General features: G+C 64.7%; 88 protein-coding genes and 2 riboswitches (1 of these 90 running past the window's edge). Of the genes, 72 read left to right on the top strand and 16 right to left on the bottom strand.

Translation table 11 applies throughout. The features are described from left to right. The 32 genes from M2427_RS29435 to M2427_RS29280 form a co-directional block, all read left to right on the top strand. Positions 1 to 972, top strand: the 3' portion of a protein-coding gene (locus M2427_RS29435) for a putative sulfate exporter family transporter (RefSeq protein WP_280710380.1). 87 nt of this gene lie to the left of the window's left edge; the window shows 972 of its 1,059 coding nt (coding positions 88-1,059); its start codon lies off the left edge, out of view; it ends in the stop codon at positions 970 to 972. A 107-nt stretch (positions 973 to 1,079) separates the two neighbouring features. Then, a complete protein-coding gene (locus tag M2427_RS29430; RefSeq protein WP_280710379.1) occupies positions 1,080 to 2,252 on the top strand; it encodes a fumarylacetoacetate hydrolase family protein in 1,173 nt (390 codons plus the stop codon). A gap of 290 nt (positions 2,253 to 2,542) precedes the next feature. Continuing rightward, positions 2,543 to 3,508: a galactofuranose ABC transporter, galactofuranose-binding protein YtfQ gene (ytfQ, locus tag M2427_RS29425; RefSeq protein ID WP_280710378.1), complete on the top strand. Its 966-nt coding sequence runs from the start codon at positions 2,543 to 2,545 to the stop codon at positions 3,506 to 3,508. A gap of 116 nt (positions 3,509 to 3,624) precedes the next feature. After that, positions 3,625 to 5,166, top strand: a complete 1,542-nt coding sequence (locus M2427_RS29420) for a sugar ABC transporter ATP-binding protein (protein ID WP_280710377.1) — start codon at positions 3,625 to 3,627, stop codon at positions 5,164 to 5,166. Continuing rightward, positions 5,163 to 6,155, top strand: coding sequence for an ABC transporter permease (locus tag M2427_RS29415; protein ID WP_280710376.1), 993 nt, complete (start codon positions 5,163 to 5,165; stop codon positions 6,153 to 6,155). The genes M2427_RS29420 and M2427_RS29415 overlap by 4 nt, the downstream gene beginning before the upstream one ends. After that, positions 6,152 to 7,132: a galactofuranose ABC transporter, permease protein YjfF gene (gene yjfF, locus M2427_RS29410; RefSeq protein ID WP_280710375.1), complete on the top strand. Its 981-nt coding sequence runs from the start codon at positions 6,152 to 6,154 to the stop codon at positions 7,130 to 7,132. The genes M2427_RS29415 and yjfF overlap by 4 nt, the downstream gene beginning before the upstream one ends. After that, a complete protein-coding gene (locus M2427_RS29405) occupies positions 7,129 to 7,896 on the top strand; it encodes a FadR/GntR family transcriptional regulator (RefSeq protein WP_280710374.1) in 768 nt (255 codons plus the stop codon). Before yjfF ends, M2427_RS29405 begins: the two co-directional genes overlap by 4 nt. Then, positions 7,893 to 8,819 carry a Gfo/Idh/MocA family oxidoreductase gene (locus M2427_RS29400; RefSeq protein WP_280710373.1) on the top strand — a complete coding sequence of 309 codons (927 nt, stop codon included), beginning with the start codon at positions 7,893 to 7,895 and terminating at the stop codon, positions 8,817 to 8,819. Before M2427_RS29405 ends, M2427_RS29400 begins: the two co-directional genes overlap by 4 nt. Positions 8,820 to 8,821: 2 nt before the next feature. After that, complete coding sequence (locus tag M2427_RS29395) at positions 8,822 to 9,898, top strand: aldose epimerase family protein (protein ID WP_280710372.1); 1,077 nt, start codon at positions 8,822 to 8,824, stop codon at positions 9,896 to 9,898. Next, entirely contained in the window at positions 9,898 to 10,776 is an 879-nt protein-coding gene (locus tag M2427_RS29390) for an SMP-30/gluconolactonase/LRE family protein (RefSeq protein WP_280710406.1), read from the top strand. Before M2427_RS29395 ends, M2427_RS29390 begins: the two co-directional genes overlap by 1 nt. Before the next feature lie 73 nt (positions 10,777 to 10,849). Beyond that, on the top strand, positions 10,850 to 11,923 hold the full coding sequence (gene chvE, locus M2427_RS29385) for a multiple monosaccharide ABC transporter substrate-binding protein (RefSeq protein ID WP_280710371.1): 1,074 nt from the start codon (positions 10,850 to 10,852) through the stop codon (positions 11,921 to 11,923). Positions 11,924 to 11,986: 63 nt separating this feature from the next. Then, positions 11,987 to 13,564 (top strand): multiple monosaccharide ABC transporter ATP-binding protein, encoded by a 1,578-nt coding sequence (gene mmsA / locus M2427_RS29380; protein ID WP_280710370.1) that lies wholly within the window; start codon positions 11,987 to 11,989, stop codon positions 13,562 to 13,564. After that, positions 13,561 to 14,796, top strand: coding sequence for a multiple monosaccharide ABC transporter permease (mmsB, locus tag M2427_RS29375; protein WP_280710369.1), 1,236 nt, complete (start codon positions 13,561 to 13,563; stop codon positions 14,794 to 14,796). The genes mmsA and mmsB overlap by 4 nt, the downstream gene beginning before the upstream one ends. 394 nt (positions 14,797 to 15,190) lie before the next feature. Then, a complete protein-coding gene (locus M2427_RS29370; protein ID WP_280710368.1) occupies positions 15,191 to 15,853 on the top strand; it encodes an HAD family hydrolase in 663 nt (220 codons plus the stop codon). Positions 15,854 to 15,859: 6 nt separating this feature from the next. After that, complete coding sequence (locus tag M2427_RS29365) at positions 15,860 to 16,810, top strand: sugar-binding domain-containing protein (RefSeq protein WP_280710367.1); 951 nt, start codon at positions 15,860 to 15,862, stop codon at positions 16,808 to 16,810. 297 nt (positions 16,811 to 17,107) lie between these two features. Further along, positions 17,108 to 18,361 carry a sugar ABC transporter substrate-binding protein gene (locus tag M2427_RS29360; protein ID WP_280710405.1) on the top strand — a complete coding sequence of 418 codons (1,254 nt, stop codon included), beginning with the start codon at positions 17,108 to 17,110 and terminating at the stop codon, positions 18,359 to 18,361. A gap of 89 nt (positions 18,362 to 18,450) precedes the next feature. Then, on the top strand, positions 18,451 to 19,323 hold the full coding sequence (locus M2427_RS29355) for a sugar ABC transporter permease (protein ID WP_280710366.1): 873 nt from the start codon (positions 18,451 to 18,453) through the stop codon (positions 19,321 to 19,323). A 4-nt stretch (positions 19,324 to 19,327) separates the two neighbouring features. Then, positions 19,328 to 20,158, top strand: coding sequence for a carbohydrate ABC transporter permease (locus tag M2427_RS29350; protein ID WP_280710365.1), 831 nt, complete (start codon positions 19,328 to 19,330; stop codon positions 20,156 to 20,158). 15 nt (positions 20,159 to 20,173) lie between these two features. After that, complete coding sequence (locus M2427_RS29345) at positions 20,174 to 21,181, top strand: ABC transporter ATP-binding protein (protein ID WP_280710364.1); 1,008 nt, start codon at positions 20,174 to 20,176, stop codon at positions 21,179 to 21,181. A 20-nt stretch (positions 21,182 to 21,201) separates the two neighbouring features. Beyond that, entirely contained in the window at positions 21,202 to 21,975 is a 774-nt protein-coding gene (locus M2427_RS29340; protein ID WP_280710363.1) for an SDR family oxidoreductase, read from the top strand. A gap of 38 nt (positions 21,976 to 22,013) precedes the next feature. Then, positions 22,014 to 23,660 carry an FGGY-family carbohydrate kinase gene (locus M2427_RS29335; protein WP_280710362.1) on the top strand — a complete coding sequence of 549 codons (1,647 nt, stop codon included), beginning with the start codon at positions 22,014 to 22,016 and terminating at the stop codon, positions 23,658 to 23,660. A gap of 5 nt (positions 23,661 to 23,665) precedes the next feature. Beyond that, complete coding sequence (locus M2427_RS29330) at positions 23,666 to 24,601, top strand: carbohydrate kinase (protein ID WP_280710361.1); 936 nt, start codon at positions 23,666 to 23,668, stop codon at positions 24,599 to 24,601. Positions 24,602 to 24,712: 111 nt separating this feature from the next. Further along, a complete protein-coding gene (locus M2427_RS29325; protein ID WP_280710360.1) occupies positions 24,713 to 26,134 on the top strand; it encodes an amidase in 1,422 nt (473 codons plus the stop codon). Positions 26,135 to 26,218: 84 nt separating this feature from the next. Further along, positions 26,219 to 27,169 carry an ABC transporter permease gene (locus tag M2427_RS29320; RefSeq protein ID WP_280710359.1) on the top strand — a complete coding sequence of 317 codons (951 nt, stop codon included), beginning with the start codon at positions 26,219 to 26,221 and terminating at the stop codon, positions 27,167 to 27,169. Continuing rightward, the gene (locus M2427_RS29315) at positions 27,166 to 28,059 is read left to right on the top strand and encodes an ABC transporter permease (RefSeq protein WP_280710358.1); all 894 of its coding nucleotides are present in this window, start codon (positions 27,166 to 27,168) and stop codon (positions 28,057 to 28,059) included. Before M2427_RS29320 ends, M2427_RS29315 begins: the two co-directional genes overlap by 4 nt. 2 nt (positions 28,060 to 28,061) lie before the next feature. Further along, on the top strand, positions 28,062 to 29,069 hold the full coding sequence (locus tag M2427_RS29310) for an ABC transporter ATP-binding protein (RefSeq protein WP_280710357.1): 1,008 nt from the start codon (positions 28,062 to 28,064) through the stop codon (positions 29,067 to 29,069). Then, positions 29,066 to 30,070 (top strand): oligopeptide/dipeptide ABC transporter ATP-binding protein, encoded by a 1,005-nt coding sequence (locus tag M2427_RS29305; protein WP_280710356.1) that lies wholly within the window; start codon positions 29,066 to 29,068, stop codon positions 30,068 to 30,070. The genes M2427_RS29310 and M2427_RS29305 overlap by 4 nt, the downstream gene beginning before the upstream one ends. 55 nt (positions 30,071 to 30,125) lie before the next feature. After that, positions 30,126 to 31,619, top strand: a complete 1,494-nt coding sequence (locus tag M2427_RS29300; protein WP_280710355.1) for an ABC transporter substrate-binding protein — start codon at positions 30,126 to 30,128, stop codon at positions 31,617 to 31,619. 522 nt (positions 31,620 to 32,141) lie between these two features. Continuing rightward, positions 32,142 to 32,852, top strand: a complete 711-nt coding sequence (locus tag M2427_RS29295) for a hypothetical protein (RefSeq protein ID WP_280710354.1) — start codon at positions 32,142 to 32,144, stop codon at positions 32,850 to 32,852. Between the two features lie 970 nt (positions 32,853 to 33,822). After that, positions 33,823 to 34,389, top strand: coding sequence for a hypothetical protein (locus M2427_RS29290; RefSeq protein ID WP_280710353.1), 567 nt, complete (start codon positions 33,823 to 33,825; stop codon positions 34,387 to 34,389). A 38-nt stretch (positions 34,390 to 34,427) separates the two neighbouring features. Then, positions 34,428 to 34,808, top strand: a complete 381-nt coding sequence (locus M2427_RS29285) for a hypothetical protein (protein WP_280710352.1) — start codon at positions 34,428 to 34,430, stop codon at positions 34,806 to 34,808. A gap of 1,256 nt (positions 34,809 to 36,064) precedes the next feature. Next, on the top strand, positions 36,065 to 36,367 hold the full coding sequence (locus M2427_RS29280; protein ID WP_280710404.1) for a chorismate mutase: 303 nt from the start codon (positions 36,065 to 36,067) through the stop codon (positions 36,365 to 36,367). Positions 36,368 to 36,798: 431 nt separating this feature from the next. Here the strand turns inward: M2427_RS29280 and M2427_RS29275 are convergent, their stop codons facing one another. Next, a complete protein-coding gene (locus M2427_RS29275) occupies positions 36,799 to 37,080 on the bottom strand; it encodes a hypothetical protein (RefSeq protein WP_280710351.1) in 282 nt (93 codons plus the stop codon). A 60-nt stretch (positions 37,081 to 37,140) separates the two neighbouring features. Further along, positions 37,141 to 37,512 (bottom strand): hypothetical protein, encoded by a 372-nt coding sequence (locus M2427_RS29270; protein WP_280710350.1) that lies wholly within the window; start codon positions 37,510 to 37,512, stop codon positions 37,141 to 37,143. Between the two features lie 502 nt (positions 37,513 to 38,014). On the opposite strand from M2427_RS29270, the gene M2427_RS29265 reads away from it, so the two are divergent. Together M2427_RS29265 and M2427_RS29260 are read left to right on the top strand one after the other, a co-directional pair. After that, on the top strand, positions 38,015 to 38,764 hold the full coding sequence (locus M2427_RS29265; RefSeq protein ID WP_280710349.1) for a phytanoyl-CoA dioxygenase family protein: 750 nt from the start codon (positions 38,015 to 38,017) through the stop codon (positions 38,762 to 38,764). Positions 38,765 to 38,986: 222 nt separating this feature from the next. Next, positions 38,987 to 40,669, top strand: a complete 1,683-nt coding sequence (locus M2427_RS29260) for a tannase/feruloyl esterase family alpha/beta hydrolase (RefSeq protein ID WP_280710348.1) — start codon at positions 38,987 to 38,989, stop codon at positions 40,667 to 40,669. Positions 40,670 to 40,772: 103 nt separating this feature from the next. Here the strand turns inward: M2427_RS29260 and M2427_RS29255 are convergent, their stop codons facing one another. Both M2427_RS29255 and M2427_RS29250 read right to left on the bottom strand, forming a co-directional pair. Beyond that, complete coding sequence (locus M2427_RS29255) at positions 40,773 to 41,390, bottom strand: alpha/beta hydrolase (RefSeq protein ID WP_280710347.1); 618 nt, start codon at positions 41,388 to 41,390, stop codon at positions 40,773 to 40,775. Beyond that, entirely contained in the window at positions 41,387 to 42,325 is a 939-nt protein-coding gene (locus M2427_RS29250) for a ring-cleaving dioxygenase (protein WP_280710346.1), read from the bottom strand. Before M2427_RS29250 ends, M2427_RS29255 begins: the two co-directional genes overlap by 4 nt. Before the next feature lie 132 nt (positions 42,326 to 42,457). On the opposite strand from M2427_RS29250, the gene M2427_RS29245 reads away from it, so the two are divergent. Then, complete coding sequence (locus M2427_RS29245; RefSeq protein WP_280710345.1) at positions 42,458 to 43,366, top strand: LysR family transcriptional regulator; 909 nt, start codon at positions 42,458 to 42,460, stop codon at positions 43,364 to 43,366. A 52-nt stretch (positions 43,367 to 43,418) separates the two neighbouring features. Here the strand turns inward: M2427_RS29245 and dapD are convergent, their stop codons facing one another. The 3 genes from dapD to M2427_RS29230 form a co-directional block, all read right to left on the bottom strand. Continuing rightward, a complete protein-coding gene (gene dapD, locus M2427_RS29240) occupies positions 43,419 to 44,390 on the bottom strand; it encodes a 2,3,4,5-tetrahydropyridine-2,6-dicarboxylate N-succinyltransferase (protein WP_280710344.1) in 972 nt (323 codons plus the stop codon). 102 nt (positions 44,391 to 44,492) lie between these two features. Continuing rightward, positions 44,493 to 47,198, bottom strand: coding sequence for a hybrid sensor histidine kinase/response regulator (locus M2427_RS29235; RefSeq protein WP_280710343.1), 2,706 nt, complete (start codon positions 47,196 to 47,198; stop codon positions 44,493 to 44,495). Further along, complete coding sequence (locus tag M2427_RS29230; RefSeq protein WP_280710342.1) at positions 47,195 to 48,238, bottom strand: ABC transporter substrate-binding protein; 1,044 nt, start codon at positions 48,236 to 48,238, stop codon at positions 47,195 to 47,197. The genes M2427_RS29235 and M2427_RS29230 overlap by 4 nt, the downstream gene beginning before the upstream one ends. A gap of 286 nt (positions 48,239 to 48,524) precedes the next feature. On the opposite strand from M2427_RS29230, the gene M2427_RS29225 reads away from it, so the two are divergent. The 3 genes from M2427_RS29225 to M2427_RS29215 all read left to right on the top strand — a co-directional run bounded on the left by M2427_RS29225 (position 48,525) and on the right by M2427_RS29215 (position 67,993). Next, positions 48,525 to 49,301 carry a hypothetical protein gene (locus tag M2427_RS29225; RefSeq protein WP_280710341.1) on the top strand — a complete coding sequence of 259 codons (777 nt, stop codon included), beginning with the start codon at positions 48,525 to 48,527 and terminating at the stop codon, positions 49,299 to 49,301. Positions 49,302 to 49,372: 71 nt separating this feature from the next. Then, entirely contained in the window at positions 49,373 to 66,292 is a 16,920-nt protein-coding gene (locus tag M2427_RS29220) for a leukotoxin LktA family filamentous adhesin (RefSeq protein WP_280710340.1), read from the top strand. Between the two features lie 6 nt (positions 66,293 to 66,298). After that, the gene (locus M2427_RS29215; RefSeq protein ID WP_280710339.1) at positions 66,299 to 67,993 is read left to right on the top strand and encodes a ShlB/FhaC/HecB family hemolysin secretion/activation protein; all 1,695 of its coding nucleotides are present in this window, start codon (positions 66,299 to 66,301) and stop codon (positions 67,991 to 67,993) included. Positions 67,994 to 68,067: 74 nt separating this feature from the next. Here the strand turns inward: M2427_RS29215 and bluB are convergent, their stop codons facing one another. The 3 genes from bluB to cobU are packed head-to-tail and all read right to left on the bottom strand — an operon-like array spanning position 68,068 to position 69,989. Then, the gene (gene bluB / locus M2427_RS29210) at positions 68,068 to 68,700 is read right to left on the bottom strand and encodes a 5,6-dimethylbenzimidazole synthase (protein WP_280710338.1); all 633 of its coding nucleotides are present in this window, start codon (positions 68,698 to 68,700) and stop codon (positions 68,068 to 68,070) included. 3 nt (positions 68,701 to 68,703) lie between these two features. Then, positions 68,704 to 69,489, bottom strand: coding sequence for an adenosylcobinamide-GDP ribazoletransferase (cobS, locus tag M2427_RS29205; protein WP_280710337.1), 786 nt, complete (start codon positions 69,487 to 69,489; stop codon positions 68,704 to 68,706). Beyond that, complete coding sequence (cobU, locus tag M2427_RS29200; protein ID WP_280710336.1) at positions 69,486 to 69,989, bottom strand: bifunctional adenosylcobinamide kinase/adenosylcobinamide-phosphate guanylyltransferase; 504 nt, start codon at positions 69,987 to 69,989, stop codon at positions 69,486 to 69,488. Before cobU ends, cobS begins: the two co-directional genes overlap by 4 nt. 121 nt (positions 69,990 to 70,110) lie before the next feature. Between cobU and cbiB the strand changes: the two genes are divergently transcribed. After that, the gene (gene cbiB, locus M2427_RS29195) at positions 70,111 to 71,052 is read left to right on the top strand and encodes an adenosylcobinamide-phosphate synthase CbiB (protein WP_280710335.1); all 942 of its coding nucleotides are present in this window, start codon (positions 70,111 to 70,113) and stop codon (positions 71,050 to 71,052) included. Positions 71,053 to 71,063: 11 nt separating this feature from the next. Beyond that, on the top strand, positions 71,064 to 72,029 hold the full coding sequence (cobD, locus tag M2427_RS29190) for a threonine-phosphate decarboxylase CobD (protein WP_280710334.1): 966 nt from the start codon (positions 71,064 to 71,066) through the stop codon (positions 72,027 to 72,029). Here cobD and M2427_RS29185 read toward each other — a convergent pair. Both M2427_RS29185 and cobO read right to left on the bottom strand, forming a co-directional pair. Further along, on the bottom strand, positions 72,018 to 73,466 hold the full coding sequence (locus M2427_RS29185) for a cobyric acid synthase (RefSeq protein ID WP_280710333.1): 1,449 nt from the start codon (positions 73,464 to 73,466) through the stop codon (positions 72,018 to 72,020). The genes cobD and M2427_RS29185 overlap by 12 nt on opposite strands. Positions 73,467 to 73,471: 5 nt before the next feature. Continuing rightward, positions 73,472 to 74,107 carry a cob(I)yrinic acid a,c-diamide adenosyltransferase gene (gene cobO / locus M2427_RS29180; protein ID WP_280710332.1) on the bottom strand — a complete coding sequence of 212 codons (636 nt, stop codon included), beginning with the start codon at positions 74,105 to 74,107 and terminating at the stop codon, positions 73,472 to 73,474. Between the two features lie 40 nt (positions 74,108 to 74,147). Next, a riboswitch (cobalamin riboswitch) is annotated at positions 74,148 to 74,368 on the top strand. 95 nt (positions 74,369 to 74,463) lie between these two features. Between cobO and M2427_RS29175 the strand changes: the two genes are divergently transcribed. The 7 genes from M2427_RS29175 to cobJ are packed head-to-tail and all read left to right on the top strand — an operon-like array spanning position 74,464 to position 82,359. Next, complete coding sequence (locus M2427_RS29175; protein WP_280710331.1) at positions 74,464 to 74,838, top strand: DUF1636 domain-containing protein; 375 nt, start codon at positions 74,464 to 74,466, stop codon at positions 74,836 to 74,838. After that, positions 74,835 to 75,869, top strand: a complete 1,035-nt coding sequence (cobW, locus tag M2427_RS29170) for a cobalamin biosynthesis protein CobW (RefSeq protein WP_280710330.1) — start codon at positions 74,835 to 74,837, stop codon at positions 75,867 to 75,869. Before M2427_RS29175 ends, cobW begins: the two co-directional genes overlap by 4 nt. Further along, positions 75,869 to 79,117 carry a cobaltochelatase subunit CobN gene (cobN, locus tag M2427_RS29165; protein ID WP_280710329.1) on the top strand — a complete coding sequence of 1,083 codons (3,249 nt, stop codon included), beginning with the start codon at positions 75,869 to 75,871 and terminating at the stop codon, positions 79,115 to 79,117. The genes cobW and cobN overlap by 1 nt, the downstream gene beginning before the upstream one ends. Then, entirely contained in the window at positions 79,114 to 80,265 is a 1,152-nt protein-coding gene (gene cobG / locus M2427_RS29160) for a precorrin-3B synthase (protein WP_280710328.1), read from the top strand. Before cobN ends, cobG begins: the two co-directional genes overlap by 4 nt. Beyond that, complete coding sequence (locus M2427_RS29155) at positions 80,265 to 80,894, top strand: precorrin-8X methylmutase (protein WP_280710327.1); 630 nt, start codon at positions 80,265 to 80,267, stop codon at positions 80,892 to 80,894. Before cobG ends, M2427_RS29155 begins: the two co-directional genes overlap by 1 nt. Positions 80,895 to 80,896: 2 nt before the next feature. Then, positions 80,897 to 81,628 (top strand): precorrin-2 C(20)-methyltransferase, encoded by a 732-nt coding sequence (locus M2427_RS29150; protein WP_280710326.1) that lies wholly within the window; start codon positions 80,897 to 80,899, stop codon positions 81,626 to 81,628. Beyond that, positions 81,625 to 82,359, top strand: a complete 735-nt coding sequence (gene cobJ, locus M2427_RS29145) for a precorrin-3B C(17)-methyltransferase (RefSeq protein ID WP_280710325.1) — start codon at positions 81,625 to 81,627, stop codon at positions 82,357 to 82,359. The genes M2427_RS29150 and cobJ overlap by 4 nt, the downstream gene beginning before the upstream one ends. On the opposite strand, the gene M2427_RS29140 is transcribed toward cobJ, so the two are convergent. After that, positions 82,335 to 83,081 (bottom strand): cobalt-precorrin-6A reductase, encoded by a 747-nt coding sequence (locus M2427_RS29140; protein WP_280710324.1) that lies wholly within the window; start codon positions 83,079 to 83,081, stop codon positions 82,335 to 82,337. The genes cobJ and M2427_RS29140 overlap by 25 nt on opposite strands. A gap of 10 nt (positions 83,082 to 83,091) precedes the next feature. Here M2427_RS29140 and cbiT point away from each other — a divergent pair, with 10 nt between their 5' ends. From cbiT to cobT, 7 genes are read left to right on the top strand one after another with little or no spacing between them, the layout of a single operon-like run. Continuing rightward, entirely contained in the window at positions 83,092 to 84,273 is a 1,182-nt protein-coding gene (cbiT, locus tag M2427_RS29135; RefSeq protein WP_280710403.1) for a precorrin-6Y C5,15-methyltransferase (decarboxylating) subunit CbiT, read from the top strand. Further along, a complete protein-coding gene (locus M2427_RS29130) occupies positions 84,270 to 84,638 on the top strand; it encodes a cobalamin biosynthesis protein (protein ID WP_280710323.1) in 369 nt (122 codons plus the stop codon). Before cbiT ends, M2427_RS29130 begins: the two co-directional genes overlap by 4 nt. Beyond that, positions 84,635 to 85,417, top strand: coding sequence for a precorrin-4 C(11)-methyltransferase (gene cobM / locus M2427_RS29125; protein ID WP_280710322.1), 783 nt, complete (start codon positions 84,635 to 84,637; stop codon positions 85,415 to 85,417). The genes M2427_RS29130 and cobM overlap by 4 nt, the downstream gene beginning before the upstream one ends. Continuing rightward, a complete protein-coding gene (locus M2427_RS29120) occupies positions 85,417 to 86,727 on the top strand; it encodes a cobyrinate a,c-diamide synthase (protein ID WP_280710321.1) in 1,311 nt (436 codons plus the stop codon). The genes cobM and M2427_RS29120 overlap by 1 nt, the downstream gene beginning before the upstream one ends. After that, on the top strand, positions 86,724 to 87,452 hold the full coding sequence (gene cobA, locus M2427_RS29115) for a uroporphyrinogen-III C-methyltransferase (RefSeq protein WP_280710320.1): 729 nt from the start codon (positions 86,724 to 86,726) through the stop codon (positions 87,450 to 87,452). The genes M2427_RS29120 and cobA overlap by 4 nt, the downstream gene beginning before the upstream one ends. Further along, positions 87,452 to 88,201, top strand: coding sequence for a precorrin-6A synthase (deacetylating) (gene cobF, locus M2427_RS29110; protein ID WP_280710319.1), 750 nt, complete (start codon positions 87,452 to 87,454; stop codon positions 88,199 to 88,201). The genes cobA and cobF overlap by 1 nt, the downstream gene beginning before the upstream one ends. A gap of 10 nt (positions 88,202 to 88,211) precedes the next feature. After that, a complete protein-coding gene (cobT, locus tag M2427_RS29105; protein WP_280710318.1) occupies positions 88,212 to 89,264 on the top strand; it encodes a nicotinate-nucleotide--dimethylbenzimidazole phosphoribosyltransferase in 1,053 nt (350 codons plus the stop codon). Here the strand turns inward: cobT and M2427_RS29100 are convergent. After that, the gene (locus tag M2427_RS29100) at positions 89,257 to 89,829 is read right to left on the bottom strand and encodes a histidine phosphatase family protein (protein WP_280710317.1); all 573 of its coding nucleotides are present in this window, start codon (positions 89,827 to 89,829) and stop codon (positions 89,257 to 89,259) included. The genes cobT and M2427_RS29100 overlap by 8 nt on opposite strands. Positions 89,830 to 89,901: 72 nt before the next feature. Next, positions 89,902 to 90,105, top strand: a riboswitch (cobalamin riboswitch). 117 nt (positions 90,106 to 90,222) lie between these two features. Here M2427_RS29100 and M2427_RS29095 point away from each other — a divergent pair. The 3 genes from M2427_RS29095 to hydA (M2427_RS29085) all read left to right on the top strand — a co-directional run bounded on the left by M2427_RS29095 (position 90,223) and on the right by hydA (M2427_RS29085) (position 95,515). After that, positions 90,223 to 92,574: a TonB-dependent receptor gene (locus tag M2427_RS29095; protein ID WP_280710316.1), complete on the top strand. Its 2,352-nt coding sequence runs from the start codon at positions 90,223 to 90,225 to the stop codon at positions 92,572 to 92,574. Positions 92,575 to 92,586: 12 nt separating this feature from the next. Then, on the top strand, positions 92,587 to 93,996 hold the full coding sequence (locus tag M2427_RS29090; protein WP_280710315.1) for a PepSY domain-containing protein: 1,410 nt from the start codon (positions 92,587 to 92,589) through the stop codon (positions 93,994 to 93,996). Between the two features lie 109 nt (positions 93,997 to 94,105). Further along, positions 94,106 to 95,515, top strand: coding sequence for a dihydropyrimidinase (hydA, locus tag M2427_RS29085; RefSeq protein ID WP_280710314.1), 1,410 nt, complete (start codon positions 94,106 to 94,108; stop codon positions 95,513 to 95,515). A gap of 41 nt (positions 95,516 to 95,556) precedes the next feature. Here the strand turns inward: hydA (M2427_RS29085) and M2427_RS29080 are convergent, their stop codons facing one another. Continuing rightward, positions 95,557 to 96,687, bottom strand: coding sequence for an MFS transporter (locus M2427_RS29080; protein ID WP_280710313.1), 1,131 nt, complete (start codon positions 96,685 to 96,687; stop codon positions 95,557 to 95,559). Between the two features lie 591 nt (positions 96,688 to 97,278). On the opposite strand from M2427_RS29080, the gene M2427_RS29075 reads away from it, so the two are divergent. Together M2427_RS29075 and M2427_RS29070 are read left to right on the top strand one after the other, a co-directional pair. Further along, complete coding sequence (locus M2427_RS29075; protein ID WP_280710312.1) at positions 97,279 to 98,211, top strand: N-carbamoyl-D-amino-acid hydrolase; 933 nt, start codon at positions 97,279 to 97,281, stop codon at positions 98,209 to 98,211. A gap of 5 nt (positions 98,212 to 98,216) precedes the next feature. After that, positions 98,217 to 98,870, top strand: coding sequence for a flavin reductase family protein (locus tag M2427_RS29070; RefSeq protein WP_280710311.1), 654 nt, complete (start codon positions 98,217 to 98,219; stop codon positions 98,868 to 98,870). Here the strand turns inward: M2427_RS29070 and M2427_RS29065 are convergent. Beyond that, on the bottom strand, positions 98,867 to 99,529 hold the full coding sequence (locus tag M2427_RS29065) for an aspartate/glutamate racemase family protein (RefSeq protein ID WP_280710310.1): 663 nt from the start codon (positions 99,527 to 99,529) through the stop codon (positions 98,867 to 98,869). The genes M2427_RS29070 and M2427_RS29065 overlap by 4 nt on opposite strands. A 53-nt stretch (positions 99,530 to 99,582) precedes the next feature. On the opposite strand from M2427_RS29065, the gene hydA (M2427_RS29060) reads away from it, so the two are divergent. From hydA (M2427_RS29060) to M2427_RS29000, 13 genes are all read left to right on the top strand, one after another. After that, entirely contained in the window at positions 99,583 to 101,052 is a 1,470-nt protein-coding gene (gene hydA, locus M2427_RS29060; RefSeq protein WP_280710309.1) for a dihydropyrimidinase, read from the top strand. 16 nt (positions 101,053 to 101,068) lie between these two features. Beyond that, entirely contained in the window at positions 101,069 to 102,043 is a 975-nt protein-coding gene (locus tag M2427_RS29055) for an NAD(P)-dependent oxidoreductase (RefSeq protein ID WP_280710308.1), read from the top strand. 1 nt (position 102,044) lies between these two features. Beyond that, entirely contained in the window at positions 102,045 to 102,794 is a 750-nt protein-coding gene (locus M2427_RS29050) for an SDR family oxidoreductase (RefSeq protein ID WP_280710307.1), read from the top strand. After that, positions 102,791 to 104,227, top strand: a complete 1,437-nt coding sequence (locus M2427_RS29045) for an NAD(P)/FAD-dependent oxidoreductase (protein ID WP_280710306.1) — start codon at positions 102,791 to 102,793, stop codon at positions 104,225 to 104,227. Before M2427_RS29050 ends, M2427_RS29045 begins: the two co-directional genes overlap by 4 nt. A 108-nt stretch (positions 104,228 to 104,335) precedes the next feature. Continuing rightward, positions 104,336 to 105,955, top strand: coding sequence for an ABC transporter substrate-binding protein (locus M2427_RS29040; RefSeq protein ID WP_280710305.1), 1,620 nt, complete (start codon positions 104,336 to 104,338; stop codon positions 105,953 to 105,955). Between the two features lie 43 nt (positions 105,956 to 105,998). Continuing rightward, positions 105,999 to 107,033 carry an ABC transporter permease gene (locus M2427_RS29035; RefSeq protein ID WP_280710304.1) on the top strand — a complete coding sequence of 345 codons (1,035 nt, stop codon included), beginning with the start codon at positions 105,999 to 106,001 and terminating at the stop codon, positions 107,031 to 107,033. Beyond that, positions 107,030 to 107,878, top strand: coding sequence for an ABC transporter permease (locus tag M2427_RS29030; protein ID WP_280710303.1), 849 nt, complete (start codon positions 107,030 to 107,032; stop codon positions 107,876 to 107,878). The genes M2427_RS29035 and M2427_RS29030 overlap by 4 nt, the downstream gene beginning before the upstream one ends. Continuing rightward, positions 107,875 to 109,545 (top strand): ABC transporter ATP-binding protein, encoded by a 1,671-nt coding sequence (locus M2427_RS29025; RefSeq protein WP_280710302.1) that lies wholly within the window; start codon positions 107,875 to 107,877, stop codon positions 109,543 to 109,545. Before M2427_RS29030 ends, M2427_RS29025 begins: the two co-directional genes overlap by 4 nt. A gap of 141 nt (positions 109,546 to 109,686) precedes the next feature. Then, the gene (locus M2427_RS29020; RefSeq protein ID WP_280710301.1) at positions 109,687 to 111,291 is read left to right on the top strand and encodes an ABC transporter substrate-binding protein; all 1,605 of its coding nucleotides are present in this window, start codon (positions 109,687 to 109,689) and stop codon (positions 111,289 to 111,291) included. Positions 111,292 to 111,308: 17 nt separating this feature from the next. Beyond that, on the top strand, positions 111,309 to 112,250 hold the full coding sequence (locus tag M2427_RS29015; protein WP_280710300.1) for an ABC transporter permease: 942 nt from the start codon (positions 111,309 to 111,311) through the stop codon (positions 112,248 to 112,250). After that, a complete protein-coding gene (locus M2427_RS29010; RefSeq protein WP_280710299.1) occupies positions 112,247 to 113,170 on the top strand; it encodes an ABC transporter permease in 924 nt (307 codons plus the stop codon). The genes M2427_RS29015 and M2427_RS29010 overlap by 4 nt, the downstream gene beginning before the upstream one ends. 15 nt (positions 113,171 to 113,185) lie before the next feature. Continuing rightward, the gene (locus M2427_RS29005) at positions 113,186 to 114,175 is read left to right on the top strand and encodes an ABC transporter ATP-binding protein (protein WP_280710298.1); all 990 of its coding nucleotides are present in this window, start codon (positions 113,186 to 113,188) and stop codon (positions 114,173 to 114,175) included. Further along, positions 114,172 to 115,155 carry an oligopeptide/dipeptide ABC transporter ATP-binding protein gene (locus M2427_RS29000; RefSeq protein WP_280710297.1) on the top strand — a complete coding sequence of 328 codons (984 nt, stop codon included), beginning with the start codon at positions 114,172 to 114,174 and terminating at the stop codon, positions 115,153 to 115,155. The genes M2427_RS29005 and M2427_RS29000 overlap by 4 nt, the downstream gene beginning before the upstream one ends. Positions 115,156 to 115,343: the final 188 nt, after the last annotated feature.

The following is a 115,343-nucleotide window of genomic DNA, read 5'->3' as shown; positions in this document are numbered from 1 at the left end:
ATGTGTATCGCCGTCGCCGGCGTCTCGGCCCTGCTGGAGCGGGCCGAGCTTGGCGTGTTCGAGCACCCCTATGTTGAAGCGCTGGTGATGGCGATCCTCCTGGGGATGGCGTTGCGCAGCTTCTGGAAGCCTGCGGCACGCTGGCAGGCCGGCATCGCCTTCAGCGCCAAGCAGCTGCTCGAAGTGGCGGTGATGCTGCTCGGCGCCTCCATCAGCTTTGCAGCTATCGCCGCCTCGGGCATCGCGCTGCTGGCCGCGATCGCGGCGGTCGTCGTGATCGCGCTTTCCGTCTCCTTCGGTCTCAGCCGCATGCTCGGCCTGTCGACGCGGCTGTCGATCCTGATTGCTTGCGGCAATTCCATCTGCGGCAACTCCGCGATCGCGGCGGTTGCGCCGATCATTGGCGCGAACAGCGACGAGATCGCGTCTTCGATTTCCTTCACCGCGATCCTCGGCGTGATGATGGTGCTCGGCCTACCGCTGCTGATCCCGCTGTTGCAGCTCACCGCCACGCAATACGGCATCCTCGCAGGTTTGACCGTCTACGCCGTGCCGCAGGTGCTCGCGGCAACGGTGCCCGCGGGCCTGATCTCCACGCAGATCGGCACGCTGGTCAAGCTGATGCGCGTCTTGATGCTCGGCCCCGTGGTCGTCGGCCTTTCGCTGATTGCCTCGCGCTGGCAGACCGGCGCGAAGAAGACCAATGTCGGCTTCTTCCGCCTGGTGCCATGGTTCATCCTGGGCTTCCTCGCGCTGGCGACCTTGCGTTCGCTGGAGATCGTGCCGGGCACGGTGGTGGGGCCGGTGACGAAGATCACAAGCTTCCTCACGGTGGTGTCGATGGCTGCGCTCGGTCTCGGCGTCGACGTGCGCGTGCTGGCGAACGTCGGAGGAAGGGTGACCGCGGCGGTGACGCTGTCGTTGATGCTGTTGCTCGGCATCAGCATCGCGCTGGTGCACTGGTTCAAGTGAGATCGCCTTGCTCTCTGGACTTCCCCCGCCAGGCGTTTATTGGTTTCGCAACGTGATCGGCCGCCGTTCGAACGCGGCCGGTTCGGAAAACAGCGAGGACGCCCGCCATGACGAGTTTGACGGTTAAAGACCTTCTCCCCGAAGATGGAACGAAGGGATCGCTGGTCGGTCGTGTCTGGCTGCCTCAGGCGAGCGGCCCGGCTGTTGTCGCCGTGCGCGCTGACGGCGTCTTCGATGTCACTGCAAAGTTCCCGACCGTCAGCGCCCTCTGCGAGGAGGACAATCCGGCCAAGGCGCTGGCAGCGGTCAAGGGCGAGCGCATTGGCGATCTCGAGGCCATCGTCGCCAACACGGCGCCGGATCGGCGCGATCCGAACAAGCCCTGGCTCCTCGCACCGGTCGATCTCCAGACCTTGAAGGCCGCCGGCGTCACCTTCGCGATCTCGATGCTGGAACGCGTCATCGAGGAGCGGGCCAAGGGCAATCCGGCCTCGGCCGAAGCGATCCGTAAGGAAGTGACGCGGCTGATCGGCGACGATCTGTCAAAACTCAAGCCGGGCTCGGACCAGGCGATGCATCTGAAGCAGGTGCTGATCGACCAGAACGCCTGGAGCCAGTATCTCGAGGTCGGCATCGGTCCCGATGCTGAGGTCTTCACCAAGGCGCCTACGTTGTCCTCGGTCGGCACCGGCATGGATGCCGGGCTGCATCCGAAGTCGACCTGGAACAACCCCGAGCCCGAGCTCGTGCTGTTCGTCTCCAGCCGCGGCAAGATCGTCGGCGGCGCGCTCGGCAACGACGTGAACCTGCGCGACTTCGAGGGCCGCTCGGCGCTGCTGTTGTCGAAGGCCAAGGACAATAATGCGTCGTGTTCGATCGGACCGCTGCTGCGTTTGTTCGACGACACCTTCACGCTCGACGATGCCCGCAAGCTCGATATCAGCCTGAACGTGAAGGGCACCGATGGCTTCGTGCTCGACGGCCATTCCTCGATCAGCATGATCAGCCGCGACCCGACCGACCTCGTCGGTCAGACCATCGGCAAGGTGCATCAGTATCCCGACGGCTTCGTGCTGTTTCTCGGCACGATGTTCGCGCCGGTCAAGGATCGCGATGCGCCGGGGCAGGGTTTTACGCACAAGCGTGACGACATCGTCACGATCGCCGCGCCGCAGCTCGGCAAGCTCGTCAACCGCATGCGGACCAGCGACGAGTGCGAGCCCTGGACGTTCGGCATCGGTGCGCTGATGAAGAACCTCGCGCAGCGGAAGCTGATTTAGCGCAGCTCCGTTTTCGGTTCGCTTACGCGCGTCGGCATGACGGATGGGTGCCGATCCATCCCCGCATATTCTTGTTCATCCCCTCATTGTATTTGTCAGAGAGTTCTCCCTTTGCGTGTCGCGCGCGTTCGTCTCCCGCGTTCCCACGTCATTCGTCTCAATAGTCAAATAATATGACTATACGGGCGTGAACTTCCGTGAAATAGTCCCTCTCGCCGCCTCAGAGGCCGGCCTGAGGGTTCCATGATACCAATCGGTGCCCCGGATAACATTTTTGGGAGACCCGCCTGATGATCCTCAAAGCCCTCTTTGCGGCCAGCGCCACGGCCGCGTTGTTGCTCGCGGTGCCGGCGAATGCCGCTGAGCTCACCGTCGGCTTCTCGCAGATCGGATCGGAATCCGGCTGGCGCGCGGCCGAGACGTCGGTCTCCAAGCAGGAGGCCGCCAAGCGCAAGGTCAATCTCAAGATTGCCGACGCGCAGCAGAAGCAGGAAAACCAGATCAAGGCGATCCGCTCCTTCATTGCGCAGAATGTCGACGCGATCTTCCTCGCGCCCGTCGTCGCGACCGGCTGGGATGCGGTGCTGAAGGAAGCCAAGGAAGCCAAGATCCCGGTGGTGCTGCTCGACCGCGACATCGACCCGTCGGGCAAGGACCTCTATCTCACCGCCGTCACCTCGGACAGCGTCCACGAAGGCGAGGTCGCCGGCGACTGGCTGGCCAAGACCGTCGGCGACAAGGCGTGCAACATCGTCGAATTGCAGGGCACGGTCGGCGCCAGCGTCGCCGCCAACCGCAAGAAGGGCTTTGACACGGCGGTCGCCAAGCACGCCAACCTGAAAATTGTGCGCAGCCAGACCGGTGACTTCACCCGCGCCAAGGGCAAGGAAGTCATGGAAAGCTTCATCAAGGCCGAAGGCGGCGGCAAGAACATCTGCGCGGTCTACGCCCACAACGACGACATGATGGTCGGGGCGATCCAGGCGATGAAGGAAGCCGGCCTCAAGCCAGGCAAGGACATCCTCACCGTGTCGATCGACGCAGTTCCTGACATCTTCAAGGCGATGGTTGCCGGTGAAGCCAATGCAACGGTCGAGCTGACGCCGAACATGGCGGGCCCGGCCTTCGACGCCGTCGCGGCCTTCAAGGAAAAGGGCACCGTTCCGCCGAAGTGGATTCAGACCGAATCCAGGCTGCTCACCGCCACCGACAATCCGCAGAAGGAATACGACAGCAAGAAGGGCCTCGGTTACTGAGGCGGGCGTCTCGCCGGATCACGCCTCGTGGTCCGGCACCCCCTTCGCAATCGCTGCGCGAACGAATAGGCTGGGCGTCCGCAGCATAAGCGGGCGCCGCCGGGAGTGACGTCGTTATGGAGAACAGCCTTGATCCTGCTCCGTCCCTCCTGGAGGTGCGCGGGATCAGCAAGAGCTTTGGTGCGGTGCGCGCGCTGCAGGAAGTGGATTTTACGCTTCGCGCGGGCGAGATCCATGCGCTGCTCGGCGAGAATGGCGCCGGCAAATCCACGCTGATCAAGGTCGTCACCGGCGTGTTCCCGCGCGATGCCGGTGTCGTCAGGCTGGGCGGCGAAGAGGTTGCACCGCGTTCGGCCAAGGCGGCGCTTCAGGCCGGCATTGCTACCGTTTACCAGGAAGTCAATCTGCTGCCGAACCTGTCGGTGGCGCAGAATCTGTTTCTCGATCGCCAGCCGATGCGCTTCGGTATCGTGCGCGACGGCGAGATGCGCCGCCGCGCAAGGGCGCTGCTTGCGGATTTCGGTCTCGACATCGATGTGGCCGCACCGCTCGGCAATTATTCGGTGGCGATCCAGCATGTCACCGCGATCGCACGCGCGGTCGATCTCTCCGCCCGCGTGCTGATCCTGGACGAGCCAACCGCGAGCCTCGATCGCCACGAGGTCGAGATCCTCTTTGGCATCATGCGCCAGCTGGCCAAACGCGGCATCGGCATCGTCTTCGTCAGCCATTTCCTCGATCAGGTCTACGAGATTTCCGATCGCATCACGGTGTTGCGCAACGGCCGCCTGGTCGGCGAGCGTGAGACAGCCTCGTTGCCGCGGCTGGAGTTGATCCGGATGATGCTGGGCCGCGAGCTGGCCGAGACCACCGGCGCACGCACGGCCACGAGCGACGGTCTGCCGCGCGAGGTCTGCGCGAGCTTCGAGAATTACGGCAAGGCCGGCTACGTCGCCCCCTTCAATCTCGAGCTGCGGCATGGTGAGGTTGTCGGCCTCGCCGGGCTGCTCGGCTCGGGCCGGACCGAGACGGCGCGGCTGGTGTTCGGCGCCGAGCGCGCCGATGGCGGGCAGGCGAGGGTGGAGGGCGCTACCATACGGCTGCAGTCGCCGCGCGACGGCGTGCGCCACGGCTTTGGCTATTGCCCGGAGGAACGCAAGACCGACGGCATCGTCGCCGAGCTCACCGTGCGCGAGAACATCGTGCTCGCGCTCCAAGCCAAGCGCGGCCTGCATCGGCCGCTGTCGCGCCGCGAGCAGGACGAGATCGCCAAACGTTACGTCAAGATGCTCGATATCCGTCCGCCTGATCCAGAGCGGCCCGTCGGCCTGCTCTCCGGCGGCAATCAGCAAAAAGCCCTGCTGGCGCGCTGGCTCGCGACGTCACCGCGGCTCCTCGTGCTGGATGAACCGACGCGCGGCATCGACGTCGGTGCGCATGCCGAGATCATCCGCCTGATCCGCGAGCTCTGTGACGACGGGCTGGCGCTGCTCGTGATCTCCTCCGAGCTCGACGAGATCGTGACCTATTCCGATCGCGTGATCGTGCTGCGCGATCGCGCCCATGTCGAGGAGCTCGCGGGCGAGGCGATCGACGTCACCAATATTCTCGCGGCCATCGCCGCCGATGGCGCGGCGGTGCAAGAGGCCCGGGCATGACAGCGTTGTTGCCGCGCCGCGGCCTTGCCCAGATCCTGGCGCTGATCGTGATCCTCGCGGTCGACCGCGTGGTGTCGCCGCAGTTCTTCGACCTGCGCCTTCAGGACGGCCGTCTGTTCGGTAGCATGATCGACGTGCTTAATCGCGGCACGCCGGTGGCGCTGCTCTCGCTCGGAATGGTGTTGGTGATCGCGACACGCGGCATCGATCTCTCGGTCGGCGCGGTGATGGCCATCTGCGGCGCGATTGCCGCAAGTCTCGCCGATAGTCATGGTCTGCCGGTGGTGCTGGGGGCTGCGCTCGGCGCTGGACTCGTCTGCGGATTGTGGAACGGCTTTCTTGTAGCCGTTCTCGGCATGCAGCCGATCGTGGCGACGCTGATCCTGATGGTGGCAGGGCGCGGCATCGCTCAGCTTATCACCGAGGGGCGCATCGTGACCTTTACCTCGCCGGATCTGGTCTGGCTCGGCAACGGCGCCATTCTTGGCGTCCCGGTCCCGGTCGTGATCGCGCTTGGCATGCTGATCTTGACTTGTGCTGTGGTCCGCGGCTCGGCGCTCGGCCTCCTGATCGAGGCGACCGGCGGCAATGCACGGGCGAGCGAGCTTGCTGGCGTCGGTACCCGGGCGATGATCCTGGCGGTCTATGTCTGGTGCGGTGTCTGCGCAGCGCTTGCCGGCGTGATCGCAGCAGCCGACATCATGGGGGCGGATGCCAACAATGCCGGCCTGTGGCTCGAGCTCGACGCCATCCTTGCGGTCGTGATCGGCGGAACCTCGCTGTTCGGTGGGCGCTTCAGCCTGGTTCTGGCTGTGTTGGGTGCGCTGATCATCCAGACCATGAACACGGGTATCTTGCTGTCGGGCTATCCGCCGGAGTTCAACCTGCTGGTCAAGGCGGTGGTGGTGCTCGCAGTGCTGCTGCTACAATCGCCAAAATTGTCCGGCTTTGCCGGCATCATGGCGCGGCTGCGGAGGGCAAACCCATGAAAGGGCTCCCGCCAGTCCTGATCACGGCCGTCGTTCTGGTAGCGGGCTTCGCAGCTTGCGCAGTGCAGTTTCCCAACATCGCCTCCACCCGCGTGGTCGGCAATCTCCTCACCGACAACGCCTTCCTTGGCATCGTCGCGACCGGCATGACCTTCGTGATTATCTCCGGCGGCATCGATCTCTCGGTCGGCTCCGTCATCGGCTTCACCACTGTGTTCGTCGCGCTTGCGATCGAGCGCTGGGGCGTGCCGCCGCTGATCGCTTTCGTCGCCATCCTCGTGCTCTCGGCGGCCTTTGGCGCGGCGATGGGCGCGATCATCCACGTCTTCGACCTGCCGCCCTTCATCGTGACGCTGGCTGGCATGTTCCTGGCGCGTGGCGCAAGCTTCCTGCTGTCGACGGAATCGGTGCCGATTACCGCGCCGGTTTATTCAACCGTATCCGATTTTGCGTTGCGGATGCCCGGGGGCGGACGGCTGAGCGCGGTTGCGATCATCATGCTGGCCATCGCGATCGGCGGCGCACTTCTGCTGCATCTCACCCGGTTCGGTGCCAATGTCTATGCACTCGGCGGTAACAGGGCGACCGCCAGCCTGATGGGCGTCGCGGTCGGCAGGATGACGGTGAAGATCTACATGCTGTCGAGCCTGCTCGCAGGGATCGCCGGCATCGTGTTCTCCTTCTATACAAGCGCCGGCTATTCGCTCTCCGCCGTCGGCGTCGAGCTCGACAGCATCGCGGCCGTGGTCATCGGCGGCACGCTACTCACGGGCGGGCAGGGTTCGGTGATCGGCACCTTCCTCGGCGTGCTGATCCAGGGCATGATCCAGACCTACATCAATTTCGACGGCACGCTGTCGAGCTGGTGGACCAAGATCGCGACCGGCATCTTGCTGTTTGCCTTCATTGCCCTTCAGCAAGGATTGGTTGCGCTGGCGCGCCGACCAGTGGCAAAGCGCGTGGGAGCAGCCCCATGACCTCGCGCATCGTCGTTATCCCGACACGACGGGCCCATTCGAACCACGCGGAGGTGTCCCGCTCGATCGGTGTCGACATCATCGCGGGCCGGTATGCGGAAGGCGTGCGGCTTCCGGGCGATGCCGAGCTGACGGCGATGTTTGGCGTGTCGCGGCCGGTGCTCCGCGAGAGCGTGAAGACGCTGGTCGCCAAGGGACTGCTCACCACCAAGGCCCGGGTTGGCACTGTCGTACGCGGGCGCGCCGCCTGGAACATGTTCGACGCCGATGTGCTCGCCTGGCATCTCGACGCCGGCATCGACAGGCGCTTTCTCAACGATCTCGCCGAGATACGTCTTGCGGTCGAACCGCGCGCGGCAGCGCTCGCGGCCAAGCGCCGTTCGGAGGAAGACGTCGCCGAGCTTCAACGCAGCATGGACCGCATGCGGCAGGAAACGTCCGAGTCCGTTGGCTTTGCCGAAGCCGATCTCGCTTTGCACCTTGCGGTGGCGCGAGCGTCCGGCAATCCGTTCATGCGCTCCATCGGGCATGTGATCGAAGCCGCCTTGCGCACGGCGTTCATGCTCAGTGCACCTGCCGGGTCGGAGGACCGCGAGATCGCGTTGGTCTGGCACCAGAAGATCGCCGACTCGATTGCAGCCGGTGACGCTGAGGCAGCGGCCGAAGCCATGGCCTTCGTCATTCACAACGGCATGCGCCGGCATAAGGGAATGGCGGCCGAGACAGCGCCGGCCGCACCTGTAGAATCTGGAGAAAGTTCGTGACAGATCTTCGTATCGCCATCGTCGGATTCGGCAAGATCGCGCGCGACCAGCATGTCGGTGCGATCGCCGCGACGTCAGGCGCCATGCTTGCCGCCGTTGCCAGTCGTAACGCGTCGCTGCCGGGCCTGCCGCATTTTGCGACCATCGAGGAGCTGCTGGAGAAGGGCCCGGAGATCGATGCGGTATCGCTCTGCACCCCGCCGCAGGTGCGACGCGCCCAGGCCGCCGCGGCACTCGCCGCCGGCAAGCATGTCATGCTGGAGAAGCCACCCGGCATCGGCGTTGCCGAGCTCGATCCGCTGGTGGCGATGGCAGCAGATGCAAAGCGCACCTTGTTTGCGACCTGGCATTCGCGCCACGCGCCGGCCGTCGAACCGGCCCGTGAATGGCTGGCGACGCGCCAGATCAAGTCGGTGCACATCATCTGGAAGGAAGACGTCCGCGTCTGGCATCCGGGCCAGGCCTGGATCTGGGAGCCCGGCGGGCTCGGCGTGTTCGATCCCGGCATCAATGCGCTCTCGATCCTGACCCGCATCCTGCCAAGGCCGGTGTTCGTCACCGCGGCCAAACTTGCCTTTCCGGCCAATTGCCAGTCGCCGATTGCCGCCAACCTGACGCTGACCGACATCAGCGGTCTGCCTGTCACAGCCGAGTTCGACTTTCGTCAGACCGGGCCGCAGAGCTGGGATATCGTCGCGGAAACCGATCAGGGCCGGATGACGTTGTCCCGCGGCGGCAGGATCATGGCGGTCGACGGCAAGGTTGTTGCCGAGGCGCCTGATGAGGAATATCGAGAACTCTACCGTCACTTCGTCAAGCTCGCGGCGTCAGGCGCGAGCGATGTCGACCTGGCACCGCTTCGTCTCGTCGCCGACGCTTTCCTGCTCGGCAAGCGTGATATCGTCGAACCGTTTGTGGACTAGACATGGTTGGTGCGAAAGTAACCAAAGACGTTTTCGGAACGCTGCCGGATGGACGCAGTGTCGAGCGTATCGTGCTGCGCGGGGAGGGCGGGTTTGAGGCTCGCATCATCACCCATGGCGCGGTGATCCAGGCGCTGATCGCGCCGGACGCCAAGGGCCGTTACGACGACGTCGTGCTGGGCCATGACGCCTTCGCCGGCTATCTCGCCGAACGCAAGTTTTTCGGCGCGACAGTGGGCCGCTACGCCAACCGTATCGCTAACGGACAGTTCGCGCTCGACGGCGAGACTTTCCGGCTTCCAATCAACAACGGCCCCAACGCGCTGCATGGCGGTCTCGATGGTTTCGATCGCAAGCTCTGGGACATTGCCGGGATCGACGACGGCGCGAGCCCTGCGGTTACGCTGACCTACACGAGCCCGCACGGCGAGGAGAATTATCCCGGCAAGCTCGATGTGATCCTGACCTATCGCGTCACCGGCCCGACCGAGCTGTCGCTGACGATGGAGGCGCGGACCGATCGCCCGACCATCGTGAACCTCACCAACCACAGCTTTTTCAATTTGGAAGGTGCCATGTCAGGCACGTCCATCCTCGATCACAAACTGACGGTCGCGGCAGAGCATTTCCTGGCCATTGATCCCATCGCCATCCCGCTGCCGGAATCGCCGCGCGCGGTGGCCGGCACAGCATTCGACTTCCGCGAGGCCCACGCTGTCGGCGCACGTATCCGCGAGAACGATCAGCAATTGCGGAATGGCAAGGGCTACGACCACACCTATTGCCTCGCGCGCGACGGCAAGCTCGCGCTCGCGGCCCGGCTGGAGGCACCGCTTTCAGGGCGGATCATGGAGCTGTTCACCGACCAGCCTGGCTTGCAAGTCTATTCCGGCAACTATCTCGACGGCTCGATCTCGGGCAAGGGCGGCAAGCTGATCCGTCAATCGGACGCGTTGTGCCTCGAGCCGCATATCTGGCCGAATGCGCCGAACCGGCCGGACTTTCCGAGCCCGCGCCTCGATCCCGGCGGCGTCTATCGCCATCACACCGTCTATCGCTTTGCGGTGAGGTCGCCATGATGGAAGAGGTGCCAACCTCCGTTCTCTCGGATCATCCCTGCCACCTCGGCGAGGGGCCGACCTATGACGTGGCCACCGACACCGCCTGGTGGTTCGACATTCGCGAAGGGAAGCTATTCGAGGCGCATCTCGGTGGCGGTACGATCCGCGTCCACGCGCTCGGCCGGATGGCGAGCGCGCTTGGGCGGATCGATGCCGAGCGGCAGCTCATCGTTGCGGAGGATGGTCTCTACATCCGAACAGTCGCCGATGGCGTGATGACGCTGTTCTGTCCGCTTGAAGCGGATAATCCTGCGACGCGTTCCAATGATTGCCGTGTGCATCGATCCGGCACGTTCTGGATCGGCACCATGGGGCGCAAGGCCGAGCGGGGGGCGGGAGCAATCTACGCGCTCCACCGTGGCAAGATCTCGACGCTGTTTCCGGGCATCAGCATTCCCAACTCGATCTGCTTTTCGCCGGATGGTGCCACCGGCTACTTCACCGATACGGTGCGCGCCGTGCTTTACGCTGTGCCGCTCAATCCCGACACGGGCCTGCCGCGCGGGGAGCCGGACGTGTTGCTCCGCCACACCGGCGTCGGCGGGCTCGATGGCTCCGTGTGCGATGCCGACGGGCAGATATGGAACGCCTGCTGGGGCGCCGGCAGGGTCGATGTCTATTCTCCCCAAGGCGAGCGCCTGCGCTCGCTGCATGTGCCCGCCAGACAGGCGAGTTGCCCTGCTTTCGTCGGCCCCGATTTGTCGCGCCTGCTTGTCACGTCCGCCTGGCAGGATATGGATGCGGAGGCGCGCGCCGCCGACCCACTGGCCGGCCGCACGTTTCTGCTACAAGCCTCCGCGCGCGGTCGCGCGGAGCCTGATGTCAAGCTCGCATAGGAGATCCGAAACCGACCTCTACCGACGTACTGAACGACCTAAGAAACAGTCTGACACCCAACGGGAGTGAAGCATGTTGAAATTGAAGACGACATTTCTCGCGATGGCGCTGGCCGGCGCTGCAACAATGGCCACGGGCCTGACGGCCTCCGCGCAGGACAAGGCAACAGTCGGCATCGCCATGCCGACCAAGTCCTCGGCGCGCTGGATCGACGACGGCAACAACATGGTGAAGGTGCTGAAGGAGCGCGGCTACAACACCGACCTGCAATATGCCGAAGACGACATCCCGAACCAGCTCTCGCAGGTCGAGAACATGGTGACCAAGGGCGCCAAGGCACTCGTGATCGCCGCGATCGACGGCACCACGCTGTCGGACGTGCTCAAGCAGGCCAAGGCCAAGGGCATCACCGTGATCGCCTATGACCGCCTGATCCGCGGTACGCCGAATGTCGACTATTACGCGACCTTCGACAACTTCCAGGTCGGCGTGCTGCAGGCGGAATCGATCGTGCAGGGACTCGGCCTCAAGGACGGCAAGGGGCCTTTCAACATCGAGCTGTTCGGCGGCTCACCCGACGACAACAACGCCTACTTCTTCTACAACGGCGCGATGAGCGTGCTTCAGCCCTACATCGACAGCAAGAAGCTCGTCGTCGTGTCCGGGCAGACGGGCATGGACAAGGTCGCAACGCTGCGCTGGGACGGTGCCACCGCCCAGGCCCGCATGGACAACCTGCTCAGTGCCTACTACGGCAACAAGAAGGTGAACGCTGTGCTGTCGCCCTATGACGGCCTCTCGATCGGTATCATCTCCTCGCTGAAGGGCGTGGGCTACGGCACGGCGGATCAGCCCATGCCGATCATCAGCGGCCAGGACGCCGAGGTTCCGTCGATCAAGGCGATGCTGCGCGGCGACCAGTATTCGACCATTTTCAAGGACACCCGCGATCTCGCCAAGGTCACCGCCGATATGGTCGATGCCGCGCTCGCCGGCAAGCAGGTCACGGTGAACGACACCAAGACCTATGAGAACGGTGCCAAGACCGTGCCGTCCTATCTGCTGAAGCCGGTCGTGGTGTATAAGGACAATTGGGAGAAGACCCTGATTGACAGCGGCTACTACAAGAAGTCGCAGTTCCAGTAAGACTGTCGAGTTTCCCTCTCCCCGTACGCGGGGAGAGGGACGTAACGGATGGGACGTAATGCGATGACCGCCATGCTGGAGATGCGCAACGTCAGCAAGAGCTTTGCCGGTGTGCAGGCGTTGCGTGACGTCAATTTCTCGGTCGAGGCCGGGCAGATCCACGCCCTCGTCGGCGAGAATGGCGCCGGCAAATCAACCTTGATGAAGGTGCTGAGCGGAGTGTACCCGGCGGGCAGCTACGAGGGCACCATCGTCTTCGAGGGCGAGGAACGCCGCTTCCGCGACATCAACGATTCCGAGGCGCTCGGTATCATCATCATCCATCAGGAGCTGGCGCTGATCCCGCTGATGTCGATCGCGGAGAATATTTTTCTCTCGCACCCGCCGTCAAAATTCGGCGTGATCGATCGCGACGAGGTGTACCGGCGCACGCGCGAGCTGCTCGCGCAAGTTGGCCTGAAGGAATCGCCCGATACCCTGATCACCGATCTCGGCGTCGGCAAGCAGCAGTTGGTCGAGATTGCCAAGGCGCTGTCCAAGCGTGTTCGGATGCTGATCCTGGACGAGCCGACCGCCAGCCTGAACGAGGCCGATAGCGCCGCACTGCTCGAACGCCTGATGAAGTTCCGCGAGCGGGGCATCGGCTCGATCCTGATCTCGCACAAGCTCAACGAGGTCGCCCGCGTCGCCGACCATATCACCGTGCTGCGCGACGGACGCACCGTCGACAGCATCGACTGCCGCGCCGAGCCGATCCAGGAAGACCGCATCATCCGCAGCATGGTCAATCGCGATCTGGCCCATCGCTTCCCGGAGCGCAGCGCGAAGATCGGCGAGCCGGTGCTCGAGGTGGCGAACTGGTCGGTCTATCACCCCATTCATCCCGACCGGCAGGTGATCAAGAACGTCAATTTCGGCGTCAAACGCGGTGAGGTCGTCGGCATCGCCGGACTGATGGGCGCGGGTCGTACCGAGTTCGCCATGAGCCTGTTCGGCCGCGCCTGGGGCACCAATATCACCGGCCGCATCGCCCTCGAGGGCCATGAGATCGTGCTGCCAAACGTCGCGGCCGCCATCGACGCGGGCCTTGCCTATGTGACCGAGGACCGTAAGCAGCTTGGGCTGATCCTGGCCGACGACGTCCGCAAGAACATTACGCTGGCAAGCCTCGACCAGGTCGCGCCGGGGAGGGTCATCGACGACATCGCCGAGCTGAAGGTCGCCAGCGACTACCGCAACCGCATGCGGATTCGCTGTTCCGACGTCTACCAGGAGACCGGTCAGCTCTCCGGCGGGAACCAGCAGAAGGTCGTGCTGTCGAAATGGCTGATGACCGACCCCAAGGTCTTGATCCTGGACGAGCCGACAAGGGGCATCGACGTCGGTGCCAAATATGAGATTTACTGTATCATCAACGAGCTGGCAGAAGCCGGCCGTGGCGTCGTGGTGATCTCCTCGGAGATGCCCGAGCTGCTCGGCATCTGCGACCGCATCTGCGTCATGAACGACGGCGCCTTTGTCGGCGAGTTCCCGGGCGCCGAGGCGACACAGGAAAACATCATGCGCGCCATCATGCGCAATGAACGAAGCAACGGAAACGGCGCGGCCAGGGTCGCGGAGATGGGAGGATTGCGGCCATGACCGACAAGACGGTTTCGCTGCCCGAGGAGCGCCGGCACGGCAGCTTCATCAAGAACAATCTGCGCAACTACGGCATGTTGATGTCGCTGATTGCGATCATGCTGTTCTTCCAGGTCATGACCAGCGGCACGCTGCTGCAGCCGCTCAACCTGACCAACCTTGTGCTCCAGAACAGCTACATCGTCATCATGGCGCTGGGCATGCTGCTGGTGATCGTCACCGGTCACATCGACTTGTCGGTCGGATCGGTCGCGGGGTTCGTCGGCGCGGTCGCTGCTCTTCTGATGGTGACATACAAGGTCGACTACACGCTCGCCTTCATCATCTGCCTCGCCGTCGGCGCGGCCATCGGCGCCGCGCAGGGCTATTGGGTGGCCTATTTCAAGATCCCGTCCTTCATCGTCACCCTCGCCGGCATGCTGGTGTTCAAAGGCCTCGCGCTCGCGGTATTGCAGGGCCAGTCGCTCGGGCCGTTCCCGTCGACCTTCCAGAAGCTGTCGTCAGGCTTCATTCCGGAGCTCGCCTGTTCCCAGCCTGAGCCAGCTAGTTTCTTCGGGTGTAACTTTGTTTCAGAAGCCGGCACGCTGCATCCGATCTCGATGCTGATCGGAGTCGCTCTGGCGCTAGGGCTGGTCTACGCCAGTGCCAAGAGCCGTGCACGTGAGGTGTCGCACGGCATCGAGGTTGAGCCTTACGCGTTCTTCCTGGGCAAGAGCATCGTGCTTGCCTGCGCCGTGCTCTATTTCACCTATCTGATCGCGACCTATCGCGGCCTGCCCAACGTGCTCGTGATCATGAGCGTCCTGATCGCGCTCTATGGTTTCGTCACCCGCCGCACCGTGATCGGTCGGCAGATCTATGCCGTCGGCGGCAACGCCAAGGCGGCAGGCCTGTCGGGCATCAAGACCGAGCGACTGACCTTCTTCACCTTCGTCAACATGGGCGTGCTGGCCGCGCTTGCCGGTCTCGTCTTCGCCGCGCGTCTCAACACCGCAACGCCCAAGGCGGGTCTGGGCTTCGAGCTCGACGTCATCGCCGCCTGCTTCATCGGCGGCGCCTCGGCCTATGGCGGCGTCGGCCGCGTCGGCGGCGCCGTGGTCGGCGCCATGATCATGGGCGTGATGAACAACGGCATGTCCATCCTCGGCATCGGCATCGACTACCAGCAGGTCATCAAGGGCCTGGTGCTGCTGGGAGCCGTGTGCATCGACGTGTATAACCAGCGGCGGTAGGGAATCACCCGCGGGTGGGGCTGCGGCGCCACCCCATACGGTACAATTTTCCCAAATTCCGATCACGGCAAATACCTCCGTGCCAATGCCTCGCCTTGACCATGATTTGGGCTATAAATCCAGAAGTGCCGAATAGCACACGGGCAGGGCAGCACCAGTGGCGGCTCAAATCCACGAGATGACAGACGATGAGTATGAGGTGCGACTTCGCATCCTCGTGCGCATCGTTTCCGTCTGCACCTTAGGGCTCATTTCCTTCGCTGCGGGTTTGCTGATCGGTGCCTTTGTGCTGTTTTGACAAGGGTAGCCACGCCGCCAGATGGCCTCAACCGCCACCGGCGCGCCAAGCTCCTGAGCTATTGCTCATCATCTGGGTATATGATCGAATGACCGGATGGACCAGGACAGGCCAAAACCCGATCTGATCGTCTTCGATTGCGACGGCGTGCTCGTCGACAGCGAGCTCCTGAGCTGTCGTTGCCTGTCGGAAGTGCTGGCGGAGTTCGGCCTTCAGCTCACGGTGGAACGGGCGCTCGAACTCTTCCTTGGACGCAGCACGAAGGCGGTCGAGGAGCACTATCGCGATCTCGGACAGGTCCTTCCTCGCGATTTTCTGCCGCGCCTGAAGGCGCGCGTGCTCGAGACGTTTACCGGGGCACTCCAGCCGATTCCTGGCGTCGGCTCCGTGCTGTCCGAATTGAAAACGCCGTGCTGCGTCGCATCGTCGAGCGACCTCGACCGCGTTTCGCTGTCGCTTGATGTGGCCGGCCTCGCGCCGCATTTCGGTGACCGGCTCTACACTGCGCAGATGGTCAGGCACGGAAAGCCGGCGCCGGATCTCTTTCTGCACGCAGCCGCGAAGATGCTGGCTGATCCCGCGCGTACGCTTGTGATCGAAGACAGCGTCAGCGGCGTGCAGGCCGCCAAGGCGGCCGGGATGATGGTCTGGGGATTTGTCGGCGGTAGCCATTATCGCGACCGCGATGGCCGCGCTATATTGTCGGCCGCCGGAGCCGATCGGGTCTTCGCGCGGATGAGCGATTTCTGGGAGGCGTGAGGCCGCATGGCCGCCGAGAACGAAAAGTCGAGGCTCGACGACGCCGCGCGCGCCGGCTGGCTCTATTTCATTGCCGGTCACACCCAGGACGAGATCGCTAAGATGCTCCAGGTGTCGCGCGCCTCGGCGCAGCGGCTGGTCTCGCTGTGTCTCGCCGAGCGGCTGATCACGTTCCGGCTCGAACATCCCATTGCCGAATGCATGGAGCTCGCGGCACGCCTGAAGGAGCGGTTCCAGCTCAGCCATTGCGAAGTTGTCCCGGCCGATCTTGCTGCACCGCAGTCCACTGCTGGTATTGCTGAGCGCTGCGCCAATCTGCTGGATGCGACGCTCCGCTCGGAGACGCCTGTGATCGTCGCCCTCGGCACGGGGCGGGCGGTACGCGCCGCGGTCGAGCGCGTCACGCCGATCGACCGGCCCAACCATCAGATCGTCTCGCTGGTCGGCAACATCTCCGCCGACGGCTCGGCGAGCTTCTACGACACCGTCGGCCGGCTGGCCGACCGCACCGGCGCGCGGCATTATCCGATGCCGCTGCCGTTTCTGATGTCCTCGGAGGACGAGCGCAACAAGATGGTGCGGATCGAGCCGATCGCGAAAGTGAAGGCAGTCGCGGCCAAAGCGGATCTGCGCCTCGTCGGCATCGGCCAGATGGACCAGAAGGCGCAGGTCCATGTCGACGGCTTCGTCACCCGCGACGAATTATTCGAGATGATGCGGCAGGGCGCGATCGGCGAGATCACCGGCTGGGCCTATGATTCCAAGGGCCGCCTGCTCAAGGCCGGCACCAACAAGCGCCTCACCAGCATTCCACCGGAGGTCCCGGCGAGGACCACGACCATCGGCGCCGCGGTTGGCGCGGCCAAGGTGTCGGCGATTGCGGCGGCGCTGAATGGGCGCCTGATCAATGGCCTGATCACCGATGAGGCCACGGCAAGGGCAATCCTGGAGCGCTGAGCTAGCGCGGCCACGGGACTCGGTTCCTTCTCCCGCAAGCGGAGGCGGTGGAAAAGTCGCGAGCGCTCCAGCGCGAACAAACTGCCATCCCTTCCGTCCCGCACGGCAGTTACCTCCCGCAGCGCAGCACTCATAAGTTGCGGAAACAGCCGCGCGCCTGCTTGACATCTGCGACACCTCATCCGAACATACGCTCAACGCGTGGGCATATGCTCAAAACGCGAATTGAGGGAGGACACCGTGAAACACGTTCTGGGCGCCGTCTGCGGCGCGTCTGTACTGCTTGCCGTCCCCGCGATGGCCGAAACGACCCTGACGATCGCCACCGTCAACAACGGCGACATGATCCGCATGCAGGGGCTGACCAGTGAATTCACCAAGGCGAATCCCGACATTTCAGTGAAATGGGTGACGCTCGAGGAAAACGTGCTGCGCCAGCGCGTCACCACCGACATCGCCACCAAGGGCGGCCAGTTCGACGTGCTGACGATCGGCACCTACGAGGTGCCGATCTGGGCCAAGAAGGGCTGGCTGGTGCCGCTCGCCAATCTCGGCGCCGATTACGACGTCGCCGACCTCCTGCCGAAGATCAAGGATGCGGTCTCCGTCGACGGCAAGCTCTATGCGGCGCCGTTCTACGGCGAGAGCTCGATGATCATGTATCGCACCGATCTGTTCGAGAAGGCCGGCCTGAAGATGCCGGAGAAGCCGACCTGGGAGTTTGTCATCGACGCCGCCAAGAAGATCACCGACAAGAGCGCTGGTACTTATGGCATCTGCCTGCGCGGCAAGGCCGGGTGGGGCGAGAACATGGCGTTCCTCTCGGCGATGGCCAACTCCTACGGCGCACGCTGGTTCGACGAGAAGTGGGAACCGCAATTCAACACGCCGGAATGGAAGACGACGCTCACGACCTACGTCAACCTGATGAAGGACGCCGGCCCTCCCGGTGCGAGCTCGAATGGCTTTAACGAGAATCTAGCGCTGTTCAACGCAGGCAAGTGCGGCATGTGGATCGATGCGACGGTCGCGGCGTCCTTCGTCACCAACCCGAAGGACTCCAAGGTCGCCGACAAGGTCAGCTTTGCTCTCGCGCCCAATACCGGACTCGGCAAGAACGCCAACTGGCTGTGGGCCTGGAACCTCGCGATTCCTGCCGGCTCCAAGAAGTCAGAAGCCGCCGAAAAGTTCATCGCCTGGGCAACCAGCAAGGACTACACCAAGCTCGTGGCCTCGAAGGAAGGCTGGTCCAACGTGCCTCCGGGCACGCGCACCTCGCTCTACACGAATCCTGAGTACCTGAAGGCCGCGCCCTTCGCCAAGATGACGCTGGCCTCGATCGACGCGGCTGATCCGAACAAGCCGACCGTGAAGCCGGTGCCCTACGTCGGCGTGCAATATGCCGCGATCCCTGAATTTCAGGGCATCGGCACGCAGGTTGGGCAGCAATTCTCCGCTGCGCTTGCGGGATCGATGACGGTCGACGCGGCACTCTCGGCTGCGCAATCGGCGACCGAGCGCGAGATGAAGCGCGCCGGCTACATCAAGTGAACCCGAGCTCTCCTTGAGCTCAAACTTGCGGCCATCCACTCCTTGCGCGATGGATGGCCGCTTTCTTCCCCCAAGCGGAGAGCCCACGGATGGCAACCCGGCAGACGCAATTCCTTGCGCGGTCGCTCCTGAGCCCGGCCGTCGGACTGCTCTTCATCTGGATGATCGTTCCGCTTGCGCTGACGCTCTATTTTTCAACGTTGCATTACAGCCTGCTTGATCCCGGTTCGGAATCGTTCGTCGGGCTTGAAAACTTCCACTACTTCCTCACCGATCCCGCCTTCCTCGCCTCGCTTCAGAACACTCTGGTGCTGGTCGGCTCGGTGCTGGCGCTGACGATCCTGCTCGGCATTCCCCTGGCGCTGTTGATGGACCAGCCCGTGATCGGTCGCAACTTCGTGCGGCTGATGGTGATCGCGCCGTTCTTCGTGATGCCCACGGTGAGCGCGCTGGTCTGGAAGAACCTCCTGATGCACCCGGTGTCCGGCCTGTTCGCCTGGCTCGCCAAGCTGGTCGGGCTGACTCCGGTCGACTGGTTCAACGACGTGCCGCTGTTCTCGGTGATCCTGATCGTGGCCTGGCAATGGCTGCCGTTCGCAACGCTGATCCTGCTCACGGCCTTGCAATCGCTCGACGAAGAGCAGAAGGAGGCGGCAGAGATGGACGGCGCCAGCGCGATCTCGACCTTCATCTACATTACGCTGCCGCATCTGGCGCGCCCGATCACGGTGGTGATCCTGATCGAGACCATCTTCCTGCTGACGGTGTTCGCCGAGATCTTCGTCACAACTGGTGGCGGGCCAGGCTTGCAGACCACCAACATCGCCTTCCTGATCTATTCGCAAGCGTTGATCCAATTCGACGTCGGGAGTGCCTCGGCGGGCGGTCTTGTCGCCGTGGTCATCGCCAACGTCGTCGCCTTCTTCCTTGTCCGCATCGTCGGCCGCAACCTGGAAGCCTGAAATCATGGCGCGCAAGTCAACGACGCAGCGGGTGGTTGTTTCGACGATCGGGGCATGGTTCTTCGGATTCCTGATCTTCTTCCCGATCCTTTGGATGGTGCTGGCGAGCTTCAAGACCGAGCTCGAAGCCTTCGCCATTCCGCCGTCTTTCCTGTTCTTCCACTGGACGACGGAGAACTACGCGACAGTTCAGGAGCGCAGCGACTATCTGCTCCACGCAATGAACTCGATCATCATCGCCGGTGGCTCGACCCTGATTGCGCTCGTGATTGCAGTCCCCGCAGCCTGGTCGATGGCGTTCTCGCCGACCAAGCGCACCAAGGACATCCTGCTCTGGATGCTCTCGACCAAGATGATGCCGCCGGTCGGCGTGCTCGTTCCAATCTACCTGATCTACAAGACCTTTGGCTTGCTCGATTCCCGCATCGGTCTCATCTTCATCCTCTGTCTCGGCAATCTGCCGATCGTGATCTGGATGCTCTTCACTTATTTCAAGGAGATCCCGCGCGACATCCTGGAGGCCGCGCGCATGGACGGCGCCACGATAGGCCGCGAGCTGATCTATGTGCTGACGCCGATGGCGATCCCTGGACTCGCATCGACGCTGCTGCTCAATCTGATCCTGGCCTGGAACGAGGCATTCTGGACGCTCAATCTGTCGACCTCGAACGCTGCGCCACTCACCACGTTCATCGCGTCCTATTCCAGTCCGGAAGGACTGTTCTGGGCAAAATTGTCGGCTGCCTCGACGTTGGCGATTGCGCCCATTCTTGTGCTCGGTTGGTTCAGCCAGAAGCAGCTCGTGCGCGGGCTCACCTTCGGCGCGGTGAAGTAAAGGGGCTGCCGGATCATGGGTCAGATCACACTTCAGGGCGTGCAGAAATCCTTCGGCCCGGTGCATATCATCAAGGGCGCCGATCTCGACATCGCCGACGGCTCATTCGTCGTGTTCGTCGGTCCGTCAGGCTGCGGCAAGACCACGCTGCTGCGGCTGATCGCGGGACTTGAGGACGTCACCGGCGGCGCTATCCTGATCGACGGCAAGAACGTCGTCGACACGCCACCCGCCAAGCGCGGATTGTCGATGGTGTTTCAGTCCTATGCGCTCTATCCGCATATGAGCGTACGCGGCAATATCGGCTTCGGCCTGAAGATGGCGGGATTGCCCAAGGAGGAAATCAACCGCAAGGTCGAGGCGGCCGCCGCGACGTTGAACCTCTCACCCTATCTCGACCGCAAGCCGCGCGAGCTCTCCGGCGGCCAGCGCCAGCGCGTCGCAATCGGCCGCGCCATCGTCCGCGAGCCCAAGGGGTTCCTGTTCGACGAGCCGCTGTCCAATCTCGACGCCGCGTTGCGCGTGCAGATGCGCATCGAGGTGACGCGGCTTCAGAAGCAGCTCGGCACCACCGCGATCTACGTCACCCACGACCAGGTCGAGGCCATGACCATGGCCGACAAGATCGTCGTGCTCAACGCCGGCAAGATCGAGCAATACGGCTCGCCGCTGGAGCTGTACGAGCGGCCCGCGAATCTGTTCGTCGCCGGCTTCATCGGCTCACCCAAGATGAATTTCGTCACAGGCGAGAGCGCCGCGCAGAAGGGCGCCGCCACGATCGGCGTACGGCCGGAGCATCTCAAGATCGAGCGTGACGGCGGCGGCGGCTGGCAGGGAACGATTGCGGTCGCCGAGCATCTCGGTAGCGACACCTTTCTCTATGTCGATGCCGGGCCGCTCGGGATGTTGACCGCGCGCTACATCGGCGAACTCAGCCTGCACGCCGGCGACCGCGTGTCGCTGGTGCCGGACCCCGCGCGCATTCATCGCTTCGATGCAAGCGGCAATGCGATCAGGAACTGACAAGAAACGGGAAGACGACCATGTACCTGGAAAAATTCAAGCTGAGCGGTAAGACCGCATTCATCACCGGCGGCGGGCAGGGCATTGGCCTCGCCTGCGCGGAGGCGCTGGCCGAAGCCGGCGCCAAGGTGATCATCGGCGATCGCGACAGCAAGGTTGCCGGCGACGCCAAGACGACCCTGAAAGCAAAGGGCTTTGACATTGAGACCGCGATCATGGACGTCACCGACACCAAGCGCGTGGCGGAGGTCGCCAACGACCTCGTCGCCCGCCACGGCAAGGTCGACATCCTCGTCAACAATGCCGGCATTGCCCGCAGCGAAACGCCGGCCGAGACCGTCACCGACGAGCACTGGCTGAATGTCATCGACGTCAATCTCAACGGCACCTTCTGGTGCTGCCGCGAATTCGGCAAGCACATGCTCAACGCCAGGAGCGGTGCCATCGTCAATGTCGGATCGATGTCCGGATTCATCGTCAACAAGCCGCAGGAGCAGTGCTTCTACAACGCTTCCAAGGCCGGCGTGCACCATCTGACCAAGTCGCTGGCCGCCGAATGGGGCGCGCGCGGCATCCGCGTCAACGCGGTGGCCCCGACCTATATCGACACGCCACTCAATGCCTTCGTGAAAAGCACCCCGAAAATGTACGACGCCTGGATCGGTGGAACTCCGATGGGGCGGATGGGACAGGTCGAGGAGATCGCCTCGGTCGTCCTGTTCCTCGCATCCGAGGCCGCAAGCCTGATGACAGGAAGCATCGTGCTGGTGGATGGCGGCTACACTTGCTGGTAGGCTTGCGTCAAACTTGACGAGAGCTTCCGGGAGCGACAATGCCGCGAGCGTATATCGGCGTCGATGTAGGGACCACGAGCACGCGGGCAGGGGTGTTTGACGAGGCGGGCACGCTACTTGCGACCGCCAAACATCCGATCCGGATCTGGCACGAGGCCGGCGACATCGTCGAGCAGTCGTCGGAGGATATCTGGCAGGCCTGCGTCAAATCGGTCCGGGCGGCGATGGCGGAGGCGGCGATCGCGCCCGACAGCGTCGGCGGCATCGGGTTTGATGCGACCTGTTCCCTGGTGGTGCTCGACGTCAAGGGCGAGCCAGTCACGGTCAGCGCCTCCGGCGACAAGCAGCGCAACGTCATAGTCTGGATGGATCACCGCGCCATTGCCGAAGCGCGACTGATCAACGAGACCGCGGACGATGTGCTGCGCTATGTCGGTGGCTCCATCTCGCCCGAGATGGAGATGCCGAAACTCCTTTGGCTGAAACGGCATCTGCGCGCGAGCTTCGATGCCGCCGGGCATTTTTTCGATCTGGCAGACTATCTCACCTGGCGCGCGACAGGATCGCTGCAACGTTCGACCTGCACCGTCACCTGCAAGTGGAACTACCTCGCACATGACAGCGGCGGCTGGAGTGCGCCATTCTTCAAGCGTATCGGCCTGTCGGATTTCGTCAGCGAGAACTACGCTCGTATCGGCACCGAGATCGTCGCGCCCGGCACGCGCCTCGGCGCCGGCCTGATCGGCGCCGCTGCGGCCGACCTCGGTCTGTCGCCTGGCACGCCGGTCGGGGCCTCCCTGATCGATGCGCATGCTGGGGGCATCGGCGCGATCGGCGGGCGCGACGGAGCCGGCGGAACAACGGACGTCACCGATCGTCTCGCCTACATCATGGGAACGTCGGCCTGCATCATGGCGACGACGAAGGAGCCGTGCTTCGTGCCTGGCGTCTGGGGTCCTTATTACTCCGGCATGGTGCCCGACTTCTGGCTCAACGAGGGCGGCCAGTCGGCCGCCGGCGCGGCGATCGACCACCTTCTCAAATCGCATCCCGGCCACGCGGAAGCGCACGCGGCGGCGCGCAGTGAGGGCGTCGACCTCATTGAATTTCTCGAGCGCCGCATTATCGCGCGCGCGGGCGATGCCAGTCGCGCCGCGCTGGTCGCCCGCGACGTTCACGTGCTCCCTGAGTTTATCGGCAACCGCTCGCCTTACGCCGACCCCGACACCCGCGCGGTAATCGCGGGCCTCGATCTCGACACCGATGTCAGGTCGATGGAACGGCTGTTCCTCGCCGGCCTGTGCGGGCTCGCCTATGGGCTCGCCGAGGTGATCGAGGCTTTTGCGGCACACGGCGTCCATGCCGGCATCATGATCATGGGGGGCGGCGCGAGCCGTAGTCCGCTGGTACGGCAGATCATGGCTGATACCACGGGCCTTACCGTCGCGCTGCCGCAAACCAGGGAGCCGGTGCTGCTAGGGGCTGCGATGCTGGGGGCGGTCGCCGGCGGCGCCTATGCCTCGATCGGCGAAACCATGGCCAAAATGTCGGCGCTCGGACGCAAGAGCGAGCCGACCGCGCCTGACATGGCCGCGTTTCACACCAGGAAGCGCGGGGTGTACAAGCTGCTGCGCGAGATCGATCGTGGCAGCCGTGCGGCGATGCGCGACATCGTCAAGGGTTAAGAGTCATGCTGATTTCCTGCGGCGACGCGCTGATCGATTTCGTCCCAACGCAAAATGCTGTGGGCCGCGAGGCGGTGATGCCGGCGGTCGGCGGCTCCTGCCTAAACGTCGCGATCGGCATCGCGCGGCTCGGCGCACCCACGAGTTTTGTCGGCGGCATCTCGACTGATCTGTTCGGGCGCATGATCGCGGATCACGCGGCGGCGTCGAACGTTGAGCTCAGCCTCGCCACGCGTAGCGATCATCAAACGACGCTCGCCTTTGTCCGCATTGTCGCCGGCGAGTCGCACTACGCCTTCTATGACGCCGAGACCGCGACGCGGAACTGGATGTTTCGGCGAGGAAGCATTCCTTTCGATACGGTCGAGGCCGTTCATGTCGGCTCCACCACGCTGGTCAACGACCAGGGCGCAGCCGAGACCAAGGCGCTGATCGCCGATGCGAAGGCGTCGTCGACGATCTCGTTCGATCCGAACTGCCGCCCCAATCTGGTCAAGGACAAGCGAGCTTATCTTGCGCGCATGGCCGAATTCGCCGCCAGCGCCGATCTCATCAAGATGTCGGATATCGACTTCGCCTATCTGTTCGGGGAGGAGCCGTATCAGCAGCGCGCGAGTGCGCTGCTGGCGCAGGGCGCGAGCCTTGTCGTTATTACCCGCGGCAACAACGGTGCCGTCGCCTGGCATGCAAGCGCCGGTGAGATCGAGGTTGAGGCACCGAATATCGAGGTCGCCGATACGATCGGCGCCGGCGACAGCTTTCAGGCCGCCATGCTGTTCGCCCTGCACAAGCAAGGCCGTCTCGCCCGATCGCAACTGAAGGACATCAGCACTGACGAGCTCCGCCGTGCGCTGTCCTTTGCCGCCAATTGCGCCGGCCTGACCTGCACCCGCCCCGGCGCCGATCCGCCCTGGAGCCACGAGATCAGCTGGAGTTGGTGAGGCCGCAGGGCTTCCGCGATGTTCCGGTGGAGTGCGGCCATGCGCCAGCCGAAATGGACAGGGCAGGTTTGCGCTGGCAAGGTCCGCGCATCCTGACGCGAGCGTGCCACGATGAGCGACGATCTCTGTTTCCTCTCAGCCACCGAACTGCGCGAACGCATCGCCAGCAAGAAAGTCTCGCCGGTCGAAGTCACCAGCGCGGTGCTCAAGCGCGCTGAAGCGCTGCAGCCCGAGCTGAACTGCTTCGTCACGATCTGCGGCGACGAAGCAATGGAAGCGGCGCACGAAGCTGAGCGCAAAGTAATGGCTGGTGGGCCGCTCGGTCTTCTCCATGGCCTTCCCGTCACGATCAAGGACATCGTCAACACCAAGGGCGTGAAGACCACCTTCGGCGCTGTTCCCTACAAGGACAACGTCCCCAATGAGGATGCCGTCGCTGTCGCGAAGCTCCGCGCGGAAGGCGCGATCCTGATCGGCAAGACCACGACACCGGAATTTGGCAGCAAGTGCGTGACCGACTCGCCGCTGTTCGGGCGTACTCGCAATGCCTGGAGCGCGGAGCGTTCGTCCGGAGGCTCCAGCGGCGGTGCGGCCGTGGCGGTGGCGAGCGGCATTGCGCCGCTGGCGATTGCGACTGACGGAGGCGGTTCGACGCGGATTCCCGCCGCCTGCAACGGTGTGGTCGGGCTGAAGCAAAGCAACGGCGTGATCGCGCACAGCCAGGCGTTGGATGCGTTCGGCAACCAGACCTATGTCACACCGACCACGCGCACCGTTGCCGACACCGCGCTGATGATGCAGGCGATGGCTGGCGAGGACGCCTGCGATCCCTGGTCGATCGGCGTGCCCGTGCCCGATTTCATCGGCACCGCCGCTCCGCGCGGCGACCTGCGCGGCCAAAAAATCCTGTTCTGCGCCTCGCCGCCCGGACGCCCGGTCTCTGCGGATGTCGCCACGGCTTTCAAGGCGAGCCTCGACCGATTGGCGAGCCTTGGCGCCGAACTTGAAGAGTTCTCCGGCGAGGGTTACGACGTCGAGCCGATCTGGCGCGCCATCAACCACACCGTCTGGCGTTCGCGGTTCTCCAAGCTGGTGGCCGAGCATGGCAGCGTCTTGAGTGAAGCCTTCGTCAAGCAGATCGCGCTGGCCACCAATGTCAGCGGCGTTGACTATCAGGAGGCGATGTTCGCGCGCACAGCGTTGTTCCGTCGCGTGCAATCCCTGCTTGCGCGCGGACACCTCTTGGCGATGCCGACCATCACTCGCACCGCGCTGCCGATCGACCAGGACCTGTTCGGCAAGATCGAGATCGACGGCCACTGGTTCGATAGCGTCCGGCCGCACTGGTTCCCCTGGACCATGCCGTTCAACATGACCGGCCACCCCGCGATCAGTCTGCCCTGCGGCTTCGGCCGCGACGGCCTGCCGATCGGGCTCCAGCTCGTCGGCCGCTTCCGGGCGGATGCGGAATTGCTGCGGGTGAGCGCGCTGTTCGAGGCCTCCCACGACCTTCTCGCCCGCCGGCCGGAATGACGGCATGCACTGGCCGCAAAGGGCTTGCGTCCGGCGTCCGGACATGTTGATCGTGCCGCTAATGAGCCCTGACCCTGATCACGCATGAGCGTATTTGTCCTCCGACGTGTCCTGACCTTGCTGGCGACGCTGGTCGGAGCGTCCGTGATCATTTTCCTGGTGCTGGATGCGTTGCCGGGCAATGCCGCCCAGATGCTGATGGGTGCCGATGCGTCGGCCGACGCGGTCCGTGCCCTCACGGTCAAGCTCGGACTCGATCAGCCGTTGGCTGTCCGGTATCTCCAATGGATCAAGGGACTGTTCGTCGGCGATCTCGGCAATTCTTATGTCTACGGCACGCCGGTCGCCAGCCTGATCGTGGAGCGGCTGGTGCTGACCATCCCGCTCGCCATCATGTCGATGCTGATCACGGTGGTGTTGGCGCTCTCGGCCGGCATCTACACCGCGGCCAACCACAACAAGCTCGGCGACGTCGGCGTGATGTCGCTGACGCAAGTGGGCATCGCGTTGCCGAATTTCTGGTTCGCAATTCTTCTGGTGCTGCTGTTCGCCGTGCGGCTGCAATGGCTCTCCGCCGGCGGCTTTGCCGGTTGGGATGACGGCATCTGGCCGGGGGTGAAATCGCTGCTGCTGCCGTCGATCTCGCTCGCCGTGGTGCAGGCCGCAATCCTTGCCCGCGTCACACGCTCTGCGGTGCTGGAAGTGCTGCGCGAAGACTTCGTCCGCACGGCGCGCGCAAAGGGGCTCGGCAAGCGTGAGGTGCTGTGGAGCCATGTGCTGCGCAATGCCATGATCCCCGTGATGACGGTAATGGGTCTCCAATTCGCCAACCTGCTCGCCGGCACCATCGTGATCGAGAATGTGTTCTATCTGCCCGGCCTCGGCCGGCTGATCTTCCAGTCGATTGCCAATCGCGACCTGATCGTGGTGCGCAATTGCGTGATGCTTCTTGCCGCCATGGTCGTTATCGTCAATTTCGTGGTCGACGTGCTCTATGCTTTCATCGATCCCCGCATCAAGGTGCACGACCTGTGAGCGCGCAGCTATCCACTCCGGTTGACGCGCCGATCACAACGCGCTCCTTGCCGGCAAAGACCTTCTGGGGCCGCGCGCTGCGCCATCGCAGCTTTGTGTTGGGCGGCGCGCTCAGCCTGCTGGTGGTGGTCTCGGCGTTGCTTTCGCTGGTTTGGACGCCCTGGTCGCCTTACGAGATCGACATCGCCTCGAAGCTGCGGCCGCCGTCGGCGGCGCACTGGCTCGGTACTGATTCGTTCGGCCGCGATATCGTCTCGCTGCTGCTCGCGGGCGCGCGCTCGACCATCCTGGTCGGCATCATCGCGGTCAGCATCGGTCTTTCCTTCGGCGTCTGCCTTGGCCTGATCGCCTCGGCCAAGCGCGGCTGGACCGAAGAGATCATCATGCGCTTCTCCGACTTCACCTTCGCTTTTCCGGCGGTGCTCTCGGCGATCATGCTCGCCGCGGTCGCAGGCCCGGGCATGGTGACCTCGATCATCGCGATCGGCATCTTCCAGATCCCCACCTTGACCCGGCTGACGCGCGGCTCGGCCAATGCGATCTGGGCGCGTGAATTCGTGCTGGCGGCACGTGCTTCGGGGAAGGGCGCTTTCCGCATCACCATCGAGCACGTCTTGCCGAACATCCTGTCAATCCTGATCGTGCAGGCAACCATTCAGTTCGCGCTGGCGATTCTCGCCGAAGCCGCGCTGTCCTATCTCGGCCTCGGCACCCAGCCGCCCCAGCCGTCCTGGGGCCGGATGCTGAACGATGCGCAGACCATGCTGTTCCAGTCGCCGATGCTCGCGGTCTATCCCGGCGCGGCGATCGCGATCGCCGTGCTCGGTCTCAATCTGCTCGGTGATGGATTGCGCGATCTGCTCGATCCGCGACTGGCGCGCGAGCGGTGACGATGGCTGGTCCCGCAACCCTGATCGAGGTCGATAATCTCGGCGTCCGCCTCAACACCAGCCGCGGTCCGGCGCAGGCCGTGCGCGGCGTCAGCTTTGCGCTGAAGCGCGGCGAGACGCTCGGGCTTGTCGGTGAATCCGGATGTGGCAAGTCGGTCACGGCGCTGTCGCTGATGGGGTTGCTTCCCGACAGCGCGGTCGTCACGGGCAGCATCAAGCTTGACGGCAACGAGCTCGCCCGCCTTCCGGATGCGGAATACTGCAAGCTGCGCGGTAACCGCATCAGCATGATCTTCCAGGAGCCGATGACGGCGCTGAACCCGATGCACACGATCGGCCATCAGGTCGCCGAGCCGCTGCGGCGTCACAAGAAATATTCCGCCGCGCAGGCGCGCAAGGAGGCGATCGCCTTGCTCGACCGCGTCGGGCTGCCCGATCCCGCCAAGCGCATCGATGCCTATCCGCACCAGTTCTCCGGCGGCCAGCGCCAGCGCGTCACGATCGCGATGGCACTCGCCTGTGAGCCTGATCTGTTGATTGCAGACGAGCCGACCACCGCGCTCGACGTCACCATCCAGGGCCAGATCCTCGATCTCATCGCTGATCTCGTCGAGGAGCGGGGCATGTCGATGATCCTGATCTCGCATGATCTCGGCGTCATCGCCGAGAACGTGCAGCGCATGATGGTGATGTATGGCGGTACCGTCGTCGAGAGCGGGCCGACCGACGAGGTATTTCGCCGCATGGGCCATCCCTATACGCAAGGCCTGTTCCGCGCCCGCCCAAAGCTCGGCGCGCGCAAGGGGACGCGGCTGACGACGATCTCGGGCACGGTGCCGGAGCTCGCCGATCTGCCTGTTGGCTGCGCCTTCGGCGATCGCTGTCCGCTGGTCCTGGACAAATGCCGCGCGGCGCTGCCGCCGATGGTCGAGGTCGGCCCCTCGCACGTCGTGCGCTGCGTTCGCACAGATGTCTCGATGGCCGCGAATGTCGGGGCGCTGTCCGCATGAGCGCTGTTCCACTTCTCGACGTCAAGAATCTCGAGCAGCGCTACATGCTGCCGCGCGAGAGTCTGTTCCGTCCGCCGGGCCAGGTCCGCGCGCTCAATGGCGTCAGTGTGCAGGTGCAGGCCGGCAAGAGCCTCGGCATCGTCGGCGAGTCCGGCTCGGGCAAATCGACGTTTGCGCGCGTCGTGATGGCGCTGGAGCGGCCAACCGCGGGCGAGGTGACGCTGCTCGGCCGCGATCTGAACCGCATCTCGCCCGATGAACTGCGCCGGGCGCGGCGCGATTTCCAGATGGTGTTCCAGGACCCTTACGGATCGCTCGATCCGCGCCAGACCATTGCGCGCATTGTCGCCGAGCCGCTCACCGTGCTCGATGACGCCGACCGCACGATGTTCCGCGCTTGCGTCGCGACGGTGCTGAAACAGGTCGGCCTGCGCGAAGCGGACATGGACAAATATCCGCACGAGTTCTCCGGCGGTCAGCGCCAGCGCATCGCGATCGCGCGCGCGCTGATCACCCAGCCGAAGCTGATCGTCGCGGACGAGCCCGTCTCCGCGCTCGACGTCTCCGTGCAGGCGCAGGTGCTGAACCTGATGCAGGACCTGCAGGAGCAGTTCGGCCTCAGCTACATTCTGATCAGCCACGACCTCGCCGTGGTCGACTATCTCTGCGACGAGGTCGCGGTGATGTATCTCGGCCGGGTCGTCGAGCAGGGGCGCCCCGAGGATCTGTTCGAACGCTGCGCCCATCCCTATACGCGGGCGCTGCTGGATGCGGTGCCGCGGGCGCGTGCCGGTGGCGGCCGGCGGCGGCGCGGGGCCCAGGCGATCGCCTCGCGCTCGGCGGCTGCGGCCGGATGCCCTTACGTGGCGCGCTGTCCGCTCGCCGACCAGCATTGCCGCGAGGTTCCGCCCTTGCTACGCAAGGTGGGCGAGGGCCATCTCGCCGCCTGCCACAAGGCGGAGGCCGTGATGGCATTGCCGCAGGTGGGCCTGGAAGGCTAATGTCGGGTACGGAATTGGTGTAGCCTCAGATAGAAGAAGGCCGGGGAGTTTGGGCATGTTGAAGAAGCTAACGATCGTCGCTTTTGCCGCGGCATTGGCCGCGGCGCCGCTGCCGGTGCTGGCGCAGAGCAAGAAGGACAGCGTCGTCATGGGCATGACGCTGGAGCCGCCGGGGCTCGATCCCACCAACGCCGCCGCCGCTGCGATCGCCGAGGTCACGCTCTACAACATCTACGAGACCCTGACCAAGATCAACGAGGACGGCTCGGTCTCGCCGCTGCTCGCCGAGAGCTGGACCGCATCGCCCGACCTCAAGACCTATACGTTCAAGCTGCGCAAGGGCGTCAAATTCCAGAACGGCGAGGCCTTCGATTCCGCCGCCGTGAAATTCTCGTTCGAGCGCAACGCGGCCGCGAACAGCACCAACAAGGACAAGAGCCTGTACCAGGCGATCGAGAAGATCGATGCGCCCGACGCCGATACGATCGCGCTCACGCTGAAATATCCCGAGCCGAACCTGCCGTTCCTGCTGGGACAGGCGAGCGGCTCGATCGTCGAGCCAAAGAGCGCGGCGACCAACATCACCCAGCCGGTCGGCACCGGGCCGTATCAGCTTGGCGCCTGGGTCAAGGGCTCCTCGCTCACGCTGAACAAATGGGCCGACTACCGCAACGCGTCCGCGATCAAGCTGTCGAAGGTGACGATCCGCTTCATCGGCGATCCCGCCGCGCAGATCGCAGCGCTGTTGTCGGGCGACGTCGACGCGTTCCCGCGCGTCACCGTCCGCGGCGTCGCCCAGTTCAAAAGCGATCCGCGCTTCACCGTGCTGATCGGCGGCTCCAAGGCCAAGACCATCGTCGCCATCAACGAGAAGAAGAAGCCGCTCGACGACGTGCGCGTGCGTCGCGCCATCCTCGCCGCCATCGACCGCAAGGCGATGATCGACGGCGCGGTCGAAGGTTTCGGCACGCCGATCGGCAGCTTCTACACGCCGGGTTCGCTCGGCTATGTCGACACCACCGCAATCAACCCCTACGACCCCGAGAAGGCGAAGAAGCTGCTGGCAGAAGCCGGCATCACCACGCCGCTCGAGCTCAGCCTGAAGCTGCCGCCGCCGCCTTACGCGCGGCAGGGCGGCGAGATCCTGGCAGCCCAGCTCGCCAAGGTCGGCATCGTCGCCAAGATCGAGAACGTCGAATGGGCACAGTGGCTGTCGCAGGCCTTCGCCCCCAACGGTCCGCACAATTACGACCTCACCATCGTCTCCCATGTCGAGCCGTTCGATCTCGTCAAGCTGACCGAGCCCGACTTCTACCTCGGCTACAACAGCGAGGCCTTCAACGCGCTCTACAAGCAGATCGTGTCGACGCCCGACGAGGCCGGCCGCGCCAAGTTGCTCGGCGATGCCCAGACAATGCTGGCGACCGACGCGGTGGCCGGCTTCCTGTTCCAGCCGCAATGGCCAACGGTCGTCAACAAGAAGCTGAAGGGCGTCTGGAAGGAAGTCCCGCAGTTCGAGAATGATCTCTCGGCCTGGTCCTGGGAGTAAGCAGGACCGCGTCATCGGTCGGCACTGTCGCTTCTGCAATGGCCTCTTCCCATCGGGAAGAGGCCATTCGTTTTGGCCTCCCAAAAACACAAGCTGAAAACAACCCCATGCACCGTAGAGATCGGTTTGAAAGGCTTGAAGAAATTTCGGACGCGACGAAATACCTTGCTCCGTCGGGCAAAACACCGGCATAATGCCAAGATCGGAATTGCCGGCACGCGGTAGCCTTATGACTCGTTGCGGAAGTGGCGGGCGCGACGCATGGTTCGCCGACCATCAAGGGCATGCTGGCTGCCGAGGGCAGCCGTTGACCCGGAGCGGTCATCCGCACCGCAACCACTTGGCACGGACATCATAGTTGATGTTGCTCCCGGTCGATTCATGACTCGAATCGGGACCCGCTATCGCACGCAGCATTTGATCTTCATCAAGGGTGATCGTTGGTGCAATGTCATCCTGTTAATTGACGGGCCACGCTTCGCCGGCGTCCGAAATAGGGGCGGCGAGTTGAGGTGAAGGAACATGCTCAAGCACACCGCCGCAGCCGCAGCCATCGTAGCTTTCATGCTCTCGCCCGCCCTGGTGCACTTGCTCGCGCCGGACTTCTGGGCCGGGCCGCTCTTCGCGCAGGAGGCCTCCGCCAAGGACCTCGGTCGCAACGCCAAGCTTGCCGATGCTGCCTCGATTAACGAGGATCTGATCGATGCCGCCCTGGGCGGCAAGGCGGATAAAGTGGCTGAAAAGGTGGCGGCGATGCGCAGGGCGCTCCCGATGCTGCGTCCGTTGCTCGACGCCGCGACTTTCGACGCGCTCGCCCGCGAGCTGACTGCCATGGAGCAGGCGATGGCCGGGAAAGACCTGCCGGCGATCGCGCTTGCATCTGTCGAAGCCTATCGCGTCATCGAAGCTGCGACCGATCCTGCGCAGCGTCCCTCGCCCATCGAGGTCGCGATGCTGGACTATTCGGGGTTCAAGCTGAGTATCCTGGCAGCGGGGCCGGCCGCAGAATGGGCGGCCATCGGAGCCACAGCGAAGGACTCGGACAGCAATTGGTCAGCGCTGGCAAAAAACGTTCGCGACTCCGGCATCCGCGATCTGGCTGCAGCAATCCAGGATGGGCTGAGAAGCGCCGTGGCGCGCAAGGACATCGAAGGCGTGAAATTCGCGGCGAAGCTTCAGCTCGGCATAGTCGATGTCCTTGAGGGATACTTCAAGCGCGCCAAGAGTCGATAAGCAGAAACGGCCGCGCCTCTTCGCTGCCCGGATTGCTTCGCCTTCCAGTCTTGCACGAGGCCGTCCGATTTCCGCTGTTGGGCCCATCGCGACGAAATCCGCCCGCCACCCGCATGTCGGCTCTGAGAGACAAGACCGGACCTGATAGAGATCGGGCAAAGCCGTCGCGTTTGACCCCAAGAGGACTTTATTGCCTCATTTGTTTTTGAGGCGGCGGCGTCGGTCGATTCCTCGGCCAATCCGGCTGCAAATACGACGGACCGGCATATCCTCCGCCGCCCGACGCGTACCCGCCTTGGCTGGTTCCAGACGAAGAACGCGGAGGAGGAGGAGGCAAGCACCTTCCGTGAACCGACCACATGCCCGGGGGGCAGTGCTGCACGCACTGTGTACCGAGCAAGACGGTGCCGGGGGGACACTGGGCGCGCGCCGGGACGGTGGCGGCCGCGAGCGCAGCAGCGATCAATAGGGCCTGACATCGCATTGGGTGCCTCCCTGGGTCGAAAGGATCGTCGACCCTGCGGATCTTGCATGGAGAGCAATAATATGCCGTCCGGCGCTGCCGTTGATATTTGTCAAACCAGCATCGCGACGAATGATTTCCGCGTCTCATCGAAACAAAAAACCCACTGGCCGCATCAGCCACTTACCGCGTCCTCCAAGCCGTCGGCTCACGTCGCACTACGTGAGTCAGCTCATGGCCCATCGCCACGATCTCGGTCCGGCGCTTTGATGTCCGGAATGACGGGTAAACCTGACGCCGCTGCGATCAGGCCGAACCGACGCGATTGCCCCATATCGGAAGTCGCAGCCGCTTCATTGAAAATTGAGCATTCTGCGCCCTAACGGTTGCCGAAGCTTATTTTACAACCTAATCACGCTTAGGCGGCCTAGAATTGAAGGGGTGCCGTGCGAAGGCGATGTCTGCTGCCGGGCACTCACACGAAGCGAACTTATTTGGAGCAGCACTTTGAACCGGATCGTTCTTGCCTTCGCTGCAACAATTTGCGTCTCCTCGATGAGCCACGCGCAATCCGGACAATCGAAGGGCACTGCGGCGATTTTGCCGGATGTTGCCATGCTCATTCATGGACCTGGCGGTGAATCCTCATACAAGTTGACGAGTACGACAGATGATTCCGTCACTCTCGAAGAGCTTGGTGATCGACGCGTGCGTGTTGAGATACGTCAGATTCCAGACAAGCGATGCGTCTTTGTCTCCACAAGTCAGGAAAAGAATGGGCTCGATGTAGTGCAATTAGACTTTACGAAGTTCGATGGAACGTATCAGCTATGGGAAGCTTGCCGCGGGCCGGCCGACGCTCCTCCCGAAAATCGGTGCACATACTCCCTTCATTTCAGTTCGCAGAAGCAGGCTTTTTGTTATTCGCGGTTTTCAAAACCGGATTTTGACTTGAGCAAGATTCCGTTTCCTGATGGTGCCTGCCGCTCCTACGCGCTCGGCGCGCGAGAAAAGAAATTCTACACAAAGTACATCGATGCTTATGAGCGCGTTAAAGAGCGATGCGGGGGGTAGATGCTAAACGTTGAGCCAGTCGATGCAGCAGGCTTGGAATGAAGAGAGTCTGGGTCTATCTCGTTTTCGGCCCAATCTTCGGCGTGCTTGGCTCACTTCTTTGGGCAATCATCCGGGATGGAGCCGACGCCGCGCTTCGTGATCCTGCCGAGGGCGCGACCTTGGCATATGTCTTTGGTTTTTTTGTTTCTTGGCTGTCGCTTATGGTCGATGTCGGCTTGTCGCGGGCCGTCCCCATTGTGGTGAGGGCACCGTTGATCGCTGCAACTGGGGCAGCAATCGCATTCGCTTGTTTCGTCGTCGCCCTTGGGCAGGCTCCGCCATTGCAGCACTTCGGTCTCGTCGGTGCCGTTGCAGCGGGTTCCATGGGAATGTGTTCGCTGCTCGCGAACAACTACTCGAAGCCCGAAAGAGCATAAGAAGTTTGGACTCACTTCATGTCGGCTTGTGGCCCCATCGCTGCCGCATGCCACGGCCGAGGATATGTCGGCTGTCAGGGCCAGACCGGAACTAACTTAACAGGGCTAAACCGTCGTGATTGACCCACAACGGACCTCGGGCCACTTGCCATCCGCTTATCCTTTGGGATACTCCCCGGCGGCCATAGGCTCGGCAATTGTGCTGCCTCAGTGGCGCTCCGAATGAATGCCGAGATCAGCTTCGATTGTTACTACCCGGAAGATTGCGACCATATTGAGGGCTGCTATCGTCTCCCCGGCGAGCAGTGGCGAGTGTTCTACTTCACCCGCTGGTGGCAGGGAAAGTCGGAAGTTCGACCAGACGCGATCTGGAGGAGCGGAATCGGGGGAGTCCAAGTGAATCACCCCAAAGATGCTGTCCTCAACAACTCTGTCGTAATGCAAGTGCTATCGAGTGCACTCGGCGTCACGCACTGGACTGAGGTTAGCGGTCCCGACTCTCTCCAGCTCAAATAGCTTGGCGTTAGCCAACCTCTAAGAATGGACACAGAAACGGCGCGCCGCTAGGCACGCGATAGCCATGAACGAACACGAGACCCTACGCGCCCTCCAAGCCAGCATCTGTGCGGCTTGGATCGATCTACTCCGGGGGAACCGAGGCGCCGAAGGGGACCCCGACCAGTATTACGCCCTGAGCGTCGAGAACATCCGAGGCCAAGGCGAGGAGTTCGAACTGCATCTCACGTTTCGCGCTGGTCGAGCGTACTGCTGCTGCGAAGGGTTGTGTCATACCGGCGTCTTCACCAAGCAACGGTGGCGGAAGGTGCGATCAGCTCTTGCCGCCTATGGTGTCGAGCCTCAAGAGCCGCTTGTAGTGCGGATTTGCACTCAGCTAGAAGCGGGTGCGCGACTGCGTTACGGCAAGGGCGGTGAACCCGAGCCCGAGATGTACGATCAGGGGCCGTGGACGCTGACGGTCCGAGAGCAATCTCCCGGCGCTTCAAATCATCACGAATGATCCTCGACTGACGCGCCACCGGTAAGACCGCTGTTGGCCCATCGCTGCCGCATCCCGCGGCTGAGGATGTGTCGGCTGTCAGGGTCAGAGCGGACGTAACTTAAGCCGAGCCTAACCGTCGCGATTGACGCGAAGCAGACTTCGACCTCACCCGAATAGCCAGATCGACCAACCGCCTTGGGCCTATCTCGAATCTAGTTTAGCCTGAAACAGCCACATGAAGATCGCCGGAACCGAGATGATGGAAACTCAGCCAGAACTGCAAGCTCTTCGCGATAGCATCGACAATCTGGATGCAGCTTTAGTTCACATCCTCGCAGAACGATTTAAGTGCACCCAACGGGTAGGGGAATTGAAAGCTCGCCTTCGGCTGCCGTCCTCTGACGCGGCTCGCGAGGGACAGCAGGTAGAGAGACTTCGCTCACTAGCACAGGCCGCGAACCTTGATCCGGACTTCGCCGAAAAGTTTTTAGCCTTCATCATCAAGGAAGTGATCCGCCACCACGAGACTACGCGTGTCAGAGCTGACTCCAGCAGTTGATCTCGTTCAACGGAGATATGTGGCCAGGATACGAGCGACGCGAGGTATGGACTGACGATCAAAATTTCACGCAGTGCCTGAGTCTCTTGTTGGCCCGAAATAGAACTGGAGCGTCTTCAGGATGTCCACTTTGCACCCAAGAGCGGCCTCACTTCGCCAGCTCGGCTTTTCGTCTGCTCTGGGGCTGCTGGTCCGACTGGAAGTTTGCTCTGCGCGCCGGCTCTTCACTTCTTATCGTGATGCCAAACACCGTCCCAGCCGGTCCCCGGCGGCGATGACCTCAGCATACTGATCCGCTCCGGAAACACGCGCGCTGGCCAAGCTTTCGAACGAAGCTTTGGCCATATTTGCTTTCAGCGGCGTGACGGAGCGAACCCATTGAGAGCGGGAGACGTTCGCCAAATTCGATCGCCTCCCGCTGAACTGGTCGCCTATCGACAGACCCAGACGCCATTTACCAGCACGCGGGCACATGTCGGCGCAGCGACGGCTGCCGCTCCGACCGCCGCCGCTCCCACGGCAGCGCCACCAACCACCGCGCGACGGGTGGTTCGACGTGCAACACCGGCGACACTCACCGGAGTTGCAGGCCGCCCGACGCGGGCCTGTGCGCTCTCGATCGAGAATGAAAGGCCATCCTCGTTCGACCACTGTATCGAGCCCATGGCGGCGACAACCGCGAGTGCAATCCAGATCTTCTTCCGAATGACCATGGCGTTCTCCTCTTCCTCTCTCAGTTGAACTGTGACGGCGTCGAAGGGTTGGGCGCGCTTCTATGGCTTGTTTCGAATTCTGCTGGCTCCCCTCGGAGGGCTCGCGGGTGTCGATGCATTTGCGGTGTCGGCCATCTCGATACAGGTGAGAAGGTCGACATAGCTCTGGAAGCCGCCGGTCGTGGCCTCGCCCTCGCATCGATTGCGGACTGCAACGGACGTGGCCTGCCAAATGGAATCGAGCTGTTGCTTGGCAGCGGTCTCGTCCCGCATGCAATTGGCTGCGCTTTGAGGCTCGGCAAGTTTCATCGCCTTGTCGGTGTCGGCTGTCGCCTTGCAGAGCGCCTCGACATTCAATGAAGGAACGCGGTCGGAGACGGGTGTCACGGGCACGCTTGCTGATAAAGCGGCGGCAAACAGCGCAAACAGCATTTCACTCTCCCTTGACCAGAGACGAGATACGTCGTGATGATGCTATTTGCCCGGACGCCGCAGAAGTTGACCTAGCGCAAAGGGCCATCGGGAAATCACGACACGCGAATAAATTCAGCGAGACTGCTCGGTTCGCATCAATTCAACCAAAATACATTCCGGTCTAAGCGGGCAGGGTTGGTTCGACCGAAGATGGCGCACCGTCCGAAGACGATGCCCGCAGGCCGCCGCGGGGATTACCGCAAGCTTGATCGAGACGTCGAGGACTTGCGTCGGTGCGCCGCTTTGGTAGTGTTGAGGCCATGATGATCAGCACTCTCAACATCGCTTCGGTTTTCTTCCTGTCGGGCCGCTAACGGCTCGTCCGCGCCTTGCGGGCAGGAATTGGAGATCGTCCTCGCGCGCCGTGTGCTTGCGAGCGGCGTTCTCTCGATCGAACCGACCGCACTTCGCGGTCCCGCACGACGGGCCGTAGGTGCTGGCACGTAGAGAAAGCTCAGTCATGTCCCCCCTCAACGATGATCATCTGCGCAGATTCGCAGAACGCGGCTCTGTGGTTATTCCAGACGTCGCCCCACCAACACTGATCGATGCGGCAATGCGGCGGATCGACCGGTTGGTCGAACAAAATCCCCCTCCCGCCGACCGTCGCGGATTCCATTTCTATTGGGAACAGAATCCGGCCGACACCGATCCGCTGGTCGCGCTGCTGCAAGAGACAAGCGCCCGGGAGATCGTCGAAAGCCTGATCGCGCCACTGGCCCTGGCCAGGCTGGAGCAACTTCAGGTCTCGCTCAATATTCCGGTCTGGAATCATCGGCCCGGTGGGCCGCATATCGACGGGCTCAAAATCACCGAGCCGAGCGGACGCCCCGGAACGTTCACCCTTCTGGCCGGCGTATTCCTGACTGACCAGACCGCGACCGATATGGGCAATCTCTGGGTCTGGCCCGGCTCGCACAAGATTGCTGCGTCTTATCTCCGCGAGCACGGGCCCGACGCGTTGTTCGACATCGAGCACCCGACCTACCCAATGGAGCCGCCGGAACAGGTGTTGGGACGGGCCGGCGATCTCTTTCTTGGAAACTACCTGCTCGGCCACAACATGGGTGGAAACAGTTCTGCGGTGGTCCGGCGCGTCGTCTATTTCCGTCTCCAAGCGGAAGGCCATCGGACGAGATGGCGGGACTGTGTACGGGATCCGCTGCTGGAATTTGAGCCTGCACGAATGGCACTTGACCGCCCTCGGTGAGGTGCCGCTCAACCGATCCTGCGCGCTACGCGCTGACGATTGCTCACGCCACGGACCCAGCTCTGCCTGCCATCGTGTTCGATGATGACGGGCCGAGCGGCCGTGAGGAATGCAACTCCTCGTTTTGCCGTCGTCAGCACTTTCCTTGGTTGGGACAAGGCTTGCCAGAGATAGGGAGCTGGTATAATGGTTATATCAAATAATTAAATTGGGGAGATCGCCATGAGGTCCGGTGCTGTAACGGCAGCAATATTGGCTGCCCTTCTTGGAACGACGGCGCTCGCCCGCGCCGATGGGGAGAACTGCTCGCCGGTCACCACGGCATCGCTTGCCATCCCCGGCATCGAGATCGTCGCCACCAAGCTGCAGGAGGCCGGCAACGGTCTTCCCAAGCATTGCATTGTGACCGGGCTCGCCAACCGTCGCACCGGCGCGGATGGAAAGGCCTATTCAATCCAGTTCGAGATGAGGCTGCCGGCCGATTGGAACGGGCGCTTCCTGCATCAGGTCAATGGCGGCAATGACGGCGTGGTCGTGCCCGCGCTAGGTTCCAGCCCCGCGGGTCTTGGCTCGGGCGGCACGGTGCCGCTGGCGCGAGGTTTCGCGGTGCTGTCGTCGGACAGCGGTCATTCGGGCTCCGACCCCGCCAACAAGCCACTCGGACTTGCAGCAGGCGCGGCCTTCGGGCTCGATCCGCAGGCGCGGCGCGATTACGGCTACGCCGCCGACATGACGCTCTCGCCGGTTGCGAAGAAGGTGATCGCGCTGCATTACGGCCGCCAGCCGGAGCGCTCCTACATGGCCGGCTGCTCGAACGGCGGACGCCACGCGATGGTCGCCGCCTCGCGCATGCCCGAAAATTACGACGGCTTCCTCGTCGGCAATCCGGGCTTCGATCTGCCGCGCGCCGCGGTCCAGCACGCCTGGGACGTGCAGGCGTTCCTGAAAGCCGATCCGGATCTTCGCAAGTCGATCACCAAAGAGGATGCGCAACTCGTTGCCTCGCGCATCACGGAAGCCTGCGACGCACTCGATGGCGCCAAGGATGGGCTTACGTCCAATCTCGCTGCCTGCCAGAAGGCCTTCGACCTCAAGAGCCTTGTGTGCGCGCCCGGCCAGAACTCCGCCTGCCTGCCGGAAGCCAAAGTGGAGGCGCTGAAGACCAGCCTCGCCGGGCCGAAAAATTCGAAGGGCGAAGCGCTCTATTCGGACTGGCCGCTCGACGGCGGTATCGGCACCGGCAACTGGCGCGCCTGGAAAGTCGAGAGTTCGGTCCCGCCATGGAACAATTATCCGATCATCGCCACGATGGGGGCGGCGTCACTGAACTACATTTTCTCGACCCCGCCAGTTGCCGTGGAAGGCAGCAACGACAAGCTCATCGACGCGCTGAAGGCCTACGATTTCGACAAGGACGCGCCGAAAATCTTCGCCAAGGACGGGACGTTCACAGAGTCGGCCATGGACTTCATGGCGCCGCCCGACGTCGACGATCCCAAGCTCGCAGGCCTGCAAGCGGCCGGCCGCAAGATGCTCATTTTCCACGGCCAGGCCGACCCGGTGTTTTCGGTCAACGATACCATCCGCTGGTACGACCGACTGAACAAGAACGCACAGGGCCATGCCGATGGGTTCGCCCGCCTTTTCACCATACCGGGTGGGACGCATTGCGGCGGCGGGGTCGCACTCGACAAGTTCGATGCGCTGACGGCACTGACCGAGTGGGTTGAGCACGGCAAGGCGCCGGAGCGGATCATGTCCTCCATCGATCCGGCCAACAAGGATATCCCGGCGACATGGAGCGCAAACCGCAGCCGGCCTCTTTGTCCGTATCCGTCGTACGCGGCCTATTCCGGTTCAGGCGATATCGAGGACGTAGCGAACTTCGTCTGCAAGACGCCGTAGCGCGGCTGGAGCCTCGTTCCGATCGAATCGGAACGGGGCTCCAGCTTCTTGTTTTGACGCGTTTTCTTCACGCGAACCGGTATCCACTTCGCTCGAAAACGCTCTAGGCCAGTGCCTCGACGCTGCGGATCCAGTTGCGGGCCAGCGTCACGTCGGCCTGCGACAGTTGGTGTCCTGCCGGCAGGACCCTGTGGTCGACACGTGCGCCTGCGTCCGACAACAGCATCGCAAGCTTGGCCGAATTGCTGGCGGGTACGATCGGATCGGCCTGCCCAGACAGCAACTGGACAGGCTTGCCAACAAGGTTAGCCGTCGGCGGATCCGAGAGCGGCACCATCGCGCGCAGCAGCGCAGCGCCTGCCAGCACGTCCGGCTTCAGCAGCAACAGCGCGGCTGCGATGTTGGCGCCGTTGGAAAAGCCCACAGCAACGGGTGCCGCGATGCCGTAGCGCTTGCGCGCATCGGCGACGAAGTCGCCGAGCTCGAGTGCGCGTCGGCGCACGTCTTCCTCGTCGAACACGCCCTCGGCAAGACGGCGGAAGAAACGCGGCATGCCGTGCTCGAGCACGCGGCCGCGCGGCGAGAGCAGGGCCGAGTCCGGCGAGATCATCTTGCCGAGCCCGAGCAGGTCATTTTCGTCGCCGCCGGTGCCGTGGAGCAGCAGCAGCGGCGGGGAGCCCGCGCGGGTCGCGGGCTCGAAGCGATGGATGAACTCGGTCATGATGCGGTCGCTTCCAGGCTCGGCAGTACGCCCTCGATCTCCTTGCGGTGCTTCTCGAGGAAGCCGGGCAGCTTCAGGTCACGTCCGAGCGTCGCGACCGGTTCGTCGACGGCGAAGCCGGGGATGTCGGTTGCGATCTCGAACAGCACGCCGCCGGGCTCGCGGAAATAGATCGAGCGGAAATAGTTGCGGTCCTTCTGCTCGGTCGGGTGCAGGCCGTGATTGCTGACGAGCTTTTGCGCCATCTTGCCCTGCTCGGCATCGTCAGCCGCGCGGAAGGCGATGTGGTGCACCGAGCCGCCACCCTGATGGCCGCGCAGAAAGCCCTTGGCCTCGTAGATGTCGACGACGCTGCCCTCGGCATCGCCTGATGCCTTGAAGCGGATCACCGAACCCTCGCGGCCCGTTTCCTTGAAGCCGAACACGTCGGTGAGGACAGCAGCCGTCTTCGCCGCGCTGTCGAGCAGCAAGGTCACGCCGTGGAAGCCGCGGATCGCATGCTCGGAAGGCACGTCGCCATTGCTCCAGCCCGGCTCGTTCTCGGCGCCTGATATGCCGACCAGCGCGAGCGCCATGCCGTCAGGGTCGGTGAACGGCAGCACGGATTCGCCGAAGCGCTTTTCGAGCGCCTCGTAAGCAATGCCCTTCTCGATGAAGCGCTGGGTCCAGTAGCCGAGCGAGCGCTGCGGCACGCGGAAAGCGGTCTGATGGGTCTCGCCGACGCCGCGACGCCCCTGCGGCACGCCGGCCCAGGGGAAGAAGGTCAAGATGGTGCCGGGGCGGCCGGTCTCGTCGCCGTAGTAGAAATGATAGGTGCCGGGATCGTCGAAATTGACGGTCTTCTTGACGAAGCGCAGGCCGAGATCCCCAGTGTAAAAGCCGAAATTGCGGATGGGATCGCCGGCAATCGCGGTGACATGGTGCAGTCCAGACATTGTCGTCCTCCTGAATTCGGGGAGAGGGTTTTGCTCTCTGACCGGAAATATTGTTCCGCTTTGGATTGGAGACAATCCATGCAAATATGACGGCTATGTCTACGATTTGGAAACAATCGGCGAGAGCGCCCGTTGGATAAGGTTGCCAGCCTCCGGGCCTTCGTCAAAGTGGTCGAAAGCGGCAGCTTTGCCGAGGCGGGCCGGCAGCTGCGGCTGTCGCGCTCGGCGATCAGCAAATACATCGCCGACCTCGAGGAGAGCCTCGGTGTCCAGCTCCTGAACCGCACCACCCGGCACGCCAGCCCGACCGAGAACGGCCAGCGCTATTTCGAGCGCGCCGTCGTCATCCTCGCGGAGATCGAGGCCGCCGACCAGGCGGTGACGCAAGCGCAGTCGGCGCCGCGCGGCCTGTTGCGCGTCAACGCGCCGATGTCGTTCGGCACGATGCGGCTCGGGCCCGTGCTCGCGGACTTCATGGAGCAATATCCCGAGCTTCAGCTGCAGATCGTGCTCAGCGACGATTTGCTCGATCCCGTGCAGGACGGTTTTGACGTGACGCTGCGGATCGCGGATCTGGAATCGTCGAGCCTGATCGCGCGAAAGATCATGCCGGTGCCGCGCATGATCTGCGCCTCGCCGGATTATCTCGCGCGTCACGGCACGCCAAAGCATCCGCAGGATCTGCGCGCGCATGCATCGCTCACCTACGGCTTCCTGCTCACAGGCAATCAGTGGAAGCTGTCAGGTGCGGACGGCGACCACTGGATCCAGCCGGCCTGGTCGCTCTGCGTCAACAACGCCGAAGTGCTGCGCGACGCCGCGATCAAGGGCAGGGGGCTCGCGCTGCTGCCTGAGTTCATCGCGGCGGAGGCCTTGAAGAAGGGCGAGCTGCGGACGGTGCTAACAGATTATTCCGCGCCGCCGCTTGCGCTCTATGCGGTGTATCCACCGACGCGGCATTTGTCGGTGAAGGTGCGGCTGTTCATCGATTTTCTGGTGGAGCGGTTTGGAAGGGAGGATGAGGGCACGCGGCCGCGTTGATGCCGAGGCCGCTCAGAGCGGCATTCCTACGCGGTGGTTCGCGTTGAACTGCCTAGCCGTGGAGTTGCGCGTTAAGGCCGTCCCAATTCCCTTTGCGTCTGGTTGCCTCGAGAGCGCCGCTCTGGGAATTGCGACGAAAAAGCAGGCCCCTCTCGCCCGAAAGCTCCTTGGCTTTCAGGACGCGGCCATCTTCCAGAAGGATGCGCGCGCCTGCGGTGATGTAGCAGCCGGCTTCGACGATGCAATCGTCGCCCAATGAAATGCCGATGCCGGCGTTGGCTCCGATCAGGCAGCGTTCGCCAACCGTAATCCGCTCTTTGCCGCCACCCGACAGCGTCCCCATGATCGAGGCGCCGCCACCGACGTCGCTGCCGCTTCCCACGACCACGCCGGCGCTGATCCGGCCCTCGACCATGCAGGGACCGAGCGTGCCCGCATTGAAATTGCAAAAGCCTTCATGCATGACGGTCGTGCCCGCAGCCAGATGGGCGCCGAGCCTGACGCGATCCGCATCTGCAATTCGCACGTCCGCGGGCGTCACGTAGTCGGTCATGCGCGGAAACTTGTCGATGCCGGTCACCTCAAAGGCGAGGCCGCGCTTTCGCGCCAGGAGGCGCGCTTCACCGACACGAGCGGGCTCACAGGGACCTGATGTCGTCCAGGCCACGTTGGGCAACAGACCGAAAATGCCGTCGAGGTTTTGGCAATTCGGCTGGACGAGCCGGTGGCTCAACAGATGAAGGCGCAGATATGCGTCGTGGACATCCGTTGGCGCGGATGCAAGGGAGCCGATGTCCGTCCTGATGGGCACGATCTCGACATTGCGGATGTCGTCGTGTCGCGCATATCCGTCCGCCGATACGCCCAACGATTTGACGATCTCGTCGTTGGCGAGCCGGACCGTTGCCGCTTTGCCGGCCTCCGCAATCAGATCGAGCCGGAGAAACCAGGAATCCAGCACGCGACCTTCAGCGGTCACAGTCGCAAATCCCTCGCCCCGTGCGCCCCTCAGCTCCATCGCCATTTGAATGTCTCCCACTGCGATCCTGCACGTCATGCATACGCGAGTTGTTGTGGAAGTGGCAACTTCTGAACTCTAAAGCACGCCCCGTCGGCTTGCTCCGGCTCACCTCTCCCCAGCGGCGAGAGGCGGGTCTTCGGCAGGTGCGAGACAATCGTCGAGCGCGCTCATCGAGGCGTCCCGAAGCGCGGCGAGCTCGCGCGCGGACTCCTGGCATTCCGCGGGCGACATCGCCGGCGCGGCCAGCTCGATGTCACGACAGCGATCGAACAGGCTGGTAAGGCCGAGCGCGCTCGCGGCGCTGCCGAGCTGGTGCGCGGATCGCGCAAGCTGCTTGTGATCGCCGGCTGCGGCGGCGGCCGAGATGTCGGCGATCAGTTTCTGTCCGGTCTCGTCCAGGAGCTGGTGCAGCTTGGCAATCTGCGAGGCGCCGAGCAGCTCCTTCTGGTCGTCGAGAAAGTGCCGGTCGATCAATGCCCCGGCCGCAAGCGGCGCGCCCTTTGCATCATGCTCGGGCTCGTCCTCGATCGCCTCGCGCAACGCGTTGATCAGGATCGGCTTGCTCACGACCTTGGTGATCCCGGCGCCTGCGAGCCGTTCGCGGGTGCTGCGCGATACGTCGGCGGTCACGACGATGATCCGCGGCATTGGCTGGAGCGGGAGCCGGCGAATGCGTGCGGCCGCCTCCACCCCGTCCATGTCAGGCATGTGCAGGTCCATCAGGATGATGTCGAACGGCTGGCTTCCGGCGAGCGCGACGGCGGCCGCGCCGTTTCTCGCGATCGCGGCGCGATGGCCGAGCCTGACCAAAATGGCCTCGCCGACTTCGCAATTGACGGGGTCGTCGTCGACCAGCAGGACGCGGAGTTGCCGCGAAGGCGGCGGCGGCGCGCCTTGTACAATGCCGCTTGCGGCGTTGCCGAGCGGGACGACAAGCGTAAATGCGCTGCCTTGGCCTGGCGCACTCTCCACCGTCAATTCGCCGCGCATCAGCCGCGTCAGACGGCGTGCGATCGCAAGGCCAAGGCCGGTGCCGCCGAACCGCCGCGCGATGCTGTCGTCGGCCTGCACGAAATCCTCGAAAATGCGCTCGTGCATGTCGGGTGCGATGCCGATGCCGGTGTCACGAACCACAGTGCGGAGGCGCGGATGATCGTCATGCTGCTCGATCGCAGCACTCACGGAAATTCCGCCGCTCGGGGTGAACTTGATGGCGTTGCCGATCAGATTGAGCAGGATACGGTTGAGCCGGACAGGATCGCCGTGCACCGACGTGCTGACCGTCGCGTCGCAGGCGAGGTCGAAGGTCAGCCCCTTGCGGGAGGCCTGCGGACGCATCAGATCCGCCGCCGTCTCGATCAGCTGGTCGAGGCGGAAGTCGCGCGTCTCCAATGTCTCGGCGCTGGCCTCGAGGCGCGCATATTCGAGGATGGCATCGACCAGCGCGATCAGCGTTTCGCCCGAGGCTGCGGCGGTGGCGAGGTGACGACGCTGGACCTCGCTGAGCCTGCCGTCATCGAGCAGCTGCAGCACGCCCATGACGCCGTTGAGCGGCGTGCGCAGCTCGTGGCTGACCACGGCGAGGAAGCGCGACTTGGTCTCGTTGGCCTCAACCGCGACGCTGCGCGCGCGCTCGGCCGCGTCGTGCTCGGCGAGAGCCTGGTCGCGCGCTTTCTCCAGCTCGGAGGTGCGCTCGATCACCTTGCGCTCGAGCGTCGCGTAGGATTCGCGCAGATGCGCCGCCATCCGGTTGAACTGGTCGCCGAGTGCCTCCAGCTCGTCGCCGGTCTTGATGGCGAGACGCAGGCCGAGATCGCCGCTGCCGATCCGCCGCGCGCCCTGGCTCAGCATCTGGATCGGCACGGCCATGCGCCGGCTGAGCCACAGCGACACCAGCGTCGCGAAGGCCAGAAGGACGATCAGCAGAAAGGTCGACCGTCCGATCGACGCGTAGATCGGCGCGTAGGCTTCGCTGAGCGGAAGCTCCACGAACACCAGCCAGCCGAGCGAGGGGACGGTCGCATAGGTCGACAGCACGCGCTGGCCGGACAAATCCTCCTTGACCTGGCCGCCCGACGGCGGACCGACGCCGTCGAGCGCGGCGCGCACATCCGCATGCCCGGAGAGATCGCTGCGGCGGAGCGCCGGCCACAAATCCGGATGCGCGATCAACACACCGAGGCGATCGACCACATAGGCCTTGCCGCTGTTGCCGACCCTGATGCCGGCGACGAGGTCCCAGATGAAGCGCAGATTGACCTCGGCGACGACGACGTTGGGCGCGCTGCCGGTCCCGCGCGTGGCGATCGTCATGAACGGCTCGGTGTCGCCGAAAAAGTAGACCGGCCCGTAATAGGCCCGGCTTTCATTGGCGCCGCGGAAGGCGGCAAAGGAGGATTGATCGACCTGGCTGCCGATCCTGTCAGCGACGCGGCGCGACACGCGCACCTGCTCGCGGCCCTGTGAATCGAGCTGGGTGATTTCGGCAATGGCGGGCGAAAGGCGCAGCAGGCGGATGGCGTTCAGGCGCACGTCTTCGTTGGTCGAAAGCTCCGGCGGCAGGCGCGACAGCCATCTGACCTGGTTCTCGATCTGGCTGACGAACTGTCCGATCTGGATGGCCGCGCTTGCGGCCTGCTCACGCTGGGTCGCGGCGAGCAGCTGCTTCTGCTCGCGATAGGAGAACCAGACGTCGAAGGCGGTGTTGATGGCGAGCGCGGCGAAGGTGAGGGCGACGATCGCGTAGAGATATTTGCGGAACAGCCGTCCGGGAGGCGTTCGCAAATATCCCTGGTCGATCTGTTCGTTCACTCGCGGATCTCGTCGGCGCGCGCGAGCAGCGTGAACGGAATCTTCAGTCCGAGCGCGCTCGCGACTGTGCGGTTGATCAACAGCTCGTATTTGCGCGGCGATTGCACCGGCAGATCGCCGGCCTTGGTGCCGCGCAGGATCAGATCGACGTAGTCGGCCGAGCGCACTTCCAGCGTAGGCCCGTAGCTCATCAGCCCGCCCGCATCCATGAAATAGTGGAACGGATAGATCATGGGCACGCGATATTTCGCCGTGGCCGCCACGATCGCCTGCCGGTTGACCACCAGAAAGCTGTCGACGAGCGAGATCATTGCCGCCTTCGGTGGCTCGGCGAAGCGCTGAATCGCGCCGTCGATTTCGGCTGGCTTACTGATCGGCGTGAGAACCACTGTCACACCCGAAGCCGCAGCCTCCTGCTCGAGCGAGTCGAGATAGAAGCGCCCGGCGCCCGGCGTGCTCGCTGGATTGAACAGAACGCCGACGCGCTCGATGTCAGGCACGGCTTCCTTGATCAGCTGAAGCCATTTGCCGCCCATCTCGGGAGTGCTGCTGGTGAAGCCCGTCACGTTGCCGCCGGGATGAGCGAGGCTTTGCACGAAGCCATTGCCGACGGGGTCGTTGGATGTCGCGAAAACGATCGGGATCGTCTTGGTGGCCGCTATTACGGCCGCGGTTTCGACCGTCGAGCCGGTCAGGATGACGTCCGGGTTGAGATCGATGATCTCTACGACGGCAGCTTTCGTCTTGTCAGGTCCGCCGAAGCTGGAGCGAAGCTCGAAACGGAAGTTGACGCCTTCGACCCAGCCTCGTTGCCTCAGGCCGGCAATGAGCCCACCGAGCCGAGTGGTCGCAAATTCGGTCATGCTGCGTCTGGTCAGCTCGTCGTCGAGCGGCAGGCTGGTGATCGAGGCGACAATCTTCAGGCGATCTGGCGTTGCGCCGAGCGCAAGAAATCCTGCGGCGGTTGCGCCCGCAAGCCGAATGAAATCGCGGCGGGCGACCGCCGGCATAGCGCGGGCAGGAACAGGCCGTACAATCATGAAATGTTTCGCAAAAGTTGCCCCTGCCAAAAGGCATAACGCGAAAGGCTGCCGATCACAATTGATGAAAAAAAGCGCGTGTGAATGATCATTCGCAGCCACGGGCAGCCCGATACCGTATTGCTACGTGGATCGCTGTTTCGATTGATGTCTGCCCCGTGGTGCCTTGCAAGGCCTTCCGGCCTTGCAACATTTTCGTCCCTGACGAGGCGACGTATCGGGGGAGTTGATTGAGAAGCTGCCGATTTTTGAGCCGTTGTTTCAAGTTCGTTTTCGAAGGTTTATGATGCGCAAAATCTACCTCGTCCCGGCCCTGGTTGGCCTTCTCACCACCGTTGCGGCCGGGCCTCTGACGGCGCAAGGCGTTCAAGGCGCGGCATCCAAGCAGAAGGCCGCGGCGGCGCCAAAGGCGGTCGCGGCAGGTGCATCGCCGGTCGCAGCAGCCCCGGGCGCTGCCGCAGCACCGGCGGCCAGCGAAGCCGCCGCGACCGACGACAAGGCCAAGGCGGGAGACATCAAGGCGATCGACGGTTTCCGTTCGGCCAAGTTCGGCATGAGCGAGCCCGATGTCCGCGCGGCGATGACCAAGGACTTCAATCCGAAGGCCGACGCCATCAAGGCCCAGGACAATCCGTCGGAGCTGACCCACAGCGTGCTTCTCACCGTTCCGGATCTGCTGCCGAACGGTGGCACCGCCGAGCTCTCCTATGTGTTCGGCTACAAGTCCAAGTCGCTGATCCAGGTCGGCGCGGTGTGGTCCAAGGCGACCGATGCGGCGATGACGCCGGAGAAGCTGTTCTCCAATGCCAACATCCTGCGCGCCCATTTTCTCAGCGAAGGCTTCAAGCCTGATTCCATCGCGGTCAACATGCCTGTCAACGGCGGCATCGTGATGTTCCGCGGCAGCGATGCCAGGGATCGCTCGGTGATCCTGCTGCTGCAGGGCACGTTCGAGAACAAGGAGAACAACCAGCGCGTGCTCACGCCGACGAGCCTGCTGCTGTTCTATGTGGCCGACGCCAAGAGCCCCGACGTCTTCAAGCTTCCACCGGGCCAGTTCTGATCCCGGACCTTCTCACGACATTCTCCCACCCGGTTGTGGATCGGCACTGACGCCGATGAAGAGGATCTGAAATGCGCGGCCCATTTGCGACGCGAGACAACAATGGCGAACGGATGCTGCAAGGACTTGCACGCTTCCGTTCGATGTCGCTGCTTTGCGCCATGCAGATGGTCTTTCTGCCGGTGTTCAGCGTCCGCCTGCAGGCGCAGACGGCGAACGTCATCACTCCGGACGGCCGCACCGGAACGAGCTTGCAGACCTCCGGCAGCGTCACCAACGTCACGACCTCGACGGTCTCGGGCGCCAACGCCTTCAACTCGTTCTCGCAGTTCAGCGTCGGGCAGGGCAACACCGTCAACCTGCAGCTGCCGACGGGGACGCAAAATCTCGTCAACATCGTTCGCGACGCGCCTGTCTACGTCAACGGCACGTTGAACTCCTACATGAACGGGGCGATCGGCGGTAACGTCTACTTCGCCGATCCCAAGGGCTTCGTCGTCGGCCGCAGCGGCACTGTGAACGTCGGCAGCCTCAACGTCTCGACCCCGACGCGCGAATTCACCGACAGCCTGATCGGCCCGAACGGGGCGATCAACGGCACGGCGGTCGGCAACCTCATGGCGGGCTCGTTCCCGGTCTCGCCGGACGGCAACGTCAGGATCTACGGCCGCATCAACGCGATCGACGGCGTGCGCCTGACCGGGCAGAACGTGCTGGTCGGCGGCGCCAGCCAGCGCGACATCGCCAATCTCGACCACGCCGCGAAGTTCGCAGCATCCGTCAATTCGAAAGGCCTGCGCAGCGCCAGCGCCATCACCGTGAGCAACGGCTCGATCCATATCGGCGCGGTGAACAACGCAACGGTCAACGGCCGGCTGACGGCGCGTAGCAAGACCACCACGCCGAGCGCAATCACGGTCGTGGCCGGTCACAACGCCGAGATCGGCAAGAATGCGAAGCTGAGCACGGCAAGTAAGACCGGCGATGCCGGCCCGGTCCTCGTCAAGGCCGGCAACGACCTGACCGTGAAGAGCGGTGCGGTGATCAGCGCCAGCTCGAAAACGGGCAATGCGGGCCTGGTCGAGCTGAGCGGAAACGGCGTCATCGACATCGGTAGCGGGGTCTCCATCAACCTCAGCGCGCCGAACGGCAAGGCGGGCACGCTCGTCATCGACCCGACCGATGTGGTGATCGGCGATACGGGGCAGGGCGACACCGGCGTAACGCTGTCGAACACGTCCGTCGCCAACGCCATCGCGGCGTTGAGCGCGGGTGCGACTTATGTTGTGCAGGCGGACAATTCGATTACGCTCGCCGCGCACGCCGTCATCGACGCCCGCCGTCTCGACGGCAGCGGTCATTCGACCGGCAACGCCAACAATGTCGAGCTCGACGCGAAGACGATCGACATCGTCAGTGGCGCGAAGATTCTGGCTCAAGCGGTCAATTCCGGCACGAGCTATACTGACGGCAGTGTCACCCTTGCGGCAACGGCGAGCGACAGCAAGCTGTCGGGACAAGCCACTGCGACCTCGGGAATCACGGTCGACGGCCGGATCACCGGCGGCAACATCACGATCGCCTCGGTTTCGACGGCGACATCGAGCTTCACGAGCTCGGTCCCCGGTCTCATGACGCTGGTCGGCACCACGCTCGCGGCCTCGATGCTCGGCATCAACGGCGGCTACGTGGCCGCGAGCGCCACTGCCACGGTCAACATCAACGGCAACGCCAACATCAACGGCACCGGCAACATCTCCATCGCCTCGCACGGCTCGGAGACGGCGCAGGATCCGTCCATTTCGAGTACCTTGCTCGGTGGCTCGCCGATCGGCGCTTCGGCCGTCGTCGGCAAGATCGACGGCAACGTCAGCACCAATGTTGCTTCCGGCGCCACGATCAGCGCGGGCGGCAATCTCGGCATCCACGCCATCAATGACGGTACGCTGAATGTCGCAGCGGTCGCGGCGACCTCCAGCGCGCAATTCGTCGAGACGGTGGCCTATTCAACCGGTTCGGTCTCGACCACGGCCAATGTCGCGACCGGCGCGAACCTTTCCGTCGGCAACGTAAACACATCCGGCAACTCGCTGACGGTGCGTGCGATCAACAACAACTCGTTCGCGACAAGTGCCACCTCGGTCGCGCTGAGCACACCGAATGCGAGCGGAGGCGTTGGCGGTGCGCTCGCCATCAGCAACGTCACCACGTCCGCAACGGCGAAGCTCGGCTCGTCGCTGGGCACCAGCGCGTCGTCGCGGATGAACGGCTCCGTCCTGGTCGAGGCGACCTCGAACACCACGAGCAACTCGACCATGGCCTCGACCATCGTCGGTACGCCGGCCCTGATCGGCGCGATCCAGGAGTTCCTGGTCTCCAGCCCCAGCCTGACGGGGATGATGGCTCAGCAGATGGTCTCGCTGATGCCTGTGGATTTCAACTTCAAGGCCGCCGGTGCGCTGTCGCTCGCCAACAGCACCGAGAATGCGACTGCCGCAATCGCCCAGAATCCGAGCGGCGGCGCGCCGAGCATCTACACGAGCGGCAACGTCGCCGTCGTCAGCAACCTGGTCGATCAGGGCGTGCGCAGCAACGCGACCTCCAGCGCGATCACGTCGGATGCGGCGGCCGGCGAGGGAACGGCGATCAGCGCTTCTGTCGCCTGGGGTAACTTTACCCACAATTCGAACGCGTATATCGGCGGCGGAACCCTGATCAATGCGGCGAACATCGCCGTCGACGCCAATACGTCAATGCCGATTACAAACTCCTGGCTGAAATGGGATGGATTGGCCCAGGTTCTCGGCCATCTCAACGGCAATCTCGGGGTCGGCGGGTCGATCCTGACCAGCTACGCGAATGCCACGGCCGACGCCGGCGACACCATCGGCATCGCCGGTTCGGTCAACCATTTCGTCGTCAACAACAACACCACGGCGTGGGTGGCGGGCGGAGCGAGCCTGACCACGACGTGCACGGCCGCTTGCGGAAGCAGCTGGTCGGCGACGATGGACAATGGTGACGTGCATACCTACGACGCCAGCCTTCAGATCGCGGCGACCACGACCACCGCATCGATCGATGCCGCCGGCAATGTCGGTACGCTCGGTTTCCTGCCCGGCAACACCTCCGGCGGATCGTCCATCGGCGGCTCGCTCAATTTCGTCCAGTTCAACACCAATACCATCGCCGGCATTTCTGACCGCGCGTCGGTGCGCGCGGCGAACGACATCGCTGTCAATGCGATCACCTCGGATCAATTCGTCGCGGTCGCGCCGTCGTCCGGCAAGGCCTCCGGCGCGCTGGCGTTGAACGGCATCACCTCGCTCGGCTTCCTCAACAACACGACGCATGCCTCGATTTCCAATCAGGCCACCGTTTATGCGCCGACGGTCAGCGTGCTGGCGCAGCAGGATTTGTCGGTCGTGTCGATTTCCGGCGCTGTGACTGCCGGCGGCGGTTCCGCGGTGGGCGTGTCGGTTGCCTATATGGGCGCAAATGCCGACACTGCCGCTTATGTCGGCGACAACCATTCCGACATCCGGCCCGGTGTGTTCAGTGCCGACGATCCGTTTGCCGGCACCAGCGGCGGAAGCGGCTCGCTCCACGTTGATAATCTCGCGATCAGCGCCACGACCTCCGGCCGGATCACGGTAGCCGCCGTCGCGGCGGCGATCTCCGAGCCGTCATTGTCGAACTTTGCCGGCAAGGCGAGCGCCGTCGGCGATGCTGCTACGGGAGGTGCCGGCGGCATAGCGGCGGGTGCGGCCAAAATCCAGCAGAGCTCGGGGGAGAGCCCGGAGGGCTTCAGCATCGATCTTGCCGGTAGCTCGTCGGTGAGCGCCGTCTCGCTCGCCACCAGCGCATACATCGCGAACGCGCAGCTTGATCGTTACACGACCACCGGCGCGGTCGCGGCAAATACGGTTGTCCAGGCGCTCAACGATACCAGGCTCAACAACGGCTCCGGTTCCGCCGCGGCCAACCTTGCCGGAGGCGACGGAGGTGCCAGCGTTGCGGTCGGAGCCGCGATTGCATCGGCGATGTCCAACAACGCGACGCTCGCCTATATGTCCGGCGTCACCTCGAACAATCAGAGTTCGATCACCGTGCAGGCGATGAACGGCGGCGCAGAGACCGTCGTCGCCCTGGGCGTGTCCGGATCAAAAGCCAACTCGGTGGCGCTGTCGGCTTCCGTGGGCATCATCACGGACAGCGCCAACGCCTATATCGAGAATTCCACGATCACCGGCGCCTCTACCGGCGTCAATCGCGCGCTCGAGGTCGATGCATACCAGACGGCCGACATCGCGATTGGCGGCGGTGCGCTCTATGTGTCGGGCGGCAAGGTCGGCATTGGCCTCACAATGGCCTATGCGTCGATCGCTGATCCCACAGGCGGAAAGGCGACGGACGCACATATCCGCCAGACCTCGATCTCGAATTACGACACCCTCTTGGTGCTGGCCGAAAACGCCGGTGTGATTGCCGCGGGCGCGGCGTCGGGCGGCCTGGCGACCAGCGGCAACGCACTTTCCGGCGCCATCGTGGTCGACGAGATCAGCCCAACCACGACGGCCTATATCAACAGCGGTTCGACGGTCACGATCAGCGTTGGCGGCGTCACCGTTCTGGCGGACAGCGGCTCGGTGTCGACGCAGTACCTGGACACGGTTCTCGATAATCTGGTCAAGAAGTCGAACAGTAATCAGCTCGCCTCCGACACCTGCACCACCTCGAGCGGCCGCGAAAACTGCGTCGACTTCGGCGCCGCCGTGTTGAATGGTGGAACCAGCAATGGTCCCGGCGGCAGCATTATTTCGGTCGCCGGTGTCATCACGGCGGCCAAGAACGACATCGGCGCATCGCTGGTCTACGACACCATCGCGACGACGCATTCGGCCTACATCGCCAACGTGAACATCGCAGGCGCTACCGCCAACGGCCGCGTCAACGTGAGCGCGATCGACTCCTCGAAGATCCAATCGGTCAGCCTCGGCATCGGCGGGTCGTCCGGCCAGTTCGCCGGCGTCGGCGGCATGACGATCAGCTCGATCACCAACACCGTTTCGGCCGGGATCGGCGACAGCAGATCGACCACGGATAATTCAAGCATTACGGCCCTCAATGTCTCGGTTACCGCCAGTGACAATTCAAGCATCACCGGCACCGCCGCAGTCGCAGCGATCGCGCCGAGTGGCGGAAGCGCCGCAGGTCTCGCGCTCGTCTACAGCAACATCGCCAACAATGTGAACGCCGGTGTGACCGGCTCCAAGCTGAGGGCCACGGGCACTGTCGCCGTCAACGCAAGCTCGAACGCCAGCATCTCGACGGTTGCAGTCGGTATCGCGATCTCCTCGCAGGTCGGTCTCGCGGGCTCGGTTGCCACCAATCTGATGGGCACCAACGTCACGGCCAGCATCACCGACAGTGCGGCCCTGGGCACCACCGATGGATCGGACGTCAGGGCGAACAACAACGTTGCCGTGATCGCCGGCAATATCGACAACGTGGTCGTGTCCGCCGGCGCGCTCTCGGTCTCCAAGGGCCCCGCCGGTGGCGCCGGCTCGATGGTGACCAACCGGATCACCGGCAGCACCTCGGCCTATATCAGCGGACCGAACACCACCGTCGACGCGTTTGGAACCAGCTCCACCGACACGCTGTCGGTCAATAGCGGCACGCTGGCGCATACGAACAATCTCAGCGGCTTCCAGGCGCCGACCGACAATACACCCGATCTGAGCGAGACCCAGGATACGGTGAAGGGCCTTGCCGTGGTCGCAAGCTCGCACCAGGCCGTCGTGACCAACGTGATGACGGTCGCGGCCGGCACCGGCATCTCCGTCATGGTCAACCCGATCACATCGGTGCTGAGCGGATCGACCAACGCTTATATCAGCGGTGCGAGCATCGATACGCACCTGACCAGTGCGGGTCTGCTGCCGCAGATCGATGTCGCTGCCTCGAGCTTCTCCTATTCCGGCGCGTTCGGCGCCGGCATCGTGCCGCCGACCGGCACCGGCGGTGGCGGCGCGACCATCATCAGCACGACGATGTCGCGCACCACGATGGCCACCATCACCAATTCGACGGTCGGCGGCGTCTCGTCGACGACGACGCCGACCGTCGGCGCCGTCACCGTGAAGTCCAATGCCGGGCAGGATGCGTCCTCGATCGGCGTCGGCTTCAACACCGGCTCAGTTGCCTTGAACGTCTTTACCGCGACCACCGAGGCCTATGTCGACGGCGGCGGGATGACGGCGTCGTCGCTCACCGTGAAGGCTTTGGACACCACCGGAATCTACTCCGCAGGCGGATCGGCCGCCTATGGCAGCCAGGCTGCGGCCGCGGCGGCCTTCCTGGTCCAGGTCTCGGCAAACCGGACCGAGGCCTATGTCGGCGACGAGTTCGCATATCATGGCGGCAGTTCGCAGCATTCGACCGCGCTCTCGCTGAGCGGCGCGCTCGACGTCGAGGCCAATACGACCGATCGTTTCCAGGCCTATTCGGTCGGCGGCTCGCTTTCGACCGGGACGGCCGCGATCGCCGGCATGGCGAATATCGAGATCGCCAACAACACCACCATCGCCGGTGTCTACGATATCGTTGCGCAGTCGCCCTCGATCGGCACGATGGGTGCGGTCACGATCAACGCGAACGAGGATGTGGCGATCAAGGAGATCGCCGGCGCGATCTCGATCGCCGCCAGCGGCGGCGGCGTCGGTTTCGGTGCCGCAGCCAACGTCATCGTTTTCAAGAGCCAGACCACTGCAGAAAGCATCAACAGCGACCTGAACTCTTCCGGCGCTATCAATGTCAGTGCACTTAGCACCAAGGAAGTTCAGTCCTATGCGGTCACCGCGGGCATCGGCGGCAGCGTCGGTATCGGTGCGACGGTCGGCGTCATCATCATCGGCTCCAACACGGCCGATTCCGATACGCAGCAGCAGGAAATCGGGCAGCTCGACCAGCGCGACAGCAGCGGTCACAACAACGGCACCATCACGGCGGTCAACAACAGCACCAATTCCGCCCCCAATTCCAACTGTACGCAGGGCAATTGTCCGGTCGCGAGCGGCACCACCGGCAATCCGGGCAGCGCCAATGTCAGTTCGACTTACGATGTCAGCACCGTGCTGTCGGGCGGTGCGGACGGCATCACCGCGCAGATCGCGGGCGGCAACATCACCGCTACTTCAGTCAACATCTCGGCGACCAGTGCGGTGGCGACCCAGCAGCGACTGCTCGGCGCGGGTTTTGCAAAGAATGTCGGCATTGGCGCCGCCGTCGGTTACACCGTCGTCGACAGCAGCGTGCTCGCCAATCTGAATGCGACCGTCAATGCTCCGACCGTCACGGTCGTCGCGGGCGTTCAGGATGCCACCTCCGGCCTCTATTCCGGCAGAACCATCGATACGGAGTCCGGTGCGGGAGCCGGTGCGCTCTATTTCGGTGGCAATGCCGCTGTCGCGATCGGCAAGGTCAGCAATAGCGTGACCGCAAATCTCGCCGGCTCGGTGACGGGGACCGGCGGAAGCGGCGTGTCCGTGTCGGCCCAGGATACGTCGAGCGAGCACCTGCTCGCGGCCGGCGCCAGCATCGGCATGGCGGCAGTCGGCGTCTCGATTGCCACCGCGACCCGGTCGAGCACGGTCGCATCGAATGTCGCGCCAGGCGCCACGGTCAACACGTCGGTCTTGAGGGTTGGCGCCAACGAAGCCGGCTCCCTGTCGGCCGAGGCGGATGCCGTGGCCGGCGGCATCGCCGCGGGTGATGGCGCTGACGCCAGTGCGACGGACGGGACCAGCGTGACGGCCGCGATCGGCGCGGGCGCGAACATCACCACGTCGGCCTCCGGCCTCGGAACCATCGTGCTGGCGATGTCCACCCCGGACGTTTCGAGCCAGGCGCTCGGCGTCGCGGTCGGCGGCGGCGCCGTTGGTCTCGCCTTCGCGCAGTCGAGAGTCACGACGACGGTGACGGCCGACGTCGGCGACAACGCCGTCTTCTCCGGCGGTCCGCTCGCCATCACCGCGATGGCGAGCGTGCCGGCCGACGGCACCACCGCCTACGCCAAGGCGCTCGCCGGCGGCGGCGGCTCGCTGATCGGCGCGCAGGGCAGCCTCGCCACGGCTTCGGACAACGCAACGGTCTCGGCCTATGGCGGCACCGGCATCACGCTTCCCAACAAGGATGTCGTGATCTCGGCCGAGAACGACAGCAGCCAATACGCGGAGGGGACGGGTCTTTCGAGCGGCTTCCTGGCGCTGGGCGCGACCGTTGCGCAGGTGTCGTCGAGCGCACACACCTATGCTTATCTCGGGGCGGGCGCGATCACTTCGGCCTCCAACATCGGCATTCTCCAGATCACGGCAACAGGCACCGATACCAACGTCGCCAACGCCATTGCCGGCGCGGGCGGTACCTATGCCGGCGTCGCGTCCGTGGCGACCACCAGTTCGACGGCAACGACCAATGCGCGGATCGACGGCAACGGGACCGACGACACGCTGTATTTCGGCGGCCTCAACATCCGCGCCAAACACACCACGAACTATGCCGCCAGCGGCGACGCCTACCAGGCCTCCACCGCCGGCGTCTCGGGAGGTAAGGCGCAAAACACCGTGACCACCAATACGACCGCCGAGATCGGCACGCACCTGATCATCAACTCGGCCGGCGGCGACATGGATCTCATCTCCAACGACATCGTCAACCAGGCCGGCGGCGGCGCGCGTTCGGGCTCGGGCGGCATGTTCGCCGGCGCCGCCGCGCTCAGCACCTCGACCGTCACCCAGACCGTGACCACTAATATCGATGCCGGGACGATCCTGAGCCTCAATGCCGATCCGCACGCGACCACCGGCGTGATCAACATCGAGGCCTACAACACACTCAGCACCACCGATACCGTGACCCTCGCCGCGGCCGGCTTGTTCGCCGGCGGCGGCGCCGAATCCGACATGACGGCGAACGCGACATTGACCGTCAACATCAATGCGCGGGAGCTGTTCAGCGCCGGCACCATCGACATCGGCTCCGCGTCCCGGATGTCGGCGAGCAACAACGCCAATGCCAGCCTCTATGGCGCGATCGCCGGCGTAGGCGCCAGCACCAATGCCTGGGTCCATGCCACCCAGGCCGTCAATGTCGGTTCAGGCTCGACGCTCCAGGCCTGGGGCGACATCAACATCTCGGCCGGGCTCGCCGGTGACGGCAGCGTCTACAGCAGCATCCAGGCGACCGCGACGACAGTGGTCTACAACAACACCGCGATTCCGATCTCGGTGCTCTATCGCGGCACCGCCAATGCCGACGACGACGCTGCCCTGACACTCGGCATCGGTTCACGCGTTCTCGGCGTTGAGGACGTCAACCTCGGCGCAAGCCCGGGCCAGGTCGCGGCGACGGGCCTCGGCAGCAACTACAATCCCTATCTGTCGATCTTCGGCGCCAAGAACAGCGATAACCACAGCAATACCAACAACGGCGGCACCGGCACGGTTGCGCTCAACGGCCTCGTCGTGGCCGGCATCTACAATGACCAGATCATCACCATTGCCCTGGGCTCATCGACCCCGACGCTGACGACGTCGAGCCCCTATAACGCGATGACGCTGGAGCAGGTCGCCGACGTCAATCATTTCAACCCGACCATGAGCTGGAACCACCAGACCATCCAGTACACGATCGTCGGCGGCTTCAATCCCTACCAGCAGATCGTCTCCCAGCTCGCATCCCTGAGCGGGCTGACGACGACCCAGGTCCAGACCGCGCTCGCCGCGACGCACCCTGCGATCACCTATGCCGGCAGCGATCCGACCGGCGATATCCAGCGTCAGATCAATGCGCTGATCCAGCAGGCGCCGTTCGCGACCAATGTCGCGGGCAACTCCTTCGCGTTCAACGACATCATGGTGTCTGCCGGCAACGTCTCGATCCTGGCGCAGAAGCTGACCGGGGCGGGGGGCGCGAACCAGGCGGCGCCGCAGGTGATTGCCCAGAGCTCGCCGATGATCAAGATCGACAATCAGGGGCTCAATTTCCTCGACCTCTCGAAGCTCTCGATCACGAATGTGAGCGGCGGCAATATCCTCTACCGGCAGGTCGACCACGTCGATCCGGACTCCTCGTCCAACGTGACCTTCACCTCGCACAGCAGCGCGACGCCGATCATCGACATTTCCGCGAGCTACAACACCCGCGACCCGATCAGCGGCCTGCCGTCCTACAACGGCCAGACGCTGACGCAGACGCCGGACATCTATTTCGACGGCGTCGTCACCAACGAGCAGGGGCTGCTCAAGATCACCAACAATCTCGGCAACGTGGTCGCGTCGAAGACATTCGATGCTGCGACCATCCAGATGGTGGTGCCCAACGGCTCGTTCACCTTCAACGGCGGCGCCGGCAGCATCTACAATTCCAACCACGACGTGGCCGACCAATGGGCCGGCACGGAATTCAAGCCGGGTGACCACGATACGCTGACCGCGGTGATGACGGCGGCGACCTATATCGGTGCCTATGGCGCCTACGACACCGGCGTGCACATCGCCTCCGGCGGCGACCATCCGTATTTCTATTATTGCTGCGCGTCCGGCAGCAGCGGCGTCCAGGGGACTGCGAGCAACAGCACGATCTTCACTGCGCGTATGCTGGAGCTGTACTACGACGGACGCTCGCTCTATTCGGCGATCTTCCTGCCGACGGGCAACGGTACGCCGAACAATGGCGGCGGCAGCGTGGGCAGCACCAGCACGCTCGCGACGATCGAGGGGCCGACGATTCAGTCGATCGTCACCGCGCCGTGGGAGAAGACGACCTACGACAACAGGGGCGTCTACACCAATAGCGGCGACTACCAGACCCCGTTCAACTGCTCGGGATGCGCGGCCTACTTCCAGGTCATCAATATCCAGCCGGCTGCGATCACGCCCGTGACCGCTGGCTCAGCCACCAATCCGCCCGCGAACGCGCCCTTCATCGTCGGCAAGGCGATCATCCTGTCGGCGTCGGTGCTCAACATCAACGGCACGATCCAGAGCGGCTCGAGCAGCAACTATTCGGTCAACATCGGCAACAGCGCCCTGAATGCCATCAACACGATCAAGGGCGACGCCGCGACCCTGGCCGCGGACAAGACTGCCGCCCTTCACGGGAACTATGTCGACCTGACGCCGTATCTGACGAAGGCGAACAGCGGCGACGTGCAGGTCACGGCCAAATACGATGCCGCCAATGACCAGATCCTGCTGAACAGCGTGGTGCAGGGTACCGGCGGCTATGTCTATCTCAACGGCAAGATCATCTCGACCTCGACCCAGGCCGACTCGCAGGGCAACGTAGTCCCGCAGGGCAACATCATCATCAATGGCGGCGCCGGCACCATCACGGTGAACAACACCACCGGCGTCCAGCTCGTCACCAACACCATCAATACCGGCGTCAGCGCCAACAGCGTCATCGAGATCGTCGACCAGCTCAAGCAGCAGACGAAGTGGTACGTCTACAATCCAAGCGCGCCGGGCGGTCAGCAGGTTTCGACCTATGTGGCCAACAACGTCACTGCGAGCCAGTACACCTCGAACATGCTGACGGGCGTGGGCAGCACGGCGGGTCTGCAATATCAGCCGCAAAGCAATATGTACTATCAGTGGGTCGACACGGCGACGCTTGCGCGTTCGACCAGCGCCACGCAGTTCGACTACGGCTGGCAATATACGTCCGGCAACAACGTCACCGGTCCCTGGGTCCGCACCACCAGCCTGGTGCAGAACGTCCAGCAGGTCGCCAACGGCGCCCCGACGGGCGCGTTGCAGAGCTCCAATTACCAGGAAGTCATCACCGCCGGCGGCTCGTATCACGGCGGCGGCTACAACACGGGCGCCGGCAAGTGCTGCGGCGCGGACGGCCACTTCGACTGGTACCAGGAGATCTGGGACCACATCACGCTGACCCTGACCAATACGGTCAAGGCGTCCAACCCGATCGGTATCCAGTTCAATGGCGGCGGCACCTCGACGGTTGCGGTCAACTCAAACTCGAGCATCGTGATCAACGGTCCGATCAACAATCTGCAGGGCACCACGACGGTCGCGGCGACCGGCGCCAATTCGGCGATCACCGTGGGCGCGAATGCCAACAATCCGTTGATCTCAGGCACCAGCGTGACGCTCACTGCGCCTGGCGGTATCGGCACGATCGGTGCGGGCGGGGCGCCCGTGCAGGTGCAGGTCTATGGCGGCACCCTGACCGCGAGCACTGTCGACCACGACATCGCGATCTCGGCCGTCGGCTCGCTCTCGATCAATCGGGTGGCGGTGAATTCGGCTGTCAACGGCAACGCGCCGCAAGGCAGCGTCTATCTGGCGGCGACCGGCGATATCAACTCGGCCTCGACCTACGACGTCACCACCCCGGTGGTGATCGGCAAGAACATCGAGATCGATTCAACTGGCGGCGCCATCGGCGCGACGCTGAGCGTAAACGGCAGCGGCGTTGCCACGCTGACGGCCAATCCGCTGGTGATCCAGGCAACGGGCACGACGCTGGCCGACGGCAGCGTGGATGGCGGCATTCTCAACAGTTCGTCAGTCACCGGCACCTATATCGTGCAGTCGAAGGGCGACCTGCGGCTCGGCACGGTCGCCTCGAGCGGCGGGCCTGTGTTCCTCGAGGCCGCGGCCTCCGACGGCAACCATGCCAGCATCCTGAACGGCCTGACGTCCGGCGGGCTCACTTCGGCGCAGAGCGCGCATCTGGCGGACGTCTGGGCCAGCCTCGACCTGCTCAGCGGCAACGCAGCCACGGCAGCGGTTAACAGCTATCAGTCGATGGTGACCGCGGCCTATAACGATTACTTCCAGCTCAAGAACATCGCCTTCACCAACTGCGCCACCGCGTGCACCTATAATCCCAGCTCGGTCGGTCTGACCGTGCTGCGGGCGCAGGTTGCCGCCAAGCTCGGCATCGATCCCACGCGCGTCACGGCGACGGATATGCAAACCGAGGCGACGCAGCGTCTCGAGAGGGACCAGTTCCTGCTCGGCGTGAAGAGCGCAGGCCAGCTCACGGATTCGCTCACGACATTGTTCGGCGGAACGCTCGCGGCGAACCTGTTCACGAACCTCTTCCAGGGCGTGACCGCCGTTAACCAGCGCATGCCCACCAACGCGGCGCTGCAAACGGCGTTGAACAGCTACAATGCGAACTATTCCTACACGCTCGCCTCGACCGAGAGGCTCTACGGCATGATCACTGCGGGCTCGCAGTGGACACAGAGCCAGCTGGCCTACACGGTCTCTTCGTCGGCCGTCGGCGCGCCGCCGCCGCCGATCGACGACACCGTCGTGCCCAACATCAGGGCCAGCCAGGTCATGCTGTACACGCCGAACGGTTCGGTCGGCCAGCTTGCGGCGCCGCAGACGTTCAACTTCACCAGTGTCAACGCGTCGTCGCTCACGGCTGCCCAGAAGGGCCTGCTCGCATCGGCCGGCCCCGGGCAACTCGTCGTCTCGTCCTCGACCGACCCGACGAGCGGCGTCGTGACCTACAATGTGACGCTGTCGCAGCAGAGCCTCGTCATTCTCGACAATCCGACCGCGGTCTCGGCCAAGGCGGCGGCGGAGATCTATCTCGGCAGCAAGAACAACCTCGTGCTCGGCGGCATCGCGGCTGCCACCTACGGCCCGATCGCGGCCGCGCAAGCCAACGGCATCAGTGTGGTCAGGGGTGACGTCAAGCTCGACGCCGTCGGCAACATTTCTGCGGGTGTGACCGGCGTGGCGGTGATCTCCGGCGATATTCCGAATCTGACTGTCATCGCCGAGCACGGCAACGTCGGAAGTGCCGGCACGACCGGAGGCGATCCCAACGGCAACGCGAATGCGATCCAGATCGCGTTCTCGAGCCCGACCACCGACCATCTCGACCAGGTCTCGTCCGGCCAGGGCATCTACGTAAAACAGACCACCGGTGACCTCGTGCTCGGCAACATCTCCGCCAGCGGTGCGATCCAGCTGGCTGCGACCGGCAGCATCTATGCCGAAGCCGGGTTCACCGATCGCACCGCCAAGCATATCGTGGGCTCGGACCTCGATCTGCGCGCCGGCGGCGCCGTCAGCTTCAACGGCTCGACCTTCCAGCCGCTGCAGGTGCAGATCTCCGGCGCCGTCACCGGCTCGGCTGTCGGTGACCTCAGCCTGCTGGCGGTGACGGGCGATCTCACGGTCGGCGCCACCGGCACCTACGGCACGCTGTCGTCAGGCGGAGCGCTGACGCTGAACGTGCCGATCGGAGCGCTCACCATCAATGCCGACGTCAGCAGCGTCGGCCTGATGCAGTTGCTCGCCAACCGCGCGGTGATGATCGCCGCCGGCACCAGCACGACGCCGCTGGCTGTCGCCAGCTCGCAGAGCGGCGTGACGCTGGCCGCCGCGACGCTCTCGATGGGCGCCTATTCGGCCATCGATGCGGCCGGTGTGATCTCGGTGACGACCACAGGCAATGCGACCATCGGCCAGCTGAATTCGTCGCTGTCCTATGCGGCGGCTGCGAATGCTCCGTCTGTTATCGTGACCGCCGGCGGCGTCGCCTCGCTCGGGGCGATCATCGACAATGGGGATGGCCAGACCGAGTTCGTCGCGTCCGGCGCTGGCGCCGAAGTGTCGCTGAGCGCATCGAACGGCATCGGCAGCGCGACGGATCGGCTCACCCTCAGCGCCGCGCTGCTGTCGGCAAGCACGTCCGCTGGCGGCATCTACGTGAAGACTCTCATCGACACCGAGGCGACGCTGCTGTCCGCCGTGAAGGGCAGCGTCGATATCCTGGGCACCGGCGGCCTGACGCTCGATCAGGTGGCCGCGGGCACGGCGACGGGCGCGCGCGGCAGCTTCAGCGCCGTCACCGCCAACGGCAGCATCGTGATCGGGACCGCAACCAGCAGCGGTTCGCAGACGATCCACGCCAACCGGAACGTCACGTTCAAGGCGCTGGCCACGACCGGCGTCGCGGGCGACGTCGGCAACGTCAACGTCACCGCCGACAACGGCTTCATTCTGGCGCAGACGGTGATCTCGGGTGGCGTAACGACGCTCGGCTCGCTCTCGGCCAACGGCCTGGCGGCGCTGATTGCCGGCACGACCATATCAGGCAATACGCTTGCGGCCACGACCGGCTCGGGCCTGCTCACGTCAGGCGGCCCGATCAACTGGAACACGCTCAACGTCGCGACGACACTGGATGCGACGGCAAGCCAGGGCAGCATCACCTTCAAGACCGCGCAGAGCGGCGGCACAGAGACCATCCACGCCCATGACAACGTCACGTTCAACGCGCTCACGGCCACTGGCATCACCGGCGATGCCGGCAGCATCAGCGTCACCGCCGACAACGGCTTCATTCTGGCGCAGACGGTGACGTCAGGCGGCGCAACCACGCTGGGCGCGGTCTCGGCCAACGGCTCGGCGTCGCTGGTGGCGGCAACGACCATCACCGGCAACACGCTCGCCGCCACGAACGGCTCGGGCCTGCTGATTTCAGGCGGCCCGATCAACTGGAACACGCTCAACGTCGCGACAACGCTGGGCGCAACCGCAAGCCAGGGCAGCATCAGCTTCAAGACCGCGCAGAGCGGCGGCACGCAGACCATCCACGCCCATGACAACGTGACGTTCAACGCACTCACGGCGACTGGCATCACCGGCGATGCCGGCAGCATCAGCGTCAATGCTGATCACGGCTTCATCCTGGCGCAGACGGTGACGTCAGGCGGCGCAACGACGCTGGGCTCGCTCTCGGCCAACGGCTCCGCAACGCTGATCGCGGCGCTGACGAACACCGGTCACAATCTCACGGCGCGGGGTAACGCGCTGCTGCGGGGCACCGTGGTCAATTGGGACAACCTCAATGTCGGCGGCACGCTCGGCATCACCGCGACCACTGGCGGCATCACGCTCGGAACCGCCGTCAGCGGCGGAACGCAAAACCTGCACGCCGTTTCCGACATCGTCTTCACCCAGCTGACGACCACCGGCATCCCGGGCGATGCCGGAGATATCAACCTCACGTCGACCGCCGGCTCGCTCCGTGGTGGATCGATCTCCGCCAACGGCGATACCCATTTCGATACGGCCGGCTCGATCTCGCTGGATCGTCTCAGGGGCAGCACGATCAAGCTGTCCTCACGAGGCGATCTGACGATCGGCTTCGTCAGCGTCGTCAAGGAGCTCGACCTCGCCGCCGACACCATCAACGTCAAGGGTGAGCAGATCCGTTCGAACCCGCCGATTCCGCTGATCATGAATGTCACCGGCTACAATGGCGGGACGGCGACGTCTGCGAATGTGTCGATCGATCCGCTCGCCATCATCGTCAACCAGTTCAACGTGGTGGATGCGAGCTTCCTGACCGACGCGCAGGCCGTCTCGATCCTGAACGGCTATGTGCCGGGCCAGCTCATTCTCACCACGGCGACCGAGCAGGTGCTGCTGAACAACCGTTCGCCGGCGCCGACGAACTGGCCGTCGCTGCAGCTCTACCAGCCGGGCGGCGTCTTCACGATGAGCCAGACCGGCAACGCCAACGTCAGCAATGCCTATGTGGTGTTCTACACCGGCGACATGTCGGCGACCGTGACCAATTACGGAGCGACCCACACCTGCTGCAACGACTACACGGGCGCCAGCATGATGCGCAACGTCGCGGTCGACGGCGAGGGCTATGAGAGCATCGACACCTGGCTGGCGCAGAAGAGCGGGGGAACGTTCTACCAGCTCGGCCTCTCCGGCCATGCACGGCTCGACGCATTGCTGTCGCCGCGCCCGGTCGAGACCATCGGGACCGGTCCCGCTGTCAACATCGAGGGGCTCAGCGACATGCGCAAGCTGCGTCGCCACGGCCAGCGCATCGGGCGCCCGGGCTGGAAGGATGCAGCTGTTGGTGTCATGGCGAAGCCGGCGATGAGCCGTCTTGCGGAGGCGTGGTAAGGAACGATGCGAGTTCTGGGGGCAGCATTGGGGGTCGGGCTTGCAGCGTCGAGCATCGTTGCTGCGCGCGCGCAGGTGCCCTCCATCAATCCCGGCGCGATCCAGAACGACGTTGACCGGCAACGCCGCCAGTTTGAGCAACAGAGCGAGCCGCCAAAGCTGAACGGCCCGGCGGTGGTCGGCGGCCCCAGGGAGAAGTCCCCGCTGCTGAAGCCGGGCGGCCCGAAATTCCGCCTGCGCAAGCTCGAATTCGAGCCATCCAAATTCATCACGCCGGCCGAGCTCGACGAGATCGCGAAGAAATATATCGGCAAGAACGTCGACATCGCGACGCTGTTGCAGATCGTCGCCGACATCAATGCCATCTACACCGAGCGCGGCATCGTGACCGGGATCGCGACCCTGCCGGATCAGGATCCCAAGGACGGCACGGTCAAGATCAAGCTGACCGAAGGCCGGCTCGAGAAGACGACCATCGAGGGCAACAAGCAGACCCGCACTGACTACATCCTGCAGCGCGTGAAGGAGCCGGAAGGCGAGGTTCTCGACGTTCCCAAGCTCAATCGCGACGTGATCTGGTTCAACCGGACCAACGACGTGCAGATCAAGGCGCTGCTCCAGCCCGGCTCGAACTTCGGCCTGACCGATCTCCAGTTCGCGGTGATCGAGCCGCCGGTCGACACCTGGCAGCTGTTCGTCGACAACCAGGGCGCCGAAAACACCGGCCGCTGGGAAGGCGGCACCTTCTATAAACGCCACGGTCTGTTCGGCGTCGACGACCGCCTGACATTCTACGGCGTCCGCTCGGACGGCAACCTCAACGGCAACGTCGCCTACAGCGTTCCGGTCAACCCCTGGGGCGGACGCGCCGGCGTCAGCTATACGGAGGGCAAGATCAAGATCATCAACGGTCCCTTCGTCGCGCTCGACGTCACCGGGCGGTCGAGCCAGGCCGCGGTCAATTTCAGCCAGCCGCTCTGGGTGACGCAGAACTGGCTGATCCTGCTGAACGCCGCCGAGACCGAGGGCAAGACGGTGAGCCGGTTCGCGACCGTCGCAGTGACCGACGACCATTACGACAAGGCCACGGCCGGCGTCTCCGTGACCAATTCCGGCAATACCTATTCGATCACGGTCTCGCCGGCCGTGAACTACATCGAATGGCAGGACCACGTGCTCGGCAACAACCGCACGTTCAACACTTATACCGGCACGCTGATTGCGACCAGCGCTGCGGGTCCCGCCAATTTCAGCACGAACGTGCTGGCGAGCTGGCAGTACACCCAGGAGAAGCTGCTGCCGGGCGACCAGATCTTCACGATCGGCGGCCCCACCACCGTGCGCGGCTATCCGACCAACGCGGCGTCCGGCGACAGCGGCTATTATTTCAACGCCGAGCTGCACTACAACTGGTCGCAATGGCTTCGGGGATTCGACACGTACATCTTTACCGACTGGGGCGCGGTGTATTCCACATTCCCCGGCGTCACTGAAATGGCCTCGGTCGGCGTCGGCTTCTCCTGGACCTACGCGCAGTTCATGACGTTCGAGGCGAACTATGCGACGCCGCTGAAGAATGCGGTGGCGACCCAGCACCATTACGAGGCCTATGGCCGCGTCATCGTCCGCCCGCTGCTGATGTTCGAGAAACAGCAGAGCGCGGTGCCGGTGGCAGCCGTTGCCGACAAGAGCAAGTCGTAGGACAGTTTCGTTCAGTGCGCGTCGGCTCCGCCGGTCCCAACTCGCAATGACGAAGGATGGTGCGTGCGACCTTACTACCGCCGCAGCGTGAATTCGTCGGGGCTCCGCCGGTGCTCCCACTTCGCCCGCTCGAGCTCGGGCTGGTCGCACTCGGCCTCGGGATAGCCGATGCAGAGATAGGCGATGAATTTCCAGGAGGCGGGCACGTCGAGCACGTCGTGGACCCGCTGCGGATTGAGGATCGAGACCCAGCCGAGCCCGATGCCGTCGGCGCGCGCGGCGAGCCACATCGCGGTGATCGCCGCAACCACGGAATACTCTGTTGTCTCCGGCATGGTCGCGCGGCCGAGGCCGTGGCCGATGTCGCCGGCCTTGTCGGCGAAGATTGCAAGATGCGCTGGCGCCTGTTCGAGCCCGGAGAGCTTCAGCGCTGCATAGCGTCCGGCGCGCTCGCCGGAATAGCAGTTCAGCGCATCGGCGTTGCATGCCTTGAAGTCGTCGATCACGGCGCGGCGCCGCGCAGCGTCGTCGACGATGACGAAGCGCCACGGCTGGCTCAGGCCGACCGAGGGGGACAGGCAAGCCGTCTCGATCAGCCGCTCCACGGCGCCGGCGGGCAGCGCGTCGGTGCGAAAACGGCGCACGTCGCGCCGCCACACGAACAGCTCGCGCAATTGCCGGCGGAAGGCGTCGTCGAACTCGACCATCAGTCATCCTCCCCCGTGCAGGAACGCGGCCGCGACCAGCAGGATCAGGATTTCGCCGGCCTGCTCGAAAGCGCCGAGGATGTCGCCGGTCTGTCCGCCGATCTGACGGATGGCGAGCCGCGCCAAAATCAACCCGGCGAGCGAGAGCAGCACCAGGCCGATCAGCGCCTTGGCCGGCCCGAGTGTGAGCGCAAGGACGAGCGTTCCGGCAGCGAAGGCGATGGCGACACTCCGGCCAGGCGGTGATCCGGCGCCTGCGGAAAGTCCGTCACGCCGTGCCGGGGGAACGAGCGACATGAATGCGGGCAGGCCCGCGCGGGCGGCGGCATGGGCCGCGCAGAGCGCCAGCATCACGGCCCACGGGCTGGCGATCGCCGCGAGCGCGCTCCAGCGCAGGCCGAACGACAGGATCAGCGCGCAAGTACCGTAGCTGCCGATCCGGCTGTCGCGCATGATCTCGAGCTTGCGCTCGCGCGTTCGGCCGCCGCCGAGACCATCGGCGGTATCGGCAAGCCCGTCCTCGTGCAGCGCGCCGGTGATGGCCGTCGTGGTGGCGAGCGCGAGCAGGGCGGCGATGCCGGCCGTCAGCCCGAGTTTGCTCGCGAGCGCATAGGATGCCGCGCCGGCAAGGCCGACCAGCAATCCCGCGACCGGCAACGCCCAGGTCGCGCGCGCGATGGTGCCGTCGGCGGCAGGCTTCGACGAGGCCACCGGCACGATCGTGACGAAGGACGAGGCGATCCTGAGATCGTCGACGACGTCGTTGAGAATGTCGGTGCGCGGCATCATTTCAATTTCATCGGCAGGCCGGCGACGACGAACTCGACCTCGTCGGCAATGGCTGCGACGGTCTGGTTCATGATCCCCGCGGCGTCGCGAAAGCTGCGCGCCAGCGCGTTGTCGGGCACGATGCCGAGCCCGACCTCGTTGGTGACGAGCACGACCGGGTTCTTGAGGTTGATCAGGGTGGCGGCAAGCGCGTTCACCTCGTGCTCCCAGTCGCGTTCCGCATGCATCAGGTTAGAGAGCCACAGGGTCAGGCAGTCGACGAGCCGCGCGCCGCCGCCATCGGTTGCGACCAGTGCGGGCACGAGATCGAGCGGCACCTCGCGTTCGATCCAGTCGGTTCCGCGGCGCGCGCGATGTTTTCCGATGCGCGCCTCCATCTCCGCATCGAGCGCCTCGGCCGTCGCGACATAGACGGGCTGCCCGGGAAAGGCGCGCGTGCGCGATTCCGCACGCTTGCTCTTGCCCGATCGCGCTCCGCCCGTGATCAAGATGACCGCCATCAAAGTCTCCTGGGAGCCTGACTAATCACCAAACGCGGCCAAAGACAAAGCCGAAATCAGGCGGGCAGGGGCTTGCGCTCGCCCGCCGCTTTGCGCAACAGGGGCGGGACAGGAGGCGGGCGTGGGTTTTGCGGGTGCGATGGTGGTGGCGATGGCGGTGGATGCCCTCACGGGCTGGCCATCACAGCTGTTTGCCCGGATCGGCCATCCCGTGACCTGGCTCGGCCGGCTGATCGCTGCGATCGACGCCGGCTGGAATCGGGCGTCCGACCCGCCGGCCTTTCGGCGCGCGACGGGGACTGCAGGCGCGCTTGTGGTGATCGTGCTGTCCGTCGTTTGCGGCTGGTTGCTGCAATCCATGTTTCCCTCAGGCTGGATCCGGATCGCGCTAGTCGGCATTTTTGCCTGGCCGCTGGTCGCGCTGCGTTCGTTGCACGACCATGTTGCCGCCGTCGCCAATCCCCTGCTGGGCGGTGACATTGCGGCCGCGCGCGGAGCGGTCTCGCGCATCGTCGGCCGCGATCCCGCTGCGCTCGATGAGGCCGGCATCGCGCGCGCCGCGATCGAGAGCCTCGCCGAAAATACGTCCGACGGTATTGTGGCGCCGGTGTTCTGGGGCGCAGTGTTCGGCTTGCCCGGCATCCTCGGCTACAAGGCGATCAACACGCTGGATTCCATGATCGGCCATCGCAGCGAACGGCACGAGGCGTTTGGCTGGGCGGCTGCCCGCATCGACGACGTCGCCAATTTCATCCCGGCGCGCCTGACCGGTTTCCTGTTCGTGCTGCTCGCGCCGCGGCGATCCGAAGCGCTGTCGTGCATGACGCGCGATGCGCGCCGTCATCGCTCGCCCAATGCAGGCTGGCCGGAGGCGGCCATGGCCGGCGCGCTCGGCGTGCGGCTCAGCGGTCCCCGCATCTATCACGGCAAAACCACCGACGAGCCCTGGCTCAACGAGGGCGCGCGCGATCCGCATCCCGCCGACATCGTCGGGGGCCTGACGATCTATCGCCGCGCCATGCTGCTGCTCGCCGGCGTGCTTGCGATCCTGGCCTTCGCATGAAAGAACGGGGCATGCGCGAGCACGGTGGAAATCTCGATCTGGCCCAGCAGCGTTTTTGCGGACGCGCCGAGGACTGGATCGATCTCTCGACCGGGATCAACCGGCTGCCCTATCCCGTGGGCGAGATATCAGCGCATCATTGGCAGGCCTTGCCGTCGCGCTCCGAGATCGAAGCGCTGCACCAGGCCGCCAGGCACGCCTATCGCACCAATGCGCCGATCGTCGCGATGGGCGGCGCGCAGGCCGCTATTCAACTGTTGCCGCAACTTGCGCCGCCCGGGCGGGCCCGCATCCTCACGCCAACTTACAACGAATATGCGCCCGTTCTCTCGGCCGCGGGATGGCAGGTCGAGGAGATGAGGGAGCTCGACGCGCTGGCGGGTGCGGATCTCTCCATCGTCGTCAATCCCAACAATCCAGACGGACGCCGTTTTTCGCCGAAGGATCTGCTGGCGCTGTTGCCGCGTGTCGGCCATCTCGTCATTGACGAGAGTTTTGCGGATGCTGCTTCCGACCTCTCGCTCACCTCCGAAGCGGGACAGTCGGGTCTGCTGATCCTGCGTTCCTTCGGGAAGTTTTATGGTCTTGCCGGCCTGCGGCTAGGCTTCGCGATCGGCCATGCGGATGACGTAACGAAGCTCGCGGCAGCATCAGGTCCATGGCCGGTCTCGGGCGCAGCAATCGCGATCGGCTGCCGCGCCTTGCGCGATGAGGCCTGGGCGAAGGCGACGTCCGCGCGGCTTGCGCGGGACTGTGTTCGTCTCGACGAGATGGCGCAAGCGCAAGGCTGGCGGCTCGTCGGCGGCGCGCCGCTGTTTCGTCTCTACGAGACGCCCGATGCGCTTGCCGCGCAGGAGAAGCTCGCGCGCGCCCAAATCTGGTCGCGCGCCTTCGCGCAAAGTCCGACATGGCTTCGCCTTGGGCTTCCGGGCGCCGAGGCTGAATGGACGCGTCTTGCCGAGGTCCTAGCGCGCTAGCGCAAGCAGGCCTTCAACGTCGAGATGCTGTTCGATGTGATCGGCGAGGGCATCGAGCGCGCCTTCGACCCGGGCGTGATAGGGCTCGTTGCCGGCGGGAATGTCGAGCCTTGCCAGATACGCCTTGCGGAAATCATCCGACGTGAACAGGCCGTGCAGGTAGCTGCCCTGCACACGGCCATCACCGGAGATCGCGCCTTCCGGCTCGCCCTTCAGCCTGGCGAATGGCCGTGCGCGGTCCGCTCCATCGGTTTGGCCGATATGGATTTCGTAAGCCTCAATCGGCTGATCCGTCGCGGTGTGCACGGCCGCAACACGCGTCAGCGTCTTCTGCGGGCTCATCACGGTTTCCACATCCAGAAGGCCGAGGCCCTGCATGTCGCCGGCGGGACCTTCGATGCCGTCGGGATCGGAGACGCTGCGCCCCAGCATCTGATAGCCACCGCAGAGGCCGAGCACATGGCCACCGCGACGATAATGCGCGAAGAGGTCGATGTCCCAGCCCTGCGCGCGCAGGAAAGCGAGATCGCCGCGCGTGGACTTCGAGCCGGGAATAATGACTAACCTGACGTCGCCCGGAATCGCTTCGCCCGGGCGCACCATCACGAGATCGATGCTCGCCTCGAGTTTCAGCGGATCGAGATCGTCGAAATTGGCGATCCGCGACAGCGCGAGGCACGCAATCTTGGTCCGGCCGGGCTTGCGCGCATCGCTGAGGCCGAGCGCGTCCTCGGCCGGCAGCTCGCCGGCGCGCGCGAACCAGGGCAGCACGCCGAAGCCGCGCCATGCGGTCTTTTGCGCAATCAGCCTGTAGCCGTCGTCGAACAGCGTGGGATCGCCGCGGAACTTGTTGATGACAAAACCCTGGATCATCGCGGCATCGTCGGGGTCGATCACCGTCTTGATGCCGACGAGCTGGGCGATGACGCCGCCGCGGTCGATGTCGCCGACCAGCACCACCGGCACATCGGCCTTGCGGGCAAAACCCATATTGGCGATGTCGGCCTTGCGCAAATTCACTTCGGCCGGGCTGCCGGCGCCTTCGACCAGCACCAGATCCGCGCGCGCCTTCAGCCGCTCAAAGCTCTCCAGCACCGCGCCCATCAAGGAAGGCTTCATCGCCGCATATTCGCGCGCGCGAGCGGTCGCGATGCGCTTGCCATGCACGATCACCTGGGCACCGACGTCGGTCTCCGGCTTGAGCAGCACCGGGTTCATGTCGGTGTGCGGCTCGACGCCGGCGGCGAGCGCCTGCAGCGCCTGGGCGCGCCCGATCTCGCCCCCGTCGACGGTCACGGCAGCGTTGTTCGACATGTTTTGCGGCTTGAAGGGCAGCACGCGCTGGCCGCGGCGCGTGAAGGCGCGCGCGAGGCCTGCGACAATGAGCGACTTGCCCACGTCCGAGCCGGCCCCCTGGATCATCAGCGCGCGTGCCATCGCAGTCAGAACTCGACGCCGGGCTGCGCCTTGATGCCGGAGCGGAACGGGTGCTTCACCAGCGTCATCTCGGTGACGAGATCGGCGATCTCGATCAGCTCGTCTTTCGCGTTGCGGCCGGTGAGCACGACATGCGTCATCGGCGGCTTCGAGGTCTTCAGGAACTCGACGATTTCGGCGATGTCGAGATAGTCGTAGCGCAGCGCGATGTTGATCTCGTCGAGCACGACCATGCGCAAGCCCTCATCGAGAATCAGCTCCTTCGCCTTCTCCCAGCCGGCGCGCGCCGCCGCGATGTCGCGGGCGCGATCCTGTGTCTCCCAGGTGAAGCCTTCACCCATGGCGTGGAACTGGCAGAGCTCGCCGAAATGGCCGGTGAGCAGGCGCCGCTCGCCGGTGTCCCAGGCTCCCTTGATGAACTGCACGACCGCGCAGGGGAAGCCGTGGGCGACGCAGCGCACGATCATGCCGAAGGCGGAAGACGACTTGCCCTTGCCGGCCCCCGTGTGGACGATGATGAGGCCTTTTTCGCCGCTCTTGGTCGCCATGATCTTGTCGCGGGCGACCTTGATCTTCGCCATTTTTGCAGCGTGTTTGGCGTCGGCTGCGTCGGCCGTTTGGGTATCCGGTTCAGGCGTCATCGTATCCGGTCCTTCGGCTTGACAAGAGGCGGCCGGGGGCAAATGGTGGCCCGGCGTTGGTTCCTGTCCTATGACAGGCGAAGAGGGAATGCGATAGGGTCCGAATCGGCGAGATTTGGCTCCAAAATGCAGCCGCCCCCGCGACCGTGACCGGAGAGATGCCCAAAGCCACTGGTTCCCCTGGGGGATCGGGAAGGCGGGGATCGAAGGGGAAACCCTGCTCCGCAAGCCGGGAGACCTGCCAGCGCGGACGATTTTTGGACCGGCGGACGGGGTGTTCCGCGACGGGGAAGCGGGCCTGTTTCTGACCGGCCCGTGCGCCTCTTCGCCTCCCGCTGATACTTCTGGAAGAGGCGATGACTGTCACACTGCATGTCTGCATCACCTGCAAAGCCGGGCAGACGCTCGGCGAGGGCGAAGTCACGCCCGGCAAGCGCCTGCATGGCGCGATCCTCGAGGCCGGCGTGCCCGAAGGCGTGACAGTGGTTCCCGTCGAATGCCTGTCTGCCTGCAGCCAAGGCTGCTCGGTCGCGCTCAGCGCGCCCGGCCGCTGGTCTTATGTCTATGGCCGCCTCTCTGACGCCCACGCACAGGACGTCGTCGCCGGCGCCGCTGCTTATGCTGCCGCGCCCGACGGTCTCGTGCCCTGGCGCAGCCGGCCCGAAATCTTCCGCAAGCAGTCGCTTGCGCGCATTCCCCCCATTGCCGTGTTGCCGGAGGCCGCCGAATGAACTCGCTCGCAAAAGTCCCTGTTACGGTGGTCACCGGTTTTCTCGGCTCCGGCAAGACGACGCTGATTCAGCATCTGCTCAGCAATCCCAATGGCAAGAAGCTCGCGGTGCTCGTCAACGAGTTCGGCAGCGAAGGTGTCGATGGCGAGATCCTGAAGTCCTGCGCCGATGCGAACTGCCCGGAAGAGAACATCATCGAGCTCGCCAATGGCTGCATCTGCTGCACCGTTGCCGACGACTTCATTCCGACCATGGAGAAGCTGCTCGCGCGTCCTGTGAAGCCCGATCACATCCTGATCGAGACCTCAGGTCTGGCGCTGCCAAAACCGCTGCTGAAGGCGTTCGACTGGCCGGAGATCCGCTCGCGCATCACCGTCGATGGCGTGATCGCGCTGGCCGATGCCGAGGCTGTTGCCGCCGGCCGTTTCGCGCCTGACCCGGATGCGGTGGAAGCGCAGCGCGCGGCGGATGAAAATCTCGATCACGAGACGCCGCTGTCCGAAGTGTTCGAGGACCAGATCGCCTGCGCCGACATCGTGCTGCTGACCAAGGCCGATCTCGCGGGTGCTGCGGGCATTGAAGCCGCCAAGGCTGTCATCACGGCCGAGATGACACGTCGCGTGCCGATGCTGCCGATCACCGACGGCGCGATCGATGCGCGTGTCATCCTCGGCCTCGGCGCTGCCGCCGAAAACGATCTCGCCGCGCGTCCCTCGCACCATGATGGCGAGGAGGAGCACGAGCATGACGACTTTGCCTCCGTCGTGATCGATATCCCCGAAGTAACCGATGTCGATGCACTGGTCGCATCGGTCCAGAAGCTAGCGCGTGAGCAGAACGTGCTGCGCGCCAAGGGCTACATCGCGGTCGCGGGCAAGCCGATGCGGCTGCTGCTGCAAGCGGTCGGCGAGCGCGTGCGCCATCAGTTCGACAAGCCCTGGGGCGCAGGTCTCAGGCAGTCGAAGCTGGTCGTGATCGGCGAGCACGGCGATATCGATGAAGCCGCAATCAGAGCGGGATTGGGAGTCTGATGCACGTCGTCTTCCGCGAGAGCCGCGGTCTGGAGGAGACCGCGACGCCAAGGGACATCGGCCAGGACCCGGCCGATCTCGTGGTGCTCTCGTTCTCGGACTCGGACCTGGCGGCGTTTGCGGCAGGCTGGCGGCGCGGTCGCGACAGCTTGCCGTCGCTGCGGCTCGCCAATCTCGCGGAATTGCGTCATCCGCTCTCGGTCGACACCTATATCGAACGCACGCTGTCGCAGGCGCGCGGCATTCTGGTGCGGCTGATCGGCGGAGAGTCCTATTGGGCGTACGGTCTCACGGCGCTCCAGCAGCTCGCCAAGGATCGCAACATTGCGCTCGCCGTGCTGCCGGCCGATGGCCGCGACGACATCAGGCTCGATGCATACTCGACCTTGCCGGTCTCGACGCTGCGGCGCCTCAAAGTGCTCTGCGACACGGGCGGTCCGGTCGCGGCGCAAGCCGCGATCGCTCAGCTTGCGCTCGCCTCGGGTCTCTATGCCGGGCCAGTCGCTGGCGAGATGGCCGTGCCTGAAATGGGCTTTTATGATCTCGCACGCGGTGTGATTGCGGCGCCAGTGGCGAGCGAGGGGAAGCCGCATGCGCTGGTGACGTTCTATCGATCTTATCTCACGGCCGCCGATACCGGCCCCGTCGATGCGCTGATCGCAGCACTCCGCGACAAGGGCTTTGATGCCTGTGGCATGTTCGTCACGTCGCTCAAGGCCCCAGGCGTCGCGGATTGGCTGCGCACCTATCTGGGACAACATCCGCCCGCAGCGATCGTCAATGCGACGGCGTTCTCGGCAATGGGCGACGACGGCACGACGCCGTTCGATGCCGCGTCGTGTCCTGTGTTCCAGGTCGCGCTCTCATCGGCGCGGCGTGAGGACTGGGCGGAATCTCTGCGCGGCCTGTCGCCCGGCGATCTCGCGATGCATGTGGTGCTGCCCGAGGTCGATGGCCGTCTGTTCGCGGGCGTGGTGAGTTTCAAATCGGCCTCGATACGTGATCCCGACCTGCAAATTTCACATCTGGCCCACAGGCCGGATGAGGGGCGCGTGAAGGCTGTCGCCGCGCGCGTTGCGGCCTGGCGCCGCCTTGCAGAAAAGCCGACCGCCGAAAAGCATTTGGCCATCGTGCTCTCGAACTATCCGGGACGTCCGCACCAGATTGCGCACGCCGTTGGCCTTGACGCGCTGGCTTCGGTTGAAGCGCTGGTGTCCGATCTCGCCGAGGCCGGCTTCAATGTCGTACCAGTCAAAGCGCTTGGCGAGAGGCTGCTCAAGCAACATTTGACCTGGAAGGTCGCCGCCTACCGCGCGGCACTCGCGCGCCTGCCGCAGATCTTGCAGGACGATCTTGCGCAAGCCTGGGGTACGCCGGAGAGTGATCCGAGCTGCCGCGATGGCGCGTTCCACTTCGCCGCGCTTCCCTGCGGCCGGTCGATCATCGCGGTCCAGCCGGAGCGTGGCGATGCGGCCACCCGCGATAACGACTATCACGATCTCGCCCGCACGCCGCGTCACGCTTATGTCGCGTTCTATCTCTGGCTCCGCGAGCAGGGGTGTGATGCCGTCGTGCACATGGGCGCGCATGGCACACTGGAGTGGCTGCCGGGCAAATCCGTGGCGCTGTCATCGAGCTGCTGGCCGGAAGCGCTGATCGGCGATCTGCCTGTCGTCTATCCCTTCATCGTCAACGATCCCGGCGAGGCCGCGCAGGCCAAGCGGCGCATCGGCGCTGTGACCATCGGCCATTTGCCGCCGCCGCTCGAACAATCCGCGGTGCCGGAGGGACTGCGCCGGCTCGAACGTCTGCTCGACGAATATTCGACCGCCGACGGTCTCGACCCCGCCCGTCGTCAACGCCTGATCGCCGCGATCCGTGACGAGGCGCGCGCTGCGGGCCTTGAAGAGGATCTCGGCCTCGATGCCGCGGCCGCGCCGGCCGAAGCGATCCCCCGCATTGATCGCTTCGTCTGCGATCTCAAGGAGAGCCAGTTCGGCGACGGCCTGCATGTGTTCGGCCGCGGTGCCTGCGGCGATGCCGAACGGGATGCGCTCCGTGCTGCACTCGCGGGACAGCGCGTTGCACCGGGCCCGTCTGGCTCGCCTTATCGCGGACGTCAGGACGTGCTGCCCACGGGACGCAATCTATTTACCGTCGATCCGCGCGCGGTGCCGACGCCGTCGGCGCATGCGCAGGGGATAAAACTCGCCGAAGAGCTGCTGCGCCGTCATTTGCAGGATCACGGCGACTGGCCGAAAGGCCTCGTGGTCGATCTCTGGGGCTCGGCAACGATGCGCACCGCCGGCGAAGAGTTCGCAATGGCGCTGCATTTGGCCGGCCTTGCGCCGCGCTGGGATCACGCCTCCGGCCGCGTCACCGGCTACGACATCATCGCGCCGGCCGAGCTCGGCCGTCCCCGCATCGACGTCACGCTGCGTGTGTCTGGCCTCTTCCGCGATGTCTTCGCGGGCCTTGCGCAGATGTTCGAGGCTGCTGCCGGGGCGCTTGCCTCGCGCGAAGACGAGGGCGGCGAAAATCCCTATCGTCATCGCGCTTCCCGCGTGTTCGCGCCGCGACCTGGACAATATGGCGTTGGCCTCTCGGCCATCCCCGATGCTTTTACGCCTGAGACGCGCGATGCCGCGGGTGAAGCCTGGCTGTCGGCATCGTCCTGGGCGTTTTCCGCCGATGGCGAGATCAAGTCAGATCGCTCCGGCATCGAGCAGCGACTCGCATCTGCCGATGCCTTTGTCCACACCCAGGATCTGCCGGAGACCGATCTGCTGCTCGCCGCCGACTACGCGGCGCATGAAGCGGGCATTGCCGCAGCTGCTGCGCATCTGGGTGCTACGAGGCCATCGCTCTATCACCTCGACACCACGCGGCCCGACGAGCCACGGGCGCGCACGCTGACCGAGGAAATCTCCCGCGTCGTCCGGGCCCGTGCGTCGAATCCGGCCTGGATCGCCGGCATGATGCGCCACGGCTTTCGCGGCGCCGCCGAGATCTCAGCGACGCTCGAACATATGGCCGCCTTCGCGCATCTTGCCGGCGCCGTGCCGCCGCATCTGTTCGATCTTTATTATGATGCGACGCTCGGTGATGCCGAAATCCGCGCCTTCATGGCGCGCGAGAATCCGACGGCGCTTGCCGCGATGGAGACCTGCTTCACGCGCCTGCACGAAGCCTCCCTCTGGCGGACGCGCCGCAATTCGATCGCGGCGGCGCTGAAGGAGGCGTCATGAGCGCCGCATCAGTCAAGGGCTGGTGTCCCGGCGCGTTGCGGCCGATGCAATCGGGCGACGGCCTCGTGGTCCGCGTGCGCCCGTTCGGTGGCCGGCTCGATGCAGACCAGACCGCGGGCCTGGCGCATCTCGCCGAGCGCCACGGCAATGGCCTGATCGACGTGACCAGCCGCGCCAATCTCCAGATCAGGGGCGTCAGCGAGACCAGCCACCGGCCGTTGCTCGACGGTCTCGCGCAGCTGAATTTGCTCGACCCTGATACCGGCACTGAATCCCGGCGCAACATTCTGGTCACCCCGTTCTGGCGCGATGGCGACGAGACCCAGGCGCTTGCCGCCGAGCTCGAAGAGGCGCTCGCGGACTCCATGCTCGAGCTCCCGACAAAATTCGGTTTCGCCGTCGATGACGGCAAGTCGCGCGTGCTCGCGGGTAATTCCGCCGATGTGCGGATCGAACGTGATGCCGCCGGCGGTCTTGTGGTGCGCGCAGATGGCGCCAGGCTCGGCCGCAACGTCGCGCGCGGAGAGGCGGTGAACACCGCGCTCGCGTTTGCAAGCTGGTTCGCCGCGTCCGGCGGGCGGGCGCGCATGGCAACGCATCTGGCGGCTGGCGCCAAATTGCCCGAGGCCTTGCACGGCGAGGCTGAGCCGGCAACCATCATGGCGGCAGCTCGCCCCGGGCTTTATCCGCAAGGCGCCTTGGTCGGTATTGCCTTCGGGCAGATGCCGCATACGACGCTCAATCAGCTCTCCGGTTGCGGGCATGCGCTACGCATGACGCCGTGGCGGATGGTCCTGAGCGAAGGCAAGCGGACGATGCCGTCAGCGTCCGGCTTGATCACGGAGGCCTACGATCCGGCGCTGCGCGTCATCGCCTGCAGCGGTGCGCCGCGCTGCCGCGAGGCCCATGCCGACACTCGCGGGCTGGCCGCGGCGCTGGCACCGAACATCGGCGGGGCTGAGCGGCTTCACGTGTCGGGCTGCGCCAAGGGCTGCGCCCATTCCGGCGCGGCCGCGATCACGCTGGTCGCGACGCCCGCGGGATTCGATCTCGTGCGCGGCGGATCGACCCGCGATGCACCGATCCTGCGTGGTCTCGACCGCGACGACATCGTCCGCAATCCCTCCATCCTGATGGGAGGGCATTGATGCCGCACACATACGAGACCGACGGCGCGGCGATCTACCGGCAATCCTTCGCCACCATCCGGGCCGAGGCCGATCTGGCGCGCTTCACGCCTGATGAGGAGCAGGTCGTGGTGCGGATGATCCACGCCGCCGGCATGGTCGGCCTCGAGGCGCATATCCGCTTCACGCCTGATATGGCGACTATCGCGCGCGCGGCCTTGCAGAAGGGCGCCCCGATCCTGTGCGATGCGCGCATGGTCTCGGAGGGAATTACGCGTGCGAGATTACCTGCGGCGAATGCCGTCATCTGCACGCTTGGCGACGAGGCCGTTCCTGCGCTCGCGCAATCCATGCGCAACACGCGCTCGGCTGCGGCGCTCGAGCTGTGGCGCCCGCATCTCGATGGCGCCATCGTCGCAATCGGCAATGCGCCGACCGCGCTGTTTCATCTGCTCAACATGCTTGAGGACCAAAACTGTCCGCGCCCTGCGGCGATCATCGGCTGCCCCGTCGGATTCGTCGGTGCGGCCGAATCCAAGGCCGCGTTGATGGCCGATCCGCCCGTGCCGGCATTGACGGTCGAGGGCCGCCTCGGCGGCTCCGCGATCACGGTCGCCGCCGTGAACGCGCTGGCGAGCCGGAGCGAATAGCCATGGGACGCATCATCTGCTGCGGTCTCGGCCCCGGTGATCCTGATCTGATGAGCGTGCGCGCCGACCGGACGGTGCGTGGCGCGAAGCACGTCGCGTATTTCCGCAAGAAGGGCCGGCCCGGCCAGGCGCGGCGCATCGTCGAGGGCATGCTCGCTGCCGACGTCACCGAATATCCCATGGAATATCCGGTCACCACCGAAATCGCCTTCGACAGCGCCGACTATGTGCAGTTGCTGGCCGGCTTCTACGACGAATGGGCCGAGCGCCTGGCGCGGCTCGCGCGCGCCGTCGACGTCATCGTGCTCTGCGAGGGCGACCCTTATTTCTACGGCTCCTTCATGCACCTGCACACGCGCCTGCAAGGCCGTGTTGAGATCGAGGTGATCGCCGGCATTCCCGGCATGGTCGGCTGCTGGAACGGCGTCGGTCAGCCGATCGCGCTCGGCGACGACGTGACGACGGTGCTGATGGGCACGCTTGCTGAAGCCGAACTCGCACGCCGCATGCGCGATTCCGATGCGCTTGTGATCATGAAGACCGGGCGCAATCTCGCAAAAGTGCGGCGCGCGCTCGCATCGGCCGGACGGCTGGATGACGCCTGGCTGGTTGAACGCGGAACCATGCCGGGCGAGCGCGTGGTGCGGCTCGCCGAGATCGATGCCACTGAGTGTCCTTACTTCGCGATCGTGCTCGTGCACGGCAAAGGCCGGCTTCCGGACGCCGCCGAATGACGGGCACGCTGACCATCGCGGGGCTCGGCCCGGGCAGCGATGCGCTGGTGACGCCGGAGGTCTCCGCCGCGCTGGCCGCCGCGACCGATATTTTGGGATACGCACCCTATGTCGCGCGCGTGGCGCCGCGGGCCGGTCTCACGCTGCATCCGTCCGACAATCGCGAGGAGCTGCAGCGTGCAAGCGAGGCGCTGCGGCTCGCGGCGGAAGGCCGACAGGTCGTCGTCGTCTCCTCCGGCGACCCCGGCGTCTTCGCGATGGCGTCGGCGGTGTTCGAGGCACTGGAACAGGCGCCGCAATATCACGAGCTGCCGATCCGCGTGCTGCCGGGCATCACGGCAATGCTGGCGGCGGCCGCACGCGCGGGCGCGCCGCTTGGCCACGACTTCTGTGCGATCAATCTCTCGGACAATCTCAAGCCATGGGCGGTGATCGAAAAACGGCTGCGGCTCGCCGCGGAGGCTGACTTTTCCATCGCAATGTACAATCCGCGGTCGGCCAGCCGGCCGGAAGGATTTGGCCGCGCGCTGACAGTGTTGAAAGAAGCCGGCTGCGGTGAGCGCCTTATGATCTTCGCGCGCGCGATCAGCGCGCCCGACGAGAAGATCGAGACCGTCGAGCTCAAGGATGCGACGCCCGAGATGGCCGACATGCGCACGCTCGTCATCGTCGGCAATTCGCAGACGCGCCGCGTCGGCCGCTGGGTCTATGCGCCGAGGCAGGTCCGATGATCAAGCCACTGCATCACCTCAGCAACGCTCTCCGCGCGGTGCCGTTCGGGCAGCTTTGGTCGCGAGATCATGATCACGGGCAGGCCGAGCATGCGGGCTGCGTCGATCTTGGCGCGCGCGCCATTGCCGCCGGAATTGCGGGCTACGACCCAACCGATGCCGCGCATGCGCATCATCTCCAGCTCTCCGTCGAGCGTGAACGGCCCGCGCGACACGATGACATCAGCTTCGAAAGGCAAGGGCGCTTCCGGCGGATCCACGAACCGCAGCGTATAGGCGTGCTGGGGTCGCGTCGCGAACGGCGCGATGTGCTGGCGTCCGATGGCAAGGAACACGCGTGCGGGCGTTTGGAGAAGAGCGGCCACCGCCGCATTGACGTCATCGGCTTCGATCCAGATATCGCCGGGCGCCCGGGCCCAGGGCGCGCGTTCCAGCGCGATCAGCGGCGTTCCGGCTTTCGCGCACGCTGCAATGGCATTGCGGCTCATCTCGGCAGCAAAGGGATGCGTCGCGTCGATCACATGCGTGATACCTTCGGTGCGGATGTAATCGACAAGCCCGCTCGCGCCGCCAAAGCCGCCGATGCGGGTCGGCAACGGCTGATCGGCCGGCGCGCGGGTGCGGCCGCCATAGGAGTAGACGGCATCAAGACCAGCGCGCGCGATCTCCGCGGCGAGCAAATTCGCGTCGGCAATTCCGCCCAGAATAAGGGCGCGCATCATGGCTGATCCTTTGGCTAATCCATGGCTGACCATCATCGGCATCGGCGAAGATGGCCTTGCCGGGCTGTCGGACGCAAGTCGAAAGGCGCTTGCCAGCGCGGAAACCGTGTTCGGCGGCGAACGCCACCTCGCGCTTGCAGACGTGGGAAGCCGCGGCCGCGCGTGGCCGGTGCCGTTTGATGCAGATGTCGTGCTGAGCTTTCGCGGCCGGCCGACGGTGGTGCTTGCCTCCGGCGATCCGTTCTGGCACGGCGCCGGCGCGGGCTTGGCCGAGAAGCTCGATGCCGGCGAGTGGATCGCGCATTCGGCCGCGTCGACGTTTTCGCTTGCCGCCGCGCGGCTGGGCTGGCGCCTCGAATCCGCCATTTGCCTCGGGCTTCACGCCGCCCCGTTCGAGCGCCTCGTGCCGCATCTCTTGCGGGGCGCGCGGATCATCTGTCTCGTGCGTGACGGCAAGGCCGCCGGCGATCTCGCAAAATGGCTGAGCGCGCGTGGATGGGGCGCCTCGGCCTTCTGGACTCTCGCCGCGCTCGGCGGGCCTCGCGAAGGCATTTTGGAGCATCGTGCCGACGGCTTTGCCGGCGATCTCGCCGAAAACCTGGTCGCGGTGGCGCTGGAGGCGAGGGGAACACGGGGCATCCCCCGCAGCTCGGGCCTTTCGGATGATCTCTTCGTCCATGACGGCCAGATCACGAAACGACCGGTGCGCGCGCTTGCGATGTCGGCGCTGGCACCGCGTCCCGGCGAGCTCCTGTGGGACATCGGCGCAGGTTCCGGCTCGATCTCGGTCGAGTGGGCGCTGTGCGGCGGCACTACGACGGCGATCGAAGCGCGCGAGGATCGCGCCGAAAATATCCGCAACAACGCCCGCGCGTTCGGACTGGCGCATCGGATCACCGTGGTGGCAGGACAGGCGCCCGAAGCGCTCGCTGCGCTGGACGCACCTGATGCCGTCTTCATCGGCGGTGGTCTCGATCGCGCGATGTTCGATGCCATCTGGTCCCGACTGGTGCCGGGGACGCGGCTCGTCGCGCATTCCGTGACACTGGAGACAGAGGCGCTGCTTGGCGAACTGCATCAGTGCCACGGCGGCGAGCTGATGCGGGTCGAGATCGCGCATGCCGCTCCGCTGGGCCGTTATCGCTCGTGGGCGGCGGTGCGGCCGGTGGTGCAGTGGAGTGCGGTGCGATGAAGGTCGCCGGGCTCGGCTTCAAGAAGGATGTGACGCTGGCCTCGCTGCGCGAGGCGCTCGTGGCGGCCGGTGGTCCCGACGGCCTTGCGGCGGTCGCGACCGTCAGCGACAAGGCCGATGCGGAACCGCTGAAGCAACTTGCGCGTGAATGCGGTGTGCCGATCAGGAGCGTCCCGGCCGAAACGCTGGCCGGTATCGCCACGCCGACGCAGTCGCAGTTGATCACCGAAAAATTCGGCACGGGATCGGTCGCGGAGGCGGCGGCGCTCGCCGCGGCGGGGCCCCGCGCGCGATTGATCACGACGCGCACGGTCTCGCAGGATCGCACCGCGACCGCGGCGATCGCCGAAGGAGACGGCCCATGACGGTGCATTTCATCGGCGCCGGACCCGGCGCCCCCGATCTTCTCACCTTGCGCGGGCGCGATCTCATTGCAGCCTGTCCGGTCTGCCTCTACGCCGGCTCGCTGGTGCCGGAGGGCGTGCTGGCGCATTGCCCGCCCGGCGCACGCATCGTCAACACCGCGCCGTTGTCGCTCGACGAAATCATCGCCGAGATTTTTGCCGCGCATGCGGAGGGCAAGGACGTCGCGCGGCTGCATTCCGGCGATCTCTCGATCTGGTCGGCGATGGGCGAGCAGATCAGGCGCCTGCGTGCGGCTGGCATCCCCTTCACGGTCACGCCCGGCGTGCCGTCATTCGCCGCCGCCGCGGCAGCCCTCGAAGCTGAGCTGACGTTGCCGGGCCTTGCACAATCGGTCGTGCTGACGCGCACGCCGGGCCGCGCCAGCGCGATGCCCGAGGGTGAGACGCTCGCCGCTTTCGCCGCGACCGGCGCCGTGCTCGCCATCCATCTGTCGGTTCATCTGCTCGACAAGGTCATCGCCGAACTGACGCCGCATTACGGCGCGGATTGCCCCGTCGCGATCGTTTGGCGCGCCAGCTGGCCGGACCAGCGCATCGTGCGCGCCACGCTGGCGACACTCGATGCTGCCGTTGCCACGGAGATGGAGCGCACCGCGCTGATCCTGGTCGGCAAGACGCTTGGTGCGGCGGATTTCGACGAGAGTCGGCTCTATGCGGCCGACTACGACCGCCGTTATCGACCCGTCGGCGCCGCGCCGCGCTTTCCGGAGGCAACGTAATGGCTGTTGGCCTCGTCATCTCCGCGCCAGCTTCGGGCGTCGGCAAGACCACGCTGACGCTGGCGCTCGCGCGTGCCTGGCGCAATCGCGGGCTGAACGTGCAGTGTTTCAAGAGCGGGCCCGACTATATCGATCCTGCCTTCCACGCCGCAGCGACGGGCCGCGCCTCCGTCAATGTCGATAGCTGGGCGATGGATCGCGCCACGATAGCGCATCTCGTCAGCCGGGGCGGCGATGCCGACATCGTGCTGGCCGAGGGCTCGATGGGCCTGTTCGACGGCGTCGCTGCCCGCGGCGTCTCCGGCACCGGTGCCACGGCCGACATTGCGGAGATGCTGGGGTGGCCGGTGGTTCTCGTGATCGATCCCTCCGGACAGGCGCAGACGGCGGCCGCGATTGCCGCCGGTCTTCGCGATTACCGCGCCGGTGTGCGCCTTGCGGGCGTGGTGCTCAACCGCATCGCAAGCCCGCGCCACGAAGACCTCGTGCGGCGGGCGCTGAGCGACATCGGGATTGCCGTGTTCGGCGCGCTGCCGCGCCACGCCGAGATCAGCCTGCCGAAGCGGCATCTCGGCCTGGTGCAGGCCGAGGAGCAGGCGGAGATCGGCAAGCTGATCGACGAGGCTGCGCGCTTCGTCGGCGAGCATGTCGATCTCGATGCGGTGCTGCAATCGGCTGCCAGCTGGTCGCCGCAACCTGCCGCGAATGGGTTGAACGTGACTCCGCCCGGCCAGCGTATTGCGCTCGCCCGCGACGCCGCGTTCTCCTTCGTTTATCCGCATATGCTGGAGGCCTGGCGCGCGGCAGGCGCGGAGATCTCGACTTTCTCGCCGCTTGCGGATGAAACGCCGGATACGAGCGCCGATGTCTGCTGGCTGCCCGGCGGCTATCCTGAGCTTCATGCCGGCAAGATCGCCGCCAACGGGCGTTTCCGCGCCGGCCTTCGGGCGTTTGCCGAGACGCGACCCGTGCACGGTGAATGCGGTGGGTATATGGTGCTGGGCTCCGCCTTGACCGACGCCGAAGGTATCAGACATGAGATGACGGGCCTGCTCGGACTGGAGACGAGCTTTGCCAAACGTCGCATGCATCTGGGCTATCGTCTCGCTGCGCTTGCAGCGCCCATGCCGGGGCATCAGGCCGGCGCGCGGCTGCGTGGTCATGAATTCCACTATTCGACGATCATCGCGCAACCCGATACGCCGTTGGCGGTCGTGCATGACGCGACGGGCGTGGTCATTGCCGAGACCGGCTCGCGGCGCGGGCACGTCACCGGCACGTTCTTCCATCTGATCGCGGAGGACCGGTGAGCGGCTTTGTCTCCTTTGTCTCCGCCGGTCCCGGCGATCCCGAGCTTCTCACGCTCAAGGGGGCCGCACGGCTGCGCGAGGCTGACGTCGTGCTCTATGACGATCTCGCCTCCGGCGCGATCCTCGACCTGGCGCGGCCGGGCGCCAATCTCGTTGCGGTCGGGAAACGAGCGGGGCGGCCGTCGACAAAGCAGCATCACGTCAACCGCCTGCTGGTCGACTATGCCGCCACAGGGTCGCGCATCGTGCGGCTGAAGTCGGGGGATGCCGGCATTTTTGGCCGGCTCGAGGAAGAGCTCGAGACGCTGCGCGAGGCCGGCATCGGCTACGAGATCATTCCAGGCGTCACCTCTGCCTGCGTGGCTGCCGCGCAAGCCGGCATTCCCCTGACACGCCGCCATACGTCGCGCCGCGTACAGTTCGTGACCGGCGCCGATGTCACCGGCGAGTTGCCGCAGGACTTGAGCTGGGCGGCGTTGGCTGATCCGGATGCGACGACCGTGGTCTATATGGGCCGGCGTACCTTTCCGGCTTTGGTCGCGAAATTGATCGAGCATGGGCTCTCGCCTGATACCCCTGCGCTGTTCGCCGAATCCCTCGGCCGCTCCGACGAGCGGCTTGTGCGAACCACGATCGCCGAGCTTGCTGAGCAGCTTGCGCGCGGCGGCGCAGCTTCCACGGCCGCCGTCATCGTGTTCGGCGCGCTGGCGGAGGGAGCATCGTGATGATGACGCTCTCCCTGATCGGCATTGGTTGCGGCGATCCCGGGCAACTCACGCGCGCCGCGATCGACGCAATCAACGCGGCCGATCTCGTCCTGATCCCGCGCAAGGGGACTGCGAAGTCCGACCTTGCCGATCTCAGGCGAACAATCTGCGTCGATGTGCTCACCAACACCGCCACGCGCATCGCCGAATTCGATCTGCCCGTGCGAGACGTGGCGGAAGCCGATTACCGCAAGGGCGTGGATGATTGGCACGACGCGGTCGCCGCAACCTGGTCGCAGACGATCGCTGATCACCTCCGCGGTGACGGCAAGGTCGCCCTGCTGATCTGGGGCGATCCCTCGCTCTACGATTCCTCGCTGCGGATCGCGCGGCGGCTCAATCCGCTGCCTGACATCGAGGTCGTGCCCGGCATCACCTCGATCCAGGCGCTGTGCGCAGTGCATGCGCTGCCGCTCAACGATATCGGCGAGCCGTTCCTGGTCACCACGGGGCGTCGTTTGCGCGAAGGCGGCTGGCCGCAGGGCGTCGACACCGTGGTGGTGATGCTCGACGGCGGCACCGCCTTCCAGTCGCTCGATCCTGCTGGAATTCACATCTGGTGGGGCGCCTATCTCGGCATGGCCGATCAGATCATTATGTCCGGCGCATTGGCCGAAATGGGCCCGCGTATCGTTTCCGCGCGGCAGGACGCGCGCGGGCGGCACGGCTGGATCATGGACAGTTACATTCTCAAGCGCAGGCCATAAGCGAGGCAGCATGCTCCCTGGATGGATCACTCGAAAGTGCCCCGAGATCTCAGCCGCTCATCGCGAGGCGGCGATCGCGCGGCAAGCACAATTGACAAAGCCGACCGGTGCGCTCGGCCGGCTCGAGCACCTCGCGATCGAGCTTGCGGGCCTGCAGGCGACCGAACGCCCTCGCGCCGCACGCGTGCCGATCATCATCTTCGCCGGCGATCACGGTATCGTCGCGCAGGGCGTGTCGGCCTATCCGCAAGCCGTGACCATTGCGATGATGGCGAATTTTGCGTCTGGCGGCGCTGCGATCTCGGTGCTGGCGCGCGAGCTTGGGTCGACGCTTGAGGTCGTCGATGTCGGCACGCTGGCGCAGGAGCAGATGCCAGGGATCGTCACGGACAGACCGCGCCGCGGCAGTCGCGATTTCAGCATCGAGCCCGCGCTCACACCGGCAGAGCTGGCTTTCGCTTTTGAAGCTGGTCAGCGCGCAGTCGCGCGCGCCGGGGCCAGCCAGCCGGATCTGCTGATCTTCGGCGAGATGGGCATCGGCAACACCACCACCTCGGCGGCGATGGCCGCGAGCCTGCTGGGCATCAGCGCCGAGGAGATCGCAGGCAACGGCACCGGCGTCGACGCAGCCGGCCGCGCCCACAAGGTGCGCGTGATCGAGGCTGCGATCGCCCGCCATGGCGTGGCCGGGGCATCGCCCGAAAGAATCCTGTGTGCCGTCGGCGGCCTCGAGATCGCGGCGATATCAGGCGCCATCATCGCGGCTGCGCAGGCGCGCATTCCCGTGTTGATCGACGGCTTCATCGTCTCTGTCGCGGCGCTCGCGGCGGTACGGCTGAATCCGTCGTGCCAGCCGTTCCTGCTGCCGTCGCATCAGTCGGCGGAGCTGGGGCATCGGCTGGTGCTGCGCGCGCTGAATGTGCAACCGCTGATCAGCCTGGATCTCAGGCTCGGCGAGGGATCGGGCGCGGCCATCGCGCTGCCGCTGGTGCGGTCCGCGTGCGCGCTCCACAATGACATGGCGACGTTCGCGCAGGCCAATGTTCCGGATCGCCCTAGCTGATCCGCTTGTTAACCGAGACGACACGCCAGCCGGTCGCGAGCCGATCGATCCGGGTCAGCGACAGCGGATCGATCACGAAACGCAACGCTGCCTGCGGCGTCAGATCGAGTGCGATGCAGAGCGCCGCGCGGATGGTGCCGGAATGCACGACGAGCGTCGCGGGCCCGGCGTCGATGCGCGCGAGGCCCCGCCGGACACGCGTGACCTGCTCTTCAAAGCTCTCGCCGCCAGGCGGCCGTCCCCGTGCGGGATCGCTCCAGAACTGCGCATAGACCTCGCCACCGCCGGCTGCGAGCTTGTCATGCCGACGGCCGGTCCACGCGCCAAAATCCTGCTCGCTGAATTCGGACATCAATTCGGGTTCAAGCCCCAGCGCACGCGCAGTCTCGATCGTGCGTCGCGAGGGGCTTGCATAGCTCGCCGCCTCGCGCGGCAGCCGCTGGCGTAGCGCCTCGAGCTGCGCGTGATTGCGCAGATCGGCCGGCGCATCATCCGCATGGATGGTCCCCGCGACGCCGTCGACGGGGGCATGCCGTATCAGCCAGAGGAAGGTCTCGCCTTCCATGCAGATCTCCTGGGTAAGTTGGCGCCTGTGGCAATATCGCGCAGCTGGCACATTGACTCTGTCTTCGCCGTAACTCTAGATGACTTTGACGGTTTCCCCGAGAGGGGATGAAAAGGGAATGCGGTGCGGGGACGTTGTCCCCAATGCCGTAGCTGCCCCCGCAACTGTAAGCGGTGAATCCTTCGTCTTTAAGCCACTGGGTCCTCGGTCCCGGGAAGGCGACGAAGCGGTCACGACCCGCGAGCCAGGAGACCTGCCGTCAGCCGTGGTCACACGCGAAGATGTCGGTCGGGGAGTACAGACATTTCGGCTTCATCGGAAGGCTTGTGCGCCTGATGATGGGACCTTGGTTCGCGGTGACGTGCCACTGACGTCACTCCGAGGTCCAAGACCGTGTCTTCCGCCCCCATCGTACGATCGCGCCGCTTTTTGTTCGCGTCCGCCGCTCTCACATCTTTTGCCGCCACCGACATCCCAGCCACCCTGGCGCAGCAGGCCGTCGAGCCCTTGCCGCCGGTGGAGGTGTCGCCTCCGCAATCCCGCAAACAGGCAAAACCGGCCGGCCGGGACGCGGCAAGCGCCCGCCGAGCGGCTGCGCGCAGGCCAGCTGTTGCCACGTCCAAGCCGGTCGTGCCGAGCGCTTCAACGCCGACACCGCTCAACAGCAACGTTGTCGCCGAGAGCGCCTCCCGCCTTGGCCTGACCGTGCGTGAGACACCCGCGACCGTCGAAGTGATCTCCGCCTCGACCATCCGCGAGCAGGGCTACCGCACCGTCTCCGATGTCGCGCAAGGAGCCGTCGGCGTCACGGCCGGCGACAATCCGGCCGAGCCCTCGGCCTTCTCGATGCGCGGCTTCACCAACAGCCAGATCAACACGCTCTACAACGGCATCAAGATCGGCCCGCAGAACATGACCTCGCGGATCATGGACACGGCCAATCTCGACGCCGTGGAAATACTGAAGGGGCCGGCGTCGCTGATCTCGGGCGAAGGCGCCGCCGGTGGTGCGATCAATTTCGTCACCAGGCAGCCGCACACCGGGCCGATCCGGAATGAGGCGGACTTCTCGTATGACTCCCTGAATTCGTTCCGTGCGCATTACGGCTCGGGCGGAAGCACCAATGTGCAGGGTCTGGACTACCGCTTCGATGTCAGCCGGTCCTCGCTCAACGGCTTTGCCGACGATACCAACACCAGAACGCTCGATGTCTCCGGTGAGCTCGATTACCGCATCTCCGACAGCCTCAAGGTCTGGGGCGCGATCGAATATCGCGAGGACCGCTCAAAAGCCTATTGGGGCGCGCCGCTGGTGCCGGTCGCTTTCAGCGGCTCGCATACGACGGCCGGTATCGTTTCGGGCACTTATATCTCGAACTTCAACGGGACCAATCTCGGGCCTGTTACCATCGACGATCGCACCTTCAACACCAACTACAACGTCCTCGACAACCGTAACGTGGCGCAGGAAGTCTGGCTGCGTGGCGGCTTCGAGTTGAAGCTGGCGCCCGACTTGACGCTGAAGAGCCAGGCCTATGCCTACGGTGCCGAGCGCAGCTGGTTCAACAACGAGGTCGAGGCGTTCAACACGACGACGAACACGGTCGATCGCAGCCGGTTCTATGTCGCGCACAGCCAGCGTCTCGTCGGCAACATCACCGACCTGACCTGGGATACTGATATCGCAGGTTTCGACAATCGTCTCGTCACGACGCTGTCGTCGAGCTACCTCGACTTCGTCAGGCCGGGAGCTGCGAATTTCCCCGGCGATTCCGTCTCGCTGGTCGATCCCATCAGAGGCTTCTACGGCTTGCTCACGACCCAGCGGCAGACCGCGCGGATCGACAACGAGGCGCTGTCGTTCGAGGACCGGCTGAAGCTGACGCGCAGCTTCGCGCTGGTCGGCGGCTTGCGCGTCGAGCATATCGGGCTCGATCGCAATGCGACCGACGTCAATGGCCTCGAGAGGGCAAACTTCCCGTTCACGAAGGACTGGGCGCCGGTGACGGGGCGCATCGGTTACACCTGGGAAGCCGCACCGGGCCTGACTTTCTTCAGCCAGTACGCCACCGGCGCCGACATCTCGGCCAACAACATCTTCCTGCTGGGACCGACGCAAAACCTGGATCTGACGACCGCGCGCACATATGAGACGGGCGTCAAGCACCTACTCTGGGATAATAGGGTGGAGTGGTCGTTCTCGGCCTACGACATCCTGCGCAAGAACGTCTACGCTGCAGCTGGCGGCCAGACGCTCAACATTGCGGGACGGCAGGAATCGAAAGGTGTCGAGCTCGCTGGATCGATCCGCCCGATCGAGCCTTTGCGGCTCTGGGGCAACATCGCCTATGTCGATGCGCGCTATGCCGACTACGATTTCGTCGGCGGCTCGTTCTCGGGTCATGCGCCGCCGAACGTGCCGCGCATCGTCGCCAATGCCGGCGCGTCCTGGCGCTTCGCGACGTCCTGGCCGGTCGAGCTCGGCATCACCGGCCGGCATGTCGGCGATCGTTACAACAGCGACGACAACACGGTGACGATGAATGCGTACACGGTCGGCGATGTCTATGCTTTCGTCGACATCCCCAAGACGGTGTTCGCTGCGGTCGACCAGGCCCGCTTGACCGTCCGGGTGCGCAATTTCACCGACAAGCGCTACGCGATCTGGGGCGACCCGTTCTATCCCGACCAGATTCTGCTGGGTGCGCCGCGGACCTACGAGATCTCCGCTGCGTTCAAATGGTAGGGCGCTAGTCACGTGATGGGTGTGATCGTCCTTACGCACCGCTGGCTCGGGATCGCGTTCTGCCTCCTGTTCGCGACGTGGTTTGCGAGCGGAATCGTCATGCATTTCGTTCCGTTTCCGTCGCTGACGGACGCGGAGCGGTTTGCCGGCCTTGCGCCGCTGGCGCGCGGAGCACCGTTCGTGCCGGTTGTCGATGCCGTCGCCGCGAGCGGAATCGGGGATGCCACTCGCGTGCGACTGCTTCAGCGCAGCGATGGGCCGGTCTATATCGTGTCGGCACCGTCGGGCGTGCGGGCTGTCCATGCGTCAGATGGAGCCGGCGCATCGGTGGAATCTCCTGACCTCGCGCTCGCCATCGCCCGGAATCACGCCCGCGGCCGCGGGCTCGATGCCGCACGCGCCGCAGTCCTTGCTCGTGCCGATCACGATCAATGGAGCGTTCCGAACGGCTTTGATGGCCATCGGCCTCTGTTCCGCGTGGCGCTCGGCGATGCCGCTGGAACGGAAATCTATGTCTCGTCGCGCACCGGAGAGGTGGTGCTGGACACGACCCGCAGCGAGCGGGGATGGAATTGGGTCGGCAGCGTCCTGCACTGGATCTATCCGACAGTCCTAAGGAGCAATTGGGCGCTGTGGGATCGCGTGGTCTGGACCCTGTCGCTCCTGGCCTTGATCGCCGCGCTGCTGGGTGCGGTGCTCGGGATCATCAGGATCAGGCGGCGAGGCGGGCTGATCGGTTCTCCCTATCGCGGCTGGCACGCGCTGCATCATTTCATTGGTCTCGTCTCGACCGTTTTCGTGCTGACCTGGATTTTCAGCGGCTGGCTCTCGATGGATCACGGCCGGCTGTTCTCGCGCGGGCAGCTGACCCCGGCTGAAGCCGCTTTGATCAATGCGTCGCCGGACTGGAAGACTGTTCCGCCGGTCGATGGGAGGCCGTCGATCGCCCGGGATGTCGAATGGTTTGCCTTCAACGGCAATCTCTACCGACGCGAGAGAGTGGGTCTCGACCGGCAAATTCTGGTACGACCAAATGGCGAAGAGCAGGAAGGTTTGACCGCGCAGGAGGTCGGCGCCTTGATGGCGAGGCTTGCCACTGGCTGCAGCACGCCACTCGCTCTCGCCGAGAACGACGACTATCCGGCGCAATCGGTCATCGCTCGTTCGCCGGTCTACCGCGCGCGATGCGGTGACGTCTGGTTCGATATCGACAGTGCCGACGGCAGCATCCTGCAAAGGCTCGATGCGTCGCGTCGGGCCTATCGCTGGTTCTACCGTGCGCTACACACGCTCGATTTCCCTGTTCTCATGGCGCATCCGCGATTGCGTGATGTTCTGGTTATCGGGCTCTGTGCGCTCGGGCTGGTCTTTTCCATCACCGGCATCGTCATCGGCTGGCGGCGCCTGGGTCTGTCGTTCTGATCGCCCGTGCGATCGAGCAAGGCCCGGACGGCCAAAACGCATATCCGAGGCCTTGCGAAGCGGGCCGAATTTCTGAAACATGGGCCGTCAGAACATCGTGGAGACCCAAGTGACGCAACTCGACCTCGCCATTCGCGGCGGCACCATCGTGACGGCCAGCGACGAGTTTCGTGCCGATATCGGCATTCGCGACGGCCGCATCGTCAGCATCGCCGATCATCTCGAAGGTGCCGCGCGCGAGATCGACGCGACGGGGCTGCTGGCACTGCCCGGCGGCATCGACAGCCACGTGCATATCTCGCAAGCCTCCGGCCCCGACGTCGTCATGGCCGACGATTTTGCCTCGGCGACGCGCGCGGCGGCAGCCGGCGGCAACACCATGGTGCTGCCCTTCGCGCTGCAGGAGAAGGGCACCTCGCTGCGCACCTGCGTCGAGAACTACCGCAAGCTCGCCGAAGGCGAATGCTATATCGACACGGCGTTTCACCTCATCATCTCCGATCCGACGGCGGTCGTGCTCGGGCAGGAGCTGCCGGCGCTGGTGAAGGACGGTTACACCTCGTTCAAGGTGTTCATGACCTATGACGACCTCGTGCTCAGCGACAAGCAGTTGCTCGAGGTGTTCGACGTCGCGCGCCGCGAGCAGGCGCTGGTGATGGTCCATTGCGAGGGCTACGACGCCATCCGCTTCCTCACCAGCAAGCTCGATCGCGAAGGCCACATCGCGCCTTACTATCATGGCGTGTCGCGTCCGCAGGCGGTCGAACGCGAGGCGGCGCACCGTGCCATCAGCCATGCCGAGGTGGTCGGCGTTCCCATCATGATCGTCCACGTCTCCGGCCGCGAGGCGATGGAGCAGATAAGGTGGGCACAGCAGCGCGGGTTGCCGGTTCATGCGGAGACCTGTCCGCAATACATCACGTTGACGGCCGACGACATGAAGGGCCTGAATATGGACATATCAGGCGCGAAATACGTCTGCTCGCCGCCGCCGCGCGATGTCGAAAGCCAGCAGGCGATCTGGGAAGGCATCACGACAGGCGTGTTCCAGACGTTCTCGTCGGACCATTGCCCGTTCCGCTACGACGATCCCAAGGGCAAGCTGACGCCGAATGCGCGCACCTCGTTCCGCTGGGTGCCGAACGGCATTCCCGGCGTCGAGACAAGGCTGCCGATCCTGTTCTCCGAGGGCGTCTCGAAGGGACGCATCAGCTTGCAGAAATTCGTCGAGCTGACCGCCACCAATCATGCCCGCATCTACGGCCTCTATCCGCGCAAGGGCTCGATCGGGGTCGGCTTCGACGCCGATATCGCGCTGTGGGACCCGAAGTTGAAGAAGCCGATCCGGCAGGCCGATCTGCACCACGGCTCCGACTATACACCCTGGGAAGGCTTTGATGTCACGGGCTGGCCCGTCACCACCATCGCGCGGGGAAGGGTCGTGTATGAACAGGGCAGGATCGTCGGCGACAAGGGCGCCGGCGAGCTGCTGAGCCGCGGCAAATCGAGTCTTGTATAACCGGCGGATGATGCATCGCGGCGAGGCCGCGGCGCGCCTTTCTATTTTGTCACGGCACGTGCGGAGAGCGTGACGACACACATCATCGCGGCGAGCATCCAGAACGCCGTCGGCAGGCCGACCGCGTGGGCGACAAAACCGATGCCGGCAGGGCCGACCAGAACGCCGGCATAGCCGGCGGTGGTGATTGACGCCACCGCGAGCCCTGTGGGCATTGCGGTCTGCCTGGCGGCGCCGCGAAACAGCACCGGGACGAGGTTCGACGCGCCGAGGCCGATCAGCAGGAAGCCGGCTATGGCAATGGGGGCGCTGGGTGCAAGCAGCAGCACCGCAAGGCCCGCGACGGCGAGCAGGCTTCCCCCGACCAGCGTCGCGCGATCGCCGATCCGCGCCACGATGGCATCGCCGCCAAGGCGGCCTGCGGTCATCGCGATCGAGAACACGATGTAACCGATCCCGCCCTGCGCCTCGCTGACGAGGCCGGCGCCGATGACGAGCAGGGCGCCCCAGTCGAGCATCGCGCCTTCGATCAGGAAGGTGATGGCCGCAAGCAGTGCCAGCAACAGCACGATGCCATGTGGCAGCACGAACAGCGGTCCCTCCTGCGCCTGTGCCCTGCGCAGCAGGCGCGGCGAGGCGAGCGCCATCGCGATCAGCATCAGCGCGGAGCAGATCAATGTGCATGCGAGCGGCCCGAGATGAAACGACAGCAGCGCGGTCATCACTGCCGATCCGGCGAACCCGCCGATGCTGAAGAGTGCGTGAAAGCCCGACATCAGCGGCTCTCTCGCTGCGCGCTCCACCTCGACGGCATGGATGTTCATGGCGACATCGATCGAGCCGAGCGCCGCGCCGAATGCCAGCAGCGCCACCGCCAATGTCACCGGCGTGCCGGCCAGGGCCAGTAGCGGCAGCACCAGCGCGAGGCCGATTCCGCCCGCGATGATGATCGGCTTGCTGCCATAGCGCGCGGTCAAGATCCCGGTTGCGAGCATCGCGACGACGGAGCCGATGCCGAGGCTGAGCAGCAGCAGACCGAGAACGGCATCATCGACCGCGAGCCGCGCCTTCGCGAACGGCACCAGCGGCGCCCAGCAGGCAAGACCGAAGCCGGCGACCAGGAACGAGAGACGCGTGGCGAGCCGCGTCGCAGGCCGGTCGGCTGAAGTCATGTCGTGAAGCTCCAGGAGGGAACGGAGAGGAGGGAAAAGCGCGCGATCGCGGGCGAGGCGGGTACCTAGATCATCAACCCAGAATGAACACCAGAGTTCCGGCAATGCCTGGAGTTGACGAATTGTATCATTGTGATGTCAGCCAACATTCCTCACTGCCCGACGAGCAGCTGAGCTGACTGTCATGCATAGCTCCTAGGCGCCAACGATTGCGCGCCGCCATTCGAACGCCTGCTAATTAGTCAGACGGTCTGAATCGCTGTGATTGCAGCGCAGCGAAGATCGGGGTTTGCGCGGAGAAATCCGTGGTGCGCCGCATCTTGCAGTGGTGAACGTTCCGCCACCCGCATGCTCACTCCGCGGGCAGTGCGATCGCCGGGGTGAGCCGCAAACCGCACGGTCCGGGCGTGCAGCATCATCTCTGCGCCCGAGGGTTTAGCTTGGCGAGGCAGCAAGAGGATCGACGGCATGAAAGCTGCTTTGGTGGAAAAACGGCGCGGGGCTGCGTTATGCTGCGCGCGCCGACCCGCCATTGAAGCTGCGATCGCCAGCCTCGCCAAGAAAAGTCGTCAAGAAGTCAGGAACTCGCTGATGCGAATCGTCACTGTTGCCGCTGCCCAGATGGGCCCGATCCAGAAAGCAGACAGCCGCGAGGCCGTGGTCAAGCGCATGATCGCGCTGATGGACGCGGCCAAGGCGAGGGGGGCCGACCTGATCGTCTATCCCGAGCTGGCACTGACGACGTTCTTCCCGCGCTGGTATGTCGAGGACCGCTCGGAGTTCGACATCTGGTTCGAGCGCGAGATGCCGAATGCGGCAACAAAACCGCTGTTCGATCGCGCGGCGCAGCACCAGATGGCGATGAATTTTGGCTATGCGGAGCTGACGCCCGACGGCCACCATTTCAACACCGCCATCCTCACCGACAAGTCGGGCAAGATTGTCGGCAAATATCGCAAGGTCCATCTGCCGGGCCATGTCGACTACGATACCAAGCGTTCGCATCAGCATCTGGAGAAGCGCTATTTCGAGCCGGGCGATCTCGGCTTCAAGGTCTGGCGCGAGCTCGGCGGCATCATCGGCATGGCGATCTGCAATGACCGTCGCTGGCCCGAGACCTATCGCGTCATGGGTCTGCAGGGCGTCGAGATGGTGCTGATCGGCTACAACACGCCGTCGGTGAATGCGGAGAAGAGCGAGGAGGGTGTCGAGAAGCGCCTGTTCCACAACCGCCTTTCGGTGCAGGCCGGCGCCTATCAGAACGCGACCTGGGTCGTCGCGGTCGCCAAGGCCGGCGTCGAGGACGGGCATCCGCTGTTCGGCGGCAGCCTGATCGTCGATCCCAACGGCGAAATCGTCGCAGAGGCCAAGACCGAGGACGACGAAGTTCTGGTCCATGCCTGCGACCTCCATGCCACGACGTTCGGCAAGACCACGATCTTCGATTTTGCCCGGCACCGCCGTATCGAACATTACGGCCTGATCACCAGCCAGACCGGCGCAGTGCCGCCGCCGGAGACGTGACGCCGATGGCGGGCATGGGGATCTCTCTCCGCGAGCTCGACCCGCGCGATCGTTACAAGCTGCTGTGCGGCGTGATCGTGCCGCGGCCGATCGCCCTGGTGACGACGCTCGACGAGAATGGCGCCGTCAATGCCGCGCCGTTCAGCTTCTTCAACGTATTCTCCGAGAGCCCGGCGCTGATCGTGCTCGGGCTCCAGCACAAGCCGGATCATTCGCCAAAGGACACCACGCGCAATATTCATCGCGACGGCGAGTTCGTGGTTCACATGGTCGATGAGGCGCTGTCGGGGGCGATGAATGATTGCGCGGTCGATTTCCCGTCGGGCGACAGCGAGGTCGCGGCGACCGGGCTGGCCACGCTGGCCTCAGTCGACGTGAAGGTGCCGCGCCTGGCCGCAGCGCCGTTCGCGCTTGAATGCCGGCGCCATCTCGTGCTGAACTTCTCGCCGGATCGCGAGCTGCTGATCGGCGAGGTGCTGCGGGTTCATGCCCGCGAGGGCCTCGTCGACGAGGCCAACATGTATGTCGATCTCGACGCTTACAGGCCGATCGGCCGCATGTTCGGCAATCTCTACACAACGCAGCGGGACACGTTTGCGCTGTCGCGCGAGAGCCACGCGCAATGGCTTGCGCGCACACAAGAGCTGAAGGACGCCTAGTGGGCCGAAAACTGCACCGTACCCAGCGCCATCGTGACGGCAGCCTGTGTCGGGTCGATCACGGCAATGCCCAGCGCGTCTTCGAGCGGGCGGCGATGGCGCGCCATGCCGGCGCAGCCCATGACGATGGCGCGGGCGCCGTCCTCGTCGCGCAATGCGCGGCCAACCTCGATCATCTTCGCCAGCGTGCCTTCGCCGGACGCCGTTTCCGCGACGCTCATGTTGAGCGGACGCTCGCCGGCAAGGCGCTCGGTCAGCCCCATCTGCCGGAGATAGCGCATGTGGCGCGGGATCGAGCGCTGGGCGATCGCGATGACGCCGAACGTTTCGGCGCGCGCAAGCGCGGTCAGCACGCCGCACTCGGCGATGCCGAAGACCGGCCTGTCAGTGCCTTCGCGACAGACCTGAAGCCCGGGATCGCTGTAGCAGGCGATGACGAAAGCGGCCGAGCTGTTGTCGCCTTCGACCAGCTTGCGCAGCGGCATGGCGACGCTGTCCACGTCAGCCTGGCTTTCAATGCCGAATGGCCCCTCGGCCAGCGACTGGCAGACCAGTTCCGGGCCGCCCTCGAAGCCGAGCGGCTTCAAGGCTTCCTCCAGCCCTTGCGTGACTGCAGGATTGGAGTTCGGATTGATGACGAGAATGCGCGGCCGGGACATGATGGTCTTCCTGAATGGCGATCATTTGGCTCAGGCATATCATGGAGTGCCTCATGACTGAACCCACCTACGACCTGATCATTCGCGGCGGACGCGTCGCCACCACCACCGATGTGTTCGAGGCCGATGTCGCCATCTCCGGCGAGACGATCGCGGCGATCGGCAAGGGCCTGCCGGCGGCCAAGCGCGAGATCGATGCGCGCGGCAAGCTGGTGCTGCCGGGCGGCGTCGACAGCCATGCGCATATCGAGCAGCTGTCCGCGGCCGGCATCATGAATGCCGATACTTTCGAGAGCGCGACGGTCTCGGCGGCATTTGGCGGCACGACCACCGTGATCCCGTTTGCCGCCCAGCATGTCGGCATGAAGCTGCCGCAGGTGGTGGAGGACTATCACGCGCTGGCGAAAAAGGGCGCGGTGATCGACTACGCCTTTCACATGATCATTGCGGACGCGACCAGGGAGACGGTCGAGGAGCACATCCCGGCGCTGGTGAAGCAGGGCCACGCGTCGATCAAGATCTTCATGACCTATGACCGCCTCAAGGTCGATGACGAGCCACTGCTCGACATTCTCCTTGCGGCGCGCCAGTCCGGCGCGATGCTGTGTGCGCATGCCGAAAATCACGGCATCATCGCCTGGATGGTCAAGCGGCTGCTCGCGCGCGGCTACACCATGCCGAAATACCACGCCGTCAGTCATGCCCGCGTCTCGGAGGCGGAGGCTTTTACCCGGCTGATCGGCATGGCCGCGCTGATCGACCAACCGATCATGATCTTTCATGTCTCGACCGCCGAAGGCGCCAAGGTGATCCGCGACTCGCGCGGCCAGGGGCTCAAGGTGTTCGCCGAGACCTGCCCGCAATATCTGTTCCTCACCGCCAATGATCTCGACAAGCCGGGCGCGGAGGGCGCCAAGTGGATGTGCAGCCCGCCGCCGCGCGCGCATTCCGACCAGGAGGCGCTGTGGCAGGCGCTCTCGCTCGGTGATCTCCAGACCATCTCGTCGGATCACGCGCCCTATCGCTATGACGAAACCGGCAAGCTGCGTGCCGGTCCAAACCCGAACTTCAAGCAGGTCGCCAACGGTCTTCCGGGACTGGAGCTGCGGCTGCCGCTGCTGTTCGACGCGATGGTGTCGAAGGGCAGGCTGGGCCTCGGAAAATTCGTCGAACTGACCGCGACGGCGCCGGCCAAGATCTACAATCTGCATCCGCGCAAGGGGTCGATCGCCGTTGGCGCTGACGCCGATATCGCGATCTGGGATCCCAATCGGGAGACCGTGATTGCCGACGAGATGATGCATGACCTCGCCGGCTACACGCCGTTCGCCGGCCGCAAGCTGAAGGGCTGGCCGGTGTCGGTGCTGTCGCGCGGGCGCGTCATCGTCGAGGGAGACAAATGCCTGGCGAGCGCGGGTAGCGGCAAGTTCCTGGCGCGCAATGGCGGTGAGGCGGCGAAGCCGACCGGTCGGCTGGTCGCCGACATGGATCCGGAGCGGAATTTCGGGGCGAAATTGCTGTGATCGTGGATCGCGCGCGATGAAGGTCCTCATCTTCGGTGGCACGGGTTTTGTCGGCCTTAACATTGCCGAGGCGCTGCTGGCGCGCGGCCACGATGTGACGCTTTATGACCGCGCTGAATTGCCGTCACCCGCGCGACGATCTCTTGCTGACCACGGCGCACGGCTCAAGGCCTTGCAGGGCGATATCACCGACACGGATACCATCGACGCCATCATTGCCGAGGGCGTTGATGCGATCGTGCTCGGCGCCGCGATCACCGCTGGCGAAGAGCTCGAGCGTGCCTCGACTGCGCGCGTCCTCGAAATCAACGTGATGGCGCAGATCCCGATCCTGCTTTCTGCGATCCGTCGTGGCGTTCGCCGCGTCGTCAATCTGTCGTCGGCATCGGCCTATGGTGCGGCTGGCGCGCGGGTCGAACTGCTTGACGAGGAGACGCCCTGCGATCCCGCCTCGTTCTACGCCATCAGCAAGTTCACCTCGGAGCGGTCTGTCGCGCGCCACGCCGAACTCTTTGGCGGCGATTTCCTGAGCGTGCGACTGAGCGCCGTTTTTGGCCCGTGGGAGCGACCCAGTTCGGTGCGCGATACGCCGAGCCTCCAGTTCCAGATTCTGGCCGCGTTTGCGCGTGACAAGGTGGCGGTCATGCCTGAAGCGGGTGTGAGGGACTGGATCTACGCTCCGGATGCTGCCGAAGCCGTGGCAATTCTGGTCGAAGCCGAGCGGCCGCGCCATCGGCTCTACAACATCTCCCGCGGCGAGTTATGGCCGGCGCTACAATGGGGCGAGGCGTTCGCAACCTTGAATCCTGGCCTGCAATGCCGGCTCGCGGCGCCCGGCGAGAACACCGCGATCAAGCTGCATGGGTCCCCCCGCGCGCCGCTGTCGGTCAGGCGGATGGCGGACGAGTTCGGCTGGCGCGCGCGGTTCGGTTGCGTCGAATCCGCCGCTGCGATGAGTGCCTGGCTGAAGCAGCACAAGGAGTGGATCTGAGATGCGGCTGCAAGGGCTGACGGCCATCATCACGGGAGCAGCATCGGGAATCGGCCGCGCCAGTGCAAAGCTGTTTGCGGAAGAGGGTGCGCGTCTCGCGCTGGTCGATCGCGATGCTGTGGGACTTGCGGAGACGGCAAGCCTCGTGGGCGAGGCCACGACGCATGTCGGCGACGTCGGAGATGCCAGCTTGGCGGAGACGGTCGTCGGCGATGTCGTCGCACGTCACGGCCGCCTCGATATCCTCATGACGGCCGCCGGCTTTTCCGTCGGCGGCACGGTGCTGACGACGAGCCTCGAGGACTGGGACGCGGTGTTCCGCGCCAATGTCGGCGGCACCTGGCTGTGGGCGCGGGCCGCGGTGCCGCAGATGCAGCGGCAGAAGAGCGGATCGATCATCACCCTGGCCTCGCAGCTTGCGGTCGCCGGCGGCAAGGGCAACAGTGCCTATATCGCCGCCAAGGGCGCGATCGTCAGCCTGACGCGAACCATGGCAGTGGATTTTGCAACCGACGGCATTCGCGTCAACGCGATTGCGCCCGGCGCGATCGACACGCCGATGCTGCGCCGCAGCTTTGCCCGTCACGCCAATTCCGACGAGGTGCGCGAGGCCTCGCGCAACCGCCATGCCATGAAGCGGTTCGGCCAGGCAGAAGAAATCGCGCAGACCGCGCTGCATCTTGCCAGCGATGCGTCCTCGTTCACGACCGGGACGGTGATGGTGGTTGACGGAGGCTGGCTCGCGGCATGAGTGAGGCGCTGACAGCACTTGAAGCCGACGTTCGCGCCGATCTCGCCCGGATCGCGCATCCTCATGCCGCTTGGCTCGAGCCGAAGACGGGGCCGGACGGCAAGCCGGCGCTGGACGTGCTGATCATCGGCGCCGGCCAGTCCGGTCTCGCCATCGGTTTCGGCCTGATGCGCTCGCGCGTCAGCAACATCCTGCTGCTCGACAAGGCCGAGGAGGGCAAGGAGGGCCCGTGGCTCACCTATGCCCGCATGCCGACGCTGCGCAGCCCGAAAGACTATACGGGGCCTGATCTCGACATCCCGAGCCTGACCTATCAATCCTGGCACGAAGCGCGTTTCGGCAAGGAAAGCTGGCAGGCGCTAGCCCTGATCCTGCGCGAGCATTGGGCGGAGTATCTGCTCTGGCTGCGACGCACGATCGGCCTGCCGGTGCGCAATGGTTGCGAGCTTCAGGAGATTGCGCCTGCGGCGGACGGCTTGCTTGCCGCGCGGGTCAAGCGGGGCGATGCCGTCGAGACGCTCTATGCGCGCAAGATCGTGCTGGCGACGGGGCAGGAGGGCATGGGCGACTGGATGATCCCGGAGCAGTTGCGTGACCTGCCGGCGAGCTCTGTCGCATCAGTCGCGGACGATATCGATTTCGAGAGCCTGCGCGGCAAGCGGGTCGCCGTGATCGGCGCCGGCGCTTCCGCCTTCGACAACGCAGCCACCGCGCTCGAAGCAGGTGCGGCGGAAGTGCACCTGCTCTGCCGCCGCGCGCAGATCCAGGTGATCCAGCCCTATCGCTGGTTGACCTTCCGTGGCTTCCTGCGCCATCTCGGCGACCTCGACGATGCCTGGCGCTGGCGCTTCATGCGCAAGATCCTCGAAATGCGCGAGGGCTTTCCGCAGCCGACCTATGATCGCTGTGCGCGTCATGCCGCTTTCACATTGCATGAAGGCGCGCCGGTCGAAGCCGCTCGACAGACCGACGACGGCGTCGAATTGCAGACACCGCGCGGCGTCGTTGCCGCGGATTTCGTGATTTGCGGCACCGGTATTGACATGAACTTTGCCGGCCGCGGCGAGCTGGCAAAATTTTCCGGCAATGTCGCGACCTGGGCCGACCGCTACCAGCCGCCGGAGAACGAGCGCAACGCGCGGCTCGGCCGTTTTCCCTATCTCGCCGACGATTATGCCTTCACCGAGCGCGTGCCCGGCGAGACGCCGTGGGTCGCGGACATTCATCTTTTTGCAATCGCCTCCACCATGAGCTTTGGTCCGTCCGGATCGTCGATCAACGCGATGACGACGGCGGTGCCGAAGCTGGTCCATGGTCTGACGCGCGGCCTGTTTCGCGCCGATGTCGAGCGCCACTGGGCCTCGCTCTGCGCCTATGACGTGCCGCAAGCCGTGGTGACGCGGCCGGCGCGAGCAAGGGAACAATCGCGATGATCACCCATGCGCCGCCGCGTCGAAACGCCTCTGCGCATTGGCGCGTAACTTGCTTGCTTCTGGACCTGTCTTGTTGGCGTTTTCAGTCGAAAATCTTGAGGAAAACAAATGCGTTTTGTGTCTTTCAGGCCAGCGACCTCGGTCCTCGCCACCACCGCGCTGTTGCTGATCGCCACCGCGCCGTCGCAAGCGCAAACCCGGGCGGAGACACTGCGCTACGTCACCGGCGCGACCGTCAACACGCTCGATCCTAACATCCCGGGATCGACGCGCGAGTCCTTCGCGCTCAGCATGAGCACCTATGACCGCCTGGTCTCGTTCGGCCGCAAGCAGCTCAACGGCAAATGGGTGTTCGATCTCGACACCATCACCGGCGAGCTCGCCGAATCCTACGACGTCAGCCCTGACGGTCTGAAGCTGACCTTCCACCTGCGCAAGGACGCAAAATTCCAGGACGGTACGCCCGTCACGGCCGAGGACGTGAAATGGTCGCTCGATCGCTGCGTCACCGCGCCGGTCCTCGGCAAGGCGCAGCTGCTGACGGGTTCGATGACGTCCGCCGACCAGTTCAAGGTGATCGATCCGCTGACCTTCGAGGTGACGCTGCCCAAACCCGACAAGCTCGCGCTGCCGAACCTTGCGACCGTCTATCCGATCATCATCAACGCGAAGCTCGCCAAGGAGCACGCGACGGCGGATGATCCCTGGGCCACGGCGTGGCTGAAGGAGCACACCGCGGGCAGCGGTGCTTACATCCTCGAGACCTTCAAGCCCGGCGAGCAGGTCATCATCAAGCGCGACGAGAGCTGGAATCGCGGCTCGCCCGGCAAGCCCGCCTTCTTCAAGCGCGTGATCATCCAGTCGGTGCCGGAGCCGGCAACCCGCGCCAACCTGGTCGAGCGCGGCGATGCCGACCTCGTTGTCGACCTCCAGGCCAGCGACGTGCAGTCGCTCGAGGCCAAGGGCAAGCTCAAGGTGATCTCGACGCCGCAGTACAATGCGATCACCTTCGTCTCGATGAACAACCAGCTGCCGCCGTTCGACAACGTCAACGTCCGCCGCGCCATCGCTTATGCGCTGCCCTATGACGACATGTTCAAGGCCGCCCTGTTCGGCCGCGGGGCGCCGCTGTTCGGTGCGTCCTGGCCGGACGGCAAGCCGCTGAACGGCATCTATCCGTTCCAGCAACCGGTGAAGCTCGATCTCGACAAGGCGCGCGAATACCTCAAGGCGGCAGGTCTGCCCGAAGGCTTCTCGACCACCTTCAGCTTCAACGTCGGCCAGGCCTCGACCGCGGAGCCGATGGCCGCGCTGGTGAAGGAATCGCTCGGCAAGATCGGGATCAAGGTCGACATCCAGAAGCTGCCGGACGCGCAGATGTCGACGCAGATCAACGAGAAGAAGCTTCCCTTCTTTATCGAGGGCGTCGTAGCCTGGTTGCCGTCGACCGATTACTTCTACCGCAATTTCTACACCGGCAATCAGCGCTGGAACTACTCCTCGATCAACAATCCCGAGCTCGTCGCGATCGCGCAGGAAGCCCGCTTCGAGCCCGACAAGGCCAAGTACGAGGAGGACGGCCGCAAGCTCAACGCCATCCACAACAGCGAGATGCCGCAGATCATGCTGTGGCAGCCGAACCAGGATGCGGTGATGGCGGCCTCGGTCGAAGGTTACACCTACGAATTCCATCGTCAGGTCGACTATCGCGACGTCAGTCGCAAGTGACTTAAATAGATCAAGTAACGTCCGTGGAGAGAGGCTCCGAAAGGTGACGACCGGTCTTGGTGCAACGTTGGTACGGGCGGGCAGGCGGCTTCTGTCGTCGCTGCCGGCGCTGTTCGGCGTGCTGGTCTTCACCTTTCTGTTGATGCGCGTCTTGCCCGGCGATCCCGCGGTGTTCTTCGCCTCGGGGCCCAATGCCGGCAAGGAGGAGATCGAGCAGATCCGCAAGCAGATGGGGCTCAACAAGCCGGTCCCGGAGCAGCTGATGTACTATCTCTCCGACATCGGCCGCGGCAATCTCGGCCGCTCCATGATGACGGGGCAGCCGGTGCTGAAGGATCTGCGTGAGCGCCTGCCGGCCTCGCTCGAGCTCACCTTCACCGCACTCCTGATCGCGCTGATTGCGGCGGTGCCGCTCGGCGTGGTCGCGGCGCTCAAGCCGGGGTCGATCGTCGATCACGGCGTGCGGCTGTTCTGCGCGCTCGGCGTCTGCGTGCCGACCTTCGTGTCGGGACTGCTGCTGATCTACGTGTTCTACTATCTGCTCGGGCTTGCGCCAGATCCGACGGGGCGGATCGACGTGTTCACCTCGCTGCCGCCGTCGCGCACCGGCTTCCTGTCGATCGATTTCCTGCTCGCGGGAGACGTTGAGGGCTGGTGGGCGGCCTGCAGGCAGTTGATCCTGCCGGCGGTGAGCATGGCCCTGTTCGTGATTGCGCCGCTGGCGCGGATCACGCGCGCCTCGATGCTGGTCTCGCTCGGCAGCGATTTCGTGCGCACCGCGCGTTCGGTCGGACTGTCCTGGCACAAGGTGGTCGTCACCTATGCGCTTCGCAACGCGATCCTGCCGGTCATCACCATTGCCGGCATCGTGTTCTCGACCATGCTGGGCGCCAATGTGCTGGTGGAGAAGGTGTTCTCGTGGCCGGGCGTGGCGTCGTACGCGCTCGATGCGCTGCTGTCGTCCGACTATGCGCCGGTGCAAGGTTTTGTGCTGCTGATGGCCAGCCTGTTCGTGCTGGTCAATCTGCTGGTCGACATCTGCTACGGCATCGCCGATCCCAGGGTGTCGATCGAATGACCAGCGCTACTCTCCGCCATTCGGTCTGGATCTTGCGTGGCAATCCGCTCACCGGTGTTGCCGCCGCCGGGGTTGCCTTGTTCGTCCTGCTCGCGATCTTCGGACCGTGGATCGTGCCTTATGATCCCGTGGTCTCGAACGTGTCCGAGGCCTTGCAGCCACCGAACGCAGCGCACATCGCCGGGACGGACCAGCTTGGCCGCGACGTGTTCAGCCGCCTCGTCATTGCGGCGCGGCTCGACCTTGCCATCGCGGTGTCCGCGGTCGGTATCTCCTTCGTGATCGGCGCCGTCGTCGGTGCATTCTGCGGCTATGCCGGCGGCAAGCTCGACCGTACGGTTGGCCGCTTCGTCGACGTCATGATGGCCTTTCCGCTGTTCGTGCTGGCGATGGCCATGGTCGCCGCGCTCGGGAACCGGATCGAGAACATCGTGATCGCGACCGCGATCATCAATCTGCCCTTCTACATCCGCTTTGCGCGCGCCGAGGTGAACGTCCGCCGCAATGTCGGCTGGGTGGAGGCCGCGCGCGCCTGCGGCGAGAGCCATTTTTCCGTCGTGCTGCGTTTTCTGCTGCCGAACATTCTGCCGGCGATGGCGGTGCAGATTTCGCTCAATCTCGGCTGGGCCATTCTCAACGCGGCCGGTCTCTCTTTCATCGGTCTCGGCGTCAAGCCGCCGACGCCGGAATGGGGCATCATGGTCGCGGAGGGCGCGCGTTTCATCTCGACCGGGCGGTGGTGGCTGGTGGCCTTTCCAGGCCTCGCGCTGATGATGGCGGTGCTGTGCTTCAATCTCCTCGGTGACGGGATGCGCGACATTCTCGATCCGCGGATGCGCACATGAGCGAGGAACTGCTCAGGATCGAAGACCTCCACGTCGCCTTCTCGACGCGGCGCGGCATGGTCGAGGCGGTGCGCGGTGTCACGCTTTCGGTCTCAAAGGGCGAGATGCTCGGCCTCGTCGGCGAGAGCGGATCGGGCAAGTCGGTGACAGGCTTTGCGACGACCCGGCTGCTCGATGCGGCCGGCCGCGTCACCGGCGGGAAAATCCTGTTTCGCGGGCAGGACGTGACCAAGCTCGGGGGCGATGACCTTCGCCAGCTCCAGGGCGCGGCGATGTCGATGATTTTTCAGAACCCGCGCGCCGCGCTGAACCCCATCCGCGCGATCGGCCTGCAGATCGCGGACGCGATCCTCACGCACAAGAAGATATCGAAGCACGCCGCCCGCGCCGAAGCGCTCGACTTGCTGCGCGCCGTCCAGATCCGCGACCCCGAGGCGCGGATGAGCGCCTATCCGCACGAACTCTCCGGCGGCATGTGCCAGCGCGTGATGATCGCCATCGCGATCTCCTGCAATCCGGCGCTGCTGATCGCCGACGAGCCGACCACCGGTCTCGATGTCACCACGCAGAAGGTGGTGATGGATCTCCTGGCCGATATCGCTGCTGCGCGCGGCATGGCGACGATCCTGATCACGCACGATCTTGGGCTCGCGGCGCGCTATTGCCGGCGCATCGCGGTGATGGAGCGCGGTCGCATCGTCGAGGAGGCCAGTCCGCAAATCCTCTTCGGCGCGCCGCAGCATGCCTATACCCGCCGCCTGGTTGCGGCGTCGCCGACCGCGACATCCCGCATCGAGGATCTCGTCACCGAGGAGGAGCGCGAGCGCAATGCCGCAGTCGTGACCAGGCCCAGGCAAGAGCTCGCACATGGCACGCCGCCGCTCCTCGAGGTGCGGAAACTGGCCAAGCGCTTCGACCAGGGCTCCGCGGCGGTCGCCGACTTCTCCATGACGATGGCCGGCGGCGAGAGCGTCGGGCTCGTGGGTGAATCCGGCTCCGGCAAGAGCACGACGTCGCGAATGATCTGCCGCCTGATCGACCCGAGCGAGGGCGACATCGTGTTCGACGGACAGTCGATCGGCCACGTCGCCTCGCGCGACTTCCACCGTTCGCCGTTGCGCAAAGACATCCAGATGGTCTTTCAGGACCCGAACGAAAGCCTCAATCCGCGCTACACGGCTTTCGATTGTATCGCCCATCCCCTGATGCGGCTCGACGGCATGCGCGCAGGCGACGGCTTGCGCCAGCGCGTGGAGGAGTGTGCGGAGCGGGTCGGACTGCCGCTTGACCTGCTGCCGCGCTTTCCCCATCAACTCTCCGGTGGTCAGAAGGCCCGCGTCGGCATCGCGCGCGCGATTGCCTGCCGGCCGCGGCTATTGGTGCTGGACGAGCCAACCGCCGCGCTCGACGTCTCGGTGCAGGCCGTGGTGCTGCAATTGCTCGATCGCCTGCGGCGCGAGAACGACATCGCGCTGCTGTTCGTCAGCCACGATCTCAACGTCGTGCGCATGCTCTGCGACCGCACCATCGTGCTGCGCAACGGCGGCATCGTGGAGCAGGGCGAGAGCCGTGCATTGTTCGATAATCCGAAAACCGACTATACCCGCAAGCTGGTCGAGGCGATCCCTCATATCGACACCGGACCGGTGCTGGCGGCCGCTCTTTGATGCGTTGGCTCATCAAAAAGTCGGTAATATCCTGCTGGCGGACGCGCGGTTACTGGCATACCATTTGCACGCAAATGGGTTCGATTTCACCTGCCCCTGGCCAATGAACGGCCGGCATCACAGCATTACTGGGAGGACTTCATGGATCGCAGGACCGTATTAAAGGGACTGGCTGGCGCGAGCGGTCTGGCATTGAGCGGCGGCCTCTCGGCCCCGGCGATCGCACAAGGCGCGGCTGCCAAAACCCTGCGTTTCGTGCCGCAGGCCAATCTTGCCAATTTCGATCCCATCTGGGGCACGCAATATGTCGTGCGCAATGCGGCCGCGATGGTCTGGGACACGCTCTACGGCGTCGATGCCCAGCTTCAGCCGCAGCGCCAGATGGTCGAATCCGAGGAGACCACCGACGACGGCAAGACCTGGACCTTCAAGCTGCGATCCGGGCTCAAATTTCATGATGGCGCGCCGGTGCTGAGCAAGGACGTCGTCGCGAGCCTCACCCGCTGGGCCGCGCGCGACCCGATGGGCCTGATGCTCAAGGCGATCCAGCAGGAACTTACCGCGGTCGACGATCGCACCTTCAAATGGGTGCTGAAGCAGCCCTTCCCGAAGCTGCTCTACGCGCTCGGCAAGAACAATGCGCCGGTCGCCTTCATCATGCCGGAGCGCATCGCCCAGACCGACCCGTTCAAGCAGATCACGGACTATGTCGGCTCCGGCCCGATGAAGTTCGTCACGGGCGAGTGGGTGCCGGGCGCGAAAGCGGTGTTCGAAAAGTTCGCCGACTACGTGCCGCGGCAGGAGAAGGCGTCTTGGCTCGCAGGCGGCAAGCAGATGCTGATCGATCGCATCGAGTGGGTGATCATGCCGGATCCGGCGACGGCGGCGGCTGCGCTGCAGAACGGCGAGATCGACTGGTGGGAGAACCCGATCGCGGACCTCGTTCCCGTCCTGAAGAAGAACAAGAACATCAGCGTCGATATCGGCGATCCCCTCGGCAATATCGGCTCGTTCCGCATGAATTTCCTGTATCCGCCCTTCAACGACGTGCGGGCGCGGCGCGCGGTGCTGATGGCGCTGAGCCAGGAGGACTACATGCGCGCCCTCGTCGGCGACGACGATACGCTGTGGAAGCCGCTGCCCAGCTACTTCACGCCAAATACCCCCCTCTATACCGAAGCGGGCGGCGACATTCTGAAGGGCAAGCGCGATTACGACGCAGCCAAGAAGCTGCTCGCCGAGAGCGGCTATTCAGGCCAGCCGGTCACGTGCCTGGTGGCGCAGGATCAGCCGATCACCAAGGCGTTCGGGGACGTGACCGCAGACCTCCTGAAGAAGCTCGGCATGAATGTCGACTTCGTCGCGACCGATTGGGGCACGGTCGGCTCCCGTCGCGCCCAGAAGACACCGCCCGGACAAGGCGGCTGGAACATGTTCCACACCTGGCATGCGGGCGCGGACTGCATCAACCCGGCACCCTACACCGCCATTCGCGCCAACGGCGACAAGGCCTGGTTCGGCTGGCCCACCAGCGCCAATACCGAGAAGGAGGTCGCGGCCTGGTTCGACGCCAAGAATCTCGACGAGGAAAAGGCCGCAGTCAGCCGGCTCAACACGGCGGCGTTCGAGGACGTCGTCTACGCGCCGACCGGCTTCTTTCTCAGCTATACGGCGTGGCGCAAGAACGTCTCCGGGATCACCAAGGGACCGCTGCCGTTCTTCTGGGGCGTATCGAAGACCGCATGATCACACGCTGACACCAGATGCTCTCCTACATCCTCCGTCGCGTCGCCGCGACCCTGCCGGTGATGGCAATCGTCGCGCTGTTCGTGTTCAGCCTGCTTTACATTGCCCCGGGTGATCCCGCTGTGGTCATCGCGGGCGACCAGGCAAGCCCGGAGGATGTGGAGCGCATCCGCCAGAGCCTCGGCCTCGACCGGCCGTTCCTGATCCAGTTCGGAAGCTGGGTCTGGCGCATCCTGCACGGCGATCTCGGCACCTCGATCTTCACCAATCTGCCGGTGTCGACGATGATCGGGCAGCGTCTCGGGCCGACGCTCTCGTTGATGGCGATCACGCTGCTGCTCACCATCGTGGTCGCGGTGCCGCTCGGCGTCGTGGCGGCGTGGAAGGCCGGCAGCCTGATTGACCGTGCCATCATGGGCTTCGCCGTGTTCGGATTCTCGCTGCCGGTCTTTGTGGTCGGCTACGTGCTGGCCTATGTCTTCGCGCTCGAGCTCGAATGGCTTCCCGTGCAAGGCTATACGCCGCTGACCGAGGGCTTCTGGCCGTGGCTGCAAAACCTGATCCTGCCGGCGATCGCGCTCGGCTGCGTCTATATCGCGCTGGTCGCGCGCATCACGCGCGCCTCCATGCTCGAAGTGTTGCAGCAGGACTATATCCGCACGGCCAAGGCCAAGGGCATGGGGCAGGGCGGCATCCTGTTCATTCACGCGCTGAAGAACGCGGCCGTGCCGATCGTGACCGTCATCGGGATCGGCATCGCGCTCCTGATCGGCGGCGCCGTCGTGACGGAAAGCGTGTTCGCGATCCCCGGTCTTGGCCGCCTAACGATCGATGCGATCCTGCGCCGCGACTATCCCGTCATCCAGGGCATCGTGCTGCTGTTCAGCTTCGTCTACGTCCTCGTCAATCTGATGATCGACGTCACCTATACGCTCGTTGACCCGAGGATCCGCTATTGACCGATACGACAGTCAATCCGCAATTGCTTCCGGCCGGCCTCGTCCTCGCGCCGCAGTTGCCCGAAATCCTGCGGCCGGTCACGATCCGGCGCGGCTTCATCGGGTTCCTGCGCGGCCACCCCACCGTTGCGATCGGCGGTGCGCTGCTGCTGGCGCTCGTGCTGATCGCGGTTTTTGCACCGTATCTCTGGACGGTCGATCCGACTGCGCTGGCGCCCGCCAGGCGCACCCGAGCGCCGTCGGCGGTCTACTGGTTCGGTACCGACGTGCTCGGCCGCGACATCTATTCGCGCGTGCTGTTCGGCGCGCGGGTTTCGCTCACGGTCGGCCTGTCGGTCGCGATATCAGCCTCAGCGGTCGGTCTCGCCATCGGCATGGTCTCGGGCTTCGTCCGCTGGGCCGACGGCATCATGATGCGCTTCATGGACGGCTTGATGTCGATCCCGCCGATCCTGCTGGCGATCGCGCTGATGGCGCTGACGCGCGGCAGCGTCGGCAACGTGATCCTGGCGATCACCGTTGCCGAGATCCCGCGCGTCTCGCGCCTCGTCCGCAGCGTGGTGCTGTCGCTGCGCGAGCAGCCCTATGTGGACGCCGCGGTCGCCTGCGGCACGCGGACGCCGATGATCATCCTGCGGCACATCCTGCCCAACACGATCGCGCCGATGCTGGTGCAGGCGACCTATATCTGTGCCAGTGCGATGATCACCGAGGCGATCCTGTCCTTCATCGGCGCCGGCACGCCGCCCACCATTCCCTCCTGGGGCAACATCATGGCCGAGGGCCGTGCGCTGTGGCAGGTCAAGCCCTACATCGTGTTCTTCCCGGCGGCGTTCCTCTCCGTCACTGTGCTCGCCGTCAACCTGCTCGGCGATGGCCTTCGCGATGCGCTGGATCCGCGCATGGCCAAGCGTCTCTGACCGGAGCTGATCGCGATGGCGTTGTTAGAGGTCGAAAACCTCCAGACCCACTTCCGCACCCCTAGCGGCATCAACCGCGCGGTGGACGGTGTGTCCTTTCACGTCAACGAGGGCGAGACCCTCGCCATCGTCGGCGAGTCCGGCTGCGGCAAGTCGGTCACCTCGATGTCCTTGATGCGCCTGATCCCGGAGCCCCCGGGCAGGATCGCAGGCGCCATCCACTTCGCAGGGAAAGACCTCCTGCGGCTGTCGGACCGCGAGATGCGTGCCATCCGCGGCAACGACATCTCGATGATCTTCCAGGAGCCGATGACGAGCCTTAATCCGGTTCTCACGGTCGGCCGCCAGATCCGCGAGACGCTCATGATCCATCAGGGCCTGGACAAGCAGGCCGCCGAGGCGCACGCGGTCGAGATGCTGACGCTGGTCGGCATTCCCGAGCCGGGGCGCCGCGTGCGCGAATATCCGCACCAGCTGTCTGGCGGCATGCGCCAGCGTGTGATGATCGCGATTGCGCTCGCCTGCAACCCAAAACTCCTGATCGCGGACGAGCCGACGACGGCGCTGGACGTCACCATCCAGGCGCAGATCCTCAAGCTGATGCTGGACCTCAAGCGCCGGGTGGGGGCCGCGATCATCCTGATCACCCACGATCTCGGCGTGGTCGCCGAGATCGCCGAGCGCGTGATGGTGATGTATGCCGGCCGCAAGGTCGAGGAGGCGCCGGTGGCCGAGTTGTTTCGCTCGCCGCGTCATCCCTATACGCAAGGATTGCTGGGCGCGGTGCCCAAGCTCGGCTCATCGCTGTCAGGCACCACGACGCGGCTTGCTGAAATTCCGGGACAGGTGCCGGATCTGCGCAAGCCGATCGCGGGCTGCGTCTTCGCCGGCCGCTGCGCGCTCGCGACCGACCTCTGCCGGCAATACGCGCCGGGGCTCGAGGAGAAGGGACCGCGCCACATCGCCGCCTGCCACTACGCCGCCAAGGGAGCCGTCGCGGCATGAGTATCCCACTGCTCCAGGTCAACGACCTCAAGAAGCATTTTCCGGTCAAGAAGGGCCTGTTCGGACGGCAAACCGAGTTCGTCTATGCCGTCGACGGCGTCTCGTTCGAGATCGCGCGCGGCGAGACCCTATCGCTGGTCGGCGAGTCCGGTTGCGGCAAGTCGACGGTCGGCCGCGCCATCCTGCGGCTGTTCGACGTGACATCGGGCCAGGTCATCCTCGACGGCCAGCGCATCGACGATGCGCTTCCGAGCACGATGCGCCAGATGCGGCGGCGCGTGCAGGTGGTGTTCCAGGATCCGTTCTCGAGCCTCAATCCGCGCATGCGGATCCGCGACATCCTGGCCGAGCCGATCCGCAATTTCGGCCTCGCCAAGTCCGCGATCGATCTCGAGACACGCGTGACGGCGCTGATGGACACGGTGCGCCTGCCGCGTGAAGCGCTGAACCGCAGGCCGCACGAATTCTCCGGCGGCCAGCGTCAGCGCATCGGCATCGCGCGGGCGCTCGCGGCCGAACCGGAGCTGATCGTTTGCGACGAGGCGGTCTCGGCGCTCGATGTCTCGGTGAAGGCGCAGATCGTCAATCTGTTGCAGGATCTCCAGCGCGAGTTTGGCCTTGCGCTGCTCTTCATCAGCCATGATCTCGCGATCGTCGAGCACATGACCCACCGTGTTGCGGTGATGTATCTCGGCAAGATCGTCGAGGTGGCGCCGCGCCGGGAGATCTTTGCGGCGCCAAGGCATCCCTACACCAAGGCGCTGCTCTCGGCGGTGCCGCTGCCGGATCCCGGGGCCAAGCGCAATCCCATCATCCTCGGCGGCGACGTGCCGAGCCCGATCAATCCGCCGAGCGGATGCCGCTTCCACACCCGCTGCCCCTATGTGTTCGACCGTTGCCGGACGGAAGAGCCGCAGCTTCGCTCGACCGAAGGCGAGCAATGGGTGGCCTGCCATCTGGATGCGCTGCCGGCGGAGTAGGGGGCAGCGCCAGTCGATCGGCGCCGCCCTGTTTCGTTCGTGAGTCAATGCTCCCCGATCAAAATATTCCGCTTTACCGAAATTCGGAAACATCGTATGTGTCGTCCATCCCGGCTCGACCTTGAGGGGCGATCGTACGTCGTCACGGATCGCGAGCCGGGCTTGCGGTGGACGCGGCAGCGTCGGCA

Source organism: Bradyrhizobium sp. BR13661 (assembly GCF_029892425.1).
Lineage (GTDB): Bacteria > Pseudomonadota > Alphaproteobacteria > Rhizobiales > Xanthobacteraceae > Bradyrhizobium.
Note: the sequence above shows the minus strand (reverse complement) of the source record. Positions and strands in the feature narration are given on the sequence as shown.

Coding starts and splice junctions, on each gene's coding strand:
- M2427_RS29430 (WP_280710379.1), top strand. CDS start 1,080: ATGACGAGTTTGACGGTTAAAGACCTTCTCCCCGAAGATGGAACGAAG.
- ytfQ (WP_280710378.1), top strand. CDS start 2,543: ATGATCCTCAAAGCCCTCTTTGCGGCCAGCGCCACGGCCGCGTTGTTG.
- M2427_RS29420 (WP_280710377.1), top strand. CDS start 3,625: ATGGAGAACAGCCTTGATCCTGCTCCGTCCCTCCTGGAGGTGCGCGGG.
- M2427_RS29415 (WP_280710376.1), top strand. CDS start 5,163: ATGACAGCGTTGTTGCCGCGCCGCGGCCTTGCCCAGATCCTGGCGCTG.
- yjfF (WP_280710375.1), top strand. CDS start 6,152: ATGAAAGGGCTCCCGCCAGTCCTGATCACGGCCGTCGTTCTGGTAGCG.
- M2427_RS29405 (WP_280710374.1), top strand. CDS start 7,129: ATGACCTCGCGCATCGTCGTTATCCCGACACGACGGGCCCATTCGAAC.
- M2427_RS29395 (WP_280710372.1), top strand. CDS start 8,822: ATGGTTGGTGCGAAAGTAACCAAAGACGTTTTCGGAACGCTGCCGGAT.
- M2427_RS29390 (WP_280710406.1), top strand. CDS start 9,898: ATGGAAGAGGTGCCAACCTCCGTTCTCTCGGATCATCCCTGCCACCTC.
- chvE (WP_280710371.1), top strand. CDS start 10,850: ATGTTGAAATTGAAGACGACATTTCTCGCGATGGCGCTGGCCGGCGCT.
- mmsA (WP_280710370.1), top strand. CDS start 11,987: ATGACCGCCATGCTGGAGATGCGCAACGTCAGCAAGAGCTTTGCCGGT.
- mmsB (WP_280710369.1), top strand. CDS start 13,561: ATGACCGACAAGACGGTTTCGCTGCCCGAGGAGCGCCGGCACGGCAGC.
- M2427_RS29370 (WP_280710368.1), top strand. CDS start 15,191: ATGGACCAGGACAGGCCAAAACCCGATCTGATCGTCTTCGATTGCGAC.
- M2427_RS29365 (WP_280710367.1), top strand. CDS start 15,860: ATGGCCGCCGAGAACGAAAAGTCGAGGCTCGACGACGCCGCGCGCGCC.
- M2427_RS29360 (WP_280710405.1), top strand. CDS start 17,108: ATGGCCGAAACGACCCTGACGATCGCCACCGTCAACAACGGCGACATG.
- M2427_RS29355 (WP_280710366.1), top strand. CDS start 18,451: ATGGCAACCCGGCAGACGCAATTCCTTGCGCGGTCGCTCCTGAGCCCG.
- M2427_RS29350 (WP_280710365.1), top strand. CDS start 19,328: ATGGCGCGCAAGTCAACGACGCAGCGGGTGGTTGTTTCGACGATCGGG.
- M2427_RS29345 (WP_280710364.1), top strand. CDS start 20,174: ATGGGTCAGATCACACTTCAGGGCGTGCAGAAATCCTTCGGCCCGGTG.
- M2427_RS29340 (WP_280710363.1), top strand. CDS start 21,202: ATGTACCTGGAAAAATTCAAGCTGAGCGGTAAGACCGCATTCATCACC.
- M2427_RS29335 (WP_280710362.1), top strand. CDS start 22,014: ATGCCGCGAGCGTATATCGGCGTCGATGTAGGGACCACGAGCACGCGG.
- M2427_RS29330 (WP_280710361.1), top strand. CDS start 23,666: ATGCTGATTTCCTGCGGCGACGCGCTGATCGATTTCGTCCCAACGCAA.
- M2427_RS29325 (WP_280710360.1), top strand. CDS start 24,713: ATGAGCGACGATCTCTGTTTCCTCTCAGCCACCGAACTGCGCGAACGC.
- M2427_RS29320 (WP_280710359.1), top strand. CDS start 26,219: ATGAGCGTATTTGTCCTCCGACGTGTCCTGACCTTGCTGGCGACGCTG.
- M2427_RS29310 (WP_280710357.1), top strand. CDS start 28,062: ATGGCTGGTCCCGCAACCCTGATCGAGGTCGATAATCTCGGCGTCCGC.
- M2427_RS29305 (WP_280710356.1), top strand. CDS start 29,066: ATGAGCGCTGTTCCACTTCTCGACGTCAAGAATCTCGAGCAGCGCTAC.
- M2427_RS29300 (WP_280710355.1), top strand. CDS start 30,126: ATGTTGAAGAAGCTAACGATCGTCGCTTTTGCCGCGGCATTGGCCGCG.
- M2427_RS29295 (WP_280710354.1), top strand. CDS start 32,142: ATGCTCAAGCACACCGCCGCAGCCGCAGCCATCGTAGCTTTCATGCTC.
- M2427_RS29285 (WP_280710352.1), top strand. CDS start 34,428: ATGAAGAGAGTCTGGGTCTATCTCGTTTTCGGCCCAATCTTCGGCGTG.
- M2427_RS29280 (WP_280710404.1), top strand. CDS start 36,065: ATGATGGAAACTCAGCCAGAACTGCAAGCTCTTCGCGATAGCATCGAC.
- M2427_RS29275 (WP_280710351.1), bottom strand. CDS start 37,080: ATGGTCATTCGGAAGAAGATCTGGATTGCACTCGCGGTTGTCGCCGCC.
- M2427_RS29270 (WP_280710350.1), bottom strand. CDS start 37,512: ATGCTGTTTGCGCTGTTTGCCGCCGCTTTATCAGCAAGCGTGCCCGTG.
- M2427_RS29265 (WP_280710349.1), top strand. CDS start 38,015: ATGTCCCCCCTCAACGATGATCATCTGCGCAGATTCGCAGAACGCGGC.
- M2427_RS29260 (WP_280710348.1), top strand. CDS start 38,987: ATGAGGTCCGGTGCTGTAACGGCAGCAATATTGGCTGCCCTTCTTGGA.
- M2427_RS29255 (WP_280710347.1), bottom strand. CDS start 41,390: ATGACCGAGTTCATCCATCGCTTCGAGCCCGCGACCCGCGCGGGCTCC.
- M2427_RS29250 (WP_280710346.1), bottom strand. CDS start 42,325: ATGTCTGGACTGCACCATGTCACCGCGATTGCCGGCGATCCCATCCGC.
- dapD (WP_280710344.1), bottom strand. CDS start 44,390: ATGGCGATGGAGCTGAGGGGCGCACGGGGCGAGGGATTTGCGACTGTG.
- M2427_RS29230 (WP_280710342.1), bottom strand. CDS start 48,238: ATGATTGTACGGCCTGTTCCTGCCCGCGCTATGCCGGCGGTCGCCCGC.
- M2427_RS29225 (WP_280710341.1), top strand. CDS start 48,525: ATGCGCAAAATCTACCTCGTCCCGGCCCTGGTTGGCCTTCTCACCACC.
- M2427_RS29220 (WP_280710340.1), top strand. CDS start 49,373: ATGCGCGGCCCATTTGCGACGCGAGACAACAATGGCGAACGGATGCTG.
- M2427_RS29215 (WP_280710339.1), top strand. CDS start 66,299: ATGCGAGTTCTGGGGGCAGCATTGGGGGTCGGGCTTGCAGCGTCGAGC.
- bluB (WP_280710338.1), bottom strand. CDS start 68,700: ATGGTCGAGTTCGACGACGCCTTCCGCCGGCAATTGCGCGAGCTGTTC.
- cobS (WP_280710337.1), bottom strand. CDS start 69,489: ATGATGCCGCGCACCGACATTCTCAACGACGTCGTCGACGATCTCAGG.
- cobU (WP_280710336.1), bottom strand. CDS start 69,989: ATGGCGGTCATCTTGATCACGGGCGGAGCGCGATCGGGCAAGAGCAAG.
- cobD (WP_280710334.1), top strand. CDS start 71,064: ATGCGCGAGCACGGTGGAAATCTCGATCTGGCCCAGCAGCGTTTTTGC.
- M2427_RS29185 (WP_280710333.1), bottom strand. CDS start 73,466: ATGGCACGCGCGCTGATGATCCAGGGGGCCGGCTCGGACGTGGGCAAG.
- cobO (WP_280710332.1), bottom strand. CDS start 74,107: ATGACGCCTGAACCGGATACCCAAACGGCCGACGCAGCCGACGCCAAA.
- M2427_RS29175 (WP_280710331.1), top strand. CDS start 74,464: ATGACTGTCACACTGCATGTCTGCATCACCTGCAAAGCCGGGCAGACG.
- cobW (WP_280710330.1), top strand. CDS start 74,835: ATGAACTCGCTCGCAAAAGTCCCTGTTACGGTGGTCACCGGTTTTCTC.
- cobN (WP_280710329.1), top strand. CDS start 75,869: ATGCACGTCGTCTTCCGCGAGAGCCGCGGTCTGGAGGAGACCGCGACG.
- cobG (WP_280710328.1), top strand. CDS start 79,114: ATGAGCGCCGCATCAGTCAAGGGCTGGTGTCCCGGCGCGTTGCGGCCG.
- M2427_RS29155 (WP_280710327.1), top strand. CDS start 80,265: ATGCCGCACACATACGAGACCGACGGCGCGGCGATCTACCGGCAATCC.
- M2427_RS29150 (WP_280710326.1), top strand. CDS start 80,897: ATGGGACGCATCATCTGCTGCGGTCTCGGCCCCGGTGATCCTGATCTG.
- cobJ (WP_280710325.1), top strand. CDS start 81,625: ATGACGGGCACGCTGACCATCGCGGGGCTCGGCCCGGGCAGCGATGCG.
- M2427_RS29140 (WP_280710324.1), bottom strand. CDS start 83,081: ATGATGCGCGCCCTTATTCTGGGCGGAATTGCCGACGCGAATTTGCTC.
- M2427_RS29130 (WP_280710323.1), top strand. CDS start 84,270: ATGAAGGTCGCCGGGCTCGGCTTCAAGAAGGATGTGACGCTGGCCTCG.
- cobM (WP_280710322.1), top strand. CDS start 84,635: ATGACGGTGCATTTCATCGGCGCCGGACCCGGCGCCCCCGATCTTCTC.
- M2427_RS29120 (WP_280710321.1), top strand. CDS start 85,417: ATGGCTGTTGGCCTCGTCATCTCCGCGCCAGCTTCGGGCGTCGGCAAG.
- cobF (WP_280710319.1), top strand. CDS start 87,452: ATGATGACGCTCTCCCTGATCGGCATTGGTTGCGGCGATCCCGGGCAA.
- cobT (WP_280710318.1), top strand. CDS start 88,212: ATGCTCCCTGGATGGATCACTCGAAAGTGCCCCGAGATCTCAGCCGCT.
- M2427_RS29100 (WP_280710317.1), bottom strand. CDS start 89,829: ATGGAAGGCGAGACCTTCCTCTGGCTGATACGGCATGCCCCCGTCGAC.
- M2427_RS29080 (WP_280710313.1), bottom strand. CDS start 96,687: ATGACTTCAGCCGACCGGCCTGCGACGCGGCTCGCCACGCGTCTCTCG.
- M2427_RS29075 (WP_280710312.1), top strand. CDS start 97,279: ATGCGAATCGTCACTGTTGCCGCTGCCCAGATGGGCCCGATCCAGAAA.
- M2427_RS29070 (WP_280710311.1), top strand. CDS start 98,217: ATGGCGGGCATGGGGATCTCTCTCCGCGAGCTCGACCCGCGCGATCGT.
- M2427_RS29065 (WP_280710310.1), bottom strand. CDS start 99,529: ATGTCCCGGCCGCGCATTCTCGTCATCAATCCGAACTCCAATCCTGCA.
- hydA (WP_280710309.1), top strand. CDS start 99,583: ATGACTGAACCCACCTACGACCTGATCATTCGCGGCGGACGCGTCGCC.
- M2427_RS29055 (WP_280710308.1), top strand. CDS start 101,069: ATGAAGGTCCTCATCTTCGGTGGCACGGGTTTTGTCGGCCTTAACATT.
- M2427_RS29050 (WP_280710307.1), top strand. CDS start 102,045: ATGCGGCTGCAAGGGCTGACGGCCATCATCACGGGAGCAGCATCGGGA.
- M2427_RS29045 (WP_280710306.1), top strand. CDS start 102,791: ATGAGTGAGGCGCTGACAGCACTTGAAGCCGACGTTCGCGCCGATCTC.
- M2427_RS29040 (WP_280710305.1), top strand. CDS start 104,336: ATGCGTTTTGTGTCTTTCAGGCCAGCGACCTCGGTCCTCGCCACCACC.
- M2427_RS29030 (WP_280710303.1), top strand. CDS start 107,030: ATGACCAGCGCTACTCTCCGCCATTCGGTCTGGATCTTGCGTGGCAAT.
- M2427_RS29025 (WP_280710302.1), top strand. CDS start 107,875: ATGAGCGAGGAACTGCTCAGGATCGAAGACCTCCACGTCGCCTTCTCG.
- M2427_RS29020 (WP_280710301.1), top strand. CDS start 109,687: ATGGATCGCAGGACCGTATTAAAGGGACTGGCTGGCGCGAGCGGTCTG.
- M2427_RS29015 (WP_280710300.1), top strand. CDS start 111,309: ATGCTCTCCTACATCCTCCGTCGCGTCGCCGCGACCCTGCCGGTGATG.
- M2427_RS29005 (WP_280710298.1), top strand. CDS start 113,186: ATGGCGTTGTTAGAGGTCGAAAACCTCCAGACCCACTTCCGCACCCCT.
- M2427_RS29000 (WP_280710297.1), top strand. CDS start 114,172: ATGAGTATCCCACTGCTCCAGGTCAACGACCTCAAGAAGCATTTTCCG.